Source organism: Colwellia sp. MB3u-55 (genome assembly GCF_014076785.1).
Classification (GTDB): domain Bacteria; phylum Pseudomonadota; class Gammaproteobacteria; order Enterobacterales; family Alteromonadaceae; genus Colwellia_A.
This window is the reverse complement of record NZ_JACGUS010000123.1, coordinates 1-115343: the sequence shown is the minus strand read 5'-3', so window position 1 is coordinate 115343 and position 115343 is coordinate 1. Positions and strand designations below refer to the sequence as shown.

Annotated in this window: 92 protein-coding genes, 1 other RNA gene and 3 pseudogenes (1 of these 96 running past the window's edge); 44 read left to right on the top strand and 52 right to left on the bottom strand. The window is 37.3% G+C overall.

The window, feature by feature from the left end; genetic code table 11:
* From H4J66_RS19775 to adhP, 7 genes are all read left to right on the top strand, one after another.
* On the top strand, window positions 1-790 hold the 3' portion of the coding sequence (locus H4J66_RS19775) for a hypothetical protein (protein ID WP_182176621.1). Its footprint begins 656 nt before the window's first position; 790 of the gene's 1446 nt are visible here — the last part of the coding sequence; the start codon falls outside the window, past its left edge; the stop codon is at window positions 788-790.
* A gap of 325 nt (window positions 791-1115) precedes the next feature.
* Window positions 1116-2246: a methionine aminotransferase gene (locus H4J66_RS19770; protein ID WP_259368477.1), complete on the top strand. Its 1131-nt coding sequence runs from the start codon at window positions 1116-1118 to the stop codon at window positions 2244-2246.
* Window positions 2234-3022, top strand: coding sequence for an amidohydrolase (locus tag H4J66_RS19765; protein WP_182176619.1), 789 nt, complete (start codon window positions 2234-2236; stop codon window positions 3020-3022). The genes H4J66_RS19770 and H4J66_RS19765 overlap by 13 nt, the downstream gene beginning before the upstream one ends.
* A 263-nt stretch (window positions 3023-3285) precedes the next feature.
* The gene (locus H4J66_RS19760; RefSeq protein ID WP_182176618.1) at window positions 3286-4932 is read left to right on the top strand and encodes a M14 family zinc carboxypeptidase; all 1647 of its coding nucleotides are present in this window, start codon (window positions 3286-3288) and stop codon (window positions 4930-4932) included.
* A 2-nt stretch (window positions 4933-4934) separates the two neighbouring features.
* Window positions 4935-6689: a M14 family metallopeptidase gene (locus tag H4J66_RS19755; protein WP_182176617.1), complete on the top strand. Its 1755-nt coding sequence runs from the start codon at window positions 4935-4937 to the stop codon at window positions 6687-6689.
* A 292-nt stretch (window positions 6690-6981) separates the two neighbouring features.
* Complete coding sequence (locus H4J66_RS19750) at window positions 6982-7641, top strand: peptidylprolyl isomerase (RefSeq protein ID WP_182176616.1); 660 nt, start codon at window positions 6982-6984, stop codon at window positions 7639-7641.
* A 326-nt stretch (window positions 7642-7967) separates the two neighbouring features.
* Window positions 7968-8978, top strand: a complete 1011-nt coding sequence (adhP, locus tag H4J66_RS19745) for an alcohol dehydrogenase AdhP (RefSeq protein WP_182176615.1) — start codon at window positions 7968-7970, stop codon at window positions 8976-8978.
* 266 nt (window positions 8979-9244) lie between these two features.
* Here adhP and H4J66_RS19740 read toward each other — a convergent pair whose 3' ends face one another.
* Both H4J66_RS19740 and H4J66_RS19735 read right to left on the bottom strand, forming a co-directional pair.
* Window positions 9245-12133: a pitrilysin family protein gene (locus tag H4J66_RS19740; protein WP_182176614.1), complete on the bottom strand. Its 2889-nt coding sequence runs from the start codon at window positions 12131-12133 to the stop codon at window positions 9245-9247.
* A 604-nt stretch (window positions 12134-12737) separates the two neighbouring features.
* A complete protein-coding gene (locus H4J66_RS19735; RefSeq protein ID WP_259369195.1) occupies window positions 12738-13382 on the bottom strand; it encodes a transposase in 645 nt (214 codons plus the stop codon).
* Between the two features lie 510 nt (window positions 13383-13892).
* Here H4J66_RS19735 and H4J66_RS19730 point away from each other — a divergent pair.
* Window positions 13893-15908 carry a methyl-accepting chemotaxis protein gene (locus tag H4J66_RS19730; RefSeq protein WP_182176613.1) on the top strand — a complete coding sequence of 672 codons (2016 nt, stop codon included), beginning with the start codon at window positions 13893-13895 and terminating at the stop codon, window positions 15906-15908.
* Between the two features lie 168 nt (window positions 15909-16076).
* Here H4J66_RS19730 and H4J66_RS19725 read toward each other — a convergent pair.
* The 20 genes and pseudogenes from H4J66_RS19725 to H4J66_RS19635 all read right to left on the bottom strand — a co-directional run bounded on the left by H4J66_RS19725 (window position 16077) and on the right by H4J66_RS19635 (window position 35387).
* A pseudogene (locus H4J66_RS19725) lies at window positions 16077-17074 on the bottom strand (transposase).
* Between the two features lie 293 nt (window positions 17075-17367).
* Window positions 17368-17946 (bottom strand): heme-binding protein, encoded by a 579-nt coding sequence (locus tag H4J66_RS19720; protein WP_310650687.1) that lies wholly within the window; start codon window positions 17944-17946, stop codon window positions 17368-17370.
* Between the two features lie 533 nt (window positions 17947-18479).
* On the bottom strand, window positions 18480-18842 hold the full coding sequence (locus H4J66_RS19715; RefSeq protein ID WP_182176611.1) for a hypothetical protein: 363 nt from the start codon (window positions 18840-18842) through the stop codon (window positions 18480-18482).
* A 179-nt stretch (window positions 18843-19021) separates the two neighbouring features.
* Complete coding sequence (locus tag H4J66_RS19710) at window positions 19022-19351, bottom strand: hypothetical protein (protein WP_182176610.1); 330 nt, start codon at window positions 19349-19351, stop codon at window positions 19022-19024.
* 303 nt (window positions 19352-19654) lie between these two features.
* Window positions 19655-20023: a nuclear transport factor 2 family protein gene (locus H4J66_RS19705; RefSeq protein ID WP_182176609.1), complete on the bottom strand. Its 369-nt coding sequence runs from the start codon at window positions 20021-20023 to the stop codon at window positions 19655-19657.
* 141 nt (window positions 20024-20164) lie between these two features.
* On the bottom strand, window positions 20165-20698 hold the full coding sequence (locus H4J66_RS19700) for a cytochrome c (protein WP_182176608.1): 534 nt from the start codon (window positions 20696-20698) through the stop codon (window positions 20165-20167).
* A gap of 59 nt (window positions 20699-20757) precedes the next feature.
* The gene (locus H4J66_RS19695) at window positions 20758-21054 is read right to left on the bottom strand and encodes a hypothetical protein (RefSeq protein ID WP_182176607.1); all 297 of its coding nucleotides are present in this window, start codon (window positions 21052-21054) and stop codon (window positions 20758-20760) included.
* Window positions 21055-21086: 32 nt separating this feature from the next.
* On the bottom strand, window positions 21087-22940 hold the full coding sequence (locus H4J66_RS19690) for a 2Fe-2S iron-sulfur cluster-binding protein (protein ID WP_182176606.1): 1854 nt from the start codon (window positions 22938-22940) through the stop codon (window positions 21087-21089).
* Window positions 22940-23590, bottom strand: coding sequence for a PepSY domain-containing protein (locus tag H4J66_RS19685; protein ID WP_182176605.1), 651 nt, complete (start codon window positions 23588-23590; stop codon window positions 22940-22942). Before H4J66_RS19685 ends, H4J66_RS19690 begins: the two co-directional genes overlap by 1 nt.
* 97 nt (window positions 23591-23687) lie before the next feature.
* Window positions 23688-26825 carry an efflux RND transporter permease subunit gene (locus tag H4J66_RS19680; RefSeq protein ID WP_182176604.1) on the bottom strand — a complete coding sequence of 1046 codons (3138 nt, stop codon included), beginning with the start codon at window positions 26823-26825 and terminating at the stop codon, window positions 23688-23690.
* Between the two features lie 17 nt (window positions 26826-26842).
* Complete coding sequence (locus H4J66_RS19675) at window positions 26843-28633, bottom strand: efflux RND transporter periplasmic adaptor subunit (protein WP_182176603.1); 1791 nt, start codon at window positions 28631-28633, stop codon at window positions 26843-26845.
* Window positions 28633-30087 carry a TolC family protein gene (locus tag H4J66_RS19670; RefSeq protein WP_182176602.1) on the bottom strand — a complete coding sequence of 485 codons (1455 nt, stop codon included), beginning with the start codon at window positions 30085-30087 and terminating at the stop codon, window positions 28633-28635. The genes H4J66_RS19675 and H4J66_RS19670 overlap by 1 nt, the downstream gene beginning before the upstream one ends.
* A complete protein-coding gene (locus H4J66_RS19665; RefSeq protein WP_182176601.1) occupies window positions 30087-30605 on the bottom strand; it encodes a DUF411 domain-containing protein in 519 nt (172 codons plus the stop codon). The genes H4J66_RS19670 and H4J66_RS19665 overlap by 1 nt, the downstream gene beginning before the upstream one ends.
* Window positions 30606-30781: 176 nt before the next feature.
* Window positions 30782-31168, bottom strand: a complete 387-nt coding sequence (locus H4J66_RS19660; protein WP_310650686.1) for a CopL family metal-binding regulatory protein — start codon at window positions 31166-31168, stop codon at window positions 30782-30784.
* 242 nt (window positions 31169-31410) lie between these two features.
* Window positions 31411-31731 (bottom strand): DUF6488 family protein, encoded by a 321-nt coding sequence (locus tag H4J66_RS19655; protein ID WP_404842774.1) that lies wholly within the window; start codon window positions 31729-31731, stop codon window positions 31411-31413.
* Between the two features lie 75 nt (window positions 31732-31806).
* Window positions 31807-32346 carry a hypothetical protein gene (locus H4J66_RS19650; RefSeq protein ID WP_182176644.1) on the bottom strand — a complete coding sequence of 180 codons (540 nt, stop codon included), beginning with the start codon at window positions 32344-32346 and terminating at the stop codon, window positions 31807-31809.
* Between the two features lie 74 nt (window positions 32347-32420).
* Window positions 32421-33107 (bottom strand): HupE/UreJ family protein, encoded by a 687-nt coding sequence (locus tag H4J66_RS19645; protein ID WP_409049370.1) that lies wholly within the window; start codon window positions 33105-33107, stop codon window positions 32421-32423.
* Between the two features lie 4 nt (window positions 33108-33111).
* Window positions 33112-34418: pseudogene (locus H4J66_RS19640) on the bottom strand (efflux RND transporter permease subunit); the annotation flags it as partial.
* Between the two features lie 60 nt (window positions 34419-34478).
* Window positions 34479-34643 (bottom strand): annotated as a pseudogene (locus tag H4J66_RS20690) (hypothetical protein); the annotation flags it as partial.
* Window positions 34644-34673: 30 nt separating this feature from the next.
* On the bottom strand, window positions 34674-35387 hold the full coding sequence (locus tag H4J66_RS19635) for a hypothetical protein (RefSeq protein ID WP_182176599.1): 714 nt from the start codon (window positions 35385-35387) through the stop codon (window positions 34674-34676).
* A gap of 271 nt (window positions 35388-35658) precedes the next feature.
* Between H4J66_RS19635 and H4J66_RS19630 the strand changes: the two genes are divergently transcribed.
* A complete protein-coding gene (locus H4J66_RS19630) occupies window positions 35659-35841 on the top strand; it encodes a hypothetical protein (protein ID WP_182176598.1) in 183 nt (60 codons plus the stop codon).
* A 90-nt stretch (window positions 35842-35931) separates the two neighbouring features.
* Entirely contained in the window at window positions 35932-36393 is a 462-nt protein-coding gene (locus H4J66_RS19625) for a hypothetical protein (protein ID WP_182176597.1), read from the top strand.
* Between the two features lie 479 nt (window positions 36394-36872).
* On the opposite strand, the gene gcvP is transcribed toward H4J66_RS19625, so the two are convergent.
* The 7 genes from gcvP to H4J66_RS19590 form a co-directional block, all read right to left on the bottom strand.
* Window positions 36873-39764 (bottom strand): aminomethyl-transferring glycine dehydrogenase, encoded by a 2892-nt coding sequence (gcvP, locus tag H4J66_RS19620; protein ID WP_182176596.1) that lies wholly within the window; start codon window positions 39762-39764, stop codon window positions 36873-36875.
* Between the two features lie 243 nt (window positions 39765-40007).
* Window positions 40008-40397, bottom strand: coding sequence for a glycine cleavage system protein GcvH (gcvH, locus tag H4J66_RS19615; protein ID WP_182176595.1), 390 nt, complete (start codon window positions 40395-40397; stop codon window positions 40008-40010).
* A 184-nt stretch (window positions 40398-40581) separates the two neighbouring features.
* Entirely contained in the window at window positions 40582-41670 is a 1089-nt protein-coding gene (gene gcvT / locus H4J66_RS19610) for a glycine cleavage system aminomethyltransferase GcvT (RefSeq protein ID WP_182176594.1), read from the bottom strand.
* 476 nt (window positions 41671-42146) lie between these two features.
* Window positions 42147-43415, bottom strand: coding sequence for a UbiH/UbiF/VisC/COQ6 family ubiquinone biosynthesis hydroxylase (locus tag H4J66_RS19605; protein WP_182176593.1), 1269 nt, complete (start codon window positions 43413-43415; stop codon window positions 42147-42149).
* Window positions 43416-43487: 72 nt separating this feature from the next.
* Window positions 43488-44711 carry a 2-octaprenyl-6-methoxyphenyl hydroxylase gene (ubiH, locus tag H4J66_RS19600; RefSeq protein WP_182176592.1) on the bottom strand — a complete coding sequence of 408 codons (1224 nt, stop codon included), beginning with the start codon at window positions 44709-44711 and terminating at the stop codon, window positions 43488-43490.
* A 189-nt stretch (window positions 44712-44900) separates the two neighbouring features.
* The gene (gene pepP, locus H4J66_RS19595) at window positions 44901-46268 is read right to left on the bottom strand and encodes a Xaa-Pro aminopeptidase (RefSeq protein WP_182176591.1); all 1368 of its coding nucleotides are present in this window, start codon (window positions 46266-46268) and stop codon (window positions 44901-44903) included.
* A gap of 14 nt (window positions 46269-46282) precedes the next feature.
* Window positions 46283-46852, bottom strand: a complete 570-nt coding sequence (locus H4J66_RS19590; RefSeq protein ID WP_182176590.1) for a UPF0149 family protein — start codon at window positions 46850-46852, stop codon at window positions 46283-46285.
* A gap of 185 nt (window positions 46853-47037) precedes the next feature.
* Here H4J66_RS19590 and H4J66_RS19585 point away from each other — a divergent pair, with 185 nt between their 5' ends.
* The 13 genes from H4J66_RS19585 to metK all read left to right on the top strand — a co-directional run bounded on the left by H4J66_RS19585 (window position 47038) and on the right by metK (window position 63981).
* Window positions 47038-47346 carry a cell division protein ZapA gene (locus tag H4J66_RS19585; protein WP_070374245.1) on the top strand — a complete coding sequence of 103 codons (309 nt, stop codon included), beginning with the start codon at window positions 47038-47040 and terminating at the stop codon, window positions 47344-47346.
* A gap of 92 nt (window positions 47347-47438) precedes the next feature.
* Window positions 47439-47620: non-coding RNA, 6S RNA (gene ssrS, locus H4J66_RS19580), on the top strand.
* A gap of 622 nt (window positions 47621-48242) precedes the next feature.
* Entirely contained in the window at window positions 48243-48728 is a 486-nt protein-coding gene (locus H4J66_RS19575; protein WP_182176589.1) for a VOC family protein, read from the top strand.
* Between the two features lie 698 nt (window positions 48729-49426).
* Window positions 49427-51166, top strand: a complete 1740-nt coding sequence (locus H4J66_RS19570) for a cadherin repeat domain-containing protein (RefSeq protein WP_182176588.1) — start codon at window positions 49427-49429, stop codon at window positions 51164-51166.
* Window positions 51167-51316: 150 nt separating this feature from the next.
* A complete protein-coding gene (locus tag H4J66_RS19565) occupies window positions 51317-52591 on the top strand; it encodes an imelysin family protein (protein ID WP_182176587.1) in 1275 nt (424 codons plus the stop codon).
* Window positions 52591-54804, top strand: coding sequence for a TonB-dependent receptor domain-containing protein (locus tag H4J66_RS19560; RefSeq protein ID WP_182176586.1), 2214 nt, complete (start codon window positions 52591-52593; stop codon window positions 54802-54804). Before H4J66_RS19565 ends, H4J66_RS19560 begins: the two co-directional genes overlap by 1 nt.
* 94 nt (window positions 54805-54898) lie before the next feature.
* On the top strand, window positions 54899-55879 hold the full coding sequence (locus tag H4J66_RS19555; protein ID WP_182176585.1) for a sterol desaturase family protein: 981 nt from the start codon (window positions 54899-54901) through the stop codon (window positions 55877-55879).
* Between the two features lie 232 nt (window positions 55880-56111).
* A complete protein-coding gene (locus H4J66_RS19550; protein ID WP_182176584.1) occupies window positions 56112-57134 on the top strand; it encodes an extracellular solute-binding protein in 1023 nt (340 codons plus the stop codon).
* Between the two features lie 17 nt (window positions 57135-57151).
* On the top strand, window positions 57152-58777 hold the full coding sequence (locus tag H4J66_RS19545; RefSeq protein WP_259368460.1) for an iron ABC transporter permease: 1626 nt from the start codon (window positions 57152-57154) through the stop codon (window positions 58775-58777).
* 3 nt (window positions 58778-58780) lie between these two features.
* Window positions 58781-59926: an ABC transporter ATP-binding protein gene (locus tag H4J66_RS19540; protein WP_182176583.1), complete on the top strand. Its 1146-nt coding sequence runs from the start codon at window positions 58781-58783 to the stop codon at window positions 59924-59926.
* A 1032-nt stretch (window positions 59927-60958) separates the two neighbouring features.
* Window positions 60959-61699 carry an ABC transporter substrate-binding protein gene (locus tag H4J66_RS19535; protein ID WP_182176582.1) on the top strand — a complete coding sequence of 247 codons (741 nt, stop codon included), beginning with the start codon at window positions 60959-60961 and terminating at the stop codon, window positions 61697-61699.
* A 112-nt stretch (window positions 61700-61811) separates the two neighbouring features.
* Window positions 61812-62663, top strand: a complete 852-nt coding sequence (gene murI / locus H4J66_RS19530; RefSeq protein ID WP_182176581.1) for a glutamate racemase — start codon at window positions 61812-61814, stop codon at window positions 62661-62663.
* A gap of 130 nt (window positions 62664-62793) precedes the next feature.
* Window positions 62794-63981 carry a methionine adenosyltransferase gene (gene metK, locus H4J66_RS19525; RefSeq protein ID WP_182176580.1) on the top strand — a complete coding sequence of 396 codons (1188 nt, stop codon included), beginning with the start codon at window positions 62794-62796 and terminating at the stop codon, window positions 63979-63981.
* Between the two features lie 93 nt (window positions 63982-64074).
* Here the strand turns inward: metK and H4J66_RS19520 are convergent, their stop codons facing one another.
* From H4J66_RS19520 to H4J66_RS19505, 4 genes are all read right to left on the bottom strand, one after another.
* Entirely contained in the window at window positions 64075-65052 is a 978-nt protein-coding gene (locus tag H4J66_RS19520; RefSeq protein ID WP_182176579.1) for a rhodanese-related sulfurtransferase, read from the bottom strand.
* Window positions 65053-65200: 148 nt separating this feature from the next.
* A complete protein-coding gene (locus H4J66_RS19515) occupies window positions 65201-67306 on the bottom strand; it encodes a TonB-dependent receptor (RefSeq protein WP_182176578.1) in 2106 nt (701 codons plus the stop codon).
* Window positions 67307-67494: 188 nt separating this feature from the next.
* A complete protein-coding gene (locus H4J66_RS19510; RefSeq protein ID WP_182176577.1) occupies window positions 67495-70602 on the bottom strand; it encodes an efflux RND transporter permease subunit in 3108 nt (1035 codons plus the stop codon).
* Window positions 70603-70611: 9 nt separating this feature from the next.
* Window positions 70612-71790: an efflux RND transporter periplasmic adaptor subunit gene (locus H4J66_RS19505; protein WP_182176576.1), complete on the bottom strand. Its 1179-nt coding sequence runs from the start codon at window positions 71788-71790 to the stop codon at window positions 70612-70614.
* 240 nt (window positions 71791-72030) lie between these two features.
* Between H4J66_RS19505 and rsmE the strand changes: the two genes are divergently transcribed.
* The 4 genes from rsmE to ruvX all read left to right on the top strand — a co-directional run bounded on the left by rsmE (window position 72031) and on the right by ruvX (window position 74973).
* Window positions 72031-72792 carry a 16S rRNA (uracil(1498)-N(3))-methyltransferase gene (gene rsmE / locus H4J66_RS19500; protein ID WP_182176575.1) on the top strand — a complete coding sequence of 254 codons (762 nt, stop codon included), beginning with the start codon at window positions 72031-72033 and terminating at the stop codon, window positions 72790-72792.
* 69 nt (window positions 72793-72861) lie between these two features.
* The gene (gshB, locus tag H4J66_RS19495) at window positions 72862-73818 is read left to right on the top strand and encodes a glutathione synthase (RefSeq protein WP_182176574.1); all 957 of its coding nucleotides are present in this window, start codon (window positions 72862-72864) and stop codon (window positions 73816-73818) included.
* Window positions 73819-73964: 146 nt separating this feature from the next.
* Window positions 73965-74519: a YqgE/AlgH family protein gene (locus H4J66_RS19490; protein ID WP_182176573.1), complete on the top strand. Its 555-nt coding sequence runs from the start codon at window positions 73965-73967 to the stop codon at window positions 74517-74519.
* A gap of 19 nt (window positions 74520-74538) precedes the next feature.
* Window positions 74539-74973, top strand: coding sequence for a Holliday junction resolvase RuvX (gene ruvX, locus H4J66_RS19485; protein WP_182176572.1), 435 nt, complete (start codon window positions 74539-74541; stop codon window positions 74971-74973).
* A 119-nt stretch (window positions 74974-75092) separates the two neighbouring features.
* On the opposite strand, the gene H4J66_RS19480 is transcribed toward ruvX, so the two are convergent.
* Together H4J66_RS19480 and H4J66_RS19475 are read right to left on the bottom strand one after the other, a co-directional pair.
* Window positions 75093-76220, bottom strand: coding sequence for a PilT/PilU family type 4a pilus ATPase (locus tag H4J66_RS19480; RefSeq protein WP_182176571.1), 1128 nt, complete (start codon window positions 76218-76220; stop codon window positions 75093-75095).
* Between the two features lie 64 nt (window positions 76221-76284).
* Window positions 76285-77328 (bottom strand): type IV pilus twitching motility protein PilT, encoded by a 1044-nt coding sequence (locus H4J66_RS19475; RefSeq protein ID WP_070374253.1) that lies wholly within the window; start codon window positions 77326-77328, stop codon window positions 76285-76287.
* Window positions 77329-77404: 76 nt separating this feature from the next.
* On the opposite strand from H4J66_RS19475, the gene H4J66_RS19470 reads away from it, so the two are divergent.
* From H4J66_RS19470 to H4J66_RS19435, 8 genes are all read left to right on the top strand, one after another.
* Window positions 77405-78085 (top strand): YggS family pyridoxal phosphate-dependent enzyme, encoded by a 681-nt coding sequence (locus tag H4J66_RS19470; protein ID WP_182176642.1) that lies wholly within the window; start codon window positions 77405-77407, stop codon window positions 78083-78085.
* A gap of 91 nt (window positions 78086-78176) precedes the next feature.
* Complete coding sequence (gene proC, locus H4J66_RS19465; RefSeq protein ID WP_182176570.1) at window positions 78177-78992, top strand: pyrroline-5-carboxylate reductase; 816 nt, start codon at window positions 78177-78179, stop codon at window positions 78990-78992.
* Between the two features lie 42 nt (window positions 78993-79034).
* A complete protein-coding gene (locus H4J66_RS19460; RefSeq protein WP_182176569.1) occupies window positions 79035-79583 on the top strand; it encodes a YggT family protein in 549 nt (182 codons plus the stop codon).
* A 94-nt stretch (window positions 79584-79677) separates the two neighbouring features.
* The gene (locus H4J66_RS19455; protein ID WP_070374257.1) at window positions 79678-80118 is read left to right on the top strand and encodes a DUF4426 domain-containing protein; all 441 of its coding nucleotides are present in this window, start codon (window positions 79678-79680) and stop codon (window positions 80116-80118) included.
* Between the two features lie 85 nt (window positions 80119-80203).
* Window positions 80204-80797, top strand: a complete 594-nt coding sequence (locus H4J66_RS19450; protein WP_182176568.1) for an XTP/dITP diphosphatase — start codon at window positions 80204-80206, stop codon at window positions 80795-80797.
* Between the two features lie 2 nt (window positions 80798-80799).
* Window positions 80800-81948 carry a radical SAM family heme chaperone HemW gene (hemW, locus tag H4J66_RS19445; protein ID WP_182176567.1) on the top strand — a complete coding sequence of 383 codons (1149 nt, stop codon included), beginning with the start codon at window positions 80800-80802 and terminating at the stop codon, window positions 81946-81948.
* A gap of 2 nt (window positions 81949-81950) precedes the next feature.
* Entirely contained in the window at window positions 81951-82463 is a 513-nt protein-coding gene (gene tadA, locus H4J66_RS19440; protein WP_182176566.1) for a tRNA adenosine(34) deaminase TadA, read from the top strand.
* 111 nt (window positions 82464-82574) lie between these two features.
* Window positions 82575-83147, top strand: coding sequence for a lytic transglycosylase domain-containing protein (locus tag H4J66_RS19435; RefSeq protein ID WP_220463357.1), 573 nt, complete (start codon window positions 82575-82577; stop codon window positions 83145-83147).
* On the opposite strand, the gene H4J66_RS19430 is transcribed toward H4J66_RS19435, so the two are convergent.
* Window positions 83103-83561: a MarR family transcriptional regulator gene (locus H4J66_RS19430; protein WP_310650689.1), complete on the bottom strand. Its 459-nt coding sequence runs from the start codon at window positions 83559-83561 to the stop codon at window positions 83103-83105. The two genes, H4J66_RS19435 and H4J66_RS19430, sit on opposite strands and share 45 nt — an antisense overlap.
* Before the next feature lie 161 nt (window positions 83562-83722).
* Entirely contained in the window at window positions 83723-84397 is a 675-nt protein-coding gene (locus H4J66_RS19425) for a nitroreductase family protein (protein WP_182176564.1), read from the bottom strand.
* 861 nt (window positions 84398-85258) lie between these two features.
* On the opposite strand from H4J66_RS19425, the gene H4J66_RS19420 reads away from it, so the two are divergent.
* Window positions 85259-85501: a hypothetical protein gene (locus tag H4J66_RS19420; RefSeq protein ID WP_182176563.1), complete on the top strand. Its 243-nt coding sequence runs from the start codon at window positions 85259-85261 to the stop codon at window positions 85499-85501.
* 251 nt (window positions 85502-85752) lie between these two features.
* On the opposite strand, the gene purL is transcribed toward H4J66_RS19420, so the two are convergent.
* Complete coding sequence (gene purL, locus H4J66_RS19415; protein ID WP_182176562.1) at window positions 85753-89679, bottom strand: phosphoribosylformylglycinamidine synthase; 3927 nt, start codon at window positions 89677-89679, stop codon at window positions 85753-85755.
* Between the two features lie 202 nt (window positions 89680-89881).
* Between purL and mltF the strand changes: the two genes are divergently transcribed.
* Window positions 89882-91312: a membrane-bound lytic murein transglycosylase MltF gene (gene mltF / locus H4J66_RS19410; RefSeq protein ID WP_310650685.1), complete on the top strand. Its 1431-nt coding sequence runs from the start codon at window positions 89882-89884 to the stop codon at window positions 91310-91312.
* A 272-nt stretch (window positions 91313-91584) separates the two neighbouring features.
* On the opposite strand, the gene H4J66_RS19405 is transcribed toward mltF, so the two are convergent.
* Window positions 91585-92187 carry a carboxymuconolactone decarboxylase family protein gene (locus tag H4J66_RS19405; RefSeq protein WP_259369191.1) on the bottom strand — a complete coding sequence of 201 codons (603 nt, stop codon included), beginning with the start codon at window positions 92185-92187 and terminating at the stop codon, window positions 91585-91587.
* A gap of 470 nt (window positions 92188-92657) precedes the next feature.
* Here H4J66_RS19405 and H4J66_RS19400 point away from each other — a divergent pair, with 470 nt between their 5' ends.
* On the top strand, window positions 92658-93428 hold the full coding sequence (locus H4J66_RS19400; RefSeq protein ID WP_182176560.1) for an ABC transporter substrate-binding protein: 771 nt from the start codon (window positions 92658-92660) through the stop codon (window positions 93426-93428).
* A 122-nt stretch (window positions 93429-93550) separates the two neighbouring features.
* On the opposite strand, the gene cysS is transcribed toward H4J66_RS19400, so the two are convergent.
* Entirely contained in the window at window positions 93551-94936 is a 1386-nt protein-coding gene (gene cysS, locus H4J66_RS19395; protein ID WP_182176559.1) for a cysteine--tRNA ligase, read from the bottom strand.
* A gap of 190 nt (window positions 94937-95126) precedes the next feature.
* On the opposite strand from cysS, the gene H4J66_RS19390 reads away from it, so the two are divergent.
* From H4J66_RS19390 to H4J66_RS19380, 3 genes are all read left to right on the top strand, one after another.
* On the top strand, window positions 95127-95618 hold the full coding sequence (locus H4J66_RS19390; RefSeq protein WP_182176558.1) for a peptidylprolyl isomerase: 492 nt from the start codon (window positions 95127-95129) through the stop codon (window positions 95616-95618).
* Window positions 95619-95627: 9 nt separating this feature from the next.
* Window positions 95628-96383 (top strand): UDP-2,3-diacylglucosamine diphosphatase, encoded by a 756-nt coding sequence (locus H4J66_RS19385; RefSeq protein WP_182176557.1) that lies wholly within the window; start codon window positions 95628-95630, stop codon window positions 96381-96383.
* Window positions 96384-96535: 152 nt separating this feature from the next.
* The gene (locus H4J66_RS19380; protein WP_182176556.1) at window positions 96536-97567 is read left to right on the top strand and encodes a GGDEF domain-containing protein; all 1032 of its coding nucleotides are present in this window, start codon (window positions 96536-96538) and stop codon (window positions 97565-97567) included.
* A gap of 2 nt (window positions 97568-97569) precedes the next feature.
* Here the strand turns inward: H4J66_RS19380 and miaE are convergent, their stop codons facing one another.
* The 4 genes from miaE to H4J66_RS19360 all read right to left on the bottom strand — a co-directional run bounded on the left by miaE (window position 97570) and on the right by H4J66_RS19360 (window position 102823).
* Window positions 97570-98337, bottom strand: coding sequence for a tRNA isopentenyl-2-thiomethyl-A-37 hydroxylase MiaE (gene miaE, locus H4J66_RS19375; RefSeq protein WP_182176555.1), 768 nt, complete (start codon window positions 98335-98337; stop codon window positions 97570-97572).
* A gap of 326 nt (window positions 98338-98663) precedes the next feature.
* The gene (locus H4J66_RS19370) at window positions 98664-99767 is read right to left on the bottom strand and encodes a lipocalin-like domain-containing protein (protein ID WP_182176639.1); all 1104 of its coding nucleotides are present in this window, start codon (window positions 99765-99767) and stop codon (window positions 98664-98666) included.
* A gap of 7 nt (window positions 99768-99774) precedes the next feature.
* The gene (locus H4J66_RS19365; RefSeq protein WP_404842770.1) at window positions 99775-102177 is read right to left on the bottom strand and encodes an FtsX-like permease family protein; all 2403 of its coding nucleotides are present in this window, start codon (window positions 102175-102177) and stop codon (window positions 99775-99777) included.
* A complete protein-coding gene (locus H4J66_RS19360; RefSeq protein ID WP_182176553.1) occupies window positions 102170-102823 on the bottom strand; it encodes an ABC transporter ATP-binding protein in 654 nt (217 codons plus the stop codon). Before H4J66_RS19360 ends, H4J66_RS19365 begins: the two co-directional genes overlap by 8 nt.
* A 550-nt stretch (window positions 102824-103373) precedes the next feature.
* Here H4J66_RS19360 and H4J66_RS19355 point away from each other — a divergent pair.
* Complete coding sequence (locus tag H4J66_RS19355) at window positions 103374-104780, top strand: GGDEF domain-containing protein (RefSeq protein WP_182176552.1); 1407 nt, start codon at window positions 103374-103376, stop codon at window positions 104778-104780.
* Window positions 104781-104851: 71 nt separating this feature from the next.
* Here the strand turns inward: H4J66_RS19355 and H4J66_RS19350 are convergent, their stop codons facing one another.
* Window positions 104852-105646: an alpha/beta fold hydrolase gene (locus H4J66_RS19350; protein ID WP_182176551.1), complete on the bottom strand. Its 795-nt coding sequence runs from the start codon at window positions 105644-105646 to the stop codon at window positions 104852-104854.
* A 259-nt stretch (window positions 105647-105905) separates the two neighbouring features.
* Here H4J66_RS19350 and H4J66_RS19345 point away from each other — a divergent pair, with 259 nt between their 5' ends.
* Window positions 105906-106184, top strand: a complete 279-nt coding sequence (locus H4J66_RS19345) for a hypothetical protein (RefSeq protein ID WP_182176550.1) — start codon at window positions 105906-105908, stop codon at window positions 106182-106184.
* A gap of 269 nt (window positions 106185-106453) precedes the next feature.
* Window positions 106454-107053, top strand: coding sequence for a Yip1 family protein (locus H4J66_RS19340; protein WP_182176549.1), 600 nt, complete (start codon window positions 106454-106456; stop codon window positions 107051-107053).
* Window positions 107054-107201: 148 nt separating this feature from the next.
* Here H4J66_RS19340 and purF read toward each other — a convergent pair whose 3' ends face one another.
* The 7 genes from purF to H4J66_RS19305 all read right to left on the bottom strand — a co-directional run.
* Window positions 107202-108719 carry an amidophosphoribosyltransferase gene (gene purF / locus H4J66_RS19335; protein ID WP_182176548.1) on the bottom strand — a complete coding sequence of 506 codons (1518 nt, stop codon included), beginning with the start codon at window positions 108717-108719 and terminating at the stop codon, window positions 107202-107204.
* A gap of 112 nt (window positions 108720-108831) precedes the next feature.
* Window positions 108832-109314 (bottom strand): CvpA family protein, encoded by a 483-nt coding sequence (locus H4J66_RS19330; protein ID WP_070374279.1) that lies wholly within the window; start codon window positions 109312-109314, stop codon window positions 108832-108834.
* 158 nt (window positions 109315-109472) lie between these two features.
* On the bottom strand, window positions 109473-110096 hold the full coding sequence (locus H4J66_RS19325) for an SPOR domain-containing protein (RefSeq protein WP_182176547.1): 624 nt from the start codon (window positions 110094-110096) through the stop codon (window positions 109473-109475).
* Window positions 110097-110126: 30 nt separating this feature from the next.
* Window positions 110127-111419 carry a bifunctional tetrahydrofolate synthase/dihydrofolate synthase gene (gene folC, locus H4J66_RS19320; RefSeq protein WP_182176546.1) on the bottom strand — a complete coding sequence of 431 codons (1293 nt, stop codon included), beginning with the start codon at window positions 111417-111419 and terminating at the stop codon, window positions 110127-110129.
* A 21-nt stretch (window positions 111420-111440) separates the two neighbouring features.
* Window positions 111441-112301: an acetyl-CoA carboxylase, carboxyltransferase subunit beta gene (gene accD, locus H4J66_RS19315; protein ID WP_182176545.1), complete on the bottom strand. Its 861-nt coding sequence runs from the start codon at window positions 112299-112301 to the stop codon at window positions 111441-111443.
* A 215-nt stretch (window positions 112302-112516) separates the two neighbouring features.
* Entirely contained in the window at window positions 112517-113299 is a 783-nt protein-coding gene (gene truA, locus H4J66_RS19310) for a tRNA pseudouridine(38-40) synthase TruA (RefSeq protein WP_182176544.1), read from the bottom strand.
* A gap of 290 nt (window positions 113300-113589) precedes the next feature.
* A partial coding sequence (locus H4J66_RS19305; protein ID WP_182176543.1) for a FimV/HubP family polar landmark protein occupies window positions 113590-115343 on the bottom strand: 1754 nt, incomplete at its 5' end.

The following is a 115343-nucleotide window of genomic DNA, read 5'->3' as shown; positions in this document are numbered from 1 at the left end:
ACAAGCAGGCTCAACACATATTGGCGTAACGGTTGTTGATGAAGAAAATTCAGTAAACACTTTTCTTTGGCAAGGAATAGAGCCAACAGCACAGTATTTATCGAGTATTCTGCCGTTACTGATCATTTGCTTAAGCTGTTTTATTATTGCAGTAACCTTTTTTGATCGTTTTAGTCGAAACCCCGTACCTGAAACCAAACAAACCTCATGGCTAATAAACACCTTAACCCGTCAAGTGTTCAATCGACTCGATGTGCTATTTACCATGCTAACCAAGCACTTTGCTTTTACTCGCTTATTACGTTTAGAACTCAAATTATTATTAAAAAGCCATTCGATTTACTGGCTGTTAGGTCTTTTAACGTTAAATATTATTCAACTATTTATCAGTCAGCAATTACTGGTTAGCATATTTTTACCGCTGTCATGGTTATGGTGTGTTTTAGTGCTTTCACAGTTCGGCCAAGAAGAAAAACAAGCAAATACGGTTGAGTTAGTCACCTACAGTAAAAAGTCAGCGCTATTGCAAAGTTTAGCGAGCTACTCTGCTGCATGGATATTATTAGCATTGGCCAGTTTGGGTAGTGTACTTAGATTTGCGGCGATAGCCGAGTGGCTGTTAATCATACAATTAATTATAGCCATTTCATTTACCGTATCCCTTGCTTATTTTTGTGGGGTATTGACCGGCACAAAGCGAATGTTTGAAGTGCTATGCCCGGCAATTTGGTATATAGGACCTATTCAAGCAGCACTATATCTAGACTTTTTGGCGTTAATAGCACCATAAGTTGGCAAACGGGCATGCCTTATTATTATGCTGCTCTCGCAATTGGCTTAATGTTGTTAACAGTACGCGCTAAAAGTAGCCGTTAATTTATTAACGGTTGTTTACACTAAGATATCGATTTAAAAAGGATAACGATTGAACTCATCAGCCGTTAGCCTTAACATTCAATTATTGCTTCACAGTCTATTTAAATAAAGACCGATTGAACCATGCTTATTTAAGCTAATTTTCCTCAAAAATATCGACTTAATAATCCAGGGAGCCTTTTGTGCCATCTTCTTTTACCAGTAAACTGCCTAATCTAGACACCAGTATTTTCACAGAAATGTCGATGATGGCAAATCAATATCAGGCAATTAATTTGTCGCAAGGTTTTCCTGAATTTGATACACCAGAATTTTTAAAAGATAAAATAAACTTAGCCATTAGTGAAGGTAAAAATCAATATTCACCCTCAAACGGTTTACCTGAGTTATTAACGCAAGTTGCCGCTATGGTGCATCGACAGTATCAAACAGATTTAACCACTGCGCAAAAACTGAATGGGCTAAAAAACGTTACAATAACCTCGGGGGCTACCGAAGCACTATGGGTTGCAATACAAGTGCTGGTTCGTCCAAATGATGAAGTGATTATTTTTGATCCCGCTTATGACTCTTATGAGACAGCCGTTGAACTTGCTGGTGGAGTTTGTCGCCATGTCGCACTAGATGCGCCTAACTATGCAATAAACTGGTCGTTAGTTGAGCAAACCATTAATGAAAATACACGTGCCATTATTATCAACAGCCCACACAACCCAACGGGATCAATACTCAGTGCTGCAGATCTTACTAGCTTACAAGCTTTGATTGAGAAATATGATTTATATGTAATAAGCGATGAAGTATACGAACACATGACGTTTGACGGCTTACGTCATGAAAGTATTTTACGTTACCCTGATTTGTTTAAACGCGCCTTTGTCGTCTCTAGTTTTGGTAAAACCTTTCATTGCACCGGCTGGAAAATGGGTTATTGCGCCGCACCTGATGCGCTTACGGTCGAGTTTAGAAAAATTCATCAGTATGTTACCTTTTGCTCATTTACCCCGGCACAAATAGCTATAGCGCAAATGCTAAAACAGCATCCCGAGCATATCACCGAGTTATCAAATTTCTATCAGCAAAAAAGAGACTTACTGATCAATGCACTAAAAGACTCTCGCTTTAAGATGCTACCGTCAAAAGGTACTTATTTTTTATTGCTTGATTACTCTGCAATCTCAGCGCTAAATGATCGTGAATTTTGTCAGTGGTTAACCCAAGAAGTCGGTGTTGCTGCCATTCCGTTAAGTCCCCTGTATCCCGCTGAAAAAAGGGAGTCTTATCATCAAAATAATAAAGTAATCAGACTTTGTTTCGCAAAAAATGACGATACTCTACTTAAAGCCGCAGGAATATTATGTCAACTTTAACCATAGCCGCAGTGCAGTTCGATATTAGTTGGTTAGACAAACAAAGCAATTTTGATCGTTTAGAGCAACTTTTCAAAGATCACTTTACTGACCATGCTGCTGTCGATTTATTATTGCTACCAGAAACATTTTCAACTGGTTTTTGTATTAATAGAAAAGATGTGCAAGAGCCAGAAGATGGTGGCTCTGCTCTACATTGGTTAAAGAAAATAGCAAAGCAATATAACTGTGTAGTGGCTGGCACGGTTTTAGTGAGCCAAAATGATAAAAAAGTGAATCGTTTTTATTGGGTCTTTGCTGATGGTCGGGTTGAACATTATGACAAGCGCCATTTATTTCGTTTAGGCAAAGAGCAAGACTTTGTTGAGCAAGGCCAGCACAGAAAAATAATCAACATTAGGGGTATAAAAATACTGCCTTTGGTTTGTTATGATTTGCGCTTTCCTGTTTGGTCGAGAAACCGCCAAGATTATGATCTTATGGTCAACGTTGCTAATTGGCCTGCTCCACGTCGTCTTATATGGGATACCTTATTAAAAGCCCGAGCGATGGAAAATCAAAGTTTTGTGGTCGGAGTTAATCGTATCGGACCAGACGGTAACGATATGCCTCACTCTGGTGGCACAACTGTCATTAATTTTGATGGTGAGAACATACTTTCTGCCACAGATCACCAACAACAAATCATCACAACCCAACTCGACTTCAGTAAGCTTGATAAATTTAAAAATCAATTCCCCGCCTTTTTAGATGCAGATAAATTTGAGTTGTATTAAAAACCAGCCAATTTATTCTCGTAAGCCAAAGCCGTTTATTGTTATAAACAAGACAAACCTAAAACAAGATTATAAGTGGTTAAGTTGTTTTAGGTTTTTATACATTTTGAGCATCTAACCTGAATTACTAGCAAACCAGCTCATTTAATTCACTTTTCTTTGAATTCATTGAAAAAAATATATACTCTTTATGGCTAATTAAAGTTCGCCTATAAAACATATTCTAATAATTAAGCGTTTTTATAACTGGAGCATATAAGTAAATGAAGCGACTACTCGCGTTATTCCTCATCTCTGGCAGTTGTCTTGGTCAAGACTATATTAACCAATACACCAGCCACGCAGAAATGTTAAAACAATTAAAAAAACTGGGTGTTCAAACTCAGCAAATTGGTACTTCACGATCAGGAAAGTCGATAATAGTGGCTCAATTTGGTGATAAAAGCTCACCAGCAATTTTGGTTACTGGCAACGTTGATGGCGATTATTTAGTCGGTACTGAACTTGCGATGCGCCTAATCGAGGATCTAAAATCAGGTAAAGTCACCCGAAATGGTAAAAGTATATTTGTCGTACCTATGCCAAACCCTGATGCCACAAGTTTTATACTGGGTAAAAATGGTTATTCAACGAGCTTTAATGACTTAAAAACAGATGACGATAACGACCTAAAAATTAATGAAGATGGTCCTAATGATCTTAACAACGATGGTTTTATTTCTCAGTTAAGGATCTCAGACAGTTCTGGCCTATATAAAGCTAGTGAACAAGATGCTAGTTTATTAGTAAAAGTTGATCGCCTTAAAAACGAAGCAGGTCAATACCGTTTACTCAATGAAGGAAAAGATGACGACGGTGATGGTAAATTAGATGAAGATGGCTATGGCGGAACAGCAATAAATAAAAACTTTACCTATAACTATGACTATTTTGGTATTGGCTCTGGTATTAATCAAGCATCTGAACCTGAAACGCGTGCCTTAATAGATTTTGTTATCGATCATCAAAATATTTTAATGACCGTTAATTTTTCTAAATACGACAACCTCCATGAAAACTGGTCGGCTAATAAAGTACTGGTAAGTGAATATAAACGTCCACTGGAAGCCTTTGATAAAATGCCTAAAGAAGATGTTGACGGTTATAAATTATTTACTCACCTATGGCAGCAAGATCATAAAGACTGGCAGGTAAAAGCAGAAAACCGTGGTCAAGGTACTTTTCACGACTGGGCCTATTTTCACGGGGGTCGTTGGTCAATAGCCACCAACGGCTGGAATTTTAAGCAAATAACCATTGCCCAATCAGCTGACGTAGAAAAAAATAAAGAGGCTGATGTTGAAAAAAACAAAAACGCTTCTGCAAGCGAAGATACCAAAGAAGCTCGTTTGGTAACTAACGCCAAGGAAAAAAATCTGCAAGGAGCGATTATACCGTGGACAAAAATTTCACACCCAGACTTTGTAGATGAAAAGGTAGAAGTGGGTGGTTTTCGACTTGCCTATTTAAATAATCCTGATGTTGGCGTATTTGCTGAAACTAAAAGTTCGGAATATATTACTTCGCTAACCACACTTTTTCCTGAGCTTAACGTGAGCCAGAGCGTAAAAAAAATAGGTAAAGATCTTTACCGAGTGACCTTAAAAATAAAAAACATCGGCAAACTTCCAACACAAAGCGCCATGGGTAAACTCACCCGTTGGATGCTTCCCGTAAGAGTTCAGTGGAATTTACCCAAAGAACAATTTATTGGTGGTAGCAAGCGAACATTATTAGCGCCTATTGCCGCTCATGGCGATCAACAAGAAATCAAGTGGCTAATCAATACCAAAGGCTTCAATGATGCCTCATTTGAAGTATCTTCACCTGTCATCGATGCGGTGACACAAACCGTTAATTTTGGAGCTTAATCATGAAAAAACTATTGCTCATCTGCATTTTAACGGCCACAGCTTTGTTAACTATAACGGCACAAGCCGCAGACAAACTCACTGGATTACAGGCATTAGGTGCGCCTTTAGACCCAAAGGTAGATATACGCTGGAATCGTTTTTATGACTCAGAAAGTACTATAACGATACTCAAAAAAATAAATAAAGCTTACCCTAAACTTACTCGACTAGAATCTATTGGTCAGTCTTACGAAGGTCGTGATATTTTTGTTATTAAAATTACCAATTATAACAACGGTGATGATACGACAAAACCGGCGATGTATATTGATGGCAATATTCATTCTAATGAGATTCAAGGTACAGAGGTTTCTCTTTATACCGCTTGGTATTTAACTGAGAGCTACGGAAAAGTGAAGTGGATCACCGAGCTACTTAACGATAAAGCTTTCTATATTGTCCCTACAATTAATCCTGACGGGCGTGACTGGTTTATGAAGCAGGCTAATACTGCGCACTCTCCTCGTTCGGGCATGGTACCTACTGACAACGATCTTGACGGTGAAATCGATGAAGATGGTCCAGAAGATCTCAATAATGATGGCCACATTACTCGCATGCGCATTAAAGATAAGGTACGTGGTACTCACAAAGAAGACGAAAAATACCCAGGTTTAATGGTACCTGTTGAAGAAGGTCAAACTGGCGATTACCGCATGTTAGGAGCTGAAGGATACGACAATGATGGTGACGGTCTTGTCAACGAAGATGGTAAAGGGGTTTACGAATATGATCCTAATCGTGATTGGGCCCATGAATGGGAGCCAGCTTATATTCAAAGAGGTGCACGCCGTTATCCTTTTTCATTAAAAGAAACCAGTGCAGTGGCTAAATTTGTTAAAGCTCATCGTAATATTGCTGCCGCGCAAAGTTACCATAATACCGGTGGTATGATTTTACGTGGTCCGGGTAAAGCCAATAACAAATATACCCGTTCTGATATTAGCGTCTATGATTTTATCGCCAACCAAGGTGAGCAAATACTACCCAATTATCGCTACCTCGTCGCTTGGAAAGATCTTTATCAAGTCTACGGTGGAGAATTTGATTGGTTTTATGGCAACAACGGTATTATGGCATTTACGAATGAACTTTGGACATCGGCTAATATGTTTCGCCCAAACGATAAAACAAGCGATAAATTAGGCAATCAAAATCACAATTTCAACAAGCATATTTTATTTGGTGATGCTTTTGTTCCTTGGACTAAAGTAAAGCATCCAATTTATGGCGATATAGAAGTTGGCGGTTTTAAGAAGAATTTTGGTAGAACGCCACCTTCTTTCCTATTAGAAGAAGAAGCACACCGAAATATGGCCTTTACCTTATTTCACGCTTACCATATGCCACAGTTAGAAGTAACTCGTTCATCAACGCGCAAGCTCAGTAATGGTTTGTATGAAATAACGGTTAATATTGCTAATGAGCGAGCAATTCCGACAAGATTATCACAAGACATTAATAATAATTTGTCGTTTGAAGACCGCATATCGATTCTCTCTGATGACTTTTCAATATTAAGTGGGTTAACCGTTATTAGCGAAGGTGCCAACACACATACTGACCACGACTTAAACCCAGCAATGATTAAGGTCGCCACGCTTGCGGGTCACTCAACAACCATAGTGAAATGGATTGTCGATGGCAAAGGGACTTATAAAGTGACAGTAGACTCAGAAAAAGGCGGCAAGCACAGTAAAACGTTTAAGTTTTAACAAAGAATATAAAGGTAATATTCTGCTAATAACATAGTAATGTAAAACCGGCCTCTGTCGGTTTTTTATTAGCCGTTATTTAACACTTCTCCCCTCTAGTGAAGTGCTAAAAATATTATAATACGCCTTACATACGAAACAGCATTGTTGGCATCAAAGCTTAGTCATCTTAAGCTGCTGACTTAATGATTGATCAGTTAATAAAAATTATTATTTCTTAGTCGTTAATACCTAATAATATTTGATAACTTAGTATATTTTCAAAAAATTAAAATAAAATAAGAAGTCTTTTATGAATAATATGAAAAACATCATCACCAGTCTTTTGTTAATCATGGTACTGGCCGCATGTTGTGGAATAGATCCCGCATTAAATACTATTGATAGATTTATTACTAAACAAGCGGTTGATAAAACAAACCCTGCTTGGAAAACAACGTTAAGTAGACCGCCATTACTGAACTTTACCCAAGGAAGAGATTACTTTTGGGAGCTGCAAACAAACCAAGGTAACCTGACCATCAAGCTATTCACAGACTCTGCACCTATGCATGCTTCTAGTACTATTTACTTAACTAAATTGGGTTTCTATGATGAGCTAAGTTTTCATCGTGTTATTCCTGGCTTTATGGCACAAGGTGGCGATCCATTGGGTAATGGCACGGGCAACCCAGGTTATAAATATGATGGTGAATTTAATAGTGACATAGGCCACAGTGAACCAGGTATGTTAAGTATGGCAAATTCAGGCCCAAGCACTGATGGCAGTCAATTTTTCATTACTTTTAACGTGACACCTCATTTAGACGGTAATCATACTGTTTTTGGTAAAGTAGTGACTGATATAGAAGATAGCTTAACTAAAATTGAAGCATTAGGTAGCCAAAGAGGTAAAACTAGAGAAGCGGTCAACATCATTAAAGCGTCAATCCGTATTGCCGACAAAGAATAACTTAATATTAATTCTTGCTGATCACATCAGATTGACCCGTAAGTAATAATCGCTTATTGGTGTTATCGGCAGATCAAAAAATTAATATTCAAGATATGCATCTACGCTTAAAAGCCATGAATAAAACAGTCTTCACCTTGATATAAGTAAACATTATTATGTCTCAAGAAAAATAACTCACCTTTACTAAATTGCTATTATTTATTAACAAATTAAGATAGCCATCAACGTCTCTTTCTGGCCATTTATTGTTCTACATCATATTTTTATTAAAGTTGAGTACTATAATATTTTTTACAATGTATTAACTTAAAGAAAGGTCATTAATGAAAGCAGCTGTTATTCATCAATTCAAAGACAAGCTCGAAATTAAACAACTTGATAAGCCTACAATTTCGAGTCATGAAGTTTTAGTAAAGGTTCATGCTTGTGGTGTATGTCATACCGACTTACATGCGTGTCATGGTGACTGGCCAGTAAAACCTAAGATGCCACTTGTTCCAGGCCATGAAGGTGTTGGAGAAATCGTTGAAGTAGGCGAGCAAGTTAAGCACTTTAATCTTGGTGACCGTGTAGGTATTCCATGGTTATATAGTGCTTGTGGATATTGTGATTACTGCTTATCTGGTAATGAAAACCTCTGTTTGTTACAGCAAAATGCAGGGTACTCTGTTGATGGGAGTTATGCTGAATACTGTAAAGCAGATGGCAACTATGTTGTAAAAATACCAGACGAGATTAGCTATGTAGATGCTGCCCCCTTGTTTTGCGCAGGTGTTACAACTTTTAAAGCATTAAAAGTATCTACGGCTAAACCAGGTGAATGGGTAGCTATTTTTGGTATTGGTGGCTTAGGGCATTTAGCTGTGCAATATGCTGTAGCAATGGGCTTAAATGTCATCGCTATTGATACTGGCACTGAAAAATTGAAATTGGCTAAAGATTTGGGGGCCTCTTTTTGTTTAGATTTCAAGTCTGATGATGTTGTAGCAAGAGTTTTAGCTGAAACAGGCGGCGTTCATGCCAGTATTTGTACCGCTGTTAGTAAAAGTGGCTTTGAACAAAGTTACCAAGTTATTCGTCGTGGGGGTAAGTGTTTACTAGTTGGCTTACCCGCCGAAGATATGCCGTTACCTATATTTGATACTGTTTTAAATGGTGTTAGCGTTGTCGGCTCTATTGTGGGTACGCGTAAAGATTTAGTTGAATGCTTAGATTTTGCCGCTAGAGGAAAAGTTAAAGCGATCACCATTGAAAAGTCACTAGAAGATATTAATGATATCTTTGAAGATATGATCAACGGCGAAATTACCGGTCGAGTGGTTATGAAGTTTTAATCATTTCTATCTAGCTATTGGCATTTGCAACTAACGCTGCGATATCTTTGGTAACTTGAGTTGGAAAATTACAATCACCGTTTATTAGCCCAATAACAGATATATCTAAACTCGATGCATAAAGCACAATTAATCGTTATTAATAAATAAAAAAACCGGCAGATGCCGGTTTTTTATTTTTAACTACATGCGTTATTCTTATTTAGTTATTTATAATCTTCAATAAGATAATAACGAATATCTATTAAAGTGAGTGTAAACGCAATTTATTGAAAAACCTCATCTATTGCAATCACTTCAACATTTTTCGACGGCAGTGCTAACTTGTAACTTTCGATAATTTTATCGGTCGCTAAAAGCTCTGCTGGCTTATCACTGTTATACGTTAACGGTGATACTTGTTCAGACAACAAACGTTGCTTCATGTCTTTACCATCGCCTGAAATGAAAACATAATGAATATCATCTGTTTGTAAGTTTTCTTTGATAACACGATTAACATCATCTAATGATAGTTTTGCAAATTGATCGCGAACGTACTTAACAAACTCTTCTGTTTGATAAAACTCACTATCAAGTGCATAACCTAACTGTTTATCTTGGCTAGCCACTAATTGCGGTGCATAGTTTGTTAAGTAATTACGTGTTGCTTGAAAGTCTTTTTCGCTCATGCCTTTTTCAATCAAGTTGTCCAATTCATACAAAGCGGCACGCGTTGCGAAATGAGCATCATTATTTGAACGTAAAGGACGTAACCACACTTGAAAAATTTGACTAGAACGACCTAAATTTGCATCAGGTTTAGTTTGGTACATCCCTCGTGGAAAATATTCAATATAAGAATAATCTCCATAGTTCATGCCACGCGCTTGACGAATTTGTTGATACAAGTAGCTGTTAGAACTACGATGTTCACCAAAGTATGAACGCACTAACCAAAGTGCCGCCCAGTCTTTATCACTGCGTATAGTATCAATGGGAAAACCAAAAGATACCGCTGTTGATTGCGCACTTTTTTCTATAATTGTCGCATGATGACCTTTTAAAACGGGTGCTTTAGCAATTGTTAAGCGCTTTTCATCACCGACGGGTAAAGTCGCTAAATCTGTCATTAATTGTGCTTTTAAAGCACTAGGCATAGCGCCAGTTATACCTAAGTTTAATTTTGCTTGGGAAAGTTGGGTGTTGTAGAACGCTTTAACATCTTCAAGAGTAATAGCGGCTAAGTCAGACAAATCACCACTATTGTAGTTTTCGTAAACATGCCCTTGATAAAGTTCGCTATAAAGCACCTCTTTACCTAATTCTTCATCATTAGAAGATTTAAGACCTGATTTAATACCGTCAACAAGCTCTTTTTTCAGACGCTTAAAATCGTCTTCACGCCATCCTGGATTTAATAATTGATCGCTAATAAGTTCGTACCACTGAGTAGCATTATCTTTATGCACCCGACCAGTAAATGACATCATTTCTTTATCAAGCTGCGACGAAAAACGTCCAGCTAAAGGGTATAAACCTTTCTTAATATCTTGATAGCTTTTTGTTGCCGAGCCGCCTTGAGTTAACATACGAGCGGTTAAAGCCGCTACCCCTTTTTTACCGGCTGGATCTGCTGCAGCACCGGTATAAAATAAGAAGTTAACATCAATCAACGGTGAGTCATTGGTCTTATCTAATACCGCAAACTGTGGAGTACTCGGCTGCGAATTTTTCATGACTATTTTTGCAACGGCGCCATTTAAGTCAACTTCTTTTTCAAAGTCGGCAATCTCATCTAATGCTGATAAAGTCACTGTTGTGCGATTTTCATCAATAAAGTATTCATTAGCAATACGTTGAATATCTTCAGCTGTAATATTGTCAAAGCTATTATAGAGGTGATTAATCGTTTCGGGATCGCGGTCAAAATGCATATAACTCGCCAATGTTGAAGCGATAGACTCTGATGAATCTAAACTATTAACAAAACTATATTTTAAGTTAGACTTTAAGTTATCAAGTTTTTCTGAAGAAACGAGCTCAGTTCTTACTTGTGCGTAAGTACGGTTTACTGCATCACGAACCGTTGCTAGGTCTTTTTCATCATTCACTTTGATAAATACGTGACGTAAGCCAGCATCTTTTGTTTCAGGGTTGTAGTTAAACATTTGGCTAGCCAACTGCTTATCAACAACGAGTTCTTGATACAATGCTGAGTTATTGGAAAAATACAATTCAGAAATTAAATCTAAAGCCGCGCGATCTTTTTTCTTGGGTTGCCAATTAGCACCTTTATAAGAAACGAGTAACCAGTGACCCGGTAAGCCATCGAATTTTTCATGAACATATTTCGCAGCTTCCTGTTTTGGCTCAGGTGCTATAGTGCTAACAAAATCACCTTTTTGCCAATTTCCCCAATGCTTCTCGACCATGGCCATTGTTGCTTCTGGTTCAACATCACCGACAATTACTAAAGAAACGTATTCTGGCTTATAAAATTGTTTAAAGAACTGTTCACCATATGCAACTTGATCAGGCATTGCTTCTACATCTTCAAAGAAGCCCATAGTGGTATGCTTATAAGTATGAGTATCGAATGCTTCTTTTCGCACCGCCGCTAACAACTTTCGAGTTGGACTAGCATTATTTTTTAAATACTCACCTTTTACCGTTAAGGCTTCTGTTTTAAATTGTGCTTCGGTGTACTTTAGATTTTTAAAGTGATCAGCTTGAATCTCTAATACTTTATCTAAATGATCTTTAGAAAAATCTAAATGATAATTAGTGTAATCGTTGGTGGTGTAAGCACCGTTATCAACACCGGCATTCTTAAATAGATCGGCATAAACAGCTTGCGGAAATTTTTCTGAACCTTTAAACATCATATGTTCAAAGAAGTGGGCAAAGCCTGTTTTACCTACTTCATTTTCATCACGAGAACCTACAGACACGGGGATTTGTACTGAAACAAGATCTGGATAGTCTGTTTTTACCACTAAGACACGTAAACCATTAGCCAACTCTTTGAACAAGTATTTTTGGCTAAAGACTTTGTTTGCGCTCTCTTGGCTTGATTGCTGTGACATATTATTGCCAGAGTCGCTACTGGTTGCCATACAGGCGGATAACGTTAAACTTGCAGCTATGACAGCCGCTAAATATTTCTTTTTCATCATAGTTCCCTTTATTTTTATTGATGTATTTTATGTAACTCTGAGAATTTTTTCATTAAATTTTTCAGGATAAGCCGCTACATCATGTAACAAAATAAGTACGGGTTATAAATAAAGGAATAAAATGGGAAGGCAATTATTTTATGTTTGGGCTGTTTATGTTTAATTGGCGTTTTTTTGCGTATTCTTACTGTAAAGATAGTACTAACAAAAAAGTGCCAACCTTATTTTTGTAGCGCATAATTATTATAAATAACTATCTAAATAATCACACCCATAATAACCACAAATAATAATGATAAGCCATTGCTTGTCTTTTTAGCTTATGACAATATCTTTTGATAAGGTAAAGCGAGTTTATATAGTCCTTTATGCAACTACTTTCTTAAAGCATCAAATGATAACCAAGTTGAACCCACTGCTTTAAAATAGTAGTAAGGTTACGTCTTATTCATAAAAAGCGTTGTGTACTATTCAAACAGACCTGAGTGTTCGCTATACCATGTGTTCGCTGTAAACCAACATGCTCACTAAATTCACATAAATGTTCAGCAATACCGATAGCGCCTGTGAAGATAGTTTCAAAATCCGTATTAAGCTTTAGCTAACTTTCATCATTGATGTGTAACCTCGCGAGGATAGTTGCGCTAGTAGTGTCGATGGCGCCTCGTTTATCATCACCCAGGAGGCGTCCTGTTTCATCAACCAGAGTTAAGTAGTCTTGTAAGCTAAAATAAATACACGCGCCAGTGGATTCTTGATGGGGTTCATTGCCCGTAAAAGGTAATAAGCAGGTCGGTTGCTCACCGGTTATAGCCGCTTTAATGCGTCGTTGAATACTGGTGAAGTCAGACTGCTCTGGGGTAACCGCAATACCTGCTCGTATAGGGTTTAAATCAACATATGCCATACACAACAGTAACGCCGCTTCATCAAGCAGTGCTTGTGATTTAAAGCGTCCTTCCCAAAAATGTCCGGTACATTGGTCTTCTCGGTTAGCTTGTCGGGCTATCGGCTCATTCAATGAGCGCATAAACCAACTGATATCAATTAAACGCTGCTTATACATCTCAACCGTACTTTTAACCGTCGCTAGTTGAAACTTATAAAGCGGTTGTCTGTTCGAATATTTTTGAGTTAATAAGGTCCATTTGAATAATTGATCCCAACGTTGTAATACTTCATCGGTTGACCAGTTTTCTATTGGCTCACTATCAACATGCAAGACGATATGTAAATGATTATGCATGACAGTATAAGCTCAGATATCTATCTAAAATACCTGAGATAATGTAAATAATCGTTTTTCAATCTATCTGCGTCGATACTCGAAACTGACACCCGACTGAATAAAGGTAACTTAAGTCTAGTTTATTGAACGAAAACTGCATAAGTGATTATGGGTGGCCTAATAAGAATTATGAAACCCAAATAATTGACAAAGGCCATTCGTTTAGTTTTAGCTCAAATTGATAGATTATTCACCAGCCAAAAAAGTATTTAATAAAAAACCACTTGAACAGGTAATTAAGGTCAACTCAACGCGTTCTAATTGTTTTTATCACTCATTAGTCTATATATATGATGAATATTATATTTTTTAGCTTATAAAGTGAGACGTACACTACAGATATCAAATAGAATTTACAAATAATTAGATAACTAACTTTTGTACAAAGGAGTGTCACAAATCAAGTATTATTTTATTATTTTTACAGAACCTAAAGTAATAGATTGTTATATATAAGAGAGATGTACAATGTTAAGAAAGTTTTCAATTGGTTCTAGGTTAATTGTGGCATTTAGTTTACTCACCCTGATTTTAGCAATAACTTCTTTTTATTCTATCTATCAAATTAATGTTTTGTCAAAGAAGGCAAGTACAGTTATTGAATTACGTATACCAACAGCTCAGGCCAGTGCAAGTGTATTAAATGGTGTAAATCATGCGCTTGCTGCTTTAAGAGGATGGATATTACTCGGAAAAGATAAATTTAAAATGGAAAGGCAGCTTGCGTGGGAAACAGAAATAAATCCAGCAATAGCTGCATTAGACAAAATGTCAGCCAACTGGACTAACCCTGAAAACAAAAAACGCTTAAGTGAAATGAAATCTTTATTAAAATCATTTGAAAAAGAACAATTAAAGATAGAAAATATCGCTCAATCACCGCAAAATATCCCTTCAATTACTATGCTCTACAAGCAAGCTGTTCCGCAAGCGTCAATAATGTCATATGAAATAACAAAAATGATTGATATAGAGCTCACCTTAAAAGCAACAGAACAAAGAAAATCATTACTGGGCATGATGGCCGATGTTCGTGGCACACTTGGTCTGGGGATTGCTAATATTCGCGGTTATTTGTTATCAGGTGAAGAAAAATATCGCAATGACTTTGAAAAATTGTGGCGTAAAAACCAACTAAGATTTTCAGACTTAGAAAACAACCAAAACTTATTGAATGCTAAACAAAAAGATGCTTTTTCAAATTTCACTATGGCGAAAAGGGTTTTTGATTCATTGCCGCAAAAAATGTTAACTTCTCGTTCTTTAGAAGATTGGAATTTAGCTAACTATTGGTTAGCTAAAAAAGCCGCTCCACTTGGTTTTGAAATTAAAATTATTTTAGAAAAAATGGCACAAAACCAGAAAGAATTACTCAGTAATGACAGTGTAGAGCTATTAGATACCAGTGAAAGTGCAAAAGTAGGCGCTTTAATTTTATTATTGATAGGTATCGCTATTTCTTTTACATTATCTACGTTAATCGTTCGTAGTATTCGTACCCCCATTAAATTGCTATCTCACTCATTAGCACTTGTTGATAAAAATAGTGATTTAACGATTCAAATTCCCAATAATGGAAACGATGAAATTTCGAATGCAATAGTAATCGTTAATAAAATGCTAGCAGCATTTAGAAATTCATTGGAAAAAGTCACTGATGCGAGCAATCAAATAGCGATATGCGCTGAAGAAACGTCTGTCATATCAACACAAATTGAAAAATCCATTCAAGACCAAGCAGGGCAAACAGAATTAATAGCGACAGCAATTACAGAAATGGCAGCTACTGTAAAAGATGTAGCTCAAAGCACGTTAACGACGTCTGATGCTTCAAGTGAAGCAAAAATTTCTGTTGTAGATGGTTCTGAAATAATGCAGCAAACGATTTTAACCATTAACAAGCTAACTGATAAAATTGATGGTACTAGTAGTACTATTTTTGAATTAGAGCAAAGCAGTAACGAAATTGCGAGTGTCCTAGAGGTAATTAACTCAATTGCAGACCAAACGAATCTCCTCGCATTAAATGCCGCGATAGAGGCAGCTCGAGCAGGTGAACAAGGACGTGGTTTTGCTGTGGTGGCTGATGAAGTAAGAGCTTTGGCAGCTAGAACGCAACAATCTACCGGTGAAATAAGTACTATTATTACTAAACTACAAACTAAGTCTAAAGAAGCTGTTGCGTCCATGAAACATAGTCAACAACAAGTAAAAGAGGTTGTCGTTAAAGCAGAAAATGCTGGTAATGTACTCATTACAATTTCTGACTCCATTGCGAATATAAATGAAATGAGTAGTCATATTGCTTCAGCGTCTGAGCAGCAAGAAGTGGTCACTGAAGAAATTAATATCAGTATTGTGAGTATTAACGATAAAACACATGAAAATGTTGAAGCAATTGTTCAAACATCAAAAGCAGGGAATGAATTGTCTGAACTATCAATAAATTTACAAGTGTTGGTATCAGAATTCAAAATCACTTAATTTTAGCTAATTAATTAGAAATAACTATGCCACCCATAATAACCACAAAAAATAATGATAAGGTAAAGTGAGTTTATATAGTCCTTTATCGCAACTACTTTCTTAAAACATCAAATGATAACCAAGTTGAACCCACTGCTTTAAAATAGTAGTAAGGTTACGTCTTATTCATAAAAAGCGTTGTGTACTATTCAAACAGACCTGAGTGTTCGCTATACCATGTGTTCGCTGTAAACCAACATGCTCACTAAATTCACATAAATGTTCAGCAATACCGATAGCGCCTGTGAAGATAGTTTCAAAATCCGTATTAAGCTTTAGCTAACTTTCATCATTGATGTGTAACCTCGCGAGGATAGTTGCGCTAGTAGTGTCGATGGCGCCTCGTTTATCATCACCCAGGAGGCGTCCTGTTTCATCAACCAGAGTTAAGTAGTCTTGTAAGCTAAAATAAATACACGCGCCAGTGGATTCTTGATGGGGTTCATTGCCCGTAAAAGGTAATAAGCAGGTCGGTTGCTCACCGGTTATAGCCGCTTTAATGCGTCGTTGAATACTGGTGAAGTCAGACTGCTCTGGGGTAACCGCAATACCTGCTCGTATAGGGTTTAAATCAACATATGCCATACACAACAGTAACGCCGCTTCATCAAGCAGTGCTTGTGATTTAAAGCGTCCTTCCCAAAAATGTCCGGTACATTGGTCTTCTCGGTTAGCTTGTCGGGCTATCGGCTCATTCAATGAGCGCATAAACCAACTGATATCAATTAAACGCTGCTTATACATCTCAACCGTACTTTTAACCGTCGCTAGTTGAAACTTATAAAGCGGTTGTCTGTTCGAATATTTTTGAGTTAATAAGGTCCATTTGAATAATTGATCCCAACGTTGTAATACTTCATCGGTTGACCAGTTTTCTATTGGCTCACTATCAACATGCAAGACGATATGTAAATGATTATGCATGACAGTATAAGCTCAGATATCTATCTAAAATACCTGAGATAATGTAAATAATCGTTTTTCAATCCATCTGCGTCGATGCTCGAAACTGACAACCGTCTGCTTATCTACGCCACACAAAAAGCGCTGCGTACCGTTCGACTGCAAATGTGATAATAAGGTGTATCCAATAAACTAATTTGTTGTGAACGAGGCTTAGGCATAACAATCACACGACTGAATAAAGGTAACTTAAGTCTAGTTTATTGAACGAAAACTGCCTAAGTTATTATGGGTGGCCTGTTAAGAGATTTTAAAAAGGAAGAAGGGTCTCAAACAAAAACTGCCTAAGTTATTATGGGTGGCCTGTTAAGAGATTTTGTGATTATTTGGTCAATGAACGTTATTCGAAAAAGCAGACATTTAAATGTTTCGTCTTGCACAGCAGCAAGCCAGTCAGAGGGAAAACAGATACCCTGACTGGCATTTACAACAACCAATAGTAATGCATTTTGGGCTATTTTACTTCAATTAACACTTCGTTGTGGCGAAACCATGGAATGGTAAAAGGACCATTGTAGGCTGCGTTAATAGGCTCACTAACTGCGGTATAGCCATTTTTCGCTATCCAGCTATTGAGGATTTGGGTTTGTGTTTCAACATTACTATCACTGAGTAGTCCACTGAACTTTATCACCACGACTTTGTAATCCTTTAGTTCTGTTATCCAGACGTCTGGGTTGGTTGGCTTAGGGGTACTTTGTATCGTAAAATCGGCAGGCATTACAAATGACATTACTTGTTGTTCTGATCGCTCTTTCATAAACACCGGAGCGGTCATAGTGATTTTGGTACCCTTAGATAATGCTTCTGATTCATCCATCAGTACAGGTGCTGTCATGGCTATTTCAGTGGCGCCTTCATTCTCACCAGTAATGTATCTGAACAGATTCCTAAAAGCACCGTTCATTCCGTCGGCTGACATGTCAGATGACACTAGCACTATCGATTCATAGTTACGCACTTCAATTTTCTGTGCCTTATCAGATTTCAATAGTGTATAAGGCGCGCTATCAACTCCACTTTCTCCAAACACGGAGCAACCGGCCAAAATCAGTGGAACAAGAAGTGTGAAAAGTAATTTCATAGAATTTCCTTGAGGTCTTATAAAACAGTGTTTCTCACTGTTTTAATTTTTTATTAAGACTAGATACGTAAAACTGGGAAATTAGTTCAATTCAATATTAAATTTTATCTTCAATAAAACCTGTTGGTTGCCGTCGATTAGTGCTGAATTACAAGAAAGCCGATATCGGCTCACTTTTCTAACCGTAATAAGTAAAAAGGCGAATCATTGCTGATCCGCCTTTTTAAATTTCATAAACTTAATTAACAGATGACAACAACAAGTTAACTAGGACACTCACTTATAATACATCCTAAAACAAACCAACAACAAAAGACTAAAAAACACTCAAAAAAAGCTCAGTCATCACTCAAAAACCCTAAAGTCGAATATTATTTATTATCATTTCAAATAAACAGGATAAATGGTGTTTTCTGGACACGAAAAACACATCAGGCTTGATGTGTTGTTAGAAAATGAGGTGAATAATGAGTACTGAATCGTTACGCTAAAAGCTTATCACAACAACTGACATTATTTCGCCGCTTCAAGCCTTTATGCTCAGAGTAATCAGACAATACATCGCTGTGCCCCACCGCTCCATGAAAAAGCTTTCTGAAATCTTTTGTCAGGGTTAGCCAATTTTCAGGAGTGATATTTAAACGGCTAAGCAGTGCGGGTTGGTTTTTCTCAATATGACCCGCTTTATTTTCACGAAGGCAACGCCCTGTCATTTCAATTAATTCAAGGTAATCTTTAAGTTCAAACGGTAAACCTTTTGGCATTGCTTGTCGTGGGTTGCCCACAAAGGGCAGTAACATTTGGGGTTGCTTACCTTTTTTAGCTTCTTCTACTCGCGTTTTCAACTTTAAGCGACTGTCCTAGTTAATTTCTTAAAAAAACACGACGTACACAGCGAGAAATACAATGGTAATAAGGTGTGTCAGATATACTAATGAGTTGTCTTCTTGCGGTTGTCATGACAAAGTCCTTTTAAATAGCAGTCATTTATTGACCATAGTTAAGAAGCTTCTATTCTTCAACTTTAAGCGACTGTCCTAGTTAATTTCCTAGTTAATTTCTTTATCGAACGTAACTTATTTAATTGTTGTTTTGGGTGAAGCAAAAAAACTACTGTCGTTACTGCCAAATTTTCAGCTACCTTTACCATTTTTTCTATTTTTATTAGACCCTCAGTGCAACTGAGATTAGCAACGATAACAAGTAAATCTGCATGTTTCATATTATTAGCAAACAATTTAGGTTGATAATGACCAAGCTGCCAATCAACGGTTAGCAGCTCATGAGCAATATAATTAGAAATAGATCGGCTATTTTCTCCTACTGCATACCCATAAATTTTAGTTGAGACCATCTTAATCCCTTATATCGTTAGTTATGAAAGTATCTACTCACGAGGCGACAAACTTTGTCGCTATCTCCTTGTATAGTCGTGTTAGCAATAAATAACAAAGAGATCATTACAAATAAAAAAGGCGAATCATTTCTGATTCGCCTTTAAAATTTCTAGTGAGTTACCACCTAAAAAATAAATTAGTTATAAATAACAAAAAACACTTAAGATGGAACCAAACTTAACATACAAAACAGTAATAAAAACTATAGATTTAATCACTATCATTACCACTTTAACTGCTTGATTTAATTACTAATTTGACTAATGGATATGAACTATTTTCCATTCTACTTGTTGCTTTTCTAGCACCATAGTCTCCATACCTTCATACTTTAGTTCTTTTCCTTTGTAAGTTCCCATAGTTTTACTGCGTGACACCGACACAGCGCTGTTACCCATAACTTTTACATTATGCTCTAATGGTTCACTCTTCATAGCAGCAAGGTATTTCATATCTGAAAACATATGATGGTGAGCGTATTCATCGGCTGAGCGTTCCACTCCACCACCTTCAAAGATTAAAACATCATCTGCCAGTAGCTTCCTCGCTGTAGTTTGATCAACGGTTTTCAGCACTAGATGGAATTGCATAACCACTTTTCCGGCAGGTGAATCAACACCGATAAACATTTCAGTTTTTTGACCAGAATGATGTTCATTATCTTTCGCAATACTTACATTTCCTCAAAACACTAAGACTAAACAGACAATCAACATGGGTATTTTAATTTTTATCATCACTTATCCCTTTTTCTTAAATTTAATTAGACATTAATCTATCGCGGTAAGTATTTGGTATTGCTCTGGTGTCAAAGTCGGTAATCGTTTTATAAAAGCAACCATTGCCCATATACGTTCATCGTCGTGGGTTTTACCCCATGCTGGCATGCCTGATGCCTTAATTCCATGCTTAATCACCCAAAAACTCTTACGATCAGCTTGTGCTGCATCGACGTGTTCTTGCCTTTCATGACTTTCAGGAAAAAGTGATAAGTTAGGTGGTGCGGGATATAAGCCTACGCTCATATCACTCTCACGCTGACCAGGCTTTAAATGGCAACTAGAGCACATAAATTCGTAGTCATTGCCTCCTGTTAATAACAGTTCAGGAGCACTTAAATCAGGTACTTCAATAGCTTGAGCTGATTTTTTTATAGAGTTTTCTCTGGTTTCTTCTAAAAACCAGTAAACCAAATCACCATGTGGCTCATCAGCCGCAACATCAACTACACCTGAATACATCACCGTAGCCGCTGCACCTATACCTAATACAGCAAATAGTAATAATGATTTAATAATTTTCATATGCTTTCCTTTAAGCAAAAAGCCACCTAACACAGACGCTAAGTGGCTATTTTAGTTAATTAATGGTTATGTTCGTTATCACCATCTTTCTTTTTTTGCTCAGTTTTTTTCATTTTACTGTGATCCATCATTTTACTGTGATCCATTTTATCTTTTGACTTCTCAGCCTGCTTCATACATTTTTTCATCATAGCGATAGCGACAGGATCTTTCATATCCATCTTGCTGTGATCCATTTTGCTACAATCAGCCTTTTCAGCCTTTTTGACATGCAATTTAGGATCATGTGCAGTAGCTGCCATTGATAAAGTGATGGCTGGTATTAACACCAAAGCTATTTTTGTTAAAGTTTTCATGGTTTACTCCTAGTTTAATAAATTATTAAGGTTTATTGTGTAAATTCATCAAATGCAATATTGCTTGCATCTACATTCTTTGTTTTCAGTAAATCAATGGTTGTACTCATCATGTCTGGTGGTCCACACAAATAAAATTCAACATTATTTATTTGACTGATACCTTCAATTTGTAATTTTAAAAGCTCTTGAACATAGCCTTTTGCTCCCGTCCATTCAGCCGATGGTTGCGATAACACCGGAAAATAATTAAAGTTGGCAAATTGTTTAGCTAATTGAAAGAATTCACTTTGGTACAACAAATCATCCTCCGTTCTAGCACCATAGAAAAAGTAAATTCCTCTTTTAGTAGACTTCTCATTTATACCGCTATGTAACTGCTCTTCAATCAGAGATTTAAGCGGAGCCATACCAGAGCCAGCACCAATTAGTATCATAGTTTTATTGCTTGATGGTTTTGCATAAAAATCTTCAAAGGGTCCTACCGCTTCTATTGTCTGACCTACAGATAAGTTACATAAATAACTTGAACCGACACCGGGAAATACAATTTTGTCAGGAGCATTTTGAATTTTGATGGTAAACATCAGCTCTTCTGCACCACCGTTATTTTGACCATGACCATTAGCCAAGGAATAATTTCGACTACAGGCGTTATGCTCATATTCTAAATGTTCAATATGATGCCAGTGGGGTTTTAATGCTTCAGGTAAACGGTGCGGAATAGATACACCTTTGGCAGCAGGAATAAAAAAGCGCATATGAGCACCCGCTTTAAAAGCAAGCTTATACCCGCCAACAACTTTAAAGCGAAGCTCTTTCATAAATGGGCTAACAAATTCACTATGGGTTAATTCAAGTTGGTGCTTTTTAGCTTTTGTTGAATCCAATAAGGTGAGCTGTTCAACTTCACTTGCATCATGTTGGCATGCTAAGCGGAAGCCTTGCTGTAATTGTTCATCCGTAAAGTGAACATGATCTGCTGAAGTGACTTTAACTTTCCCATCAATACGCACTTTACACTGCCCACAAGTACCACCACCTCCACAGGTTGATGACAAAACTATATCATGATCAATCAGCCCATCAAGTATGCTTGTATTGGCAGTTACTTCAAATTCCCCCATAGCCTGCTCATTCTTGTCAAACAACGCTAAATTACGCTTTCTCCTACCAAAATTAACTTTGTATTGGCCATTAAAAATCAGTTCAATTGTCCAGATAAAACCAGTTAGGGAAAAGAAAAGAGTGAAAATAGCAAAAACAGTGATTTGAACATTATTAAAGCTTCCCTCGGTGCCATAATCCATAAAGTGCAACATAAAGAAAATATCTACAAAACGCTTATCATCATTACTATGTTTAATTATCCGGCCTGAGCCAGCATCTATGTAAACACTAGTATTAATATAATCAGCATAATTTATCTGCCAAACATGGTTTTGTTCGCGCGGTATATCGTCATAAGGCGGGGATAATTTAATGGCACTGTTAATTCTTCCCTGACCTTTATAAGAAGATTGCGCTAGCTTTGTAGCCATTACCTCATCAATAACTATGGGCTTACCTGTATAAGCATCAACAACAGAGTAATTGTTGCTAAAATGGCTATATAACCCTTTCTGATGAGTTAATAAATAATAAGGTTGTGCTAACAAAGATATTTGTTTTAATGATACTGACCGCTTAGATCTAGACAACACCAGTTGAGGCTCAACTAACCTATTAATATCTACCTGAGCTACAGCCGGGCGTTGACGAAATTGATTACCCGATGCCTTTTCATGATCCATTAGATTGAAATACAAGCCAGTACTTAACCAAATCAATAGTTGCAATCCGACCAATAACGACAACCACTTATGCAGTTTTTTAAGGAGTAACATTATTTTGCTTCTCCTGTAATTTCTTTAGCTAAATGAGCTATGTTTGTAGTATTTTTTGCTCGGTTTTTAAAAATAACAAAGTAACTTAATACTCCACCAAATATTGATGCCAATATCGAAAATAAGGTGAACCAAAACAATAGTTGATTACTCGGATCTTCATCTTCGTAATCCATCACATGCAAGCTAAACATTAAATCAAAGATACGCCAAAATTCATGTCGTTTACTGACAAGTTTCCCCGTCTGAGCTGAAACATAAATCGAAGGATTGCCAAAATCATAAAAGTTAACTCGCCAAGCGGGTAAAGCTCGACGACTCAATTCAAATGGCGGATTTTCTTGAATAATTTCAACTTTTGCCACGCCACCTTTACCACTATAATAATGTTGAGCGGCTCGGATCGCGGACACCTCATTTAACGGGGAAAGCTGCTGGCCCGTTTGAGCATCAACGAGATATTTATTATTCCCTTGCTTAAAACGATAAACAGCTTGATCAATGAAAACCTCAACTTCTATGCTTTCGGCATTGGGGTATTGCTGACGTAGTTTTGAAAACGGATAAGTAATAGTATCTGCATCAAGTTTAGTTTGGTGATTAACCACCAAACTATCACCATGAATATAGTCAATATCAAATATCACCATATAGGCTCCTGATATTGACCAGATCAAAAACTGAAGGCCCAAAAACAACATTAACCATTTATGAAATTTACGGCTAGTTTTTAGTAACTTCATATTGTTATGCCTTCTTTGCCGTACTTTTTACCGATGACGAGCGCCATAAATAATACAACGTAGGTAAAACAAGTAATGTCAAAATAACCGCACTCAACATTCCACCTACCATAGGTGCAGCAATTCTGCTCATCACTTCAGAGCCTGTACCTGTGCCATATAAAATCGGTAATAAGCCAACAATGACTGTACCTGCGGTCATCATTACTGGGCGAACACGCATGCCAGCACCATATAATACCGCCTGAAAAACATCTGCTTTTATTGTGGTAATACCTTGTTCTTGATGTTTTTTAAGCATGTCTCGATAAGATTGGTTTAAATAAACCAACATAATCACGCCAATTTCTACTGCGACACCTGCTAAGGCTATAAATCCCACCCCGACAGCAACGGAAAAACTGAAACCTTCAAGGTAAATTAACCAAATACTGCCTACCATCGCGAGCGGCAACGTCCCCATAATCATTGCGACTTCAATAACATTTCTAAAATTTAAGTACAGGAGAATAACAATGATGAATAAGGTAAGCGGTACCACGTAAGTCAGTTTTGCTTTTGCACGTTCCATGTATTCGTATTGCCCTGCCCAAGCAATAGAATACCCCGTTGGCAGTGATAACTTATCAGTAACCACTTTTTTGGCTGACTCAACATAAGTGCCAACATCAACGCCTTCAATATCAATAAATGCCCAACCATTTAAACGGGCATTTTCAGATTTTATGCCTGGAGGTCCATCTTCAACAAAAATATTGGCCACATCGCCAAGAGAAATACGCTGCCTATTAGGCGTAACAATCGGTAGTAATGATAATTGCTCAGGAGAATTTCGGTAATCTTGAGGGTAACGTAAATTCACCGGATAACGCTCTAACCCTTCAATGGTTTGAGTAACATTTATGCCGCCAATAGCGGTAGCAATAACTTGTTGTATGTCACTAATATTTAAACCATAACGAGCCGCTTTGGCCCGCTGAATATCCACATTAATGTAACGTCCTCCTGCGACACGCTCTGAATATACTGAGGCGGTGCCTGGCACATCTTGTAAGATATTTTCAAGTTGTTGACCAATATCTTGGATAACATTGAGTTTAGGTCCAGCTATTTTAATACCTACTGGCGTTTTAATCCCCGTTGCGAGCATATCAATACGTGTTTTTATTGGCATAACCCAAGCATTGGTTAACCCAGGAATGTTAACTAGCCCATCAAACTCTGCTTTTAAACTATCAGTGGTAATACCTTCTCGCCATTCACTTTGAGGCTTTAATTGGATAAATGTTTCGATCATCGTCAAAGGCGCCGGATCAGTCGCTGTTTCAGCACGCCCAACTTTCCCAAAGGCAGTTTCAACTTCTGGCACCGTTTTAATTAACTTATTAGTATGTTGCAATAATTGACGAGCTTCGCCAATAGAGATCCCTGGATAAGTAGTTGGCATATACATCAAATCGCCTTCATCAAGTGGAGGGATAAACTCACTACCAATTTTATCTAGTGGGTATAAACCAATAGCAAACACAGCTAGTGCAGCAACAAGTGTCACTTTAGGAAAATTTAACACCGCTTTTAGTGCAGGCATATACATGGCTGTGAGAAATCGATTCACGGGGTTTTTTTGTTCTGGAAGCACTTTACCACGAATAAAGTAGCCCATTAATACGGGTACTAAAGTAATCGCTAATGCCGCAGAAGCCGCCATGGCATAAGTTTTGGTATACGCTAATGGCGAGAACATTCGTCCTTCTTGTGCTTCTAAAGTAAACACAGGAATAAAACTAACGGTGATTATCATCAAGCTAAAAAATAATGCTGGACCTACTTCTGTAGCGGCATCGGCGACAATACGCCAACGATTATCCTTGCTCAGTGGAGTCCGTTCCATATGCTTGTGCATATTCTCTATCATCACAATAGCACCATCTACCATTGCGCCAATAGCAATAGCAATGCCCCCTAATGACATAATATTAGCGTTCAATCCTTGAGCATGCATCACAGTAAAGGCGGTTAAAATGCCAACAGGGATACTAAAAATAACCACTAAAGAAGAGCGTAAATGAAACAAGAAAACCAAACATACAAGCGCAACAACAATAAATTCTTCTACTAACTTATCGGCTAGGTTATCGACCGAACGTTCAATAAGGGCTGAACGGTCATAAACTGTCACAATTTCTACACCATCGGGTAAACCCGCTTTAAGCTCCTCAAGTTTTGTTTTAACGCGTGCGATCACTTCTTGTGCATTCTCTCCAAAGCGCATCACAATGATGCCGCCAACGGTTTCACCTTCACCATTAAGCTCGGCAATACCGCGACGCATTTGTGGTCCCGTACCAATGTCAGCAACATCTTTAAGCAATAAAGGGGTACCATTTTGGTTTACCCCTAAAGGTATATTTTCTAAATCGTCAACACCTTTCAAATAGCCTGTAGCTCTGACCATATATTCAGCTTCAGCCATTTCAACCACAGAGGCTCCAATCTCTTGATTTCCTTGCTTTATCGCTGTTTGGATCATTGAAAGCGGAATACCAAAAGCTCTTAACTTATCGGGGTCCACTTGTATTTGGTATTGTTTGACCATTCCGCCAAGGGCAGCAACTTCAGAAACCCCTTTTACCGCTTGTAATTCATATTTTAAAAACCAATCTTGAACACTACGTAATTGGCTCAAATCATGTTGGCCTGTTTTATCGACTAACGCGTAAAGATATACCCAGCCAACGCCTGTTGCATCAGGCCCGAGTTGAGGTCTAGCTTCTGTTGGTAGACTAGGTACTACTTGACTCAAATACTCAAGTACTCGTGACCGCGCCCAATATAAATCTGTATTTTCATCAAAGATGACATAAACATAAGAGTCACCAAAGAATGAAAAACCACGTACCGTTTCAGCACCTGGTACTGACAGCATTGCAGTTGTTAATGGATAAGTCACCTGATCTTCAACCACTTGCGGGGCTTGTCCTGGGTAACTGGTTTTAATAATTACCTGAACATCTGATAAATCAGGTAAGGCATCTATTGGGGTATTCTTTACTGCATATAGCCCCACACCGACAAGAATGGCGGTGGCTAACAATACGAAAAAACGATTACCTATAGACCAACGAATGATAGAAGCTATCATAATAATTAACTCCTATATTAGTGGTTTGAGTGGTCGACAGCATCAGCACCAGAAACAGGTACTAATGGTGAAATATCATTGATGATAAAATTGCCATCTCTAATTTCAAAGGTAAATTTAACGTCCATTCCTTGGCTAAACCCAGCCAAACTCACGCCATTATCGGTAATAAAATCTAGTGTTGCCGCAGGTCTATTCCATTTTTTAATGGCAGAACGACTAATATTAATCATTCCATGATCTATCATTAATGAATTTATCTTTCCCGTCACTGTTGCAAAAGAAGTGTTAGAGCTGGCTTCAATGCTATTATCAGTCGCGTTAATGTCAACATCATCTGGCACATGGATGTTACTCACTTGATAATCACCATTTGATGTTTTAGTTACTTCCACGTGTAAGCTAAGACCTTCTTTAAGTTGCGATAAATCTACAGAGTCTGTAGAGATGAAGTCCATTGTCATTTCTGGCCAGCCCCACTCAGGGATAGGGGCGTGTATTAACGTCAACATTTTATGATTGGCCATCACACTTTGTATTTGAGCTGAAACCCACACAGAATCAGGAACTGAATCATCTATTTTTGATTCATCATGGTTCATCCGTTTAAAATCAGATGACTTGCTTGATTCTGAATCCAATAAAAATTGCGCAGAGCTAACGATTTTTTCACCATCGCTGAGTCCTTCAAGTATCTCTACACTTTCATTATTATAACGACCCACTCTAACAATCACTGACTTAAAGCTTCCCTCACCTAAAGCGAGAACAACTCTATCTTGGGTACCAGTCCTAATAAGTGCTTCTTTAGGGATAAGTAACGCTTGTTCGTCACTCGTTTGATGAATAGTTATTTGAGCAAACATATTAGGTTTAAAGTCACCGTTTTCATTTTTAAAACGTATACGTACTTTCACTGTGCGTGTTTTTTGATTAAGTGTCGGATAGATGAAGTCCACTTGTCCTTGCCAAATTTTCCCCGGTAAATAATCCAACGTCATCGTAATCGGTGCTCCTGTCTTGACTTGTCCTGCCTGTCTTTCAAAAACTTCACCTTCAATCCAAACTTCTGATAAATCAACAATTGACATAAGGGTTGAACCAGGTTTAACAAAAAAGCCTTCACGTATCTTTAAGTTTTCGACAACACCTTTTTGAGGCGAATAAAAAGTAATGGTTTGCTGAACTTTTTTAGTTTCCTTCAACTTCTCAATAGCTGATATATGCAATTGTAATGCGGCTAATCTGTTTTCAGCAGCGCTGATTAACCTATTGTTTTTACGATCCAGTGCTAATAGTAGTTCTTCTTGAGCATTAACTAACGCAGGAGAATATATATCGTATAAAGGCTGATTCTTCTTAACAGGATCACCAACTGCCTTAACGTATAATTTTTCTATCCAACCTTCAACTCGCGGGTGAATATCAATTAACTTATCCTCATCGTAGGTAACATATCCGACTGTATTTATTTCTGTATGTAATGACTTATAGCTAGCTGTTGACGTTCTAACACCTAAGTTATTCACTACATCAGGAGAAATTCGGATGGTTCCTGGGCCTTCATCAGGTCCTTTACCACCATCATCATAAACAGGTACTAAATCCATGCCCATAGGTGATTTACCAGGCTTATCTCTTTTATAATTTGCATCCATCGGTGCAACCCAATATTGCGGTTTTTTTTCTTCAGATACCGCATTTATACCTTGTTTATTCCCTGAAGGAATTAACACAGTGTAGGCTCCAAAAGTTAGGATTCCCCCAATAATCATGCCCATAAAGATAGGTTTAATATTATTGCTCATTATTTTTCTCCGGCACTAGCTGCATATTGGCCGCTAGAGATGTAATTCATATTATTAGTCGTCATTGCAGTCTTAATGCTGCCAATGAAAAGGTAATTTAGTTCAAGGTTTAATTTTTGCTCTTCTACATTGAGGGTTAACTCATCTATTTCTGCATTTAAAACAGCAATACGTGAGCGTACAACTTCCGCAAAATCACCATCATCATTGGTATATGCTGTGAGTGATGCTTCTGCTTGATCATGTATTTGAGGTAATAACTTCGATGTGTACAAGTTCTGTCTATTTTTGAGACGTAGCAATCTTCCTTTGGCGCTAGAATAAGAACCAAGTAATTGTCTAAGCAACAATAACTTTTCAGTTTTAATGGCTTCTGTTTTAAAAATGGCAGACTGCACTTCTTTATCTTGTCGATTTTCGGTAAATAGAGGAAGATCAAACGTCACTCCTACTGAAAACAAATCAGCTCTGCTTCTCCCCATAGGATCATCGGCTCGATATCCATAACTAGCACTTACCCCCCATTCCAGTTGATATTTTTGCTCCGCAAGCTTAATACCTGTTTTAGTTGCACTCACTTTCTTTTCAATAGCAATAACAGATGGATGGCTTGTGAAATATTGAACTAGCTCTTGTGAATTTAACCAACTTTGGCTGTGAACTAATTTATTATTAAGCAAATCTATTTGTGGGATTTGATGACTAAGCTCAATGTCATGTAAAGAAAAATCACTATATAAAGTCGTTTCTACAGAATCATTACTTGTCGAAAATTTGGTTAACCATTGAGATAACATGCCTTCAAAACGATTTTTTTGTTGGCCTAACTTTTCTAATCGGTCTTCTAATTGAGTTAGTTCAAGTTGCGCTCTAACGATATCTTGTTGACGAGTTTTTCCTAATGCCGATGAGTAACTAGCTTCTGCAATATCTGCTAGTTGTTCAAACAAAGACCTGTTTTTTTCTATTAAAGCGATACTCTGTTGCACTCGATATGCATCCAGCCATAAACTACCTACAGTGACAGCAACCTTTGCTTCTCTATCCTGACGCTGGAAGGGAAATGCCTCACTTTGAATTCGAAGTTGCTGGCTTTTAATAGTTAAGGTATCACCACGAGGGAACATTTGAGCTATTCCTATTTTAGCTTGTGTCATCCCTTCCTGACCAAAATCAAATCCATTAGTAGGTAAATTTGCTAGACCAATAGATATTTTAGGATCTGGTAATGTACTAACTGCTGTACTCATTGACTCAATAGATCTTTGTTTATGAAAATTACCCGTAAGCCAAGGATCACTCTTCTGCGCCAATTTTATTGCCATCTCGAAAGATAAAATGCTTTCAACACTTGATAGGGGTTGTTGAGCAGCAAGCGATGGAATAAATAAAAGAGCTAATATACTTACCCCACACTTTGTGCGTAATTTGCTATTAATACTTTGTTTAATCATTAGAACTGTTCCTCATATGACTGAACATTTGAATAAATTTCATAGCTTCCATCTGATTTCAAGAGAAGAACTTTATATGGTTGAAATTTATCCCCCATTTCCATACCAGGAGAGCCTAAAGGCATTGCAGGAACTGACAAGCCAATGACAGTATCATCATGCTTTTCGTTCAAGAATTGTTGAATGAATTTTGCAGGTACATGTCCTTCAAAAGCGTAACCATCTTCAGAAATAGCGGTATGACAAGAGCGATATCGTGGCTGAATCCCTCTTTTTTCTTTAATGCTTGAAATATCATTTCTGTCATGAACTTTGGATTGAAACCTATTCTCATCAATATGACTTATCCACTTCTTGCAACAGCCACAAGTCGAACTTTTATATACGTCTAGATATATAGGTTGTGCTTTAGCAGTATTCGATTCTGCTCTAACTGCATCACTATCAGAACAACTTGCGATCAATGCCACTACGAAAAATGTAGCGATGATCTTTAAACTATATTTATTTGGTAACATAATTCCCCCAATGGGATATTAATTAATTTTTTGATTGATTTTTTGATTGATTTTTTGATTAATTAGGTTATTTTTAATGTTTAGTAATGAATTTAAATAAATTCAGGGATAAAAAAAGCCTAATACAGATATTAGTTATATAAATGACCCAAATTTTGGACACACTTATTCTGTATTTAACTAAGTATTGGAGGTCTATAAAGAGATGTGGATTGTTGGCTTTGTGCCAACGATAAATACGAGGGTATTTTTGAAGATAAATCTATAATTGGGTTACTGACAGCGTATTTCAATAATGTTGCAAGACTTGAATAACTACCAGTAAAACAGCTACATGCTTTTACGCAACAATCATCTTCTGATGTTTCAGAATCACGAGAAGAATCATTAGCCATTTTATGCATGCTATGATCCATCATTGACATATCTTGTGATTGCTCTTGGTCATTCATAACTTTCATACTCATCATATGATAAGACATAAGAGTAGACGCCATTGCCTGACCAACAAAGGCCAAACATACTAGCAATACTAATAATGTTTTAGGAAAATTAAAATTCACAAGTAACCAACATAATATAATTAACTAAATATTCGCATAACAAGTGCTTTTTTACAATAAGTAAATGTTGGCGATGTAAATAAAACGACATTAATGTGTAGTAGTGTCATAAGCAAGGGAACTATTGCAACTTCAGAAAACCATTGGTTTTTAATTAATTGTCCTGCTAAATATCAAAAAATTTATTTACCTACCTTTCAAATAAAACTAAGGAGGCGTGTAAAGCTAACTCCTTTAGTAGACTAAAACTTCGCTTCAGAATTTACTTTTAATACTTCGCCTGACATTGTCATCAGGAAATAAATTGTTTTATTTTCTGATTTATTGTTAGCACTAACAATATAACGGTTAGCTTCTGCTGCATGTAATTTGAAATCTTCTGAGGTCAAACTCTTCCAGCTCGGGTCTAATTTTCCAACCTTGAAACCTAAATCTTTAAAAGTCAGTTTTTGGATAGCTTTAGCTGCAATTTGTGTTGCTACTTTAGGGCTTATTTTTCCGTGGTCAGTATGCGCAAATGCTGAACTTGTGGTAAATATCAATGTAATAAATAAGGCTGCTATTCAAGTTTTCATTTCGGTGTTCCCGTTATTTTAATTAAATTTAAAGTATGTTTTTTTATCTATTACTTGAGGTGATTATTTAAGGCCATGCTTAGTGTATTCACCTTTTACAATAAGTTGAACAGTAACAGGTGCATCAGAAGTATTTTTCCAATACCAACCATGTGAACCAGCAAATGGTGCCATAAAACTCCCTTTCATTTCACCCAGTGTTGCTATTACATAACTTTCAAAATAGCCCGTGGTGTCGCCTTCTGGTTCACCATGTAAATCAAAATACAATGCTGAACTATCTGTTATCCATTCGTATTCAAGCTTTTGGTATTGCGCCATGATAAATTTGTATTCAACACCGCGACCAGCAGGAACAATTACTTCAATGGTTTCTGTAACAACTTTTGATTTTTCGGCTACTTCTTGTGAAGAGAGTGGAGTGGACGTTTCGGCCTTTACGTTGTGAAAAACGGTTAGCCCAAGTTTATGTCCTATCCCTGTTGGATCGATGTTGTATTCCGCAGGTAATATAATGGTTAAAAGTGTAATTGCTGCAAATACTAAGCTGAACAGTGTGTATTTAAGCAATGCTGAATTCGTTAATGTGATAACTTGTGGCATATTTTTTGGACCGCTTTGTTGCATCGTTTTGTCTCTTAAATTAGGGTAAAGTTTAATAGTAAAAATTTAATAAATTAGTTAATGAAATAACCAGTCAGTTGAAAACCTACCAACATAAACCCTGCACTCATCAACAAACAATTAGTGTTGGTCGCAAAGCGCGTGAAGCTACTATGTTTACGCCAAAAATTAATCACTAAAAGAATAAAGGCCAAGGCGGTAAACTGTCCTAACTCAACCCCAACATTAAAAGCAATTAAATTAGTAATTAAACCGTCATCAGGAAGTTGAAACTCTTGTAACTTGGTTGCTAAGCCAAAACCGTGAAAAAAGCCAAAAATCAGTACAGCAAGCTTGGCATTGGGTGATTTACCAAAGAGTCGATTAAAGCCACCTAAATTATCAAAGCCCTTATAAACAACTGATAGCCCAATAATGGCATCGATTAAGTAAGCATTAACTTGTATGTCACTGATCACGCCAAACAATAAGGTTAAGCTGTGTCCTAGCGTAAACATACTGACATACAATAAAACGTCTCGACTTCTATATAAAAAGAACAACACACCTACTAAAAACAATAAATGATCGTACCCTGTCACCATATGCTTAGCACCAATATACAAAAATGGGATAATTTGTACACCAGTGTTTTGTAGTAAAAATGCTCTTGTGCTTTCATCGACACCATGAGCAAAAGCTTCAATCGGTAACCATATGGCAAGTAAAGCGATAAAACTCAACAAGCCATATCGCTGCATAATATTAAACATTTACGGTTTCCTTTGAATGAGTTGTTTTTGAATGAGTTGTTTCAGTCAAGGTTTCTTCGCTATGCAGCAAACGATATAAAGCTGGAAGAACGAATAGCGTCAATATAGTTGAGGAAATCACCCCTTCGATCACCACAGTTGCTAGTGGACGTTGAACCTCAGAGCCTACCCCTGTATTAAGCGCCATAGGCACAAAACCTAATGAGGCAACAAGCGCGGTTGTTAGAACAGGTCGAGGTCTTGTCAATGCACCTTCGATAATAGCCGTATCTAAAGCAGCTCCTTCACGTCTAAGTTTTTGTATAAACGAAACCATAACTAGGACATTTAAAATAGCAATGCCTGATAAAGCAATAAAGCCAACAGCGGCTGATATTGAAAAAGGGATATCTCTCAATAGTAAAGCAAAAATCCCTCCTGTTAAAGCTAATTGAACGCCAGTAAAAATAATCATGGAATCTTTAAATGAGCCTAAAACCAAGAAAAGAAGACCAATAATCATCACCAACGTAATAGGAACCACGATAGATAGGCGATCTAAAGCTGATTGTAACTTTTGGTAAGTGCCACCATATTCAATCCAGTAACCCGCAGGCATTTCAACAGACTTATCAATAGAGGCCTGAATATCGTTAACAAATGAGCCCAAATCTCTCCCTCGAACATTAGCGGTAACAACCACTCTACGTTTGCCATTTTCTCTATTGACTTGGTTTGCACCTTCAACCAATACCAATTCAGCTAACTCCTGTAATGGAACATAACTGTTATCTAACATCTGTATCAGTAAGTAAGACAAGGCATCAACATCGGTTCTTAGCGCTTCTGGAAGTCGTACTACTATGTCTGCACGTTGGTCACCTTATAGAACTTACCCGCAACCGAACCGCCTAACACTGTGGAAAGTTGATCTTGTAGTTGCTTCACGCTTATTCCATATTTTGTTAGCTGGGCAAGTTTAGGATTAATCGTCATTATAGGTAAACCAGTCGTTCTTTCTACTTGAATATCAGCAGTCCCCTCAACATTAATAATAGCTGTGTTTATACTCTTTCCTAACGTTGCTAAAGTATCAAAGTCATCGCCAAACACTTTGATAGCCAGCTCTGCACGAACCCCTGATAACAACTCATTAAAGCGCATTTGTATTGGTTGTAAGAACTCATATCGATTACCCGGCATAGGCTCTACTCCGGCTGCTAATTCCTCAATAAATTGTGCTTTAGGTTTATTAGGATTTGGCCATTCACTGCGTGGTTTTAAAATAATAAAATTATCGGCAACACTGGGTGGTACTGAAGTTTTATCTAGTTCTACAATTTTATTATGAATTTCTTTTACCACTTCACTATTTGATTTGGTGCCTTTACATGAAACGTATGTTCTATATATACTTATAATTTTACTTCTGAGCTCTTGAAAAACCTCAATCTCATTCTTTTGAAGTGGCATAATCAATTCTGCGTGAAAAAATGACTCCTTAGCATCTTCTATTAGTTTTTCTTCAATTGAAGCTAAAGCCATTTTGATAACAAATATTTCTTTGTCATATGACTACACATAAGATTCATACTCTGTTTCAGTCAACTTTTTTTGGATGTAACTATTTATAATTTCTAGTAAATATTTACTTACTATTTTAAAAGTTAAACTTTTAGAATCGCTAGGTTTGCAAATTCCGCTATGACTTACTTGCAAAGTTTTTGATTTTAATTTCTTAGTAGTATTTGGTGTAGCACTTAAACTGCCCACACACTCATCATGTTGAGCTTCAACGTAATAACTTTTTGCAAGGTTATGAAACCTATCCACCCAGAGATCATTTAGTGCTGTCATATCTTTATTTAAAGGTTTTAGTTCTTTAGCATTAACATTGGCAGGTCCCAAAATTAAAGCGGGAAAGGAGCCCCTATGTGGTGTAGCCAGAGAGATATAACCTATGACTGGTAAGTCAATATCTTCATATTCTTCTGCTAGGTGATTCAAAATAAAGTTTTTAGCAATTAACCCTCCCATGCTATAACAAATAAACACAATACTGTCATAGTCATCTGACTCACCTTCCAGAAAAATAGCCAAAGAGCTTGTTAGGGATTCAATAGATGAATTTTTTCTAATTTTTGGTTTCCTAAAATTAAGCCCTTGAACCTTATTCACTAAACCTACTATTGAGTTCGCAAATATATTTTGAGTCAAATTTATGATCTTTGTAAAATAGTCAAATTCAATAAAATCAACATTCTCATTTATCTTAGTCTCATTTGCCAATAATTCAGGAAAGCTAACGGCGCTCTCTTCATTAATCCAGGTTTTCTCCCCTCCAGTAAGCTGAAGTGGTATGGCATATGGTGGTATTTAAAGAATATTTTGGAATGATAAGAATTATGCTCTTGAAAATAAGCACCTTATAGACAATGCCATAGATGATCCACACCCCGCGGTTAACATTACATCTATTGATTTACTGTTGCCAATGGCAAATTACGACAACAACTATGCTCTAGAAAAATTCATAGAACTCTGTGATAAAGATCTTCGTATGACATGTGGCCATGGAGTACATTACTTTTTTAATAAAGGATTTGAAGGTAAATACCAACAAAAATTTGTCAGTTTAGTTATGAGGATGCTTGATTACCCGCTTGATGAAGTAAAGAAAGAAGCAGCTCGACAAGTTTACGCAAGATGGTTTTTCAATAAGTTATTTGAAGATAAAATTTAATTCGTATTAAAAGATAATGTAAACCTAAGAGAAGGCTGTGCTTCCGTAGTTAAGCAATTCCTAGAGGAAGATAAATATCATGATAAAAGTTTGAAACTAGAGCCTGCTTACAAAACTCTAGTGAACGATAATGATGCGGATATTTTGCGAAAAATAGGAGGATGTATTGGAAGTGAACATTATTGGACAAAACAGAATGTTAACAATTTATTTGACGTATTTGTAAAGTCCGAGTCTGCTAAGTACTGCTTGTTTGAATTGTTCCATACACTAGAAAATTACTCTGGCGCTTTAACTGAGTTGAGTGACCCTCTGTTAGATTTGGTTACTAACTTAAGTAATGACCGGAATAAAAACCCATCAAATCTACACATAAATATCATTGATTCATCATTAATTGCAGTCCTTCAACGCCTTCACGACGAAGCTTCAGAGGATGAGGATGAAACTGCTATAAATACATGTTTAGATATTTGGGATAAATTACTTCAATCTGAAATATTTAGTGCAATAAATGCAGCTAAAGAGCTAGATAAGCGTCTTCTTAGTTAAATTATCCACAAAAAAGGCGAATCATTTCTGATTCGCCTTTTAAATTATTTTACTTGGAAGTTAACCAACTTAATTACGGATCACCATATGGAGCCTACATATGGTCAAAAAGTAAAAACTCACTTTGAACAAGCGCTACTAAGAAAAGGTTTAAAACAGTAAAAAGTACCCTTAAATATCTCTACCCTTTTAATATATTTTAACTTTCTTAAGTTTGACAAAAAATATAAAGTCGATAATAGTCTTTTAGTAAAGTGAAGATGATTATCCAAACATTTAAAAACTACCATACGGAAATTAACCATCTTAATTCCCGTCCCAGTATGGGAATAAAATTTATATATTTATTTAAAAAAATAAAAAAGCGAACCATTTCTGATTCGCCTTTCTTAATTTCATCTAAAGTTTCCAACTACATTTACAGTTTCCAACTTGATGTCACTGGTTTCCAACTCTAAGTGTTGTGATCAAAAATAAAATTAATCGATATAACTTTCAATTGGAGGACATGAACAAATTAAGTTACGGTCTCCGTAAACATCATCAATACGGTTAACTGTTGGCCAAAATTTATTTTTTGCTGCAGCAGGAACTGGGAATACCGCTTCTTTAATAGAATAACCACGTTCCCAAGTATCAGTAATATCCGCTAACGTATGAGGAGCATTATGCAATGGGTTGTCGTCACTTGACCATTCACCTGATTCAACTTTACGTACTTCATCGCGAATAGAAACCATCGCTTCAACGAAACGGTCAAGTTCAACTTTAGACTCTGACTCTGTAGGCTCAATCATGAAAGTACCCGCTACTGGGAACGACATGGTCGGTGCGTGAAAACCATAATCAATTAAACGTTTTGCTATATCAACTTCACTAATACCCGATGTTGCTTTAAGTGGACGTAAATCAATAATACATTCATGAGCTACACGACCATTTTTTCCTGCATATAAAAGTGGGTAATGTTGGCTTAATTTTTTAGCTAAATAATTAGCATTAGTAATCGCATATTTAGTCGCATCTGTAACGCCCTGCTTACCTAACATTGCACAGTAGAGGTAAGAGATACATAAAATACCTGCACTACCAAAGGGTGCTGCTGCAACTGCTCCATTACCTTTAGTGCTTTCATCAACGTTAATTAATGCATGATCAGGCAAGAATGGCGCAAGGTGTGCTTTAACGCCGATAGGTCCCATACCTGGGCCACCGCCACCGTGTGGAATAGCAAAAGTTTTATGCAAGTTCAAGTGAGAAACATCTGCACCAATATAACCTGGAGATGTTACACCTACTTGTGCGTTCATATTTGCACCGTCGAGGTAAACTTGACCACCATGGTCATGAACGATGTTACAAATTTCTGCTACGCTTGTTTCATATACACCATGCGTTGACGGGTAGGTGATCATAATACAGGCAAGATTGTCGGCCATTTCGCTTGCTTTGGTACGCAAGTCGTCCATATCAACGTTACCTTCTTTATCACAAGCAACAACAACAACTTTCATGCCAACCATTTGCGCAGACGCAGGGTTTGTACCGTGAGCAGAAGATGGAATTAAACAAATATTACGATGTGCATCGCCACGACTTTCATGATATTTAACAATCGCGATTAACCCCGCATACTCACCTTGAGCACCAGAATTTGGTTGCATTGAAATGTTGTCGTAACCCGTTAGTTCAACTAACCAATCGCCTAACTCGTCAATCATTTGCTTATAACCTTGAGCTTGGTCAATGGGCGCAAATGGGTGCATGTTAGCGAATTCAGGCCATGAAACTGGGATCATCTGTGCTGTTGCATTTAACTTCATCGTACAAGAACCCAAAGAAATCATTGAATGATTCAATGCTAAATCTTTGTTTTCTAATCTTTTGATATAACGAAGCATTTCTGTTTCGCTGTGGTATGAATTAAATACCGGGTGAGTCAATATTTCAGATTCACGTACTAATGCGGCGGGAATTGAAGAATGACCGCTACTCACTATTTTGTCGTCAAGGTCGCTAACGTCTAAACCATGACCTACACCTAATAATATATCGAATAAGCCAGCAATATCAGCACGAGTGGTTGTTTCATCGAGAGAAATACTAATTTGACCCGCAACATCAGTGCGGAAGTTAACACCTGCAGCTAATGCGCGTGCAACGATTTCTTCTTTATTATCTAAATTGAACGTTAAGGTATCAAAGTAGTTAGCATGAATAGCCGTTAAGCCTTTGGTTGATGTACCTAAACATAAAATATCTGCGAAACGATGAATACGATTAGCAATGATTTTCAAGCCCTTAGGACCATGATAAACCGCGTAAAACGCCGCCATGTTAGCTAAGAGTACTTGAGCAGTACAAATGTTTGAGTTAGCTTTTTCTCGGCGAATATGTTGTTCGCGAGTTTGCATTGCCATACGCAATGCAGCGTTACCACGGGTATCTTTAGAAACACCAATAATACGACCAGGTAATGAACGTTTGTATTTCTCAGAGGTAGTAAAAAATGCAGCGTGTGGTCCGCCGTAGCCCATTGGAACACCAAAACGTTGGCTTGAACCAATAACGGCATCAGCACCTAATTCACCTGGTGCTTTTAACATTACTAAACTCATGATATCGGCGGCTACCGCAACAATGCCTTTGTTTGCGTGAATTTTTTCAATTAACTCACTAATATCTGTAATTTCACCCGATGCACTTGGGTATTGTAGCAAAGCACCAAAAACATCATGGTCAGCGGCTTCGTGAGCGGGAGCAACGATAACGTCAAAATCAAACATTTCTGCACGCTGTTTAACAAGATCGATAGTTTGTGGATAAACATCACTTGAGATAAAGAATAAGTTTGATTTTTTGTTTTTAGAAACACGTTTGGCTAATGCCATAGCCTCAGCAGCTGCAGTACCTTCATCTAACAATGAAGCAGAAGCTAGTTCAAGACCGGTAAGGTCGATACACATTTGCTGGTAGTTTAATAATGATTCTAAACGACCTTGAGCAATTTCTGGTTGGTATGGCGTGTAAGCTGTGTACCAGCCTGGATTTTCTAACACATTACGCAAAATTACGTTCGGTGTTAATGTGCCGTAGTAACCTAAACCAATGTAGGTGTCGTTTACTTTGTTCAAGCTTGCAACCGCTTTTAAATCACTTAAGGCTTGCGCTTCTGTTTTACTTTCTTCAATCGCAGGCAATGCTGATAAACGAATATCACTTGGTACGATTTCATTGATAAGTGCGTCAACCGACTCTGCGCCAATGTCATTTAACATCGCTTGAGTTTGTTCGGCATTAGGGCCAATGTGACGACGAATAAAGTCTTGAGTTTGCTCTAAATAAGCAAGTGATTTTGATTGAGTAGTCATAAAACAGCTTCTCTTAAGTGGGTAATTAATTAACTGGGTCTTTAGTTACTGCGTAACTAAAATAAAGCCCAAAAAAATCAGTTGGAGGCTTAATAACAGATTTCGTAAACAGTTAGCTTTTAGGCAATGCATTAAAGTTATCAGTCTTATGAGCTTAGTAAGCCTTTAGCTAAAGGTTTACTAAGCAAGTGAGTTAGACGAGTAACAAAAGCAACGCAGCATGAAAGCTAAATGTGCCCAAAATTAGTCTTCGTCAATAGAGTTCGCGTAACCATCAGCATCTAATAAAGCATCTAACTCTGCTTCATCAGCTAACTGAACCTTGAATAACCAACCAGCGCCAAAAGCGTCTGAGTTAACTAATTCAGGAGAATCTTCTAAGTCTTCATTTACTTCAATAACTTTTCCTGAAACGGGTGCGTAGATGTCTGAAGCTGCTTTTACAGATTCTGCTACTGCAACGTCGTCACCAGTACTGATCTCATCATCAACATCTGGTAATTCAACAAATACCATGTCACCTAATAAGTCTTGTGCATGTTCAGTGATACCAACCGTAACTACGCCGTTACCTTCTTGACGTACCCATTCGTGTGATGTTGCATATTTTAGTTCTGAAGGAATGTTGCTCATTTTTTATTTTCCTGAGGTTAATTATTGTTTATCGTAAACTCAATTTTAATTGTCGCTATTGGCTAACAATTAAATACTATAGCTTAATTATTCTTCTATATTGGACAAGCGTAAATAGACTTACCCTCGACCAACATTGTCATTCTACTTGCTTTTCTAACAAAATTTTATGATTAAAAATTAATTAAAAAACTTTTTTGCCATTGCGAACAAAACCAGCTTTGATCACTTTAACATTCACTAATTTTTTACGCATTTCTACTTCAACAGTGTCGCCTGGGCTTACGCTGCGAGGAACACGAGCCATAGCAATACTGTGACCTAATGTTGGCGAGAATGTACCTGAGGTAATAATACCTTCACCAAATGGTGTAATCACTTTTAAGCCAGTGCGTAATACACCTTTTTCTTCAAAAACTAAACCAACAAGTTTAGGTTGGTCGCCAGCAGCTTTTTGGGCAGTTAATACTTCACGGCCAATAAAGTTACGATCTGTTGGTTCCCAGCTAATGGTCCATGCCATGTTAGCCGCTAATGGCGAAACAGTTTCGTCCATATCTAAACCATAAAGATTCATGCCAGCTTCTAAGCGCAAGGTATCACGCGCGCCTAAACCACAAGGTGCAACACCTGCGTCAAGTAGTTTTTGCCATAAATCTGCTGCTTGGTCTTCTGGAACCACTATTTCATAACCATCTTCACCGGTATAACCCGTGGTGGCAATGAATAAATCGCCGGCTTGAACACCAAAGAATGGCTTCATACCTTCAACAGCTTGTGTTTGCTCTGGTGTTAATAGTGAAGCTACTTTAGTTTTAGCTTGAGGACCTTGCACGGCAATCATGCCAAATTCAGGACGTTCGTTAATTGTAATGTCGAAACCAGCCGATTGTTCATTCATCCACGCTAAATCTTTTACGCGCGTTGCTGAATTAACAACCAAACGATAATAAGTTTCAGTGAAAAAATAAATGATCAAATCATCAATAACACCACCTTCGTGATTAAGCATACCGGTATAAAGGGCTTTACCTTCAACGGCTAATTTTGCAACATCATTAATCACTAAACGGCGTAAATATGCTTTGGCATCAACACCTTTAATATCAACAATGGTCATGTGTGAAACATCAAACATGCCGGCATCAGTTCGAACAGCATTATGCTCTTCTATTTGCGAGCCGTAGTTAATTGGCATTTCCCAGCCGTGAAAATCAACTAGTTTTGCGCCAGCTTCGATGTGCTTAGCATGTAATACGGTTTTATTAGTCATCGTATGTATTCCACTTTAATTGTTGAATTCACCATTAAGCCAAGCTTAAAGGTCGTATATTTACAAAATAATTGGCCAGATTATAGCCGCGCAAAGCAACCGATTCAACTAAAAACAAAGAAAACAGCCAATAATACAAATTTTAAACCAGATAAATATTTTAATCCAAATTTAATTTTTAAAAATACAGCTTTTGAAAATTATAATCAGTTTTACTTCATTAAAAAATAGAATCTTGGGTTTTTATTTTGTGTTTTTTACTGACATTTTTTTTCAGGAGAACTTATTAATTTAAAAGCTAATAATATCAAAAGGAAGGAGAAACATCAGGACGTTTATAAAATTATTTTTCATTGATTAACCATACACTTAAAAGACAATCATTAGATAAGTTATTTAAAACAGAGCAAACGTTATTACAAGCTATTACGGTCATGTAAAAAGCGTTTACTTAAATGCTCAAAGCAACGTTAATTTTAAAATAACTTGTCTTTGATTTTTGCAAGTTTAGGTAAATCACTTTTCAAACCCAATGCTTGTTTAATTAAGACTTGCTTAACGGGCTTTAAGTTATTAATTAAAGACAACCCCAGACCTCTCAACAATTTTATAGCGCCTTGTTGAGGTGTAAACACTTGTTTAATTGACTCCATTGCCGCAACCATTTCGGTTGCTTCGGCTTTACGCCAACGCGAATATTCATTTAACAAACGAGTGGTTAACCAAGCGTCATTAGGGGATTTTTGTTGGGTTATTTTGTCATTAATAATTTGCGCCAATGATACCGCGTCAAGTAAACCTAAATTAACGCCCTGGCCTGCTAATGGATGAATAGTATGAGCAGCGTCACCCACCAAAGCAATACGCTCTTGAACGAAGCTTTGGGCGATACGCATAGTTAGCGGATGAGTAAAACGTTTACTCTGCAGTTCAATATTCCCTAATTTCCCATCACTTGCTGCCGTTAATGCTTTTGAAAACTCTATTGGGGTTAAGCCATTTAAACGAATTGCATCTTCGGGGGATGTAGACCAAACAATCGAACATAAGTCTTGCGTTCCATGAGCGTCGTTAAGTGGCAGTAGCGCTAAAGGGCCAGTTTCTAGAAAAACTTGCCATGCAGTATTTTGGTGTCCTTGAGAACATTTTACCGTAGCAACAATAGCATGATGATCATAATCACGAAAAGTTAAGGGGAACGCCATTTGACGTCTAACCCAAGAATTTGCGCCATCAGCACCAACCACTAATTTAGCGGTTATTGGCATAGGGTTGCCGTTAGTTGATGTAAAACTAACAAAAGCCTCACTTTCACCAATACTTATATTACTTAAGGTATTTTCAGTATAAAAAATTATACCTTGATCTACTTGTGCTTTTTGCCAAAGACTCTGACGTATAACGCTATTTTCAACGATCCAACCTAGCTGTTCATTGGCTGAGGTATCGGCTAAATCGTCACAAGAAAAAAGTAACTTGCCAAAGCCGGCTTTATCCCAAACATGCATATCAGTATAAGCTTGAATACGTTTTTGTTGAATTAATGGCCAAACATCCAGATTATCAAAAATTTGTTTACTGGCGACATTCAGCGCACTAACTCGAACATCAGGCTGTTCTGATAATTCATCCGGCGGTGAAGTGTCAACAATTGCAACGGTTAACTGTGTTTGCTGACGTAGCGCTAAAGCTAAGGTTAAGCCCACCATGCCACCGCCAACAATTAATACATCAAATTTTTGCATGTTATTCTTCTTAATTTTAAAATGGCTTTACGTTAGGTTAACTTAGTATTTTTTGTAACCTTGGTTTCACCCTTAATAACCCATCGTTTTTCTAACGAGGCGACTTTTTAAAGGTGATAAATAATTCATGACTTTCAAACCAACATTTCGACCTATAACTAAAGGGGGTAATTTATTTGAAAAAAGTGTCACTAACGAATCAGTTAAACCAATGACTTGCTGATGATCTAACTTTCGTTGCGAGGCATAATGACTTAACAGAGAAAACTGTCCAATGTCTTGATTGTTATTTAAGGCTACTTTGATCAGTTCCACCATTTGCTTAACATCTCTTACACCTAAATTAAAACCTTGTCCGGCAATAGGATGAATTGTGTGAGAAGCATTACCAATAAGTGCCATCCGATGAAAAACCTGTTCATCAGCCATTAATAATTTAAGCGAATAAACATCGCGTTTACCCACTTGGGTTATTGCGCCAAGCCAATTACCAAAAGCATTTTCAAGTTCATCTTGGAATTGTTTATCGCTAAGTGCTAGCATTTTATCTGCTTGTTCAGGCAGTAATGTCCACACCAAAGAACAACGACTATCACTTGTTGCGCTCCCCTGTTTCGACAACGGTAACATCGCGATAGGACCATTATCAGTAAAGCGTTCAAAAGCCAAATTGTTGTGGGCAATAGCCGTACTTACATTGGTAATAAGTGCCGATTGACCGTAGTGAGACTCTTGCACCGCAATGTTAGCAAATTTTCGACAGGCCGAATGAACACCATCACAGGCTAATAGTAATTTCGCGCTAAGCTTTACTGTTGAATTAAGCGTCAGTTCAACCTGCTCTTTTTGCCAAGTAATATCAGTTATTTTATCGGGAGTGAACCAAGTGATATTACCTATTATTTTGTTTTTCTCTTTTAAACGGCTTAATAATGCTTGCCCAAGCAATGACATTTCAACAACAAAGCCGAGTGCATTAACTTGATGATGCTCAGCATAAAGTCGAGCTTTACCGTAAAAGCCTCGATCAGAGATATGAATGTTTTTAATAGGCTCGGCTAGATGCTTTAATTGTTGCCAAACGCCTAAACGTTCTAAATAGGTCGCTGTGCCATGTGAAAGCGCTAACACACGATCATCAAAAGTTAATCTTGGATCTTCTAATACCGGGTGAGCTTCAACAATGGCAATAGATAGCGGCTGACCCTGTTGTTTTTTGCAGTCGATCAAACTCAGCGCCATTAATGCACCAGATAAACCACCACCAGAAATTACGATATCGAATTCTTTTTTCATAGTTACTTTTTTAGCTATTTAATACAGTCGTTTAAGATAAAGCGTCAAAGTGAAATGCTAAGTTCATTGCCAATTTTTCATTGGACTGTGAAATAAAACATTGATTGATGATTGCTGCCTGAATGTAAATACGTAAATCTATGATGACAAGTTCATATGGCAATGTGAATTGACGATAAAAAAAGTCAGTTAATTATTCGCAGTCATTAGTTGTTCAATTTCAGCAATTGATTTTGGCGCATTTACCGTTAAGTTTTCATGACCTTGATCAGTTACTGCTATATTATCTTCAATTCTTATTGCTATACCGCGCCATTTTTTATCAACACTATAATCATCAAGTGGAATATAAATGCCCGGCTCTATGGTCATCACCATACCTTGTTCAAACGCTCGACATTGCTCGCGTTTATTATTTGACTGATAATCACCAACGTCATGAACATCTAACCCCAACCAATGCCCTAAGCCATGAATAAAATACTTTTTACAGGCTTTGTCCTCAAGTAACTGATCTAAATTCCCAGACAATATACCTAAACGATGTAAACCTGAAGTCAAGAAGTTATTCACTAAAACATTAAGCTCGACAAAGGTTGCATTTGGCTTTATTGCATCAATCGCTAAGTTCTGTGCATCTAGCACCAGTTGATAGACTTCTCGTTGTGCTAATGTGAACTTGCCATTTGCAGGAAAGGTGCGAGTAATGTCAGCCGCATAGCCGCTAAGTTCACCACCGGCGTCAATCAACACCAATTCGTTATTTTTCAGTACGTCATCATTGTTGGTGTAATGTAAAATATTGCCATTATCGCCACAGGCAACGATACTGCCATAAGCGGGATGCCTTGCACCATTACTGGCAAATTCATGTAGTATTTCCGCTTCTAATTGATATTCAAATTTACCAATCACTGACTGTTTCATCGCTCTGGCATGAGCCGCACCGCTAATAATATTTACTTGGCGCATAATATCGAGCTCGCCAGCACTTTTAATTAAACGCATTTCTTCAATAATATTTCGACAATCTACCAGTAGTGTCGGTGCTTTTACGCCAAGGCGGTTTTGCGCTTTAACTGCTGATAACCATGCATATATTTGGCTATCAAAGCGGCTACTTTTTCCTTGGCAAAACAACAAGTGACTTTTATCCGCAATATAATTAGGGAGGTATTGATCTATTTCAGTTAGTGGAAAACATTCATCTACACCATAATGATCTACCGCTAACGCTTGTCCTACCCGCCTACCGTGCCAGACTTCTTGAAGGGCATTTTTTTCAAGGTTAAATAAAATACTTTGTTGATTTTCTTCGCCCTTACCAGCAGATTTAATCAGCACTAAAATAGCATCAGGTTCGTTATATCCTGTTAGATAATAGAAACTTTTATTTTGGCAAAAAGCATATTCGGTATCATTGCTACGCGTGACTTCTTGTCCAGCGGAAAATATCGCAATAGAATTTTCTGGCATCGAGGTAAAAAATTGAGCACGACGTTGGATAAATTCTGCCAAAGGTAATAAAGTATTTTTAACTAAAGTTGATGTATTCATGACTTAATCTTTTTTTAGTGGACAGTATCTTCTGCGCTTTTACTTTCTGGCGGTGAGCCGAGCTCGGTAAAACACAATAAAGCAGAAATTCTGACATATTCAGCTATTTCAAAATAGGCTTGCTCGGTATCTTCGTCTTCTTCCATTTCGTCAGACAAATTAGAGATTTCAGCAAAATCAATAAGGACTTCTTTAACGTCTTCTGATAATACCGCTTTGTTTTTTTGTTGTAGGCCGAACCCTAAATTGAAGCCTTGTACCCAAACACTTAAAGCATGACCACGTTCAACTATACTATCGTCATCATCGGGTAACGTTAATTGAAAACCATAAGAGTCATCAATAATGTCATGCCAAACTTTTGCAAACATTGATTTGACCAACGACTTAACGGCACGAGGTAAACCTTCACCGTTATTAAACAAGTCATTAATCATCACGATATAGTCCTCACTTTCAAAGGTAAACCCGGCACAAACTAAGCCAGTTAATACCCCATGTAATTCAGCGCCATGGACGGTAACACTTTCTGTTGTAAGAATTGCTTGCACTGAGGCAAAGTCTAAAGAGGTTTCGTTGGACATGTTTTAATCATCAATAAAATTCGTGAGTTAATGCAAGGTATCGTAACATTCACGCTTTTATGATGCTAGAGATTAAAAGGAGAAAACCCTAGAGAACGCTTGCATAGTGTACTGCTCATCGCTATAGTGCTCAGATATGTATATATTACTATTAATTAAGATGTTTTTTTGAGAATCAGCCTGTTATGAGTCAACACTCGGTTACCATTGAAGTTGCTAATAGAAGACTAAAGATTTCATGTCCTAGCGGGCAAGAGTCGTCTTTACTATTAGCCGCGGAAGAGTTAAACCAACGTTTACTAACAGACAGTAAAACTTGTTCTATAAAGACACCTGAACAATCACTAGTAATGACTGCACTTAACTTATCTAATGATTTATTAGCTGCTCGTAAAGAAATTATCGATGAACGTGCTGCGCTGCAAAGTAAAATTGATTTACTACAAGCGACTATCAAACAAGCTGTAATTTCCGAATACCTCAAGAAAGCTTGATTTTTCAGCAACCTCTGTTCACTAAAAAAACAAACAAACTTAAGTTACAAAAAAACACTTAAATCGCTTTGAAAAATTAGCTATACTAACTTCGTCTTCTGGGGTGTTTGTATGTTAACTATGTCCCTGAGCCGATAAGTTTTAACTAAGGAAGTTGATTATTAACTATTGCGCAAGCCCGGCTCGTATCGGGAAGCCTACGGTTGAAATGATACCTCCGCCCTGAACACCCGGTGTTCAGGACTAAAGTCGACTGCGGCACCTTGGAAGCATCCTTTTCGTACAATAATTTAATAAATTATTGTATGGCTTATTTGTTTAGTCAAAATCGAATAAATTCGCGCAACGCTAGAAAAAATAAAGTGCTCACGATTAAAGATGGCTCCTTGCCCAATAAAGGCAATAAGCATCACAGCTATGGCGAACACTTTTGAAAAACTTGTACATATAAACCTCCAAATACAATTCGCGCAACCTTATAAAAGTTTCGTCATGATATGAGAACAAACATAAATCAGTTTATATTGATTCACTGTCAAATGTTAACGATGAGCTGACGAATAGGTTCTTAATTATAGTACTTGGTCATCAAGAACGATACGCCTAAATAATTAACTAAAAAAGAATGGCGTTGCCATAAAACGATCGTTAGGCGTTAGCGCATTAATATTAATTTCACTCATGAATTCAGGACAAGTCTGTCGGGCTATGCCCCTTTTTACTTTTGAAAGTCATAGTGAATTTCAAGCAGTATTTCACTGCTAAAAACATAAAAAATCATAACAAAACGTTATTATTATAATAACAATTGATAATTTTTTATTAAGCAACATTAGGCGTAGTATTACCTCATCGAAACGAAGTAAGAACTAATCAATATAATGTTGGAGTAAGTTATGAAAATGAATCACGTAGGCCTCATGGTTGGCGATATGAATAAAGCGGTTGAGTTTTACACTAAAGCGCTCGGTCTAAAGATTGTAATGGGCAACACCAAGGTAAAAGAAGAACGCGAGACTGCCATTGGTAGAATGTGTGTGGCTGTTTTTGGTGAAGGTTTCAAAGGCTTTAATATTGCACATTTAGTAACAACTGACGGCATTGGTGTTGAGATGTTTGAAATGAAAGAGCGGCAAGAACGTCACGACGTTGATTTTTCACGCTTAGGTATATTCCATTTCTGTCTTCAAACAGACGACTTTGAAGGTGCGATGGCGCGCACAGAACAATATGGTGGAAAAGTACGTATGGACGTTATGCGCTACCATCCAGAAGACGAGACTAGACAAGCAAAAATGGTGTATTTAGAAGACCCGTTTGGCAACTTATTTGAGCTTTATTCGCATTCTTACGAAGAAACTTACGCTTCTGATTACGAGTAATAAATTTAAAATAACACACGTAAAAAATTATTTGAAGGCTACCTAAGAGTAGCCTTTTTTGTGTCTTTTTGTCGAAGAAGAATAACTTTGCCTTTACTCGTGAAGGTATCTATAAAATATACCACGTTGCTTAATCCAATTTTAAAGAGATAAATAACCAGCACCATTGATAAAATACGAATGATACGTATAAAATTCGAATATCAATAAATAGATAATAAGATTAGATTCAAGATAGTATTTTGTATAAAACAATTTAATTATCTCTTTAGCATGCCATCTATGCGACGACTTATTTAAAGTCTCAACCATAAATAGCTAAACATATACATTAATAATTAGCGACATTAAACCCTATTGAGATGTTAATACTTAAGCTCAAAAAATACTAAGTTAATATTAAGAGAATTTAAAGAGCTTCAAAGTTAGGTGTTGTTCGAGGATACTCACTTTAATTATTAACGATAACAGGACTTTTCATTTTCACTAGACAGTTTATCATTCAAAAAATCAGTTTCCTTAAAGTTAACAGGTAAAACGACGCCTTCACGTAAGAGACGAATTTTCACTGATTTAGAATTTTTAAGAATTAAATATAACTGATAATGATATTGATTCGCATTAACATTAGTGTTAATGTTACCGCAATAAAAAAAGCATCATGTAAATTTATATTATTTATAACTTAAAGGTCTCTCATGAAAACGAACATAAAAGCTCTTGTGCTAGCAATAGCAGCATCCTTAACTTTGTCAGCATGTGGTGGTTCAAGCACTAACGAAGCAAGCCCTGAACCTGTTGTGCCAGCTAACACCGCCCCAACAGATGTTGCAATTAGCAATATTACTGTAGACGAAAATTCTGCAGGCGCAGTTATTGGAACATTGTCAGCAACTGATGCAAACTCAGGTGATACATTTACCTATACAACTGATAACGAACTGTTTGCTATTACTGGCGATGAATTAAGTTTAAAAACTGACGCTATGGCTAACTTTGAAAATGCTGAATCTTTGGCTACCAATATCACAGTTACAGACAGTGGAGGCCTTTCATTTTCGAAAGAAGTCACTATTACTGTTAATGACTTATTGGATACTTATAAATTTGAAAGTAAATTAATTACAGATGAATCAAGTGTTGGTTATACGGGACAAATCGCTCGTCATGCGTTAATTTCTGAATTAACCAGCTATATTGGTGGTGGACTACAAGCTGATATAGACGCAAATGTATTTGCAGATAAAGCAGCGGTACTTGCTAAGTTAAACTCATATTTTCGTACTACGAGTAATCAATATGAAAACAACTTTTCGTTGACCTTCTTGGTTGATACCAAACAACCATTCATTACCAATATCTCTTCAAGCGCTAAAAACTTAGTCGGTAAAATAGCGGGTCGTGATGCAAGCCGTATGCGCAAAGACTGGACTGATGGTACTAGTTTTGTTGGCGCGGGCGCGGGCATGACACCAGAAACGTTAGTTGACGCTTATTTTGATCAATTGGCTGATAACGCGGTTGATGCTAATATTCGCCTCGATGAAGCAACAAATAATCCTATCACTAAAGTTTATGTCAATACTGATGGCACTGACTTAAAACAATTGCTTCAAAAGTTCTTATTGATGAGCATCACCTACTCTCAAGCTACTGATGATTATTTAGATGAAGGCTTAGCCATAGACAATATTGATCCCCGTGGTACTGGTAAAGCAGATACTGCTCTTGAACATGGTTTTGATGAAGGTTTTGGTTACTTTGGCGCTGCTCGTAATTATTTAGAATATACCGATAAAGAGATTGCTGGAAAAGTTAAGGCTGACGATGCAACCACAGGTCGTACTGATTGGAATGGTAAACATGACACTGACGGTGATGGCTTATTTGATTTAACATCAGAAGTAAATTTAGGTAGCTCTGCTAATGCAGCTAAACGTGACATCGGCTCTGCAAGTAATGCCAATCCAACGAATTATACTAAAGATGCCATGGAAGCATTCTTATCAGCTCGTAAAATGATTAATGATAACGTAGGTTCTGTATTTACTGCAGAGCAAACAACCGCACTTGAAACACAGCGTGATAATATCGTTCATGCATGGGAAAAAGCCATTGCTGCTACCGTTGTTCATTATATTAATGACCTTCGTGGAGATTTAGCTAAATCAGGCGACGATTATAGCTACGAAGACGTTGCTAAACACTGGTCTGAAATGAAAGGCTTTGCATTAGGCTTACAATTTAATCCTCATTCGCCAATCACAGATGCAGAGTTTGCTGAGATTCACAGTTACTTTGGACAAAAGCCAGTATTGCTCCCATTTGGCTCTGCTGATAAAACAGCTGTAACTACTTACATTGCTGACCTAGAGAAAGCGCGTGATATATTGCAAGAAGCATTGGGCTTAGATGCTGACAACGTTGCTAATTGGTAGTATTTTAAGTTAAGACTAAACCAAGCCTTAAGTTGTTTCGTATAAAGGCTTGGTTATTATTTATTTGTGAATAATTTTTATAGAATAGTCACAAATAAATAATTATTAATATCTATAACATTCATTTTATTTACATTATAGGGTTAAAAAATGTCAGTTAACATTAATCACACTGCACTCTCTATAGCCGTCGCTACGGCTCTATTAGTGAGTGCTTGTGGGGAAAGTACCAGCAGCAGTAGTGGTGAAAACTTTGGTACCACTTCAGTCTCTATACCAAACCCTACGCCCCCTGCGCCAAACCCTGGCAGTAATTTTACTCAGCAAGCGTTACTTGAAAACATTACTGATAATATAATCACGCCAATTTTTGAACAATTTTCAACAGCATCAGCAGCACAAATTCCAGAGATAGCAGCCTACTGTAAAATGGAAACAGACGCAGCTTTGGGTAATGCAACAAGCGAGCAAGTTATCGCTATGCGTGATAGTGCAAAGACAGCATGGCGCAACACCATGAATGTATGGCAACAAGCAGAGTTAATGAAAGTTGGTCCTTTAGTTGATAATGAGGGATTATTACGGGATAAAATTTATTCTTGGCCTGTAGTCAATTCATGTTCTGTTGATTTTGAAGTGGTAAATTTTAAAGCTGGGATTGTCAATGGGCAGCCATTTAATATTGCTGAACGTACACCTTCACGACGTGGTTTAGCCGCTATAGAATATTTATTGTTTAACGAACAACTTAATCATAGTTGCACTACGAGTACTCAGCCTGAAAATTGGGACAATCAAACAGATGAATATCGAAAAGTCGCGCGATGTGAATTTGCGGTTGAAGCTGCTCGCGATGTTAATAATAGTGCCAAAGAATTAATAACAGCTTGGTCTGGTGACAATGGTTTTGCAAGTACACTTAAAGCAGCAGGTAGTATAGGCAGCGAATTTAGCACTGAACTAAAAGCGATTAATCTTATCAGTGATGGTTTATTTTATTTAGAAACATTCACTAAGGATGGCAAGTTAGCGACCCCATTGGGGCTTCAGGCTAATAGCTGTGGGTCACAAGCTTGTCCTGACGTTGTAGAATCAGTATATGCACATCACTCTATTACTAATATTGAAAACAACTTACTGGCATTTCAAAAGCTTTTAACTGGAGAAACTGGTACTGGTTTTACTCATTACCTGATTGATGTTGGCGATCAAGATACAGCAGATTCAATGTCTGCAGGCGTTCAGCTAGCCATTGATGGTGTGCAGAATTATCAGAACAGTTTGGCTAAAGCCCTTGTTAATAATGAAGCACAAGTAACAGAAACTCATGCCAATGTTAAAGAAGTCACTGATAAACTTAAAATAGATTTTATTACCAGTTTATCACTTAATTTACCCGCGACATCCGCAGGAGATAACGATTAATGAAGATTAACGAGCATAAATATATTGCTGTTGTTTTTGCCTTTGCCTTTCATCCTAATGTTAATGCTGACGATGGTACTAGTGATACAGCTTCTGAATACACTGAACGTGTTCAAATTATTGGCCATAATGATAAATTGCGTACTGAAGCTGGAGCAGCTACGTTAATAGGTGAAGTTGAGTTAGAAAAATTTAAGTTTGATGATATTAACCGTGTACTATATAGCGTACCTGGCGTTAATATTCGTGAAGAAGATGGCTATGGTTTAAGACCTAATATAGGTTTTCGTGGTGCGACACCGGAACGTAGTAAAAAAATCACCATCATGGAAGATGGTGTATTAATTGGTCCTGCACCCTACTCTGCACCCGCAGCATATTACTTTCCAATGATCAGTAAAATGACTGCCCTAGAAGTATTTAAAGGCCCTTCTGCAATTAAGTATGGACCAAATACTGTAGCTGGTGCATTGAATATGACAACCCGCCAAGTACCTAAGAACAAAGAAGGTGCTATAGACCTTGCCTTTGGATCTGACGGGTATGCTAAAACGAAAGCTTACTTTGGTACCACTAATGGTAATTTTGGCTATTTAGTTGATGCGGTGCATATCGAAGCGGATGGTTTTAAAACGTTGGACGGTGGTGGTGATACCGGATTTAAGAAAAACGATATTATGGCTAAGTTTCAATATGACTTATCTAGTAGCCAATATAATCAGATAATTGAATTAAAGCTAGCCCATGCTAATGAAAAATCAAATGAGACTTACTTAGGGTTAACTGACGCTGATTTTAAGCAAAATGCTAATCAACGTTATGTAGCCAGCCAAAAAGATTTAATGGACTGGGAGCATCAGCAAGTACAGTTCACACACTTTATTGGTAATGACAATTTTGATGTGACAACCCGCTTGTACCGTAACGATTTTGAGCGTTCTTGGGATAAGATTAACGGTTTTAAAGCAGGGGCAGTAGTCACTGATTTACAGGATATTTTAACGAATCCTGAAACAGACGCTAATGCACCTTTTTATCAAGTGTTAACGGGTCAACGAAACACAGAAAGAGAATATGAAAAGATTATATTAGGAGATAACCAACGTGAATATTATTCGCAAGGTATTCAAACAGAGTTATACCTCTACCATACACTTTTAAATGTAAAACATGTATTTAATGTTGGTTTTAGGTTTCATCAAGATCAAATCAAGCGACGTCACACTACGGATACATATACAATGACGTCAGGTAAACTACTCAGTGATGATAGTGCAACGCTGCCTGGAGACACAAACAAAGAAAAAACTGATGCTATTTCTATATTTTTTAAAGATACTATAACGTTAGGTGCATTAGATTTAACCTTTGGCCTACGTGGTGAATTTCTTGATGCCAGTTACCAAAATCAAGCGCCAGGTAAAGAAGGTGAATGGCAAAAGAAAAGCACTGATATTTGGTTACCAAGTTTAAGTGGATTTTACACATTAACTGAACATTCTGGGCTGTTTTTTGGTGTTCATGAAGGTTTTGTGCCGACGAGTCCAAAAGAGCCAACTAATGTCAAAATTGAAAATAGCATTAATTATGAGTTAGGTGCTCGTTATCATGACGAGAGTAGTCAACTTGAAGCGGTTATATTTTACAACGATATAGAAAATTTAAAGGAAAGCTGCTCTTTTTCAACTGCCTCGCTTTGTCAAGATAATACTGATGGTGAGTTCAACAGTGGTGAAGCAAATGTTATAGGCCTTGAATTAAGTGCAAAACACACTTATGAGCTATCAGCGGACTATGACTTACCCGTATTGTTAAGCTACACCTATACTAGAGGCGAGTTTGATAGTGCATTTAGCTCTGACTTTAGTATGTGGGGAGACGTCAAAGTTGGAGATACTTTACCGTATTTACCTGAAAATCAGTTAACACTTGATATCGGTTTAGCAGCTAATAATTGGCAAGTTAATTTAATTACCCGCTACATTGGTGAAATGAAAGAAGCATCAGGTGAAAATGTTCTGCTGTCTGGCGTAACAACACAAGCACTAACAATCGTTGATATGGCTGCAAGTTATGAACTAGGAGATATGGGCAGTATCTATCTTAAGCTTGATAACTTACTCGATAATCAAGAAATAGTTAGTCGACGCCCTTATGGAGCTCGCCCTAGTAAACCTAGATCTGCTTCTGTTGGCTATCAATATAGCTTCTAATTAGCGTTAATAGTGTTTAAAATTAAATAAAAGCGTTAAGTGTCATACTTATCGTTTTTATTTGTAACCTTATTACGAAAAGTTATTTATATTTATGGACTTTCTTAGCTCAAATTTTAAAGAATTAGCCCTTTATATCCTTGATCCTAACCAACGCTTATTTTGGGGTTATATTTTATCGGCATTACTATTTGCCAGCGTAGTATATTTTGTTAACTTAAAGAAGATAATAAAGTCTGACTCAACGCAAAAAAAGCAACGAGGATTAATAGCCTTTTTATTTCCTAGGAAAATTTTCTTAGCGCGCTCAGCACTCAATGATTATGGTTTATTTATTATAAATAAACTTTTTAAGGCGGCGTTATTTCCTTTTATTATCTTAACAATGGTGCCTGTGGCTTTAGGTATTTCATCAGCAATAGAATGGTTATTTGGGCCTATAGCGCACTTTACTTTATCTTCAGCAAGTATTATGGTTATTTTTACCATATTACTATTTATTTTTGATGATTTTACTCGTTTCTTATTACATTATTGTTTACACAAAAGTCATTATTTATGGGAGTTCCATAAAGTTCATCATTCTGCAACCGTACTAACACCCTTTACTATATATCGCTCACATCCCATTGAAAATTATCTCTATGCTTGCCGTATGGCGTTAACGCAAGGCTTTGTTGTTGGCTTGTGTTATTACTTATTTGGGCCCACATTAAAAATGATTGATATTATTGGTGCCAATGTTTTTATTTTTGCCTTTAATATTATGGGCTCAAATCTGCGTCATAGCCATATTAGGATAAGTTGGGGAGATAAAATAGAAGGGTTATTTTTAAGCCCTGCACAGCATCAAATTCACCACAGTGATAACGTTAAGCATTTTGATAAAAACTTTGGTACGGTATTATCCCTCTGGGATCGCTTATTCAACTGTCTTATGCGTGCGTCTGAGGTTGGAGCGTTGTCTTTTGGTATAGGTAAAGAAGGGGAATTGCATAAGTCGCTAATGGGTATTTATTTACAACCTTTTATCAACGTATATAGAAAATTACGTTTTCGTTTACGTTTTTTTTAGTACGTTAATGGTATTCAATTAAAAATTTTTGCCCTATATTTTTTAGTTATAGTGATTAGTGGTATTAACATATACCGAGTCTACTGATTTCCTAAGACAACAAGATTCTTAGAACAGTAATCTAAACAAGAATTATTCTCAAATAGATTGACAAATTATAATATTTTCTTTAATCTTGCCAACCTATAAATACTGTCGACAGAGACTGGCATAAAGTTGTCAGGGTAATATAATGCAAAATATAGCGTCCATCCGAAAAAATTTATTCCTAATTTTTACTAGCTTTTTACTTATTTCATCATCTTTACAAGCTAGTGATGAGGTGAATGTGTATTCTTACCGGCAAGAGTTTTTAGTCAAGCCTTTGTTTGACATTTTTACAAAAAGAACGGGGATTAAAGTCAATGTTATTTTTGCTAAAAAAGGCATGGCGGAACGTCTCGCCCGAGAAGGTAAATATAGCCCCGCAGATATATTATTAACGACGGATATTAGTCGGCTCATTGAATTACATGACCGCGATCTACTCCAAGCTTATAGCTCTAAAACGTTACTTGATGTAATTCCTAGTCAATATCGTGCTACAGACAATACGTGGTATGCACTTACAACACGTGTTCGTAATATTTATTCAGCTAAACGTTTGGGTGCTATCAATATCAATTATGAAGATTTAGCTGACACTAAATATAAAGGAAGAATATGCACTCGAAGCGGTAAACATTCATATAATATTGCACTCGTTGCCTCTATGATTGCTGCTCATGGTGAAACAGAAACCCTCACTTGGTTAGAAAATTTTAAAGTTAACTTAGCCCGCAAACCTCAGGGTAATGACCGTGGTCAAGTACAAGCAATTCATCAAAACTTATGTGATATAGCGTTAGGTAATAGTTACTATTTTGGCAAAATGTTGGTTGATGAAAAGCAGAAGTTATGGGCTGATTCGGTATATATTAATTTTCCCAATCAAAATAACCGGGGTGCTCATGTGAATATATCAGGAATGGGCATGGCAAAATATGCTCCTAATAATGACAATGCTAAAGCTTTAATGGAATTCTTAGTGTCAAAAGAAGCACAGAAGCTTTATGCTGAAACGAATATGGAATATCCAGTGAGAACTGATGTAATGCCATCTGATTTAGTTGCCTCATGGGGTAAGTTTAAAGCAGATTCATTGTCGTTAGAATCGATCGCAAAGCATAGAAAAGAAGCGCTTAAACTTATAGATAAAGCTAAATTTGATTTATAAAGGATGATTATTATTTCTTGATAGCCCCATTAAAAAATAATATCTGGCGAAGTGCCTGCTGGCTCATAGTATTTTTACTCATAACACCGGTATTAGTTATGGTATTAGCCAGCTTTAGTTCGTCAAGTGATTTATTTTCTCATCTTTGGCGAACAGTCTTACCTGACTATATTACTAACACGCTAGTACTAGGGGTGTTGGTCGTTTTTTTGTCTTTAATTTTTGGCACCTTGAGTGCGGCTTTCATTGTTCATACCAACGTTTTGGGTAAAAACTTTCTGAGATGGCTACTTTTATTGCCCTTAGCAATGCCAGCCTATTTAGTTGCTTATCTTTATACTGATCTGTTTGATTACGCAGGACCCGTTCAGCGCGCGTTACGTAGTTGGTTTAATTGGCAGTCGCCGAGTGATTACTGGTTCTTTGATATACGTACTTTACTTGGAGCTTCCATTGTAATTTCGTTAGTTTTGTTTCCTTATGTTTATATGTTGACGCGTACTGCACTTGAGCAACAAGATCAAAACTTATTAAGGGCCGGACGTTTATTAGGGTTGTCAGCAAAACAAAGCTTTTTAAAAGTTGCCTTACCGCTGGCACGGCCAGCAATAGCGATATCAGCGAGTTTAGTCCTTATGGAAACCTTAGCTGACTTTGCCACGGTAAATTATTTTGCGGTAAATACACTGACTACAGCTATATATGATACTTGGCTGGGCTATGGTGACTTAGCAACAGCAAATGCTTTGGCCAGTATATTAATGCTGATAATTTTGTTTGTAGTTGTTGGTGAACAACGTGCGAGAGCCGGTCAAAATCATCAATCAAATAGGCCTAATCAGCATATTGAAATTATTACATTGTCATTATTTCAACAACTACTCATTAGCAGTTTTTGTTGGATATTGGTTTTAGCGGGTTTTCTTTTACCTTTCGCTTTACTTGTTATTATGGCAGTTGAATACAGCAGTATGGCTCAGCTAGCAAATTTAGTTTCACCAAGCCTTAACAGTATTGAAGTGTCATTTTATGCCGCAACTATTGCCACTTTCTTTGCATTGTTATGTAGTTTATATCGTCGATTGAGCTTTGATAAATGGCGAATACTTCCTTCAAGTTTATCAGGAATAGGTTATGCCGTTCCTGGAACAGTTTTAGCAATGGCACTATTGGCTAGTTTTGGACCCCTTGATCATTTTATTAATGATATAGCAAGGTATCTTCAGCTTAAAGAACCCGGTTTAGTCTTGTCCGGCACTATTTTTGCTGTCGTATTTGCCTTTGTGGTTCGTTTTTCAGCGATTGCCAATGGAACAATATCAAGTGGTATCAAACAGATACCTAATTCTGTTGATCTTGCTCCTGCAAGTTTGGGTGTGGGTTTAGGACAAATGTTAAAAAAGGTACATCTGCCAATACTGAGACCTTCTATTTTTGTAGCATGGTTACTCGTATTTGTTGAATCAATGAAAGAACTATCCGCCGTATTGTTACTAAGGCCCTTTAATTTTGATACATTGAGTATACAAATTTATCAATTAATATCAGACGAAATGCTTGAGCAAGGAGCCTTGAGTGCTATTTTAATTGTTTTTTTAGGCCTATTACCTATTATTTGGCTCAACAGAAGTAAGGATTTATAGTAAATGGTCGAAAATGAATTATTAAGCGTTAAGCAACTTTCGGTTAAATTACATAATAAAGTCATTTTGTTAGATACCCACTTAACACTAAACTTTGGTGATATTCTTGGATTAGTAGGACCAAGTGGTTGTGGAAAAACCACATTGCTTAATACTATAGCGGGCTTTAATTCACCCAGTACGGGTGAGTTAAACATAAAACGTAATAATTCAAGTAGTACTCATTTAATCGTTGAAGAAGATGTTCTCACTATAACGCCATTTAAGCATGTAGTTCCTGAACATCGTAATATCGGTATGATCTTTCAAGATTATGCATTGTTCCCTCATTTATCAGTTGAAAAAAACATCTGCTTTGGAATTAGTAAACTGCCCAAAAGTGAACAAAAAATTCGAATGACTGATTTGCTCAACTTACTTAAGTTAACAGGTTTAGAAGCAAGATTTCCACATCAGTTGTCCGGTGGACAACAACAAAGAGTTGCTATTGCTAGAGCATTAGCACCTCAGCCTACCTTATTATTACTTGATGAGCCTTTTTCAAATATTGATGCACGTTTACGCAATGAATTGATGTTAGAAATGCGCCAAATTTTAAAGCTGTTAAAAATGAGTGCTATATTTGTGACTCATAACAAAGACGAAGTCTTTACTTTTGCAGATAAAATTGCAGTAATGCATCAGGGAAGTATCCTTCAAATAGGTAGACCTGCCGATGTTTGTCACTCACCAAACAGCTGGCAAGTTGCTGATTTTTTGCAATTAGGTAGCTGGATACCTGTAAAGGCGATCAATGGCCAATTTCAATCAGCTGTTGGAGAATTACCATCAACTGAAGATCTTTTTTTAAAAGAAAATATGGTCACCTACAAAGGGTGTCCTCAACAACTACAATTGTTATTGAAGTCACAAGCTATTGTGTATTGTGAAGGCGGGTTTGAGAAAAACAATGTCAAAGTTGATAATATCTCTATCACTGAACATGGATTTCACTATTTACTGAGTAGTATTGATAGAGACCTATCTTTATCATTTGAACAGTTGAGCTTTTATAGCAATTTTTTATTCACGTTGGGGCAAAAAATAGCGATAAAAATCAAGAGCCATAACTATCAAGTTTTTAATAGTTATGATGATATTTTAGGGTAACTATAAGCGGGGTTTCTATCAAAACAACGTCAATCTTAAGGTTGTTTTGCAACCATAAAGTGTAAAAATTCTTTTAACTCACACTTAAGTTTATTTTAAAGTGATGATAAGAAACAGTGGATATCGTTAGGATCGCTATTTCAATAAAAATTAGAAATTAAAATCACGCAAAGATTATTTATTTGGCAATTAGACGTTATCAGCTAACCACCAATATTTGCACTAATTCTCTTGCATGAAAAGAGGTTAGCGGTATTGTTTACTCGCCCCCATAACCTGACATTTTGTTGATTTCTAAAAACGTTCTCACATTTATTTTTCTCTAACTCCATCATCAAAATTTAGCCGCTTTTAAACGGGTAGTCTTCGATATATATAACAAAAAAACACAGCAGTGATGGGGGGCATGATGCCCCCAAAACCTCCAAAGTCATCTAATAAAAAAACCACCTAATATTGGGACTATAGCGAAGCCTAAAGAATAAAATAATGCTACACCAAGGTATGTTACACTTAAATGTGCTGGAGCTAAACGGTCAATATGAACAATCATGGTAGGGAGAAAATATCACTTCGGCTAACGTCATCACGAAGACTATACCAATCCATCCCCAGAAAAAATCAATTAGGTTTACTGCAAACCAAAGTTACGAAACGACAAACAACAGTAAACCAATTTGAATACAACTATCTAACGCCATCGTTTTCAACAAAACAAACTCAGAGCAAATAATTAACAGTCAATTGGCAACAATCATTGATGAAATAAGCAAAATAAGATCAGGCACTTCAGCCCAAGTTAAATATTGAATTAACGACAAGTCCATTTGTGCGTAAATAAACAGACGCAGAGTATTAGCGACAATGAGACATTGTGGTAACTTATCTTACTTTAAAAGGCTAACGGTAGTTTATTGATTACTTTACTGACATTATTATTTGTTTGTTTGGATTTTTAAATATCATAGGAAGAACAAAAACTTAATTTGCTCTATACTAAGTTTATTAATCCTTGTTAAATGAGTTAGATAATTGATAAATAGAAAGTATCTCTGGATTATTATATTTTGGCTAGGTAATACCGCATCAAGTATTGCCGAACAGCTTGTTGTCACTGAAATATTACCACCCTACCAGTTCTACCAAGAAAGTAGTGTGTTAAGTGGCTTTTCAGTTGAAGTTATGAAAGAAATATTCAAAATTACCGGTGATAATATTGATTTGCAAATATTGCCTTGGGCACGCGCTTACAGAACAGCCTTGAACCAACCTAATACACTTATTTTTTCACTCTCTCGTACCTTATCTCGGGAAAACTTATTCATTTGGGGGGGGAAATTAACAAAAGAAGATATTTACGCTTGGGGCTTAAAAGAAAACTTTAAAACATCAATAACTGATATTCAGCAACTAAAAAAATACAAAATAGCCGTAGCGAATTCATCAAGTACTGCACAATATTTTCAGCAGCATGAATACCCCTATCTTTATATACTTGGTTCACCAGAGCAAAGCTTACAAATGCTATATCTCAATAGGGTTGACATTATTACGGGTACAAAGAACACCTTAAAAGTACGAGCAAATAAATTAAACTTAGATATCAGTAACCTAAAAGTAATTATGCCTATATCAGTCATTAACCATGATTTATATTTTGCTTTTAGTCTTAACAGTGATGAAAAGGTTGTCAGTAAATATATAGATGCTTATCATCAAATTAAAAGCAGTGGCATTTTAGATAAGCTAAAAAGTAAATGGCATGTGCTTTAAATTTAATTTATTCAATAAATTCAATAAATAACACTCAGATCACTTTACTTCTTTGACTAAAATCAATATAACAAATATAAATTTAATCCCTTACTCATTAATGACAGATATAATGATTAAAAATCAGCTAGTCGCCCAAAAAACAGTAGTCCCTTTAAAGTTAGCTCCAGCAAATTCTCAAGCGATCGGTGTTTTCGACTCTGGTATTGGTGGTTTATCGATTGCGAAATGTATTCATAAAAACTTACCACATGAAAATATTATTTATGTTGCAGATAGCCAATTTGCTCCTTATGGCGATAAATCGTCAGTAAACATTATTGAACGGGTAAATAAAATCACAGACTGGTTGATTAACCAGCAGGTAAAAGCAATTGTTGTTGCCTGTAATACTGCAACCGTTAGCGCGATTGATCAGCTACGTTTACGTGTTTCAATTCCAATCATAGGGGTTGAGCCCGCAATTAAACCTGCCGCAATTCATAGTAAAACCAAAAAAATAGCTTTATTGGTAACAGAAGCAACCGCTATAAATACGCGTTTTTTATCATTAGTAAATAAGCATAGAAATGGTACTGAAATTTATATCCAACCTTGTCCCGGCTTAGTAGAACTTATTGAGCAAGGCCTTTATGAAAGTGAACAGTGCCGTAAAATACTAAATGTCTTCTTGTTGCCACTTGTGCAAAGTAATATTGATACCCTCGTATTAGGGTGTACTCATTACCCTTTTGTTCGCCAACTTATACAAGATATTGTCGGTGATAAAATTACCATTATGGAAACTGCTCTACCGGTAACTGAGCAGCTTGCCAGACAACTTGAAATTAAGGGATTACTGGCAAGTCATGAACATATTTCCCAACAACATTTTTTTAGCTCAAAGATATCACCGGAACAAGCCCAGTTAATGTCAGTACTCTTTGATGAAAATGTCTCACTACAACGACTCCCTGCTCTTTAAATGAGCAATTCACAATTATTTTTAGCCGTTTAGCCTTCTAGGCGTAAAAAAACTAGAAAATAGTTAATCTTGCAGTTAGAATAACTTCAATATAAAAATATCTTAAACTATTAAATTTCCCTGAGGTTTTATGTCTACTCAATTTTTCACTTCTGAATCAGTTTCTGAAGGTCATCCAGATAAAATCGCCGATCAAATTTCTGATGCGGTACTTGATGCTATTATCGCTAAAGATAAGAATGCCCGTGTCGCTTGTGAAACGATGGTGAAAACTGGTGTAGCTATTATTTCAGGTGAAGTTTCTACCACTGCATGGGTTGATTTAGAAACGATTACCCGTAATGTAATCAGTAATATTGGCTATACTTCGTCTGACGTCGGTTTTGATGGTGAAACCTGTGGCATTATGAATTTAATTGGCCAGCAATCACCTGAGATTGCCCAAGGTGTTGACCGAGCAAACCCAGAAGATCAAGGTGCTGGTGACCAGGGATTAATGTTTGGTTATGCGACCAATGAAACTGAAACGTTAATGCCTGCACCAATATTTTATTCTCATCGATTAGTAGAGCGTCAAGCTGAAGTGCGTAAATCAGGGGTCTTACCTTGGTTACGTCCTGATGCTAAATCTCAAGTCACTTTTATTTATGAAGATAATAAACCAGTAGCGATTGACGCGGTTGTTTTATCAACTCAACATAACCCAGAAATTTCTCAAGAAGATTTGCACGAAGCTGTAATGGAAAATATCATCAAAGCTGTGTTACCTGCTGAGTTATTAACTAAAGATACTAAATACTTTATTAATCCTACAGGTCGTTTTGTTATTGGTGGTCCCGTTGGTGACTGTGGTTTAACAGGTCGTAAAATTATTGTCGATACCTATGGCGGCATGGCTCGTCATGGTGGTGGTGCCTTCTCAGGTAAAGATCCATCAAAAGTTGACCGCAGTGCCGCTTATGCAGGGCGCTATGTTGCAAAAAATATTGTTGCTGCTGGCCTAGCTGACCGTTGTGAAATTCAAATCTCTTATGCCATTGGTATTGCTGAGCCAACATCTATTTCAATTGAAACCTTTGGTACCGGTAAAGTATCAGAAGCAACGTTGATTGAGTTAGTTAGAGAGTATTTTGATTTACGACCTTACGGCATTACTAAAATGCTTGATTTATTACACCCTATGTACCAAATGACAGCCGCTTACGGACATTTTGGTCGTAAACCTGTTGAAGTAACAGTAGGTGATGATACTTTTACCGCCTTTACTTGGGAAAGAACAGATAAAGCCGACACGCTTCGTAAAGCCGCTGGGTTTTAATTTTTAACGTTTCAACATAATCGTTACTCCTGAACATAAAAAAGCGACTTAAAGAGTCGCTTTTTTATTGTAAAATATGAGTTAAATTTATGGCTATTCAGTCGACTGCGCTTTTTTACCAGCTACTTTTTCTTTTCGTCGCTGCTCAATGACACTTTGAACATGGCCACCAATGTGTTTTTCACCACGTTGGCTTGCTAAATTAATTTGGCGTTCGCGCTCAGCAAAGCCACTACGTTGCTCATCAGTATATTTATCATAACAACGATGACAACTAACGCCTTTTACATAATGCTCACTTTGCTTTTCTTGTTCGGTTATCGGATAACGACAAGCAAAACATTGATCATACTGACCTTGCTCTAAACCGTGTTTTACTGCAACTCGACTATCAAAAACAAAACACTCGCCTTGCCACATCGATTCATCTTGATCAACTTCTTCTAAATATTTAAGTACGCCACCTTCAAGGTGATATACCTCTTCAAAGCCTTGCTCTTTCAAATATGCAGTTGATTTTTCACAGCGGATGCCACCAGTACAAAACATTGCTACTTTTTTGTGTTTATTTTTATCTAAATTTTTAGCAACATATTCTGGAAATTCACGAAAAGTTTCAGTCTTCGGGTTTACTGCGTTTTCAAAAGTACCAATCTCAACTTCATAATCATTGCGGGTATCAACAAGTAATACTTCAGGATTAGCAATAAGTGCATTCCACTCTTTAGGTTTCACATAAGTCCCCACCGTTAATAATGGATTAATACCTTCAACACCCATAGTTACGATTTCTTTTTTCAACTTAACTTTACTACGCTGAAAAGGGTTTTCATCTGCATAAGAGTATTTGTTAGACACTTGACCTAAACGCTCATCACTTGCTAAAAAAGTTAATACTGCATCAATACCAGCTTGTGTGCCTGCTACGGTACCATTAATGCCTTCGTTGGCAAGTAATAATGTACCTTTGACATTATTATCTAACATGACTGATAAAAGAGGAGATTTAAGTTGTTCGAAGTTTTCTAAGCGGACAAATTTATAAAGTGCACACACGGTGATGTTTTGCATAATAATACCCATTGAGCCAGCCAAATCGTAAATCTGGAGCTGTAGATTGAAATAAAGCCAACACTGATATAATCAGCATTGGCGAAAGACGCGCATTCTATCAAAAGACTTTATTTAGATAAAGTACCTATCCCATTGATCAATTAAATTAGAATTGAATTTTTACACCAATAGAAGGAAATGGTTCCATTCCTTCTTCTCCTTCTATTTTAAAATCAGTTAAAGTTTCAGTACCATCAGGTGCATAATAATAACCAGAAATATTCTTACTCCCCGTTGCGTTTAATAAAGCAAATGTCCATTCAGCTTTATTTCCCCATATGGTTGTCTTGTAATTCGCCTGTATATCAAGACGACTATATGTAGGGAGTTTTTCAGAGTTCAAATCCCCATAAGTAGGAAGGTAATAATCTTGATGATCGGGGTTATTATATAAACCTACAATTGGCGTATATTTTGCGCCACTTCTGATGCTCAGTTTTACGCCGAAATCCCATTTTTCATTAAATTTATAGTTGGCCACCATGTTAGCGAGTAACGGCGTGTCTAAATAATACTCAGTCGTTACATTGGTGAAATCATCAGTTCGGGCACTCTTCGACCAACTCAATGACGCCCAACCATACCAACCGTCACCCTCTTCCCTTCTAATTACCCACTCTAAACCTCTAGCAGCTCCAGATAAGTCATTACTATAATGTAAGTGAGCATTAACATCGTCTTCATCAAGTGACCGCGCTAAATCGCCTAAATTTTTATAATATAAATCAATAGTGCTTTCCCATAAATCATTTATTTGATAACTGAATTTTAGAGCATAGTGTGTTGCTTTTGGTGATTTAAGTTGCGGGTTTCCTACGCTTTTTAATACAGTTTCAAGGTCAGGAAATTGATTATATGTACCTGTTTTCGCCTTTATGGTTAAATCATTGTTTACATACCAGTTAAGCGAAATTCGCGGATGAAAAAATTTCTGTTCCGTAAAATCATTGTACTCAGCTCGTAAGCCCATTTCTAAAGACCAGTTTTCATCGAACGACCAAATATCATTAAAATAAACGGCACTGTTATTATTGGTTAAACTGTCATTGTCTTGAATACGATCTCCTTTTTTACTTTCACAATCGGGATCATGATCAGTACAATAATAAGGAATAGCATCAAAGCTATAAGTACTTTCATTATTGCTTAAATCAATACCTGTAATCAATTTATGCGCTTCAAACCAGTCTATTTGATAGACAAACCGGGAATTATAAGATTCATTTTCAAGGTTAATAAATTGTCCTGCGCCATATGATTCTTCTGATTTTTCTATAGAATGACCTACGGTTAAATGCATTAATCGACCATTGTCTCCGTAGAACTGCCAGGAAATTCCTTGGCTATCAAATTGACTTTTTATTTTTAAGTCGCCAATAAAATCAGGATCTATTCGACCTTCTTCTGAAGCCTTTGATACATTAATGCCACCAATGTCACTGGCTCCTGTTAAGGTAAAAGTTAATTTGTGTTCATCACCAATTAGCCACTGATATTTACCTTGATAGTCGTCACTCACCGGGGCTTTAAAAACAGTGTAGCCATCTTCTTCTTCACCTTCGGGTAAAAACAAATGAATCAAGCTTCGGCGATACGATAAATAAAAAGCTTGGTCATCATTTATCCCGCTCTCTATCATTACGCCTGTTTTCATCAAACTTGCATCCACAGTAGTCGTAAAGTCTTGATTACGAGGGTCTCGGAGTTTTACATCGAAAACGCCGCCAGTTGCATTGCCATATTGACTGCCAAAAGCAGCAGGATGAAGCGAAAAATCACCCACAACGTTTTCATTAAAAATACTGTCCCCAAATAAATGAAAAATATATCCCGCAGGCATATCGTCAATATAAAATGCATTATCATCTGGTGATGAACCACGAATAGCAGGTTCTCCACCACTATCGCCACCCGCATAAACCACACCAGGCATACTATAGACGGCACTCAGTGGATCATGATCTAGTCCAGCAATTTTCATAAGTTTTTTAGTTTCAAAAGAAACTTCCGTATTTGCTTGATTACGACGAGAGACAACTTCAATAACCTCGATAGGTTCAACTTTAGCCTTTATATTTATGGCTTTTTCTTCTTGAAAGGATTTATTTGCAAACGCAAATGATGGAGCTGATATTGAAAATATTGAAATGAGTGTTAAGGCAATTTTTGTCCAAACTAAACTCTGTTGATTACGACTTAGTGTACTTAGCATTTTTTAACCATTTGATGAGGTGATATATGCCGTTATTATCTAGAAAACAACTGTAGAGTTCAGTACTTTTGTGTCTAATAATTGTCAGTAGTTGTAAGAATAGCTTGCCAAAAAAAGGCTTCCCACATTTGTGAAAAGCCTTTTCAAATTCTAAATTTCTAAATTTCTAAATTTCTAAGCCGTTATATCTAGCTCGATGACCCTTTAATTTTTTCCCGCATACGTTGAATCATCATATAGAAATATGGCACTAACAACGTACCCAGTATAGTGGCCGCTAACATACCTGAAAGTACGGTAACACCAAGGAATATTCGGCTACTGGCTCCTGCACCAGACGATATAACTAAAGGAATAACACCTAAAATAAAAGACAGTGCCGTCATCAATACCGCTCTAAATCTTAACTTTGCAGCATCAAGTGCCGCTTCCATGATCGTCTTTCCTTGGGCTCTTAGTTCCATCGCAAACTCAACAATAAGAATGGCAGTTTTAGTCGATAAGCCAATCAGTAGTATTAACCCTACCTGCGCATAAATATTGTTTTCCATCCCTAAGATATAAAGTGTCAGCATTGAGCCAAATAAGGCTAAAGGCACTGCGGCGATGACAGAAAACGGTATAGTCCAGCTTTCATATTGAGCGACTAAAAATAAGTAAACAAACAACAACGCTAAGCCAAATAAAACAGGCGCTAAATTGCCCGCTTCAATTTCTTGTTTAGACTGCCCGGCCCACTCAAAAATATAGCCTTGGGGTAAGTTTCCAGCCAATTCTTCCATAATCGCTATCGCCTCACCTGACGAATGACCACTCGATGCTTGGCCAGTGATATTTGCGCTACGGTACAAATTAAAATGTCCGATACTGGTAGGGCCTAAAATAGGCTCAAGCTTAGCAAGTGTCGTTAACGGCACCATTTCACCGTCTTGGTTACGCACAAAATAGTAGCGCAAGTCAGAGGGATCTTTACGGAACTCTTTTTCAGCTTGAACGGTTACTCTGTAGGTTCGCCCAAACTGGCTGAAATCGTTAATGTACATTGACCCTAACTGCGCTTGTAACGTTATAAAAATATCAGACAAAGCAACACCTTGAGCTTTTGCTTTATCTCTATCAACCTCTAAAAAGTATTGTGGAACATTTGCGCGGTAAGTACTAAAAACGCGAGTTAATTCAGGTCGTTGATTTGCCTCATAAATAAGGCCATTCATCACTTGTGCTAAATCACTAGGACTTCGGCCTTCACTGTCTTGTAGTTTAAATTCAAAACCCGAACTTGTCCCTAAACCTGGAATAGGCGGAGGATTAAATATCATTATTTGTGCGTCTGGCATTGTCCACAGTTGCCCCATTAAACGCTGGATAACAGCACGCAGTGCTAATGCTGGCTCCGTTCTTTCTTCCCAATCTTTTAGCATGATAATACCTAAACCATTGTTCGAGCCTGCCCCACCTAATAACGAAACACCTGAGACAGTAATAACATCAGTAACGGCTGGGTCTGCTTTTATCATTGGCGTTATTTTATCAATAAGTGCCTGTGTTCTGTTACTTGAAGCCGCATCAGGTAATTGGATATCGAGAAAAACATAACCTTGGTCTTCGCTTGGAACAAACCCCGTGGGTACCGATGTGGTTAACCACCCTGTAGCTACAAACAAAACACCGACAATAATACCGACGCGAGTAGCACGTTTTAATAAGAAGTTAACGCCTGTGGTATAGCTTCCTGTCATTTTTTCAATACCCCGTTCAAAAGGCATCAACCATTTGATCGGTTTCATATTCTCTTTACTTAATAAAACAGTACAAAGAGCTGGGCTTAACGTTAAGGCATTAATAGACGAAATGATAACAGCAAATGAGATGGTTACTGAAAACTGTTTGTACAATTCACCAGTAATACCCGGCATAAAGGCGACAGGAATAAATACAGCTAGCAGTACTAAAGTAGTTGCGATAATTGGCCCTGAAACCTGTTCCATGGCCTTAGTCACCGCTTCTTTTATGTCGAGTTTTTCTTCTTTTAGAATGCGTTCAACATTTTCAATAACAATAATGGCATCATCGACAACAATCCCTATTGCAAGCACTAAACCAAAGAGTGTAATGGTGTTAATGGAATATCCCATCACTAACATAAAAGCAAAGGTACCAATTAATGAAACCGGTATAGCGATAGTTGGGATCAGTGTGGCTCGCCAGTTTTGCAAAAATAAGAAAACCACGAGAATAACTAAAACTATTGCTTGAAATAAGGTCGTTTTTACTTCATCAATAGAACGTGAAATAAATTCAGTCGTGTCGTATGGAATAGCATACTCAAGCCCGTCAGGAAAACGTGCTGATAATTTTTCTATCTCTAACTTTACTAACCGAGCGACTTCAGTTGCGTTTGCACCAGGCAATTGATAAATAACTAAAAATGCGGTTTCGTTACCATTTAAACGTGCTTGAACGCCATAGTTTTGCGAACCAAGTTCTAAACGTGCAATGTCAGATAAACGGACAAAGTTACCGTTAGAACGAGCTCTTACGATGGTTTGCCCAAATTCTTTAACCGTTTTTAATCGCCCTTTCGCTTGAATTGAATACTCAAACTGTTGATTTGGCAATGAAGGGCTCGCACCTAACTTCCCTGCCGCTACAATTAAATTTTGCTCTTGAAGTGCTTGTTTTACCTCGGTAACCGTAACCCCTAATGATGCCATACGGTCAGGTCGCAGCCATGCTCGCATGCTATAAGTCATTTCACCCATAACACTAGCTTCTGCTACGCCAGGAATACGTCCCAGCGGCTCAGTTAATGAATTGGTCGCATAGTTACTTAAGAAAAGTTGGTCTATACCCGCTTGCTTTGAAAATAAATTAATGGCCATTAACATTGAGCTAGATTTTTTCTTAACCGTTACCCCTTGTCGGGTCACTTCTGATGGCAGTGAGCTTTGGGCTAATGCCACACGATTTTGCACATTGACCTGCGCCATATCGTCATCAATACCCACCTTGAAAAATACAGTAATGGTTGCTGAACCATTATTTGACGCTGTTGACTCGATGTACATCATATCTTCAACACCATTGATTTTTTCTTCAATGGGACGAATAACTGACTCTTCGACAACCTGAGCGCTAGCACCGGGATAGACTGCTGTTATTTGAACTTGCGGTGGTGTTATTTCAGGGTACATATTAACGGGCAATATCCCCATGGCAATAAGGCCCGCTAAAGTAATAACAATTGAGATAACAAAAGCAAACTTGGGTCGATGAATAAACGTTTTACTAATCATGGGAGTGTCCTACTTAGTTAAAAGGTCAGAAATAGTACCGGTAAGCGGGTCAATTCTTTTGATAACTGGCTTCACTTCAACGCCACTTCTTACTTTTTGTAAACCTTCTATGATCACTTGTTCTTTCGCTTTAAGACCTGATTCAACGACCCACATCGCATTCATTCTTCGCCCTAAAGTAACCAAACGTTGCACAACTTTATTATCGTCGCTAACAACAAGGACAAACTTGCCTTGTTGGCTTTCTTGAACGGCAACTTGAGGGACTAGCGCCATTTGCTCTTTTTGCTTGCCTTCGATAATTAAGGTGACAAACAAGCCAGGCACAACAATACCGTCAGGGTTATTAAACTTCGCACGTAATTCAACCGTCCCCATACCCTGGTCTATCTTGGTATCGGCAAAAATAAGCAAACCTTTTTCGCCATAGGTGGTGTTGTTCGGTAAACGTAATGAAATATCAATGGATAAATCTTTAGGGTGATGCGTATTTTTTTGTAAATAAGAAATATAGTCGCTTTCTTCTACTTGAAAGCTCACATAGATGGGGTCTGTTGCTGTTAATGTCGCGATGGTATTACTGCTCGGGCTCACAACGGCACCAATACTATAATTAACTTTACCAATTCGCCCTGAAAATGGCGCTTTAATCACGGTATAACTTAAACTCAACTTAGCTGTTTCTAGTGTTGACTCAGCCACCTGCACCGCCGCTTTTGCTTGGGAGTTATTAGTGATTAACTTATCAAGATCAGATTGTGAAATATAGCCATCTCCTGCAACTTCACGCCCTCGTTTTAAATCTCGTGCCGCACCTTCTGCACCTGCAACTCTACTAGCTAAATCTGCTTTTGCAGATTCTAAAGAGGCTTGGTAAGCCGCAGGTTCAATATTAAGTAGTACTTGATCTTTTTCAACGATAGAACCTTCGTCAAAGTGACGTGCTATTAATTCACCTTCAATGCGAGCACGTAAATCAACTTCTTTTGAGGCAACGGAACGCCCTAAAAATTCACGATAGCTACCAATTTCATTTACTTTTATTTCATAAATAGAAACGGCAGGAGCTGGCGTTTTTTGTTTAACTTGCTCAGCTTGTCCACAACTAACAACAGTCAAAGCAATAACTGACAAAAGACTCACGCGAGATAAAATAGGTTGAAAAGATGGTAGGTGTTTTGTGAACATCTATGTTCTCCGTTTAGGATGTATAAGCAGGAAACGAAAACAGCTAATAAAAATCAAGCTGCTTAAAAAGTTATTATTACATTTGATCATAGTAAATTCAGTCAAAAAAGGTAATCAAAGACTTAAAACAGGCGATGTTTATTTTAAAAAGCCGTTTTTCAGCTATTTTATAAAATGATAATTGAAATAAGAGCAAGTCGCCCTTATATTTCTTGTTAAGATAATAAAAAATAAAATAAAATGAGCAATCCTAGAATTTATCAACAACAATCCTTTTCTATTGGCGACACAGTCACCTTAAGTGAAGATGCCTTTGGCCATACAATACGAGTTTTACGTTTAAAGAGTGGTGATTCCTTAACTCTTTTCAACGGTGAATTTAATAACGGTTTACTAGGCGATTATCAAGCTGAACTCACTGATGTTAATAAAAAAAGTGCACAAGTGGTTATAACGTCGTTCACAGAGAAGCATGTAGAGTCACCGCTAAACATTCATTTAGGCCAAGGTATTTCCCGTGGCGATAGAATGGATTTTACTTTACAAAAATCGGTTGAACTTGGTGTTAATACCATAACCCCACTATTTACTGAACGTTGTGGCGTAAAGCTGACAGGTGAGCGCTTACAGAAAAAAATAGACCAATGGCAAAAAATAGTGATTGGTGCTTGTGAACAAAGTGGCCGTTGTTCGGTCCCTATTGTTATGCCTGCTGTTTATTTAGATGAATGGCTAACTCAGCAAACTGGTTCATTAAAACTAAATTTACACCCAAAAGCGCAATACTCAATAATGAATTTGCCTGAAAAAAACATCAATGAGTCAAATCAGCGAGTGCGTTTACTTATTGGTCCAGAGGGAGGTTTAAGTGATGATGAAATTAAACGAGCCAATCAAGCCTCTTTTGTTGATGTTTTATTAGGGCCCAGAATATTAAGAACAGAAACAGCAGCATTAACTGCAATTACCGCATTGCAATGTCGCTTTGGCGATATTAACTAGTAATAATACTTTAATGATTGTGTGCAATTGAAATTAATTTGAGTTGTTTGCAAGATATAGGAAAAATAAATGACAATTAAACTTGGCGTAGTAATGGACCCTATTTCACAGGTCAATGTAAAAAAAGATTCGTCTATGGCGATGATGTTTGAAGCGCAAAAGCGTGGATATGAAATTTATTACATGGAAATGAAAGACTTATACCTTGACCAAGGACAATGCCGTGCGACTGCACAAAAATTGAAAGTTTTTGACGATCCTCAACATTGGTATGAACTCGACGACGTAAACGATATAGCAGTTTCAGAGCTTGACGCGGTGCTCATGCGTAAAGATCCTCCTTTTGATACTGAGTTTATCTACGCGACTTATATGCTTGAGCGTGCGGAGGTTGAAGGCACATTAATTGTGAATAAACCTCAAAGCCTTCGTGACTGTAATGAAAAACTTTTTACCGCTTGGTTTGCCGAGCTAACACCACGTACCTTAGTGACACGTAACAATGATAAAATTCGTGAATTTCATCAAAAAGAAAAAGACATTATTATCAAGCCACTTGATGGCATGGGCGGTGCGTCAATTTTTCGTATAAAAGAAAATGATGCTAATGTTGGTGTTATATTAGAAACACTGACCAACCACGGTAATCAATACGCCATGGTGCAAGAATTCATGCCTGAAATTAAAGATGGCGATAAACGCATCCTTATTGTTAATGGTGAACCTATGCCTTATTGTCTAGCGCGTATCCCTGCACAAGGTGAAACGCGTGGTAACTTAGCTGCCGGTGGTCGTGGTGAAGCAAGACCCCTTAGCGCAACCGATAGGTTAATTGCTGAAACTATTGCCCCTGAATTAAAGAAACGTGGTCTATACTTTGTAGGGTTAGATGTTATTGGTGACAAAGTTACCGAGATTAACGTGACCAGCCCAACCTGTATCCGAGAAATTGAAGCTGCATATCCTATTAATATCAGTGGTAAATTAATGGATGCAATAGAAGAAAATATTCGCCCTAGAGTATAAGCCTTTTAGTTATACTTTTTATCACCAAAATAAAGTTATGAGTCTATTACTAGCGGTAACCCTTTAAAGTAAAGGGTTACCATACCTCTATAAAAACAATGATGCATAGAGTTTTTTTTAAACTTAAGATGTAAAAAGGTGAAGGTATGGAAAGCTTAGAAAATCAACTTTTAATCGCAATGCCTGCATTAGACGATGCATATTTTAATAAAACCGTGACCTATATTTGTGAACATAATGAAGAAGGTGCCATGGGGCTTATTATTAACTTACCCGTTAACGTTACTTTAAACGAGTTGCTCGTCCAAATAGATGCTAAAAAAGAAGAAGCACCTGAATTAGGCCAACAAGTGTTAACTGGAGGTCCAGTATCTCAAGACCGAGGCTTTGTTTTACATAGTCCACAAAGTTGCTGGAAACAATCGTTATCACTCAGTAAAGAGGTGATGATAACGACCTCTAAAGATATTTTAATGGCACTAGGTACCGAAGAAGCCCCTGAAAAATATATGGTCACATTAGGTTATGCTGGTTGGGGGCCGGGTCAATTAGAAGAAGAAATAAAAACTAACGCCTGGCTTTTAACCCCTGCTGATGGTGATATTGTTTTTAATACACCGATTGAGCAGCGCTGGAAAAAAGCCACAGAAAAGCTAGGTATTGATATGGCTCATTTATCTACGGATATTGGCCATGCTTAACAACATTAAGGAATAATAAGTGTCAAAAGATGTCGGCCAACGCACCGTTTTAGGTTTTGATTTTGGTAAAAAATATATTGGCGTTGCTGTTGGCCAAGAACTGACAGGAAGTGCCTCTCCTTTAGGCTCGATTAGAGCTAAAGAAGGTATTCCTAATGAGATGGAATTAACCAAATTTATTAAAGAATGGCAACCTGACTATTTAGTGGTGGGATTACCCTTAAATATGGATGGTAGTGAGCAACAGTTAACCCTTGATGCCAAAAAATTTGGTAACCGCTTATCCAATAAATTCGCTTTGAAGGTAGAATTTCAAGATGAACGTTTAACCACAGCGGATGCCAAAGAACGTTTATTTGCCGCTGGTGGCTATCGTAATTTAAAAAAAGATAATATTGATGCTGAGTCAGCAAGATTAATTATTGAAAGCTATTTTGAAACGCTTTACGACTAGAAAATAGCAATATAGTCAAACCACATAAAGCTCATGCGTCAAGTGGTTTGACTATCTATTGTTACACTGTTCAGGAAACTTAGCTTAACACCTAGCAATGTTTCTTAAGCATCTGTTAACTAAATATCTTTAGGGCCAAAACCGTCAATGGTCACGCCACTTAATGCACCGGTGCCTCCTTGCTCATTACTGCGCAACTTAATCATCAAGCGTAAATCATTAGGTGAATCAGCATGATGCAATGCATCAGCATAGTTTATTAAGCCTTTTTGATACAACTCAAACAAAGCACCATCAAAGGTCTGCATGCCAAGTTCTTTAGACTTTTCCATCACTTCTTTAATACTACCAATATCACCTTTTTTAATAAGTTCAGCGATATAAGGCGAGTTAAGTAAGATCTCAATCGCCGCAACACGCCCGTTACCGTCGCAGGTAGGGATCAGTTGCTGAGCGATAATACCGCGTAAATTTAACGCTAAATCAAACAATAACTTGCCATGTTGATCGGCAGGCACTAAATGCATAATACGGTCAATCGCTTGGTTAGCATTATTTGCATGCAAGGTTGCAATACATAAGTGCCCGGTTTCAGCAAAGCTTAACGCATGTTCCATGGTTTCTTGGTTACGGATCTCACCAATTAAGATAACATCGGGTGCTTGGCGTAATGAGCTTTTTAAGGCCGCATCGAAACTTTCAGTGTCTAAGCCGACCTCTCGTTGCGTTACCATACAACGCGCATGTTCATGAACAAATTCAACAGGGTCTTCAATGGTAAGAATATGGCCACGCGAATTTTTATTACGATAGCCAATCAATGAAGCCATTGATGTTGATTTACCCGTACCCGTGCCACCAACAAAAAGTACTAAACCGCGCTTTGACATGACTACATCTTTTAAGATTGGCGGTAAACCGAGTTCGTCAGCATCAGGAATTTCTGTGACAATACGTCGGACAACCATACCTGCCATATCGCGTTGCCAAAAGGCTGAAATACGGAAGCGGCCAATGTCGTCAATTGAAATGGCAAAGTTACATTCTTTTTCTTCGGTAAATTGCTTTTTCTGTTTATCGTTCATTGCGTTATGAACAAGAGCTAACGATTCATCGCTTGTTAAAAGGTGATCATCGATTGCTTGTAACTCGCCATTTACTTTGGCGCTTACCGCAAGCTTAGCGGTAACAAACATATCAGAGGCACCTTCTTTTACCATCTTTTGTAATAAGTCATGAAAATTCATTGATCTTTCTCTTATCTTTTAAACCGTAATGTGAAGTAATAGACACCCATGGTTTGAGCGTGCTTTAAAAACCTCTAAACTGATTTTTATCCACCGCTTTTTCCATCGCATCTTGCTTAGTTATCAAGCCTCTATTCACTAGACCTTGAAGACATTGATCCATGGTTTGCATGCCATGAGACATACCGGTTTGAATGGCACTGTACATCTGCGCTATTTTGTCTTCACGAATTAAATTTCTTATTGCAGGAACACCTAACATTATCTCATGAGCGGCAACACGACCCCCACCCACTTTTTTAATCAAGGTTTGTGAAATAACCGCACGAAGTGATTCTGACAACATTGAACGCACCATAGATTTCTCTTCACCGGGGAAAACATCAATGATACGGTCGATGGTTTTTGGTGCAGAGGTTGTATGTAAAGTACCAAAAACTAAGTGGCCGGTTTCCGCCGCTGTCATTGCTAAACGAATAGTTTCTAAGTCGCGCATTTCACCAACAAGAATAACATCAGGGTCTTCACGTAAAGCACTGCGCAGAGCAGCTTCAAAACTTAGTGTATCGCGATGGACCTCACGTTGGTTTATTAAACATTTTTTGTTTTCGTGAACAAACTCAATAGGATCTTCAATGGTAAGAATATGATCGTGTTTGTTGTTATTAATATAATCGACCATAGCCGCTAAAGTGGTTGATTTACCCGAGCCTGTTGGACCCGTCACTAAAACTAAGCCTCTAGGTATATCAGAAATTTCACGAAAGATATCAGGACAGCCTAAATCATCTAAGGATAATATCTTGCTTGGAATAGTACGAAATACTGCTGCAGGGCCACGATTTTGATTAAAAGCATTGACACGAAAACGTGCCAAATTTGGCACTTCAAAAGAGAAATCGACTTCTAAATTTTCTTCATACTCTTTCCGTTGACGATCATTCATAATATCATAGACCAGAGCATTAACATCTTTCTCGTCAAATGCTGGGATATTGAGTTTACGTACGTCACCGTCAACACGAATTGAAGGCGGAGTGCCTGCAGATAAATGTAGATCAGATGCATTATTTTCCACACTAAAGGCAAGTAATTCGGTAATATCCATAAAAAGACCTCTTAATAATTATTTTTTATAATTTTATAATATAAAGTAAGTTGAAACTAAATTGACACAAAACAATATGACACCCATTAAAGATAATCTTGCTAAGATAAATCTGCAAATTTTTAATGCTTGCGAGCTAGCAAAACGTCCATCTTCACAGGTGACCTTACTCGCGGTTAGTAAAACCAAAACCAGTGCCATGATCGAACAAGCTTATTTAGCAGGCCAACGAGAATTTGGTGAAAACTATATTCAAGAAGCCGTTGAAAAAATAGAAGAATTACAAAGTTTGTCAGACATTACTTGGCATTTTATTGGTCCTATACAGTCAAACAAAACACGATTAATTGCCGATAACTTTGCTTGGGTACATAGTGTTGACCGCATTAAAATAGCAAAACGCCTTAATGATCATAGGTCTAGCCAAGATACTCCCCTCAACGTTTGTTTACAAGTCAATATTAGTGGCGAAGAAAGCAAATCCGGCATAGCCGTTAAAGATATTAAAGCGTTAATTGATTGTATTGAGCATTGCCCACATTTAACCCTGCGCGGCTTAATGGCTATCCCTGAGAAAAATGCCTCTGAACAAAGTTTTGAAAAAATGCAGCAACTTTATACGCAATTAAAAAAAGACCATCCTAGTATGGATACTTTATCGATGGGCATGTCAGGAGACTTGAGTGACGCTATTGTTAAAGGTTCGACTATGGTCAGAGTTGGCTCAGCCATTTTTGGCGCTAGAGAAGATAAATAGTTATATTCGGATACAATCTATTTCACTTTCTTTAAGTATAATTAGTTACAATAGTTAAAATATTCACATTCTTATTTATCATAGGTATTTCATGACAAAAATTGCTTTTATTGGCGCTGGTAACATGAATGGCGCAATTATTTCTGGCTTAGTAAACACAGGCTTTGCCGCTCAAGATATTATCGTATCAAATCCTTCACCTGAGAAGCGACTGGCTTTACAAGAGCAACTTGGTATTAAAGAAACCGCAGACAATATCGTTGCGGCTAATTTTGCAGATTTTATTGTACTTGGTGTTAAACCTCACTTTATTGTTGAGGTTTGCCAAAAAATCAGCCAAGAAATTGACATTAGCAGCAAGTGCTTTATTTCCGTTGCTGCTGGATGCACTGTTGCACAAATGCAAAAAGCCTTAGCCAAACCATGTGGCATTATTCGTACTATGCCCAATACCCCCTCGCAGATTGGTTTAGGTGTTACTGGTTTATATGCCGACGAAAATGTTAATACTCAACAAAAACAGGTTGCCGAAGAACTAATGAGTTCGGTGGGTATTATCAAGTGGTTAGCCACTGAAGATGAAATTGACAATATTATTGCGGTCTCTGGCTCGGCGCCGGCCTATTTCTTTTTGTTTATGGAAGCAATGGAAAAACAAGCGATAGCGTTAGGTTTTTCAGTAAAAGAAAGCCGTGAATTAGTGCAGCAAACCGCTTTAGGTGCTGCGCAAATGGTGGTCAACAACGATATTCCAATCAGCGAATTACGTGCTAAGGTCACCTCAAAAGGTGGTACAACCAATGCTGCTATTAATTCTTTTATAGATGATGGTTTGGATAAAATAGTAACAAATGCAATGAACAGTGCATTGCATCGCGCTAAAGAAATGGCGCAAAATAACGTTTAATACCGTTTGAATTTTATTAATTATTAAGTTTTGGAGAAGTAGATGGAAGCCATTAATTATTTGCTGAGCTTTGCCTTTGACGCATTATTAATGTTGTTAGTTTTACGTGTATGGTTACAATTGGTCCGTGCTGATTTTTATAACCCGTTAAGCCAGTTTATTGTAAAAGTAACCAACCCAGCCGTTATTCCGCTTCGCCGGGTTATACCTGGTTTTGGTGGTATTGATATATCAACATTGTTATTAGCTTTTGCCGTAGCAGCGTTAAAGTTTATTCTTATCCCATTACTTAATGGTGGTGATATCAATATTATTTCGGCGCTATACTTAGGTCTTATCTATTTAATTAAACAAACGGGTGTATTGCTATTTATGTTAATGCTCGTTATGGCATTAATGAGCTGGGTAGTTCAGGGTTACAACCCTACGCAAGCTATCTTCCAGCAGTTAACTGAACCGTTTTTAAAACCGATAAAACGTATTGTACCCAGCATTGGCGGTTTAGACTTATCTATACTTATTGCTTTCTTATTACTAAACGTAATTAATATTTTCCTATCTGGCGCCATTCCAGGTTGGGCAATGCTATAATAACATAGAAACAATAAAACAGGTTTTGTAATAATTTGGCTATAAAACCTGTCTTATTAAATGTATGGATAATTAAAACAAAAAGGAACACATTATGAAAAATATCTTTCAAACCTGTTTATTTATTATTTTAGTTTCATTGACCCTAGTCAGTAACGTTTTTGCTGAAAACATGAAAAAACTGGGTTCGATGCAAGTTCATTATATGGCAATAAATGCCACATTTTTGACCCCAAAAGTAGCAAAAGCTTATGATATTGAACGTAGTCGTTTTAACGGTTTAATTAATATTTCAGTTTTAGACGATACTAAACCGTCAACGCCAGCAAAAGCCGTAACTATTCAAGGAAAAGCTCGAAATGATATTGGTCAAATCAAAACCCTTGAATTTGACGAAGTAAAAGAAGGTGATGCTATTTATTATTTAGCACAAGTTAATTACACCAACGAAGAAACCTTTTACTTTGATATCACCATTAGTGACGGCAAAGAAACCCACCAGCTTAAATTCAAACAGAAATTTTATGTTGATTAATCACTAATTGCATACAAATAATTAATATATAAAATCAGGTTTTACCTGATTTTATTTTTTCATTTCTACACGCTCAAGGTACAAAATGTCAACCATCGTATTAGCCACAGGCAACCCAGGTAAAATTAAAGAACTCAGCCATTTATTAGCCGCATATAGCATTGAAATAAAACCCCAAAGTGAATTTAATGTCAGTGAAGTGGCAGAAACAGGCACTACTTTTGTTGAAAATGCCATCATTAAAGCGCGTCATGCAGCTAAAATAACGGGCTTACCGGCAATCGCTGACGACTCTGGTTTAGAGGTTGATGCATTAAATGGCACACCGGGGGTTTATTCGGCGCGTTATGCGGGTGAAAACGCTAGTGATAGTGACAATACGAATAAACTGTTAAAAGCATTGCAAAACATACCTGATGAACAACGTACCGCTCGTTTTCATTGTGTACTGGTTTATATGAAACACGAGCACGATCCAACGCCGATAATTTGTCATGGCGTTTGGGAAGGTACAATTACCCGTGAAAGATTGGGCGAACAAGGTTTTGGTTATGACCCTATTTTTTGGCAAGAACTACAGCAACAAACTTCAGCACAATTGCCTCGCGATTTAAAAAATAGTTTAAGCCACCGCGGCCAAGCACTTGCTAAACTTGTGCAACATTTTGGTGTTAAATAATAATGCTACAAGCGCCCCCGCTTTCTTTATATATCCATATCCCTTGGTGTGTTGAAAAATGCCCATATTGTGATTTTAACTCACATGCTTTGAAATCAGCGGTTCCAGAAGAAGAGTATGTAAAACATCTTATTGATGATTTAGATGCAGATATCGCCAAGTTCTCTCTAAGTGATCGCCCATTACACACTATTTTTATTGGTGGTGGTACACCGAGCTTATTTTCTGCACAGGCCATTGAAAGTTTATTAACCCAAGTCCTCGCGCGCTTCGCACATAAAGATGACATTGAAATAACGTTAGAAGCAAACCCAGGCACCGTTGAAGCTGAAAAATTTATTGGTTTCTTTAATGGGGGTGTTTCAAGACTATCGATTGGTGTTCAAAGTTTTGAATCTGACAAACTAATAAAATTAGGTCGAATTCATGACAGTAACCAAGCAAAAAAAGCAGCCGAGTTAGCCTATTCTTGTGGTATAAAAACTTTTAATCTTGACTTGATGCATGGCTTACCGCAGCAAAACATTGCTAACGCCCTTGATGATTTAACCACCGCTATTTCACTGAATCCAACCCATTTATCTTGGTATCAGTTAACAATAGAACCCAATACCGCTTTTCATTCTCGCCCGCCTAAGTTGCCTGAAGACGAAGTACTTTGGGATATTCAAGATCAAGGTATCGCCTTATTAGCTGCCGCGGGATATCAGCAATACGAAATCTCGGCTTACAGTAAACCCGGCTTTGAATGTCAGCATAATATCAATTACTGGCAGTTTGGTGATTATCTGGGCATTGGCTGTGGCTCGCATGGCAAAATAACAGACCCACTTAATGGTAAAGTTTTCCGTACTATCAAGGTAAAACACCCTAAAGGTTACTTAGACGAGAGTCGTCCACACTTAGATCATTTAGTTGAAGTCAGTGCACAAGAATTACCTTTTGAATATATGATGAACAGACTGCGCTTACATGAACGTTTTAGCTTAACGGAATATCAACAAAGAACAGGCTTATCAATTGAAACTGTCTTGCCAACATTGCAAGTCGCTAAACAAAAACAATTGATGCAAGAAAACACTGATGGCACTTGGCAAGTCAGTAAATTAGGTCATCGCTATTTAAATGACTTACTCGAGATGTTTTTATAGTGATGGATAGCGAAGCACAACAAGCATTAGACCAAGTGTTTATGCAACGAGCTTTTGAGCTTGCCCAACAAGCAGAAGCGATTAACGAAATTCCTGTTGGTGCTGTAGTTGTCGCTAATAATCAAGTGATAAGTGAAGGCTACAATCAGTCGATTACACTTAACGACCCATCAGCCCACGCTGAAATGGTTGCGGTACGCCGAGCTGGCTTAGCTTTGCAAAACTACCGTCTGCTCGACTGTACGCTCTATGTAACATTGGAGCCTTGCCCAATGTGCGCCGGTTTATTGGTGCATAGCCGAATTAAACGCGTGGTATACGCAACGCCAGACTTAAAAACAGGCGCTGCAGGTAGTGCCTTTAATTTATTGTCTGATGAAAAGCATAATCATCAAATTGTGCTGTCTTGCGGCATAATGGCAAAAGAGTGTAGCCAATTACTGTCCGCTTTTTTTAAACGCCGCAGAGCTGAAAAAAAAGCGCTAAAACAGCAAGCGAAGTTAGTTCAAAAATAAGCGCTATACTCAGTATTATTGTTACTTCAACCTAGAGCGTTTTATTAAAATTATCTTGCGGCTAATTTTTACTATTTATGTGCTTTACTCATCATGTCATTGCAGAAGATAGTGTCAAAGTTTACCAATATCAATCAGAAAAAGGCATTAGCTCTTTTTCTGATATTGCCCCCTAGCACCTCAAATTATCAACAAGTCAGCATAGGTTGCTTTTCCTGCAAACTTAACGCTATGGTTAACTGGCATAACACGCGCTTATTTATTGATCATTACAGAACAACCATTAATCAACAAGCAAAACTTTATAAAATTGACCCTGCCCTTATTCTTGCCGTTATTCATGCCGAATCACACTTTGACCCTCAAACGTTATCTAAAACTGGCGCACAAGGGCTCATGCAGTTAATGCCGGCAACAGCTAAAGCGTTAGGCGTTAGGAATTCATTCGATGTTAAACAAAATATTAGCGCTGACAGTAAGAATTTAGCACGTTTAATAAGGAAGTACGGTAGAAATATTACTTTAGTTTCAGCGGCCTATAACGCGGGCGAAGGCGCTGTTAAAAAGTATAACGGCGTGCCGCCTTTTCCTGAAACTGAAGTTTATGTTGGACGGGTAAAAATTTTACATCAGCGCTATTTAACCCACATCACCACTTTGCCCTTTTTTGTACCAACGAATTAATTCTTTTTGATCGCCAGGAGCATCTTCACCTTGCGCTATTTTAGTGAGCGCTTGTTTCGCTAGTAATTGTTCAACTTTATCTTCAATTTTACTGAGCGCATGATAAAAAGCACTAGTTTCATCAGCGGTTAAAACACTTTCAAGCTCTTTTGAGCGCAACTCCATCGCGGTAGTAAGTTGTTGATATAATGCCTGACCTTGGTCATTTAGGGCTAAAATTTTAATGTTTTTACTTTTTTCATCTCGACGAATGTCAATTAAACCTTTTTTATCTAATGCTTTTACTGCACGACTAACATTATAAGAATCAATACGAGATTGATAAGCTATGTCCGCTGATTTAATCGGCATGTATGAGCCAATATTTAATAGAACGCGCATTTCTCTGGGTTCTAGATCACAGAGTTCACGAATTTTCCAGTCACGATTTAAAGCGAGTAAATTGCTAACAACTGCGACTCTAAACGGTAAGTGCTTGGTTAAATCTAAGGGTTCAGCTATTTCTTTCGTTAGCCTAAACGCTTTATTTCTGGCAGATATAGTAATGAGAGTACCTCGGGTTTTTAAAATAATGACTACAAAAATGTCGCAATTTCATTCAGTGGTTTTTTAACTAAAGCATGCTGAGGCACAGTAGCATCTTCGCTTGGATAGCCGGTAATAAGTAACATATAAGCGCGGTCATTTTCTGGACGTCCACACACTTTACTTAAAAAAGACATAGGTTTTGGTGTATGGGTTAGCGTCACTAAACCAGAAGTATGTAAGGCATTAATTAAAAAACCCGTCGCGATCCCAACAGATTCATGAACATAATAGTTAGTGTTTTTCTCTGTTGAACTTATGCCACCTTTCTTTTGGCTGAATATGGCGATAAGCCACGGTGCATTTTCTAAGTAAGGTTTATTAGCATCTGTGCCGAGCGCTTTTAAAGCACCTAACCACTCTTTACCTGCTCGGCCTTCATAAAAGCCTCGTTCATGAAATTCAGCCTGTTCTCTAATTTTCTTTTTTATATCGCTACTATGTACAGCGACAAAGTGCCAAGGTTGATGATTGGCACCACTTGGCGCCGTTGCAGCAGCTTTTAGACAGTTTTCTATAATATCTTTAGGCACAGGGCGATCGCTAAAATTGCGAATGCTATGACGACGTTTTATATCTAAGTAGAAGTTTTCAGAACGCAATCGCATTTCTTCAACGGGGTATTCAATGTAATCGGTGAGCGGGCTTGAGTCGTGATCTTGCATCGAGATTTATCTCTTTTTATTTAATACCAACATCTAGCAGAATATAACACTGCTCAGATATTGCAAGTGCAACAACAATTATAGGTCAGCATGCTATTTTCCTTACCTATATTTTACACTATTGTCGATAAGTTAAATAAATTCAAATCACGCTTTACAATTAACGCTAATATTTTCAATAAATTAAAATCTATGTATATTTTCGAATTTTTATAATTATTTTATTATAAATCCTTCCTTTTTAAGTTTAAGTTTAAGTTTAAGTAAGTCTTGTGACTACATAACGTATTTTCATAAATAAACTATAGTTGATTATTTGGCTTTAAAGTAACTGGAGACACATACATGGATAGCTTCTCAACTATATTAACGCTAGTTCAGCCTAGAACAAGCGAGTTAATTTCACTAAAAATAATCACGCTCGCATCACTGTTTTAGCAACAAAAGAAAAACCTTCTCGCTATAAACACTGGCTTAATCATAAAACAACGACTGAGTTAGTGAATGAAGAAAAATTAATCGCTTAATTCATCTTTCCAAACAAGAAGGTATTTCTATTAGCTATAAAATACGGGAGCAGCGCGATCAATTTATCACACTAAAAAAGCAACTAAAGGAAAATCAGTATGACTTGGTGGTAGCAGAAAACCGAAGATAAGCATCACATCTTTGGACATTTGAACAAGCAGAATATACACATTTATTACGTGTTTCAGATACATCAGTTTTATTCGTTGGTGACCATCAATGGTTAAGTAATGGCAAGGTACTAGCGGCATAGAAACAGAGGAAAATACCGTAACGCATAAAACATTTAATAATAAAATTATTGAAAAGTCATCTGATTTAGTAAAACTATTAATGAGTGATATTCATTTGTTTAACTGTTATTTAGAAAGTTGCAGTGTTTACTTTCAGCCAATGAACTCAAAGAAACAATCTAAAAATCATTTAGATCATCTAACATCATTCGTTAAGCTTTATCATTTTAAAGGTAAAAATTTACACGTTAAGGAAGGATTAGACGATGATATTATTCCATCTTTAGCAAATAAATATAATGCCAATGATTTGGTTATGGGCTATGGGGAACACCAAGGATAGTTATCTAGAATTAAAGGTCACACGCTTGATATGTTTTAAATAACTTACATTGTCACTTGTTAGCATTAAAGCAATCTAATAACCATGCAAATAAGCCACACCACTGAGCAAAAATTATTTACATTGATTAAAACAACGCTATAAATAATTTTCTGAGTAAAATAATTTTAGACAAAAAAATGCCGCTCACCTTAAGTGAACGGCATTAAATGGTTAAGCGCTTTATTTTTAACTAGACAAGCTAGAAAAAATTAACCAATAAAAGCACGCGCATTACGGAACATGCGTACCCAAGGTGAGTCTTCTTGCCATTCATCGGGGTGCCATGAGTTAGCAACCGTTCTAAAAACACGTTCAGGGTGTGGCATCATGATGGTAACGCGACCGTCTGATGTGGTTAGGGCGGTAATACCGTCTGGCGAGCCGTTCGGGTTAGCTGGGTAAGTTTCAGTAACTTGACCATAGTTATCAACATAACGCATTGAAACTGTGCCAGAATCATTGGCTGCGCCAATAGCTTCTTCAGAACTAAATTCTGCATGACCTTCACCATGAGAAACAGCAATCGGCATACGAGAACCTGACATACCTTTAAATAATACTGAAGGGCTTTCTTGAATTTCAACTAATGAGAAACGTGCTTCAAAACGTTCAGATTTGTTTTGTACAAAATGTGGCCACGCTGCCGAACCTGGAATAATTTCTTTCAGGTTAGATAACATCTGACAACCATTACAAACACCTAAAGTAAAAGTATCTTGGCGTTCGAAAAAGGCTTTAAACATCGCTTTAGCATCTTTGTTAAACAAGATAGATTTTGCCCAACCTTCGCCAGCACCTAATACATCGCCGTAAGAGAAACCACCACAAGCGACTAAACCGTTAAAGTCAGCTAAATCGGCACGCCCTGATAAAATATCAGACATATGCACGTCAATAGCAACAAAACCAGCACGATCAAAAGCGGCCGCCATTTCAACATGAGAGTTAACACCCTGCTCACGCAATATCGCAATTTTAGGGTTAGTGCCCTGCAATGAATCTTGTGCAATTAACTTAGCAACAATATCCTCATTAATATCAAAAGTAAGCTCAGCATGTAAACCTGGGTCTTCGGTATCGTACTTAACATCATGCTCTTGTTGAGCACATTCTGGATTATCACGCAGTGACTGCATTCTATAGGTGGTTTGTGCCCAGACAGTACGATAATAAGTACGAGAATTTTCAAGTACTACCTTATCATCACGGCTAAAACGAAGCGTATCTTCGTTATTAATGCGGCCAATATCAGTACAACAATCTAAAATTCCATGAGCCGCTAAAATAGCATCAATGACTGCAACATCGCTTTCACGAATTTGAATAACAGCGCCGAGCTCTTCATTAAACAATACGTCAATATCATTACCTGAAACTGAGCTTAATTTTGTTAAATCAATATCAACACCGGTGTGACCGGCAAAAGCCATTTCAACGACAGTTGTGAATAAACCACCATCAGAAATATCGTGATAAGCAATAAGCTTTTCATCACGAACCAAGGTTTGCATAGCATTAAAGAAGCCTTTTAAGGTTTCAGGACAATCTACATCGGGGGTTTCATTACCCAAATGCTTATAAACCTGTGCTAAACATGAGCCACCTAAGCGCTTTTTACCTTTTGATAAATCAATAGCTACAAGTCGAGTCTCGCCTTGATCTATTCTTAACTCAGGAGTGACTGTTTTTCGAATATCTTCAACAACACCAAAAGCAGTAATGATTAATGACATAGGTGAAGTGACTGATTTTTCTTCGCCGTTATCTTCCCATTTGGTTTTCATTGACATTGAGTCTTTGCCAACCGGAATAGTTAAGCCAAGTGCAGGACAAAGTTCTTCGCCAATGGCTTTAACCGCTTCGTATAAACCAGCATCTTCACCTGGGTGACCTGCGGGTGACATCCAGTTAGCAGACAATTTAATACGATTTAAATCACCGATATCTGTACCGGCAATATTAGTTAGTGATTCAGCGACCGCTAAACGAGCAGAAGCGCCAAAGTTTAATAATGCGACCGGTGTACGTTCACCTAAAGACATCGCTTCACCATGGTAAGAATCAAGCGCGGAGGCAGTAACACCACAATCGGCGACAGGTACTTGCCAAGGACCAACCATTTGATCACGATTAACCATACCCGTTACCGAGCGATCGCCAATGGTGATCAGGAACGTTTTTTCTGCAACTGTCGGTAATGATAATATGCGGTCCGCGGCATCTGCTAAGGTAATGTCCGTTAAAGAGAACACATCACCCGCTGCTTTAGCTGTGGTGACATCTTTAAATATTTTAGGCGTTTTGCCTAATAAGACTTCAAGCGGCAAATCAATCGGGGTATCGCATTTCGCATTACCAGAAAAATGTGCATCAGTAACCGTTAAGTGTTCTTCTTTGGTAGCACGCCCAACTACGGAAAATGGTGCGCGTTCACGAAGACATATTTGTTCAAAAGTTGCTAAATTCTTGTCTGATACCGCAATAACATAACGTTCTTGAGATTCGTTACACCAGATTTCATGAGGAGCCATGCTACGTTCATCATTAGGAACATTACGCAGTTCAAAAACACCGCCACGTCCGCCATCAGAGACTAATTCAGGAAATGCATTTGATAAACCACCTGCGCCAACATCATGAATGAAGGCGATAGGGTTGTCTTCGCCAAGCTGCCAACATTTATCGATAACTTCTTGACAACGACGTTCCATTTCAGGATTTTCACGTTGCACAGAAGCAAAATCAAGGTTCTCGGCTGATTGGCCAGAAGCCATTGATGATGCTGCCCCGCCACCTAAACCGATATTCATTGCCGGACCACCAAGTGCGATTAAGTGAGCACCAACAATAATTTCACGCTTTTGTACATGTTCGTCACGAATATTACCCAAACCACCGGCTAGCATGATAGGTTTATGGTAACCACGAACCTCTGAGCCATTAAACGAGTTAACTTCTTCTTCGTAAGTACGGAAATAACCTAAAATAGCTGGACGACCAAATTCATTATTAAATGCCGCTCCGCCTAAAGGACCTTCCAACATAATGTCCAATGCTGAAACGATACGATCTGGTTTACCAAAATCAGTTTCCCAAGGTTGAACAAAATCAGGAATGCGTAAATTTGATACTGAAAAGCCCACTAAACCGGCTTTGGGCTTGGAACCAATACCTGTCGCGCCTTCATCACGAATTTCACCACCTGAGCCTGTTGCTGCTCCAGGGTAAGGAGAAATAGCTGTTGGGTGATTGTGCGTTTCAACTTTCATTAAAATTTGAATGTCTTCATGATGATAACTATAAACGTTGGTTGCTGGATTAGGGAAGAAACGACCGCCCTTATTACCAACCATAACGGCAGCATTATCTTTATAGGCACTTAAGACAAAGTCAGGGTTTATTTCATGGGTATTACGGATCATTTTAAACAGCGACTTCGGCTGTTTAACACCATCAATAGTCCAATCCGCATTGAATATTTTATGACGACAATGTTCAGAGTTTGCTTGAGCAAACATGTAGAGTTCGATGTCGTGAGGGTTTCTACCTAATTTGGTAAAGTTTTCAAATAAATAATTTACTTCATCTTCAGCTAGCGCTAAGCCTAATTCGACGTTGGCAGCCATTAATGCGTTTTTACCACCATTTTCAATATCTATAACGGTTAACTCACTAGGTTCAGCCGTCGCAAAAAGCGCAGTAGTTGCTGACATCTCAGTAAAAACAGTTTCCATCATTCGATCTGAAATTAAGTGATTGAGTTGAGCCTGCTGCTTTGCATCCAAAGGTTCGCCGGTAATATAATAAGCAATACCTCGTTCTAAACGGTTAACTTTCGCTAGACCACAATTATGAGCGATATCTGTTGATTTTGAAGACCAAGGAGAAATAGTACCCGGACGAGGAGTAACCAATAAAAACAGACCAACAGGTTCATGTTCTTCAATGTTTGGTCCATACTTGAGAAGTTGCTGTAAAACTTGAAACTCTTCGTCACTAAGATCAGCTGAAATATGTGCAAAGTGTGTGAATTCAGCGTAAATATCTGTCACAGGAAGTTCTAATTCAGCGCATTGAGCCAATAACTTTTTAACTCGAAAGTCTGAAAGAGCAGGAGCGCCGCGAAGGGTTTTCATCAACATCGTCATAAACGTAATCACCAGTTTAGTTTTATTTTAGTTGCGTTTTCGCAGTTAAAATAATGGAAGAAAAATCGCGCATATTATAGTTTATATAAAGGGTTTTGATAAGCGTTAAAAGATTAACTTAAACAGTTAATCTTGATAATTGATAAAAAGTGCTTTGAATAAAGCTGGAATCACGCCACAATGACGTTATATGATAAAGATGAATTTTAAAATAGTTAAAAAAATCAGCAAGTTTGTAAGTATATTCTTCTTGAGTATTTTTTTGCTATTCGGCTGTCAGCCAACAGAAAATAATGCCAGTTTGCAGCGAATAATTGAGCGTGGCTATATTAAGGTCGGTACTATTTATGGCTTAACCAGTTATTATCTAGAAGCTGAAGATGCTGCAGGTTTTGAATATGAGCTGGTAAAAAATTATGCAGACTCATTAGGTGTTGAATTAAAAGTAGTGCCTAGCTACAGCCTTGAAGAACTTTTTGATAAATTAGATAGCGGCCAAGTCGATATATTAGCAGCCGGCTTAGCGGTAACCGAAAAAAGACGTCAAAAATATAATTTCTCTCCTAGTTATGATGATATCAGTCAAAAACTTGTTTTTAAACAAGGTGGCGTTCGACCTCGTGACATAGAAGATTTAACAGGGAATTTACTGATCATGGCGCATTCAAGCCATGAAGAAAATCTTATTCAATTAAAAAATAGCCATCGTGACTTAACTTGGCAAATCAGTGATGAATTTGATAGTGAAGAATTATTACTAAAAGTATTATCAGAAGAAATCGACTACACCATTATCGACAGCAATACCCTAGCAGTTAATCGCCGCTATTATCCTGAAATCAGCATTGGCTTTACCATAAAAAAACCACAACCTTTGGCTTGGGCTGTTAGAAAAAATAATGACCAATCAATCTATGCCAGTCTTGTTGAGTTTTTTGGCAAAGTACATCACGACGGTACATTATTAGCGCTTAATGACAAATATTATGGTCATGTTGAAGAGTTTAATTATGTTGATACCCGCATGTTTATTAAAGCGGTTGAAGGTAAACTGCCTCAATACCAACCCCTCTTTCTAAAGTATAGCCAAGAGATTGACTGGCGATTATTGGCCGCAATTAGTTATCAAGAATCTCATTGGGAACCTCACGCACGTTCTTATACGGGTGTGCGTGGTATGATGATGTTAACTTTGCCAACGGCTAAGCAAATGGGCATTAAAAGTCGCTTAGATGCTGAACAAAGTATTCGTGGTGGTGCTAAATACTTTAAACAAATGATCGATAGAATGCCCGATAGAGTACCTTTCCCCGACCGTTTATGGTTTGCTCTTGCCTCATATAATATTGGTTTAGGCCATTTAAATGACGCACGAAAAATAACAGAAAAACAAGGTGGCGATCCCGACCGCTGGGTAGAGGTCAAAGATCGCTTACCATTACTAAAACAAAAAAAATATTACAAACCAACTCGATACGGTTATGCCCGTGGTGATGAAGCGGTAAATTATGTTGAAAACATCAGACGTTACTACGACACCTTGACTTGGATGGATAATAAATCAAGAGAAAATGTTCTTCCCCAACCATTGGAAACTGAAGCAATCGCTATAATAGAATAACTTAAGTTGATAATCTGTGTTAATGTGAAGTTACCTGTTGTTTCACTGAATAACTTTTAGGTTGTCATCAAAGTGAAATATAATTAAGCAATACTCAGTAAGTAAATAAGTTCAAGGAGAGGAAAAATGAACAATAAAATTAGACGACAAGTACAAAGTACCCATAGAAAAAGACAGTTACAACGACAAAAGCAGAAGATAAGCACCCGTCGCTTGGGACATTTCCTAATAGAAAACCAATAGAAAACCACTATTGGTTTTCACCAATAACCTTAAGTATGCTTATCTTGAGTCCATGTTGACTCGTTCAATAGCCGATTACCTGCATCAACAGCCCCTGTTTCCATGGTTGTCCCCATAGGGTCATTCCAACGATTTAAAAAGCAAAATAAAGATATAACGCTAAGGATTTCGATAATTTCACCGTTATCCCAGTATTTATGTAATTCGCCAGATATACTAGTGTCAACGGCATTGGGTACACTTGAAGCCGCAAGCGCAAATTCAAACGCTGCTTTCTCCGCTTTACTGTAGCTATCACTTGTTCGAAAAGACCAAATATCAGCTAACCTTTGGTCAGTTCCACCATAGCGCTCTGCCGCTAAAATTGTATGTGCCTCGCAATAGCGACAACCTGTATTAGCACTGGTTATATAGCCCACCAAACGTTTTTGTTCAGCGGTTACTCTACCTTCATTTGCCATTACAGCAATATTTAAACGAATAAACGCCTTAGCTATAGCTGGTCGCCGTTGCATGGTCAGCACACTATTAGGACAAAAACCTAACGTTTCATTAAAAAAACGGGCAAGCTCAACAATGTTTTCATTTTCATCGCCAGCAAGTGGCTCAACTAACGCCAGAACTATTTCCAAGTAGTAAACTAATCGTTAAAGATACATTAGTACAACTCCATAATATTGCAAGTGCAACATCTTCGAGTTATTGAGCTGATAGGAAAGTATGAAAATAATAAGACCCTGTACATCACGGAAATGGCGGTGAGATTCAGCAAAATTGACTTTAGCAATAATAAAGTTAACGTGTTCGCCGTTAAGCAGCGAAAAACTACAGAGCAAGCTAAATCTAGCCGTATGGCTCTTTATCTAGCGGATAATTAATGGGTTCAACGCTAATAATAATTTATTTTTATCGACAAAAAATGCCCTTTTTTGCTTTTAAATTAAGCTTATGTCAATGTAGATGTAACAAATTGTTGCTGTTAATGCCATTGATAGTGCAATATAAGGATATAAATTTGTCTATAAAACACGTCTAGGCAAGTAAAGTTACCGTAATATCAGGATCTCGATTCATTAATTAGCTGATGCATGGAAGAAATAGAATGAAAAAATATATACTCTTAGTTCTATTATTAATTGTGAATAGTCCTGCTCATACTGCTCCTTCAAGAGATTATGCTGTTGGTTGGGAGTTATGGTATCCCTATCAATACCACAATAAAAAACAAGAACTTGTTGGTTTAGATTTCGATATTTTCAATGCGATTATTAAAGAGACCAATTTTAAGGTAACCTTCACTGAATTGCCTTGGAAAAGACATTTACAATACATAAAAACAGGCAAAATGGATATGGCGATGGGTGCATCCTATACGCTTGAACGAGAAGAAAGCGCTTATTTTTCTTTACCTTATCGTCTTGAGAAAGTTAATCTTTTTGTCAAAAAAGGCATGGCTGATAAAATTAAGCTCGAGACATTAGGTGATCTGGCTAGTTCTAATTATATGATTGGTGTAGAAGGAGGATATTTTTATGGTGAGGAGTTTCAAAAACTTATTACGACCAAAGATTTTCATAGCCATATTAATAACGTTATCGATCTAGAGCAAAATGTAGCGCTATTGCTAAAAGGTCACATCGACGGATTTTTGGTCGACCCAGTAACGATGAAAGTGTTCTCTGAAAAATACTTTTTGCAAGATGAGTTTGAGATGCACTCATTAAAAATATACCAAGATAATATTCATATTATGTTAAGCCGTGAATCCTGTACTCTTGAAACCCTTAATCTGATTAATAAAGCCATTACCAAGTTAGAACAAAGCGGCGAAATTGCTAAAATAATTAAACGCTGGACCGTAAATAATCAGTAATTAACACATTATTGTGTCAATCCTTTAATTTAAAAAGCAACATGCCTTTTAAAACAAAAACCTCAATAACAATGTGTTATTGAGGTTTGACTTTTACTCACTGGCTGTTAATCAACTACAAATTAGCTTTTACGCCATGTAGTTTTGCCCGCACTGTCTTCAACGATAATATTCATCGCCGCTAATTTATCTCGAGCTTCATCAGCTAATAGCCAGTTTTTACTTGTTCTCGCATCATTACGTTGCTTTATTAACGCTTCAACTTCAGCGACTTCATCGCTGTCACCTTTTCCTTGTAAAAAACTTGCTGGAGATAGTTGTAGCAAACCAATCAATTCTCCCAGACCTTTGAGTGTTGCAGCTAAATAAGGTGCCTTATCACTGCTTTCATTTTTAGCGACATTTAACTCTTTGGCTAAATCAAATAATACCGCTAACGCTTGTGGTGTATTAAAGTCGTCATTCATTACTTTAATAAATTGAGCAACAAACGTGTCATTTTTATCTAGTGAAAAATCAGCAAGCACCTCAACATCACGCAAAGCTGTGTAAATACGCTCTAGAGCAGAACGTGCCTGTTCCAAATTATCCGTAGAATAGTTTAGCTGACTACGATAATGTCCAGAGGTTAAAAAGAACCGAACGGTTTCTGAGTCATACTGGCTGAGCACATCACGAATAGTAAAAAAGTTATTGAGTGACTTTGACATTTTTTCTTGGTCAACTTGCACCATACCAGTATGGATCCAATAATTCACATAAGGGGAATCAAGCGCACAACAACTTTGTGCTACTTCATTCTCATGGTGTGGAAACTGTAAATCTGAGCCACCACCGTGAATATCAAAATGATGACCTAGTTCTTTAGCACTCATCGCCGAACATTCAATATGCCAACCGGGACGCCCTGCTCCCCAAGGTGATTCCCAACTTGGATCACGTGGTTTAGCTGACTTCCACAAAACAAAATCCAGTGGTGACCTTTTACTTTCATCAACTTCTACACGAGAGCCTGCTTGTAATTGCTCTAAATTTTGACCGCTGAGTTTGCCGTAGTCTGCAAAGCTCGATACAGCAAACAACACATCGCCACTAGCAGCAACATAGGCATGCTCTTTTTCGACAAGTGTGACGATCATGGCAATAATTTCGTCCATGTGCGTCGTCACTCTTGGTTCTACATCTGGTCGTTCAATGTTCAAACTATCAAAGTCTTCATGCATTAATGCAATAGTACGCTCGGTAAGCTCGTCTGGTGTTTCGTTATTTTCTTGTGCACGCTTAATTATCTTATCTTCAACATCGGTGATATTACGGACATAATTTACGTCATAACCAGAAAATCTTAGGTATCTAGCAATGTTGTCAAAGCTAATATAAGTGCGCCCATGACCGATATGACATAAATCGTAAACCGTACAACCACACACATACAAACCCACTTTACCTGCTTCAATTGGGATAAAAACTTCCTTCTGGCGGGTCAATGTATTGTATATCTGTAACATAAGATTTTCTGGCTCCGATCATGATTAAAATAGGGGTAATTAATAGTTAATAAAAATTCTATTAATTTTCGATAATTGTACCCGAACAAAGCGCTAGGGTCATTATTTACCTACACAATATCCATAAGTTTGCTTTACAGTTCTGTGCTTTCGTTTACAATTCCCATATCGAAATTGAAGAGTAAATAAAATGATCATTTTAAAAACAAACTTAGGCGATATCAAAATTGAATTAAATTTTGATAAAGCACCTCTTACAGCAAAAAACTTTCAGCAATATGTTGAAGATGGTTTTTACAACGGCACTATTTTTCATCGTGTCATTAAAGGTTTTATGGCACAAGGCGGTGGTTTTGCTTCTGGCTTAGAAGAAAAAGATTCTCGTGAAACCATTCAGAATGAAGCAAGTAATGGCTTAGAAAATAAGCGTGGCACTTTAGCGATGGCAAGAACCCAAGAGCCACATTCAGCTTCAGCTCAATTTTTTATCAACTTAAGCGACAATGATTTTTTAAATTTTAAAAACGAATCTGTGCAAGGTTGGGGTTATTGTGTATTTGCCGAAGTTGTTGAAGGCATGGATATTGTTGATAAAATGACATTAGTTGATACTGGCCGTTTGCTCGGTCATGACGATGTACCAAAAGAAGAAATTATCATTGAATCTGCGATTATTGATTAATTTCATTCAGTGACCAGCACGGTATTAAAAGAGTCGGTAACCTATTTTATTGCCGACTTACATTTAGCTCAAAATAGGCCTGATATCACGGCCTGTTTTTTGTCATTCCTTGAAAATGATGCGCCTAAAGCCGAAACGCTTTATATATTAGGTGACTTATTTGAGTACTGGATTGGCGATGATGATACAAATCCTTTTGTTATAAACGTTTCCAACGCCTTAAAAACATTAAGCAAGCTAGGCACCCGTATTTACTATATTCATGGTAATCGAGATTTTTTACTTGGTAAAAAATATGCTAAAGCCTGTGGTATGCTTTTATTACCTGAAATAGACCTTATTAATTTATACGGTAAACCTGTTGTTATTATGCACGGCGATACCTTATGTACGCGTGATATTGCCTATCAAGCCTTTAGAAAAAAATCACGCTCATGGTGGTGGCAAGCCATCATCAAAAACTTGCCTTTGTTTATACGCCGAAAAATTGCTGAGAACTATCGCATAAAAAGTGCCAGTGCAACGGCAATGAAATCACAAGAAATAATGGACGTTACCGAAACTGAAGTTATAAACGCACTTGAGTCATATAAAAGTCAGTTAATGATACATGGACATACCCATCGTCCAAACATCCACAATATTCAAGTAAATAATGCTCCCGCTCAACGTATTGTACTAGGTGACTGGTATGAACAGGGCGCTTGGTTAAAGGTAACAGAAAACAGTATAAAGTTACTTTCACAAGCTTTTAAAACTGACTAAAATTCCATTTGTTTTAAATTGATTAATACTTATATAAATAACTTATAGCTTGGTCAATAAAAGTTTATAAAACCACACGTTTCTATATGCTTTTACATTGAGTTTACTTTTAGTTAACTGTTATGATGTAAAAAATAATAAAAGGACGTATTATGCAGGAGAACTTTCATCACGCTATGATTATTTCTGAAGAAGCAAAAAAATTCATGATTTTTCATAATGTTGCACCTACACCTAGTCATTACGCAGTAGCTTATTATTATTTCACTAAAGAAATTTTATCCCTCAATAGTAAAATAGATGTTCAATTAGCCGCCTATAAACCCTTAGACACTATTTTCCTCGATTCTTTATTTGTTAAGTTTTTATCAAATACTCAACAAATTGAAGATAAAATATTCACACCTTTAGGGTACACATTAAGTAGTACCTTAGCGCAGCTTGATCATCAAGTTTCAAATGAAAAAGCCGCGATAAGCCACCTAAATAAAATAAGTAAGGCACTTGGTCAATTAAGGGTATATAAACCGCTGCAAAATATTACAACATTTTTGTTTAACACTATAGGTCAGTCAAAAGTTAAACATAAGTTTTTATCAACCGAACTTTATAAGGCTTCTCAAGAAGTTTCACAGCTAAAACAAAAGTTAGAAGAATCTCGTCAAGAGGCCTTAATTGATACCTTAACCGGATTATTAAATCGCCGAGGATGTGAGCAAAGATTAAAAACGCTATCATTGAGTCAGACTCATTCGTCTTTAGTTATCGATATTGATCACTTTAAAAAAGTGAATGATTCTTTCGGGCACAGTGTCGGTGATAAAGTAATTCAACTTGTTGCTAAAATCATCAAAGAACATGTAGCATCAGATGATATTCCTGTACGCTACGGTGGTGAAGAATTTATAGTGATTCTATCAAACAAATCTCAACAATTTGCTCATTCAATGGCTGAAAAAATTCGTCTGGCTATTTCAACATTAAAGTTAGTCCAACGCCAAAGTAATACGCAACTGCCGCCAATAACAGTATCTATCGGTGTTGCCGAACTACAAAGTAATATGACTTGGTCTACATTATTTAATAATGCAGACCAAGCTTTATATAAAGCTAAAAATTCAGGGCGAAATTGTTGTGTTTTAGCGAGTATAATTGCCACACAACACCCAGAAAATGCTTACTAAAATTAAATAGCTTTTATTGGTAAACCACTGTGAAACTTGAAGTCTTCGTCAGGGCTAATAATTAATGCCGCTTCAATATCGGCAAAGTACCTCACTCGTTCAGAAATATCTTTTCCGGTTATTTCTGTCGCTAATGATAAATAGTCTTGGTAGTGCCTAGCTTCAGAGCGCAATAATGATATATAGAAATCACCAAGACGTTTATCAACATGAGGGGCTATTTTAGCAAAACGTTCACACGACCTAGCTTCGATAAAGGCACCGATAATTAACTTATCAACCATAGCATCAGGTTCAAAAGATTTTACATGGCGAAGTAAGCCTTTCGCGTATCGGCACGGCGTAATACTTTGATATTCAATACCATACTCATCCATCATTTCTAATACTTGATAAAAATGATGTAATTCTTCTTTTATCAGTAAGACCATTTTGTCGATAAGGCCTTGCCCGTGTGCTGAACCTGACTTAGGTAATATGGCTTTAGTTAACTTGTTTTTCGACGGTAATGAGCGCCAATCCCCTTGCCTTTTATAGATTAATTGCTCAAATGGCTGCAGCCATGCCAACAAAGCATCACCACTTTCTTTATCAACTGCATATTTTCGGATCAAAAACATAGCAGACTGAGCTGCTTTTAATTCACAGACCAGGTGATCAATTAATAGCACAGATAAATTTTCAGGCTTTACGGCTTCATTAAGCCATGCTTGTGGTGTTTCGCACTTTAAGAATGACAGTATTGGAGATAATAATTTTGCAGTCGACATTTGGTGAAATTCTTCACTATATACACTAGATTTAAATAGATTTTATCATACCCTTATTGATAATTGCGCGGCTATTTTAGAGAAAGTTAACGAGAAAATAATATTGAGTACTTTATATGCTACTTTAAACGTTACTTTAGACGCTAATACCACAAAGTAAGGGCCTTTTATGAAACAAAATTATCTCACTCAATCCACTTTTTTACAGCAAAGAAACTAATATTATCAGGCAATAATGATTGCAAGTCTTACATATAACTTACGGATGAGTTCTTTTATTAGTCATTTGACCAGGGTTTATAAAATAACAACTTAATAATGAATAATTAGTGGCCAGTAATTTCAGCATAGCCAATACCATTAAAACCACCCGTTGCTTTTACTCGTCCTTCCCAGTAAGGGATCGTTAATTGATTACGTGAATCTTTGGTAATGCTTTCAATAATAATGGTTGGTCTATTCGTTAATTCAACTTGCCATTTACTAGGATAATCGTTGTTATTTAATGTCACGGTTTCAATAACAGACAATTTAATATCTTCTGTAAAAAGTGGTGTTGTTACGCCATTGGGGGCTATCTCAGTACCACTACAATACTCATAATTATTATTATTACCTCGAATACAAAAGAGCATGAGTCCTTGCTTCTCTGATTGAGCGGCTGATTGAGTGTCAACAATACTGAACCAATCCCAACCGAGTTGATTTTTGTCGAGTAAACTCGCCGACCATTCTCTGTCATACCATGCATTACCCGTAACGTTATAGGTGTTACCCGCAAAAGTTAGGCGACCTTTTACTTTTAAAAAGGGATAACTAAAGTAATAAGATGCATGACCACTTTGTGTTTTTTGACTATAGCCCTTGTCGCCATGCAAAACTATTGGACTGTCGCTTAGAGTTAGAGCGATTTCATATTTTTCATGGGCTGCGGTTAAATTGAGTGGTAAAAATTCGTTGTTGATACTGCCCAACTGCCAATCATCAATACTGGCATTAAACGGCGAGCTAATGACCTTAGCTTGCCTTGCTCGTGAAAACCGTTCAAACGCAACATGATCTTGTTGGTGTTGCATTGCAAAATGAGCAAAGTAAAGATTATTATCCCACCATTTTGACTCAAGGTTACCTGGCATTAGTGTGCGAAATAATGTCCATTGAACCCCAAAAGTCTCACCCGTGTCACTTTGCAAATTAGCCGTCACATACCACCACTCAATACCTTGTTCAGCATGAATACCATGATCTGCGGGGAAGATAAGAGCAGTGCCCTGTATTACCGGTTTGCCAATAGCCACTTGTAATTTAGATGATGTTGTTTCTTGCTCAGCAGGTTGACACGCAGACAGCGCAAAAATTAGCAGCACAAGCGTAAATCGTACAAAAACAAACGGAGTCAATAATACCCCGACCAAAACTTGTCTTTTTATCACGCGATTATGACTCCTTAGTCGATAAGTTAGTTAATTTTCGAATCGGTAAATAGGCACATAAAACAGAGACTCCAACTAGCGTTAAACAAGTTATTAATAAACTGCTTAAATCTAAACTAAAGTGAATAGTCCAGCCAAAGGCAATTGGCATGACAAACTTCAATAACGCGAAGCCCAATGCGAAGCCGAGCGGAATAGCAAACAATGCGGTAAAAACCACTACACCTGCTGTTTGTAGCAATTTCATGGTTAATAATTGCCGCTGTGTCACGCCTAAATTACGTAATATGGTTAATTGCTTTAATTGATTAACACTTAAACTTAATAGGCTGGTACACAAACTTAACAATGCAATAGCGAGAATAAAACCATTGAGTGCTTTGGTCACTACAAACGTATCTTCAAACAAGGTATTAGCGATTTCTTTAAATCTTTTATTGGCTAAAATTTTTGTACTGTCTTGTTTAAATTCGTCCATTAAACGCTCGCTAAAAACGGCAACGGAAGTACTACTTTTTAGCCGTATTGAATAACCAAAAACATCATGATTTAGTGCGGCTGTTTTATGGCGTTCTTCTAGCGTAAGTAACGATATTCTTGGGTTACCATAATCATAAAAGAACCCTGTTATACGACAAGTAAATTTAGTTGAGTTTTGCTTAAATACCATCACGTCATTTAATGAATAATTAAACTTAATTTTACTTTGTTCATTAGCCAAGCAGCCTTGACCATAAAAATTTGCTCCATTAATGGCTGAGCCTGAAGTCAGCGAAATATGTTGATAATGTTCAAAGCTATTACCAAAGCTTGCAAGATTCGCAGGGACTTTATTTACATCACCATCACTTTGCATATAAATACTTAACTTATCAACTTCAGGCAAGTTAGTGAGCGCTTGCCTTAAGTTGTTATCGAGCTTATCTGAACGCAAATATATATCAGCACTTAATTGTTTTTCAAGATGGGCATTTAATGTATGGCTAAAACTTTTCACCATAATTTGCATACCGATGGCACTACCAAGCGCGACTAAAATTGCAATAATAGCAATATGAAGATCTTTTACATGGAGTCGGGTATCGGCGTGAAGCCATTGTGTTAATGGATTTGTAATGGTGAACGGTAATGAAACCAAGAGAGACAGTACTTTAGGCACAAGTAAAATAAATAACATTAAAAGCGCAAAACACAGCAGCAAGGCTTGATACTCATTAGTCGCATAATAGAGTAAACCTATGACCGCCGCTAATGTACTAACCAACAAACTATAGAACATCAGTTGACTTTTTTGGGCAACTTGTTTGGCTTGCGCTAAAAGTATTACTGCCAAAGCCGAAATATTAAGGGCAAACCCTAATAAGACATTTGACCATTGCCAATTGATCACAAGCGCTTTATCGAGTTGATACAAGCCAACTAAAGTGCTATTCACATCAAGCACTAATGCATTAGCAATTAAATAACCACCTAATGTGCCTAATAAAGCAGTACAAATACTGACAATAATAAGCTCAATGACAAGGCTCAATTGAACACTTAACTTAATGCAACCTAATAGCTGCATTTGCTCTATTAATTTTTGTCGCGCAGTTAAGGTCAGTTTTATCGCATTAAAACTCAAAAATGCCGCAACAATATAACCTAGCATGGCAAGTGCAGTCAGATTAAAAAAGAAGGCTTCAGATAAAACATCGAACGATTGTTGCTCTGCATCGATCAACTGTGCTTGCCCAGCAATTAGCTCTGCTATTTCTATTAATTGCTGCTCGCTAACATGCGAGAGCTCAATAAAACTGAGTTGCCCTTTAGCGGCTAATAAATAATCAGCATTGGCAATATCAGTGATCGCCCAAAATCCGATATTGTCAGCTAATATAACTTCAGGTTGTTGCTGAGCGTTTTGCAGCGAAAAATTTATCGGCTCACCTGTTTTTGTCACGATACGATTTGCAAATTTTGAGTCAACTAATAAGGTAGAAAGGGAAAATCGTTGAGCAGTTTTATTAACATTTTCATCACTTTGTTGGTATTGCGCACGGTTTAACCACAGCAAAGTATCCACACCTTGAATGGCAAGCGTTTCCCCTTTGTTGGTTTTTAATTGACCTCGTAAAACGGGTTGAGTATTGATAAAGCCATGTTGTCGTAAAGTGAGCCATATATTGCCATCAATAAAGTACTTCCCTGTTAATGGTTTAATTAAATGTGTAACGGGGTTATTGATTAATGCGGAAGAATTCTCATAGCGTGTATTAGCCTCTTGATTAAGACCAGAAATTGCGGTTAATAGTGCACTACCTAGACTAAAACCAAGAAAAAATAATGCCATTAACCAAGGATGTCTTCGATAGAAGGCTAAATGAGTGGCGAGAATAAGTTTAATTTCATTGGTCAAATTATTCAAAATGCCCATCTCTAAGTACTTTTACATGATCAAAGTAATCGGTTAATTGATGACTGTGAGTCACCATCACCAAATTGATTTTTTGCTCAGTGCATAACTCAGTAAGAAGTTTAACGACTTGGTGCGAGCGCTGCCGGTCTAAGTTACCTGTTGGTTCATCTGCAAAAATTATCTGAGGTTTGTTAAGTAAAGCTCTTGCGATGCCAACTCTTTGTTGTTCTCCCCCTGAGAGTTTTTCTGGCAATGAATCAAGCTTACTTTGGAGCCCGAGTTTATTGACGATATGGTCAAATTCATCCGCAATTTCTTTGGGGTAATTGAGTTTGTGTTGAAAGAGAATATTTTGCTTTACAGTTAAACAGTCAAGCAATTGGTAATGCTGAAATATTAGCCCTATTTTACGACGATAAAGCGCAAGTTCTGTCTCATTCAGTGATGAAAGCTCTTGATTATTAATACTTACCGAGCCACTATCTGCTTGCAAGAGTCCCGCTAAAATATGCAAAAAGGTTGTTTTACCTGAACCACTATCACCAAGTAATGCAAGGTGCTGTGTTGCAGGTACAAATAAATCGAGTTTATTTAAAATATTTTGTTTGTTGGCGCCATCATTACGGCTAAAAGATAAGTCTTTTACGCAAATCACGGTAACTCCTTATTATTAAGCAGAATATCATGGTAAAAATACTACAAAAGCACCCCAAAGTATTTAATCCCCTAAAATTACCCCTTCATTTAGCCAGGTAATTATGAATAAGATTTCATTTAGCCGACACTAAGTGAGTAATTAACAATATAAATAAATTTTATTACGGCTCCATTAACTCACACTTCGGTGTTTAACACTGATAAAAAGAAGTTAGGCGCTAATAGTGTTGTGGCCGAAATATCGTAAATAACTAACCTATGGGGATTAAATTAATGCCTGTTTATCATACCCGTATCAAGAATTATCGCTTATTTACACAAGATGATCAGAAGTGTCTATACTCAAAGTAAGCTTTAAAACAGTGATATTAGTAATATCATACCTTATAGATTTATAAATCTATAAGGATACTCGTTTGGATAAACTCAACACTTAATAAAAGTGTCTGTAAAATTTTAATTTCATGGTTAGACTTTAGTGAATGAAATAAGTAAATAGTAACAACTGTGTACTATTGCATAGCTAACACCAAACCAATAGGTTATTGATGAATATTTCCACTGGCAATAAAATCGGTTTTTTATGCTTTATCGTCATATTAAGCATGTGGGGTTATGTTGTCTTTCATATTATTGGTATTTTTGATCTACAAGCAATTAAGGATAAAAAGCACCATATATATTCGCTAGGCATTGCTAATGAACTACGTCAAAGTTCAGATGACCTAACACGTATGGCACGTAATTATGTGGTTACCGGGGATGAAATTTATAAAGAGTATTACTTTGACATCATTGCAATACGAAACGGGGATTCTCCTCGACCAAAAAAATACCCTCCCACTTACTGGCACACCTCACTTACGCCAGAACGATTTACTTCAGATAAATTAGGCGTACAAGTCCCATTAAAGACACTTATGGGGAATATGGGCTTTACAGAAAGTGAGTTGTTACTTCTTCAACAGTCCCAAGCCCGCTCAGATAATTTAATGACTATAGAAAAACAAGCTTTTGCATTAATGGCAGGACTCTACAACGATGGTAAAGGTACGTTTACCCTTAAAGGCGAGCCTGAAAGGGCTTTTGCGGTTAAGCTATTATTTTCACCTCAATACCAGCAAGAAAAAAGGGCCATCATGCAACCTATTCAAAAATTTATCGAAGCTGTAGAAACTAGGTTAATTGTCGAGGCTGATGAGTTTAACATTAAGCAAAAAAAACATTTATGGTATGTCATTTTATTATTAGTTATTTCAACGCTTATGGCGTTAATTATTACTTTTTATGTCAGAAATAAAATTGTTATGCCCATATTTTCACTGGTTCACGATGCACAAAATATTGCCGAAGGAAATTACCAAGCACGTAGCAAGGTCCTCGTAAAAAATGAAATTGGCTCACTGAGCAAAAATTTAAATAAAATGGCTAACCATATAGAACAAGACATTAATAAATTAAGAAAAATGGCGACAACGGATGAGTTAGTCGGCATTGCTAACAGACGCGCTTTTATGAAATCTTTGCAGCTTGAATTAGAGCGATCCCATCGTTATCAAGTTCCACTGTGTTTATTAATGTTAGATGTAGATTATTTTAAAGTATTTAATGATACCTATGGACATTCGATTGGCGATGATGTCTTAAAACTTATTTGCAACGTAAGCCAATTGGTACTGAGAGAGAATGATCTGATGGGGCGAATTGGCGGTGAAGAGTTTGCATTCATTCTTCCCGCTACCAACATCGACTTCGCGTTAATTGTTGCTGAACGCATCCGCACGGCTGTTGATAATGCCTTTCTTATTATTGATAATAAAAAAGTAAAGGTCACCGTAAGTATGGGGGCAACTCAATTAACTAAGTCAGATGATGTTGGTTTATTTCTCAAAAGAGCGGATAAAGCCATGTATAAATCAAAGGAAAACGGGCGTAACCAAATCAGTTCTGTTTAACCGCTATAGACTAATTCTTATAAAAGAAAAAACATAACTTTGTTCTCAAGGGGTAGATATATCTTATAATATTAGTATTGTTGAGCGATAAACTCTAACGAATGTTGGTTAAAGAGTTCGGGGTTCTCAACATTGCAGACATGACCACATTTATGGATGGTGTGTAATAAACTGTTTTTATGTTGTTTAACCATTTCCATCACCGGCCCCAAAAACATATGGTCTTCCTTGCCCATAATATAAAGGATAGGTATATCAATTTCTTTTTCTTTGAAATAACGCATCAAGGGATTCACGTCCATCGCTAACTTAAACCAACGAATAAATTCTTTCTGGCACAAACGTTTAGCTTCACGAACAAATAAGTGCCGCGATTCCTTATGGCGTTTTTTCGGCATCATAATAAAAGCAAATAAACGATACAACCACATGTACGGTAAAAAATGCTTAAAGGTATTTCCCAAATAAACCAAGATATTACTACGAGCATTAAAACGAGTGATAGCGCCACCTAGCACCATACTTGATACATATTGAGGCGCAATTTCAGCTATGTTACGAATAATAATAGTTCCTAAAGAAATACCAACAAAATGTGCACATTTAATATTGTTGTGATCTAAAACATCGATGATATCTTCAGAGACTTTATTAAAGGAGTAATTACTATCAACAAAGGTTTGTACCAGATGGCTGGACTTTCCGTGGCCACGAAGATCAAGTAAGAGCACATTATAGGTTTTTTGATAATCTCTGATCTGACGAAACCAAATTGCCGAACTACCGCCAGCACCATGGACAAAAACAACCCATACTTTACTGGTTTTATGTGGATAAATAGTATGGAAAAGAATTGATTTGCTCATTACTACAAACACCCCATTACGATGAGTTATACAAACTTAAGAGTAGCTAGTATAGCTAAATTTAAAAAAAATCTCCTAATAAGTTCGCTAATATCCCGCCTTACTATGGTAATACTTTAATGATGTTCCGTCTTAATTGTCAATTTTGCGAAAAGATATAATAAAGTTTAGAATAGTTTATCTTATTAATACAAAGCCAATATCAATGGCGCTACTATTTTAGGTCCGGGCATTACAACGTCTCGTCAAGGTAATAAAGATGAAAAAGAAAACAGTAAACAGTCTCTTAAAAAAACATGACAAACTTGTTCATAGTGAAAATGTTACTGTCGTCTCTCATGTTCAACGCGAACAAGATGAGTGGTTTATTAATACGATAATGATAAAAGGCTGTGATGCTCCATTTAAATATAAGCGGAAAAAAGCTTATAAATCGCTTAGCAAACAACAAGTGAACATGACCTATTACACAAGCACTGAAATAATTGCCGGCTTTGAGATAGAAGTCATGAATATTGTTAGAATAAAAGTCGCCTGATTTTCAATTAACAATGACATTCTTAATAGCCCACACTTTTCTTTGAAAGAACAAAATAATATATCACTATATAAACATCTGTTATTTTCGGTATAAAAAGAAGTTATTTGCATTTAATTTAGCTTAATTGCTATTCATCTCTTGACGAAAGCTTCGCCATCTTACATAAATAAGCTATCAATAATAAAAACATTGATCGACACAGACATTTATTAATAAAAAATAAAAAGCAATAAATGTAATTTTGGGGACAGCGAGAGGATTTTATTATGATATTAAACCATATATGGGGATTGTATACTGACCCTAAGAAAGAGTGGCACACAATAGAAAGGCGCCACGAAAGCTTAATGTATAGCATGGTTCATATTTTAACCATAGCGTTAATACCTGCCATTTGTAGTTATTTTGCCGCTGCTCATATTGGTTGGACAATAGGCGTAGGAGATCCAATAAAATTAACTCAGGCAAGCGCAATGACTATGTCTGTCGGTATGTATTTTGGTTTGATCTTTGGTGTTATTGGTTTAGCTTTTTTAATTCAATGGATGGCAAAAACTTTTGATGCTAAGCCTGATTTCACCCAATCTTTAGAGTTAGCCGCTTACACAGCAACACCATTATTAATGGTTGGCGTAACCGCTTTATTTCCTGTTTTATGGTTTGTTGCTTTAGCGGGACTAGCCGCACTTTGTTATTCAGTCTATTTACTTTACTCTGGCGTACCCATCATGATGAATATTCCAGAAGAAAAAGGCTTTATTTATTCAAGCTCGGTGGTTACTTGCGGATTAGTTCTTTTAGTCTCTTTAATGGCATTTAGCGCTATTATGCTAGGTATGGGCTTTGGCTCTGAACATATATCTTAACGCTTTTATTATAAATTTAAGTCGATAAGTCATTTATTATAAATATGTATCTTTAGCATTTGATGATAAAAAAGCCCGCTTAGTGATAAACTAAACGGGCTTTTATTTTACTTTATTTTTCTATGGTGTCGTTCAGACAAGCCTGATGCTATTCAGCACCTTCATTGTGCATATCTATAATTGAATCAGCATTTTTATCTGAGTCTTCTTTATTCTCATTATTTCTCATCGCATCTAAACGTTCTAAATAGCCCTGAGTAATATCTTTAGTTATATATTGACCATCGAAAACAGATGTCTCGAATTGTTTGATTTCAGGGTTTACACTGCCCACAGCACTAACTAAATCCTCTAAGGTTTGAAAAATAAGTTTATCTGCACCAATTAATTGGCAAATATCGTCTAATTCACGGCCATGAGCAATCAGTTCATTGGCACTTGGCATATCAATACCGTAAACATTAGGAAAACGAATTTCTGGTGCGGCTGAGGCAAAATAAACATTTTTTGCCCCCGCAGAGCGAGCCATTTCAATGATTTGCCCAGAAGTCGTCCCTCTTACAATAGAGTCATCGACTAACAATACATTTTTACCAGCAAACTCAGTTGTTATCGCATTAAGTTTACGGCGAACTGACTTCATACGCTGCTCTTGACCCGGCATAATAAAAGTTCGACCAATATAGCGGTTTTTCACAAAACCTTGACGGTATGGGATACCAAGATGGCGAGCAATTTCTAAAGCAGTATCACATGATGTTTCTGGAATAGGGATAACAACGTCGATATCTACGTCTTCCCATTCTTTTGCAATTTTATCACCCAATTTTTTGCCCATTTCAACACGAGAGCCGTAAACAGAAATTTTATCAATTGCTGAATCAGGACGCGCAAAATAAACATATTCAAAAATACACGGGTTGTATGTTGGGTTCTTTGCACATTGCTGGCTGTGAATTTGCCCATCTTCAGTGAAATAAATAGCTTCGCCAGGCGCAACATCGCGGACAAATTCAAAGTCGTTTGCATCAAGCGCTACCGACTCAGAAGCAATCATATATTCGATACCGGTAGCCGTTTCACGCTTACCAAATACTAAAGGACGGATGCCATTAGGATCACGAAATGCCACCATGCCATGACCAATAATCAAAGCAACCGTTGCATAGGCACCACGAATACGCTCATGTACATTAGATATTGCAGTAAAAATGTCATCAGGTGTTAATTTCAAATTTTCAGTCAATTGTAATTCATGACCGAGAATATTGAGTAACAATTCAGAATCAGAGGTGGTATTTACATGGCGACGTGCGACATTAAATAACCACTCTTTTAATTCAATCGCGTTGGTTAAATTACCATTGTGTGCAAGAGAAATACCAAAAGGAGCATTGGCATAAAATGGCTGAGCTTCTGAAGAACTTGAAGTACCTGCGGTTGGATATCTAATATGACCAATACCCATGTTACCTTGTAATCGCAACATATGACGCGTATGAAACACGTCTTTTACTAAACCATTTCCTTTACGTAGTCTAAAGGTATTGTTGTGAATAGTCACAATACCTGCAGCGTCTTGACCACGATGTTGAAGTACAGTTAATCCGTCATATAATGCTTGACCTACCGATGTTTTACCAACAATGCCAACAATACCACACATGCGTTTATTCTCCACAGAACTAAGTTTAAGGGCGTTTTAATAACATAAACGCTAAGTAAATAAAAATTATACTAATGAACATCAGCCCCATTTTCATGGCACTACAATAACGTTATTTCAAAAAGCTTGATGAATTCTTTAGGTATTCGAAAAACCATTCAACAATGAGTGTAAACTCGGGGATGAGTTGAGAACTTGCCCACCATGCGGTTGATGACGCTGGCGTAAATGCATCCATAAAGAATAATACTGCGCTGATAACTAACACGCCACGTAATGCACCAAATACAAGCCCTAGCAGGCGATCGGTTCCAGACAAGCCGGTTTTACTGACCAATTGACCAATAAGATAATTTACCATAGCGCCAAGAATTAACGTGGTAATAAAAAGAATAGCAATTGCCGCGGCATTACGTAGGACTTGATCGGAAATGTTTGTCAATAAACTAGCAAGATTTACATAGAAGTGGCTGGCAATAAAGAAGGCACTGATCCAGATAACTAGCGAAACAGCTTCTTTGACAAAGCCGCGAACCAAGCTAATTAATGTTGAAATGCCTACAATTGCCAAGATGGCATAGTCTATCCAAACCATAAATTAATCGTTACCAATGAATATTTACCAGCATAATAAGGCGCGCATTCTAACAGAAACGCCCCTTATTTTACCAATGTTTTATTTAAAATAGCCATTGCCATTGAAAGTGCTCAACTACTTTTTACACTGTATTATTGGGCAGTGGTTATAACTTATTATTTTGTCGGATAAAAACGAGCAATTTTACCTTCAACACCGGTTAATTTTTTCAATGCTGAGATTTTTTTTATCAATGAGTTTTTGATCAGTTCAGGACCAATGAAAACTTTAATTAATGGGCCATTTTTTGTTTTTATCGGCTTTGTGAAAGCGGTATAACCATTATCTTTAAGCTTGAGTAATAACTGTGCAACATTTTTTTTATGACGAAAACTGCCCAGCTGTACTACCCATGCTTGTTGCAACACGGACTTTTCTGGCAAAATATTATCTATTGCTTGCTCAGTTGACTCTTTATCGTCTTCTTTGGTCGCTACAGCGTTATTTAAGCTCGGGTCACTCTCTGTTTCAGCTGTATTTTTTATTGCTTGTTCAGTCGAAGAGATATCGTCATCTAACGCCGTTTCATCACTCAGTATTTCGTCGGTATTTATAAAAATTTTATCTTCAGGAAAGCTTGGAGTGTTCTTAACAAACTCGACCTTAGGCGGAGGTGGAATTTTTTCAAACTCATCTTGATAGGTCTTTTTATTACCGTCTAGTAAGTCTGGCAAAATAATAATAGCAACCGCAGCCACAATAATGGTGCCAACTAAGCGGTTTTGAAAAGGTGTAGACAAATGGAACTCCCAGGCTGCAGTTAATAAAAACTACAGCAATAAACGTCGGACTTCAGCTACGGTGTAAAATGATCCAAACACTAAGATCAAATCTGTTGCTGTTGAATTTTTGTTAGCCATTCTAAATGCCTCAGTGATATTGTCAAAACAATTAGCTGAATCTTCATTTAATAACAATTTTTCGGCTAACTCCTTTGCGGTAGCTCCACGAGGCATAGATAAACTGCCTAAATACCATTTATCAACTAATGTGGATAATGGCCCAAAGGTGTTAGCAATATCTTTGTCTTTTAACATACCGGTAACTGCATAAAGCTTGTCATACTTTTGCGACTTTAAATACTCAACTAAATAACGTGCTGCTTGAGGATTATGGCCAACATCAAGTAGCACCGGACTGTTTAACGATTTTTTACTGATAAGCTCAGTTCGACCAGCAACTTTTGTTTGGTTTATTAAGACATTTACACTTTCAGTATTAAAAACAACAGAACAATCATTAAGTAAAGCCAATACTGTTAGTGCTGTTGCTACATTATCTTGAGGTATAAAAGGCTTATTTAAATCATTGATTTGGTACTCGCCAAATGTCCAACGCCACAAAGAGTGACAAGCGGGTACTTGGTGCGGTTCAATAGAGAAGTCATCGCCTCGCAGACTCACCACGGCTTTAAGTTTTTTAGCATGAGCAAGTACTGATATAGGACAATCGGTATCACCAATAACAACTTTTTGATGCGCACGCATGATACCCGCTTTTTCAAAGCCAATACTTTCGCGATTATCACCTAGGTACGCTTGATGGTCTAAGTCTATCGTGGTTATAACCGCAATATCAGCGTCAATTAAGTTTGTGGCATCTAAACGCCCACCCAAACCTACTTCCAAAATAATAAAAGCAGGTTTTCTTTCCATTAAAACTAAAAATGCGGCTAATGTTGTGTATTCATAGTAGGTTAGTGAAATATCACCACGTTGTTGCTCTATTTGCTCAAAGGCGTTGATCAATGACTGACTGTCAACGTCAATATTATTAATACGTAAGCGTTCATTGAACTTTTCAATATGTGGTGAAGAATAAACCGCAACTGTTTTATCATCACCGAGCAAAGCATTTTCAATAAAAGCACAGGTAGTGCCTTTACCATTAGTACCTGCGACCGTGATCACTTGGGCAAAACTGAAATCAATATTTAATCGCTTAGCCACAAGCGAAATGCGTGTGAGCCCCAAGTCGATCTCAGTTAAATGTATTGTTTCTAAATAAGAAAGCCATTGAGCTAGCGACTTGCTAGCAAAATGGCTTTTGTTGTTTGTTGGCATAGTGTTGTTATGAAACGTTAGTTATGAAGCGTTAAGGCTTGGATGTCCCATGAATTTAGCTAACATACGAGAAAGCGTACTACGCATTTCACGTCGGTCAACAATAATATCAATAGCACCCTTTTCTTTTAAAAATTCACTACGCTGAAAACCTTCAGGTAACTTCTCTCGAACAGTTTGTTCAATAACACGTGGACCCGCAAAGCCAATTAACGCTTTAGGCTCTGCAACGTTAATATCGCCGAGCATAGCTAAACTTGCAGATACGCCGCCCATCGTAGGGTCAGTTAATACCGAAACGTAAGGCAAGCCTTTTTCGCTCATTTTCGCTAATGCGGCACTTGTTTTTGCCATTTGCATTAATGAAAATAATGCTTCTTGCATACGTGCTCCGCCACTTGCAGAAAAACAAACAAGTGGTAGGTTATGCTCAAGGCAGTATTCAACACCTTTAACAAAACGAGCGCCAACAACTGATGCCATTGAACCACCTAGAAAAGCAAACTCAAACGCAGCAGCAACGATAGGCATACCATTAAGTTCGCCTATCATAACAACCAGTGCATCTTTTTCACCGGTACTTTTTTGTGCAGCGCTTAGGCGGTCTTTATAACGTTTTGAATCTTTGAACTTTAAAATATCCTGTGCTTCAAACTCTTCACCTAATTCAGCACGATTATTTGCATCTAAAAAGCAATCAATACGTTTGCGTGCTGAAATACGCATATGGTGATCACATTTTGGACAAACAGATAATAATCTATCGAGTTCTGCTTTATATAGTACTGCATTACAAGAAGTACACTTGCTCCAAACGCCTTCAGGGATATTACGTTTTTGGGTGCTTTTTGCTTTTGGGAGAATTTTTTCTATCCAGCTCATAATTTATTTTTGCCTTCTTTTACCTAATATGTTCATGGGAACATAGGAAAACTTGCCAATATTGGTTTCGAACCTATCAGCAAATTGTTAATTTTTTGAATTATTCTAACTATATCCGACAATTAAAGCACATTTAACCCTACTATGAATACAAAAAACTGGTCTGTTTTGTTGGAATTAGCAGTTTGTAATTACTCATTCTGTCACTATTTATCTCAAAGTAAAAACAGTGGCCCCAGCGGAGGTTTTGGAATGTTGAACTCTTGTGGGTAGTCAACACCAACAAAATACAAACCTGCAGCAGATGCCATCATGCCAGCTACACAACGATTTTTAGCTTCAAGTACTTCGCCCAACCACACTACTGTTTCTAATTGTTGGCCTATACGCATTAAACTACCCGCAATATTTCTCACCATATGATGTAAAAAAGCATTGCCTTTAACATCAATAATAACAAAATCACCTTGTCGTGAAACATTGCAATGAATCAATGTTCTAACCGGAGAATGCGACTGACAATGAACGGTGCGAAAGGAAGTAAAATCATGTTTACCCAATAAAGACTGTGCCGCTTGATGCATTAGCTTTTCATCAAGTGGATAATGACAGCAGGTTATTCCTTGGCTTAAAATTGCAGATCTTAAACGATTGTTATTAATAACATAGCGGTAACGACGTGCTGTGGCGCTAAATCGAGCATGAAAACTGTCGTCCACTTGCTTAACCCAAGACACAGCAATATCACTAGGTAGATTGGTATTTACGCCCAGTGTCCAAGCAACATCTTTACGAACTTTGTCCGTTTCAAAGTGAATAACTTGGTTAGTCGCACTAACACCCGTATCAGTTCTGCCTGCACAAATAACTTCAATTTTTTCATCAGCAATTTTTGATAAAGCTTTTTCTACATTTTGCTGAACACTGACCGCATTTTTTTGTCGTTGCCAACCGTGATAACGGCTTCCATCGTATTCAATACCTAAAGCGTAACGCATCAATAACTCCCGATTATAATGCGCGCATTATCCAATATTTTAAGGTTTATGCCAATCAGGTTCTTTGATTATATAAAAAAAGCCACAACAGTGGCTTTTATAGAATGAAATAACGTCTCTTGATTAACTAATATTATCACGTAGTTGTTGAGCATCAAATTGTTGCTGAGCATCACCTTTTGCTACTACGTCTTGAATATTACTTTGGCATTTTCTATTATTGCGCCTATTTCACTTATATAAAAAAAGCCACAACAGTGGCTTTTATAGAATGAAATAACGTCTCTTGATTAACTAATATTATCAAGTAGTTGTTGAGCATCAAATTGTTGCTGGGCATCACCTTTTGCTACTACGTCTTGTAGTATTACTTCGGCGTTTTCGTTATCTCCTATTTCAATATAAACTTTCGCTAAATCTAATTTAGCGGCAATACCGTTATCATCTTCTTCTTCGGCGGCGTTTTCACCAGAAAAATCAGGGAACTCATTAAGTCCCACATTAAAGTCAGTTTTATTGTAGGGCTCTTCGTCTTCTGTGTCGCTTAAACTATCTGATAATAAAGAGTCGACAGAGACAAAGTCATCTTCATCTTCATCTTCATCTTCAAAATCAACATTTAAATTATTATCACTATTGAGGTCATCACCAATATCTAACACATCATCTAAGTCAATATCGAAATCATCTTCAGTGTCAACTTCAATCTTAATCTCATCATCGGAATCAACAGCGTCTAAGTCAATGTCATTAGCATTGAAGTCAGTTGAAAAGTCGAGATCATCTGAAGGTGTCGTTTGACTCTCTTCTGCTATGTTTGCCAATAAGTCATCAAAGTCAACATGAGCGAGTGCATCAATCTCATCAATTTCACTATTTTCACTATTTTCACTATTTTCATCAACAAAATAATCGTCAGAGATGTTTTCATCGGCTAATAAATCAGCTAATACATCACTATCGGTATAATCAGTTGCTGCTTCTGGCTCTAGTTCATTGACTTGTCCATCGATGAGTATATCGTCACCAATATCTAAATCATCAGAGTTTAAATTGTCACCGTCAGCCATCTCAGCCAAAAGTGCATCTATATCTAAATTATCTGACAAGTCATTATCTTTCTTACTAATTTTTTCGTTTATACTTTCGTCATGACTTGCATGAGTATCGTCAACTAATACTTCGGTATCATCTTTAAGTAGTTCACTAAAATCTACTGATAAAAATGGCGCTACGTATTCATTGGTAAAATTATCGATAAGCGCTTTATTTTCATCTTCTTTAGTCTCAGTTGCATTACCCTGAATATCACCTAATAAACTATCAATATCATCAGGGTCAGTTAATGCTATATTTTCAGCAGCCATTTCATCAAGAGGATCAATAATATCATCGGCGGTAATGGGTTTTAACATCTGTTCTGGGGCTGACATTGAATCTAACAAGGCGTCGATATCATCAGGATCTGATATTTCAAAATTCTCAGCTTGTTCATTTAATTCAGCAACCGCACTTTCTTTGACCATTGAATCCATCAGTGCGTCTATATCGTCAGGATCAGTTAACTCTTCAGTACTATTGTCAGTTATATCCTTTGGCTCAGGTTTTGGCGCTGCGGCGGCCATTGAATCCATCAGTGCATCAATATCGTCTGGGTCAGTTAACTCAGCAGTACTATCATCAGCGGCATCTGCTACTGGCTCAGGTTTTGGCGCTGCGGCGGCCATTGAATCCATCAGTGCATCGATGTCGTCTGGGTCAGTTAACTCAGCATTACTATCATCAGCGGCATCTGCTACTGGCTCAGGTTTTGGCGCTGCGGCGGCCATTGAATCCATCAGTGCATCGATGTCGTCTGGGTCAGTTAACTCAGCAGTACTATCATCAGCGGCATCTGCTACTGGCTCAGGTTTTGGCGGTGCGGCGGCCATTGAATCCATCAGTGCATCAATATCGTCTGGGTCAGTTAACTCAGCAGTACTATCATCAGCGGCATCTGCTACTGGCTCAGGTTTTGGCGCTGCGGCGGCCATTGAATCCATCA

Excerpts from the sequence above, each read along its gene's own strand:
- H4J66_RS19770 (WP_259368477.1), top strand. The coding sequence starts at position 1,116 with ATGTCGATGATGGCAAATCAATATCAGGCAATTAATTTGTCGCAAGGT.
- H4J66_RS19765 (WP_182176619.1), top strand. The coding sequence starts at position 2,234 with ATGTCAACTTTAACCATAGCCGCAGTGCAGTTCGATATTAGTTGGTTA.
- H4J66_RS19760 (WP_182176618.1), top strand. The coding sequence starts at position 3,286 with ATGAAGCGACTACTCGCGTTATTCCTCATCTCTGGCAGTTGTCTTGGT.
- H4J66_RS19755 (WP_182176617.1), top strand. The coding sequence starts at position 4,935 with ATGAAAAAACTATTGCTCATCTGCATTTTAACGGCCACAGCTTTGTTA.
- H4J66_RS19750 (WP_182176616.1), top strand. The coding sequence starts at position 6,982 with ATGAATAATATGAAAAACATCATCACCAGTCTTTTGTTAATCATGGTA.
- adhP (WP_182176615.1), top strand. The coding sequence starts at position 7,968 with ATGAAAGCAGCTGTTATTCATCAATTCAAAGACAAGCTCGAAATTAAA.
- H4J66_RS19740 (WP_182176614.1), bottom strand. The coding sequence starts at position 12,133 with ATGAAAAAGAAATATTTAGCGGCTGTCATAGCTGCAAGTTTAACGTTA.
- H4J66_RS19735 (WP_259369195.1), bottom strand. The coding sequence starts at position 13,382 with ATGCATAATCATTTACATATCGTCTTGCATGTTGATAGTGAGCCAATA.
- H4J66_RS19730 (WP_182176613.1), top strand. The coding sequence starts at position 13,893 with ATGTTAAGAAAGTTTTCAATTGGTTCTAGGTTAATTGTGGCATTTAGT.
- H4J66_RS19710 (WP_182176610.1), bottom strand. The coding sequence starts at position 19,351 with ATGGTCTCAACTAAAATTTATGGGTATGCAGTAGGAGAAAATAGCCGA.
- H4J66_RS19705 (WP_182176609.1), bottom strand. The coding sequence starts at position 20,023 with ATGTTTATCGGTGTTGATTCACCTGCCGGAAAAGTGGTTATGCAATTC.
- H4J66_RS19700 (WP_182176608.1), bottom strand. The coding sequence starts at position 20,698 with ATGAAAATTATTAAATCATTATTACTATTTGCTGTATTAGGTATAGGT.
- H4J66_RS19695 (WP_182176607.1), bottom strand. The coding sequence starts at position 21,054 with ATGAAAACTTTAACAAAAATAGCTTTGGTGTTAATACCAGCCATCACT.
- H4J66_RS19690 (WP_182176606.1), bottom strand. The coding sequence starts at position 22,940 with ATGTTACTCCTTAAAAAACTGCATAAGTGGTTGTCGTTATTGGTCGGA.
- H4J66_RS19685 (WP_182176605.1), bottom strand. The coding sequence starts at position 23,590 with ATGGTGATATTTGATATTGACTATATTCATGGTGATAGTTTGGTGGTT.
- H4J66_RS19680 (WP_182176604.1), bottom strand. The coding sequence starts at position 26,825 with ATGATAGCTTCTATCATTCGTTGGTCTATAGGTAATCGTTTTTTCGTA.
- H4J66_RS19675 (WP_182176603.1), bottom strand. The coding sequence starts at position 28,633 with ATGAGCAATAATATTAAACCTATCTTTATGGGCATGATTATTGGGGGA.
- H4J66_RS19670 (WP_182176602.1), bottom strand. The coding sequence starts at position 30,087 with ATGATTAAACAAAGTATTAATAGCAAATTACGCACAAAGTGTGGGGTA.
- H4J66_RS19665 (WP_182176601.1), bottom strand. The coding sequence starts at position 30,605 with ATGTTACCAAATAAATATAGTTTAAAGATCATCGCTACATTTTTCGTA.
- H4J66_RS19650 (WP_182176644.1), bottom strand. The coding sequence starts at position 32,346 with ATGCCACAAGTTATCACATTAACGAATTCAGCATTGCTTAAATACACA.
- H4J66_RS19645 (WP_409049370.1), bottom strand. The coding sequence starts at position 33,107 with ATGCAGCGATATGGCTTGTTGAGTTTTATCGCTTTACTTGCCATATGG.
- H4J66_RS19630 (WP_182176598.1), top strand. The coding sequence starts at position 35,659 with ATGACATGTGGCCATGGAGTACATTACTTTTTTAATAAAGGATTTGAA.
- gcvP (WP_182176596.1), bottom strand. The coding sequence starts at position 39,764 with ATGACTACTCAATCAAAATCACTTGCTTATTTAGAGCAAACTCAAGAC.
- gcvH (WP_182176595.1), bottom strand. The coding sequence starts at position 40,397 with ATGAGCAACATTCCTTCAGAACTAAAATATGCAACATCACACGAATGG.
- gcvT (WP_182176594.1), bottom strand. The coding sequence starts at position 41,670 with ATGACTAATAAAACCGTATTACATGCTAAGCACATCGAAGCTGGCGCA.
- H4J66_RS19605 (WP_182176593.1), bottom strand. The coding sequence starts at position 43,415 with ATGCAAAAATTTGATGTATTAATTGTTGGCGGTGGCATGGTGGGCTTA.
- ubiH (WP_182176592.1), bottom strand. The coding sequence starts at position 44,711 with ATGAAAAAAGAATTCGATATCGTAATTTCTGGTGGTGGTTTATCTGGT.
- pepP (WP_182176591.1), bottom strand. The coding sequence starts at position 46,268 with ATGAATACATCAACTTTAGTTAAAAATACTTTATTACCTTTGGCAGAA.
- H4J66_RS19590 (WP_182176590.1), bottom strand. The coding sequence starts at position 46,852 with ATGTCCAACGAAACCTCTTTAGACTTTGCCTCAGTGCAAGCAATTCTT.
- H4J66_RS19585 (WP_070374245.1), top strand. The coding sequence starts at position 47,038 with ATGAGTCAACACTCGGTTACCATTGAAGTTGCTAATAGAAGACTAAAG.
- H4J66_RS19575 (WP_182176589.1), top strand. The coding sequence starts at position 48,243 with ATGAAAATGAATCACGTAGGCCTCATGGTTGGCGATATGAATAAAGCG.
- H4J66_RS19570 (WP_182176588.1), top strand. The coding sequence starts at position 49,427 with ATGAAAACGAACATAAAAGCTCTTGTGCTAGCAATAGCAGCATCCTTA.
- H4J66_RS19565 (WP_182176587.1), top strand. The coding sequence starts at position 51,317 with ATGTCAGTTAACATTAATCACACTGCACTCTCTATAGCCGTCGCTACG.
- H4J66_RS19560 (WP_182176586.1), top strand. The coding sequence starts at position 52,591 with ATGAAGATTAACGAGCATAAATATATTGCTGTTGTTTTTGCCTTTGCC.
- H4J66_RS19555 (WP_182176585.1), top strand. The coding sequence starts at position 54,899 with ATGGACTTTCTTAGCTCAAATTTTAAAGAATTAGCCCTTTATATCCTT.
- H4J66_RS19550 (WP_182176584.1), top strand. The coding sequence starts at position 56,112 with ATGCAAAATATAGCGTCCATCCGAAAAAATTTATTCCTAATTTTTACT.
- H4J66_RS19540 (WP_182176583.1), top strand. The coding sequence starts at position 58,781 with ATGGTCGAAAATGAATTATTAAGCGTTAAGCAACTTTCGGTTAAATTA.
- murI (WP_182176581.1), top strand. The coding sequence starts at position 61,812 with ATGATTAAAAATCAGCTAGTCGCCCAAAAAACAGTAGTCCCTTTAAAG.
- metK (WP_182176580.1), top strand. The coding sequence starts at position 62,794 with ATGTCTACTCAATTTTTCACTTCTGAATCAGTTTCTGAAGGTCATCCA.
- H4J66_RS19520 (WP_182176579.1), bottom strand. The coding sequence starts at position 65,052 with ATGCAAAACATCACCGTGTGTGCACTTTATAAATTTGTCCGCTTAGAA.
- H4J66_RS19515 (WP_182176578.1), bottom strand. The coding sequence starts at position 67,306 with ATGCTAAGTACACTAAGTCGTAATCAACAGAGTTTAGTTTGGACAAAA.
- H4J66_RS19510 (WP_182176577.1), bottom strand. The coding sequence starts at position 70,602 with ATGATTAGTAAAACGTTTATTCATCGACCCAAGTTTGCTTTTGTTATC.
- H4J66_RS19505 (WP_182176576.1), bottom strand. The coding sequence starts at position 71,790 with ATGTTCACAAAACACCTACCATCTTTTCAACCTATTTTATCTCGCGTG.
- rsmE (WP_182176575.1), top strand. The coding sequence starts at position 72,031 with ATGAGCAATCCTAGAATTTATCAACAACAATCCTTTTCTATTGGCGAC.
- gshB (WP_182176574.1), top strand. The coding sequence starts at position 72,862 with ATGACAATTAAACTTGGCGTAGTAATGGACCCTATTTCACAGGTCAAT.
- H4J66_RS19490 (WP_182176573.1), top strand. The coding sequence starts at position 73,965 with ATGGAAAGCTTAGAAAATCAACTTTTAATCGCAATGCCTGCATTAGAC.
- H4J66_RS19480 (WP_182176571.1), bottom strand. The coding sequence starts at position 76,220 with ATGAATTTTCATGACTTATTACAAAAGATGGTAAAAGAAGGTGCCTCT.
- H4J66_RS19475 (WP_070374253.1), bottom strand. The coding sequence starts at position 77,328 with ATGGATATTACCGAATTACTTGCCTTTAGTGTGGAAAATAATGCATCT.
- H4J66_RS19470 (WP_182176642.1), top strand. The coding sequence starts at position 77,405 with ATGACACCCATTAAAGATAATCTTGCTAAGATAAATCTGCAAATTTTT.
- proC (WP_182176570.1), top strand. The coding sequence starts at position 78,177 with ATGACAAAAATTGCTTTTATTGGCGCTGGTAACATGAATGGCGCAATT.
- H4J66_RS19460 (WP_182176569.1), top strand. The coding sequence starts at position 79,035 with ATGGAAGCCATTAATTATTTGCTGAGCTTTGCCTTTGACGCATTATTA.
- H4J66_RS19455 (WP_070374257.1), top strand. The coding sequence starts at position 79,678 with ATGAAAAATATCTTTCAAACCTGTTTATTTATTATTTTAGTTTCATTG.
- H4J66_RS19450 (WP_182176568.1), top strand. The coding sequence starts at position 80,204 with ATGTCAACCATCGTATTAGCCACAGGCAACCCAGGTAAAATTAAAGAA.
- hemW (WP_182176567.1), top strand. The coding sequence starts at position 80,800 with ATGCTACAAGCGCCCCCGCTTTCTTTATATATCCATATCCCTTGGTGT.
- tadA (WP_182176566.1), top strand. The coding sequence starts at position 81,951 with ATGGATAGCGAAGCACAACAAGCATTAGACCAAGTGTTTATGCAACGA.
- H4J66_RS19425 (WP_182176564.1), bottom strand. The coding sequence starts at position 84,397 with ATGCAAGATCACGACTCAAGCCCGCTCACCGATTACATTGAATACCCC.
- H4J66_RS19420 (WP_182176563.1), top strand. The coding sequence starts at position 85,259 with ATGAGTGATATTCATTTGTTTAACTGTTATTTAGAAAGTTGCAGTGTT.
- purL (WP_182176562.1), bottom strand. The coding sequence starts at position 89,679 with ATGAAAACCCTTCGCGGCGCTCCTGCTCTTTCAGACTTTCGAGTTAAA.
- mltF (WP_310650685.1), top strand. The coding sequence starts at position 89,882 with ATGATAAAGATGAATTTTAAAATAGTTAAAAAAATCAGCAAGTTTGTA.
- H4J66_RS19400 (WP_182176560.1), top strand. The coding sequence starts at position 92,658 with ATGAAAAAATATATACTCTTAGTTCTATTATTAATTGTGAATAGTCCT.
- cysS (WP_182176559.1), bottom strand. The coding sequence starts at position 94,936 with ATGTTACAGATATACAATACATTGACCCGCCAGAAGGAAGTTTTTATC.
- H4J66_RS19390 (WP_182176558.1), top strand. The coding sequence starts at position 95,127 with ATGATCATTTTAAAAACAAACTTAGGCGATATCAAAATTGAATTAAAT.
- H4J66_RS19380 (WP_182176556.1), top strand. The coding sequence starts at position 96,536 with ATGCAGGAGAACTTTCATCACGCTATGATTATTTCTGAAGAAGCAAAA.
- miaE (WP_182176555.1), bottom strand. The coding sequence starts at position 98,337 with ATGTCGACTGCAAAATTATTATCTCCAATACTGTCATTCTTAAAGTGC.
- H4J66_RS19355 (WP_182176552.1), top strand. The coding sequence starts at position 103,374 with ATGAATATTTCCACTGGCAATAAAATCGGTTTTTTATGCTTTATCGTC.
- H4J66_RS19350 (WP_182176551.1), bottom strand. The coding sequence starts at position 105,646 with ATGAGCAAATCAATTCTTTTCCATACTATTTATCCACATAAAACCAGT.
- H4J66_RS19345 (WP_182176550.1), top strand. The coding sequence starts at position 105,906 with ATGAAAAAGAAAACAGTAAACAGTCTCTTAAAAAAACATGACAAACTT.
- H4J66_RS19340 (WP_182176549.1), top strand. The coding sequence starts at position 106,454 with ATGATATTAAACCATATATGGGGATTGTATACTGACCCTAAGAAAGAG.
- purF (WP_182176548.1), bottom strand. The coding sequence starts at position 108,719 with ATGTGTGGTATTGTTGGCATTGTTGGTAAAACATCGGTAGGTCAAGCA.
- H4J66_RS19330 (WP_070374279.1), bottom strand. The coding sequence starts at position 109,314 with ATGGTTTGGATAGACTATGCCATCTTGGCAATTGTAGGCATTTCAACA.
- folC (WP_182176546.1), bottom strand. The coding sequence starts at position 111,419 with ATGCCAACAAACAACAAAAGCCATTTTGCTAGCAAGTCGCTAGCTCAA.
- accD (WP_182176545.1), bottom strand. The coding sequence starts at position 112,301 with ATGAGCTGGATAGAAAAAATTCTCCCAAAAGCAAAAAGCACCCAAAAA.
- truA (WP_182176544.1), bottom strand. The coding sequence starts at position 113,299 with ATGCGTTACGCTTTAGGTATTGAATACGATGGAAGCCGTTATCACGGT.